The following is a 115,343-nucleotide window of genomic DNA, read 5'->3' as shown; positions in this document are numbered from 1 at the left end:
ACGAAGATGGGACAATGAAAGACTCACCATATCGTGACAGAGTAATTGACGTTATGGAAGAACTCTACAAATTTACTTTGTTATTACGCGATCAATCAGATTACCTTACAGATCGTTACAGCGAACGCAAAGAGAAAGCACTTAAGCAAAGTAAAAGTATAGAAAACTGTTTACCTAAATTTGTGAATTGAGTTAAATAAAGCCTACAGTTTCTAAAAAACATTCAAAATTTTCTGAGTAAATCTATTACTATTAACAACTAATCACACCATGAAAAAAGTCATGTTTGTTTGTAAGAAAAACTCCCGTCGTTCTCAAATGGCGGAAGGATTTTCTCGAAGTTTAGGGAAAGGAAAAATTTCTGTTGTCAGTTCTGGTTTAGAAGCAAGTTACGTCGATCCCAAAACAGTAGAGATTATGGCAGAAATTGGAATTGATATTAGCAACCAAACTTCTCAGGCTTTAAGTGATTTTAATCCCGGGGACTACGATGCAGTGATTTCTCTATGTGGATGTGGCGTAAATCTACCTCCTGAATGGGTAACGCGAGAAGTGTTTGAAGATTGGCAACTTGACGATCCTGAAGGTCATGGGATCGAAACATTTCGACGTATCCGGGATGAAGTTAAGCAAAGAGTTGAAAAACTAATTGCTGCTTTGAGTTAGTTTCAAACCTTAATCACTAGCGCATAAAAGTTTATACTCAAAACTCGCTCGGTATTAAATTTAATTTTAATTTTCTATAGAGATATGACAGAGTATAAATGGGTGATTGCAGTCAGAACATTCCAGCGAGAGGTTTGTGCCAACACCATATTAGGCTCTAAATGAGGTTAGTCATAACCTCTGTCACGTCTCTACAGACTACCAATGTAATAGTTGTGGCACTTAAGCAAGATTTAAGTGGCAGGACAGAATTAATTACACTGTGTCATTTTATTCGTATTAGAAATGATTGGGTAAGAAAGATAAAAGATTGGGAATTAGAAAGCTCTAAGGAAACGGCTTAAATAGATTTTGAAACTGATAAATTTTGAGACTGATAGATTTTGAGAGTGAGAATGTTTTTAATATCTATCTTTTGAGTATCTACCTGGGAATTTGTGTTAAGCAACGAAGGAATTAGTTTTCATTAAGATATTAACTACAGAAAGGAATTCAAAATCGTTGCAATATTCATTTTGCGATAAGCCCATAGGGCATCGCAATAAATGGAGTGATAGAAGATTTACAGTTGTGCACTCACGTATAAATCACTCTTAACCTAAAACTAGGTTAACTTTGGTCGACACTGACAAGAGCCATCAGAGTATGTCCAACTCCTAATCCTTTTTGAGTGGAAACTTCTAAGTTATGTAAGTACTTAGCCAGAATTGGCTCGATGATACTAGCGCGGATATTTTCAACTTGAGAATTATCGAGCGACTCTTTTAATTCTTTAGTCAAACCTTGAAATTCAGTGGGTAGAGTAGATTCACATCCATGGACAGTTTCTCCACAAAGTATTGCAGCCTCTCTTATTAATTGATTCCACCAACCTTGAAAAGTTTTAAAGAAATCAATGATTTCGGCTGGTGCTTCTCCCAACTGCACGTCAAACATAAGTTGTTCAAAATCTGTAGTACAATCCACATCCATCAAACTATTAACTAAGTTTCGGTAACGAGATAAGTTCGGAGTAAACTCTCCTGTTGAGGTGTGTCTTCCAACCATTACAGAACGGTCGAAAAACTCTATATTTGACAATTTACAATTCGCTTGTGCTGCTGCTTCATGAATTAGTTGATTTAACTCCTGTGCAGAATAAAAACTCATAGGTGTAAAATCGGCTTCTCCATCGCTTTGGAAAAAGTTCATCCGATAATCCCAACGACTTAAATTCCACTTAGATACCCACTCAATGGAATATTTCCCCAGAACATCAACCACAACCGCAGATCGGGTGTTATGACGACGGATATTTTCAAATATGTTCTGTAGGGCTATTTGTAATTCTGCTGGAGTCAAATGAGAATAAGGGACTCCACAAGAAAGGTACAACTTAAAGGCTTCGTCAGGAAGACTTTGACGAATATCTCCTTGTAAGAACCTTACATAATTACGATGAGAGTGAATAGAACGCGCAGTTTCACACATATCTTGACAAATATCAATGCCAAGATAGTCAATATCATCATCTAAATTTAAACCAGACTCTTTCATTAATTTGCTGGTCAGTAGAGATATTCCGTCCCCAGTTCCACTTCCTATATCTAAAACTTCTAGAGAATTCCCTAAACGATATTCCGTTTGTTCTATAGCTTTACGATAAACCATACAAGAGAATGGTTCTTCCCAATTGACCTTTACTGCATCACGTCTGCTAGGTGATAAATAGTGGTCGGTAGCTTTAGACTTACCATAAACTTTGACAATTTCTTGAGTTTTGGTGCTCATGGTGAACTTTAAGAAACTTTAGCTACATTTTTTATTATCTACCCCAATTGGAATTATGTACAATAATGTACCAATTAATAGAAGTCTCAAATAATCTGTATTCCTTGCTCTATATAGGTTAAAAAATTTTTTAATTTTAATTTTTATCACCTAATTTAGGATATTTAAATTGGTAATTAACAAAGAGCTGAAGTAACCTTAATCAACTTTAGTATTACTGTTGACCTATACTCAATAATAAGTTTGACTAGGGAGGATATGGATAATTTAATTGGTGAACGCGAGGTTAAAAATAACCTCAAAATTCTGTGAATTATAATCATATCACCGCATAGTAATGGATATTATTAAAACATTTAATTTTTGATATTTAGCATTTGCTGAAAAGCTAACATTTAATTTTTAATCTACCGTTAGGTATAATTTTAAGTCCGATTCAAATAAGCACAACCGTCGATTTCTCAAAAATTGCTCGTCATGATCGTTGTATATTTATTAATTAAAATAATGCTATAAACCTTTATACTGCAAGCTTTACAGCCTATATACTCTGAGTATATAAGTTACTTTAAGCATAATTTAAGTTCTCGTACATATCTACTTGCTAATGTAATTGTCGAAACCTAATTATTTTTTGATTAACTTAATATTTTATCTATTTTTTCAATTTAAGTATGTGCTCTTAGGCTCAATGGCATTATATTTGTTTATGAAAATTAGCAATAATTGGCAATTTAAACTCAATTATGGATATTTTTTAATATTTACTAGTGAATTAATGATATAAGAGCTTCAATAATCTTCTATACAAAATATATTGAATAATTATTTGCTGCGATCGCTGTAAATATGGACTACAGGCAAAATTTTAATATTAGACTAAGATTTCTTTAAATTTAGTGACTTAAGCTAAAATATAGTTATCCAATTCACAGGAGTCGATAGTAATGCAAATCAATCGACATCCCAAAAATTCACTTAATTCAGAAGTTGAAAATATATCTCTTGAAGGATATAAGTTTAACTGGTTTGACTGGTTTTGTGTATGGTATCCACCAGGATGGTTAATTTTATTCAATCGTCATTGGCAACACTATCACGAAGACCCAGATGGGTGGAATTGGTTGGAATATTTACTATTTTTAATACCTGCAGGTTTTTACATTGCACTATTTATACGCTGGTTGCGTCTTGGTTTTCGTCCGCCAAAACGACGCCATAGTGCGTTCAATCCCCAGTATCAGCAAGCCTTTAGAGAAGAAATATTAGCACCAATTGTTAAATCTTATTTTCGTGCAGAGTTACATTTATCAGAAAATTTACCTAAAAGTGAAAATATAATTTTCGCGATGAATCATGCGGGAATGTGTTTTCCGTGGGATTTTGTGGTGTTGGGCTATTTATTGGCTGAGAAAAAAGGGTGGATTGTACAACCTTTAGCTGGTGTATCTTTATTTGAACATCCTTGGATGATTTGGTGGTTACCTTCAGGATGGTCCCAAGTATTAGGTGGGATCAAAGCCCAGAAAAAAGATTTTCAAAGTGCTGTCGAACAAAATCGTATTTTACTCTACGCTCCGGAAGGTCTGAGAGGACCAAGCAAAGGATGGGGAAAACGCTATCAGTTAGAAAAATTTGACCCAAGTTTTATCCATATCAGCCAAAAAAATTGTATGAAGATTGTACCGGTTATTTGTATTGGTAACGAAAATCTTCATCCTTGGACTATTAATATTAGTAGACTACAAAGAAAATTACAAAATTTACTTAAATTACCTTTTCTACCATTATCACCTCTCTTACCTATTTTTATGCTTTTCCCTTCCATGGGTGTTTGGGCTGCAAAAAGTCGTTTGCATTATTTTATTGAGTCTTGGATCGAAGCAGAAGCAATCGAATCCCTGCAAACAACAGAAGAAACAAACTTACGGAAGAAGATTTATTGTCAAGCTCAAAAGCTACGCGCACAAATGCAAGAACAGATTAATATAAGACTTAAATTGATAAAGCCTTAATTGATTGATTTAAAAGTAGCAGATAATACTTTAAATGTTGGTTTAGAGCCTGATAACATAAAAAAAATATTTTTGTATAACAATTTACCTTGCACTGAAATGAATTGCTGATACTTTTTAAACGAGTTGAACAATCTAAGTAGAGTTTCTCGAAATATTATTTTGGAACTAATATTTTGGGCAATAATATCTTGGACCATAATCTTTTGTAATTATCCTTAAATCTCATAGTATCGGGGCTTTTTTCAGTTTTTCTCATTCATATAAAACTTCATATGGAAATAAAAAGAGTATGTATTCTTGGTGCAGGTATTAGTGGTTTAGTTGCAGCCAAAACATTTATCGAAGATGGTTACCAAGTGACTGTTTTTGAGAAACAGTCTAATATTGGTGGAGTATGGGAATGCTCTAGAACTTATCCAGAGTTGACAACCCATAATCCTCGAAATACATATTGTTTTACTGACTATCCCTTCCCTCAAGAATATCCAGAGTTTCCTACTGCAGAGCAGATGAGGAATTATTTGCAATCCTATGCAAATAGTTTTGGTGTTACCGAACGGATTTTTTTTCAAACAGAAGTCACGAATATATACAGAAAAATAGGTAACAAAATCATCTGGGTAGTAGAAGCAAACGTCAAAGATGAAAAAGAGAACCGGGTCAGAAAAAAAATATATGACTTTGATTTTGTTTTGATATGTAATGGTGTATTTAATCTTCCCAAAATTCCCAAGCTAGCGAATAGATCGGAATTCGAGTCATGTGGTGGAAAGATACTTCATTCTAGCCAGCTCAATGACCTATCAATTTTAGATGAGAAAAAAGTAATTATCGTTGGTTTTGGTAAATCTGCAACTGAAATTTCAGTCATCGCAGCTGATAGAGCTTCTTCATGTACTCTAATTTTTCGGCGTTCTTTATGGAAGATTCCGAAGTATTTATTCAACAAAATTCCTTATCAGCAAATTTTCTTCACTCGTTTTGCAGAAATTTGGTTACTTTATCTTAGACCCGTAGGAATCGAAAAATTACTTCATTCTTTTGGTAAACCTTTGGTATGGGCTTTCTGGCGCGTCCAAGAGATAATAGTCAGATCGAAATTTAGTCTCAAGAGTTACAAGCTTATACCTAAAAAACCTATGAATAGCATGCTAAACCATACTGCTAATTTAGTTACAGATTATTTTTACAAGTATATTCGAACCGGGAAAATAGATACAAGAAAAGCAGAGATTAGCAATTTTTTTTCTGGTGGTGTAGAACTAAATTCAGGTGAAACTTTAGCCGCTGATATTGTCATTTTTGGAACTGGATTCCGCCAGGATATTTCCTTCTTGGAGGAAAAGTATCGTCATTGGATAGTCGATGAAGAAGGTAATTTTCATTTATACAAACATATGATTCACCCAGACATTCCCAATCTGGGTTTTTTAGGGTATAACTCCAGCATCTTTTGCCAGTTAACCTCAGAGGTCGGAAGTTGGTGGTTATCCCAATACTGCAGAGGTAAGTTATTCTTACCTTCGCGCTCGCAAATGTACAAAGCAATGCATATAAATTTTCGGTGGAACAAAAAAAATCTACCTAATAGTTTAGCCTACGGTATTTGTGTATCTCCATTCAATTTCCATTACCTAGAAAATCTGATTGAAGATATGGGTTTTAATATTTATAGTACAAAGAGTAAGTATATTCAGAACATGATGAATACTATAGAACCATATGCATACAATTGTATTCGAAGAGTATTACGCAATAAAATAAATTGATATATAAGTTATTTCTCATAAATTGATCGCTGGCTAAAAAATTATCTTTTGTAAGATTATCAGAAAAAACAAACATAAAAGTGCATAAGTTGACTATTTGTACATTTATCAACTAAGTGTAGATAAACTAATTAAAATTTTAAGAAAGCGCATTGAATATGAGCGCCTTGTCAAGGTATTGGAATATTTGGCGAATAGATCCCGCAAGCGAAGCAGCGGGGTATAAATCTTGTTCAGTCCCTATCGCAAAGGAATTTATTAAGGATTTAGGAGTTTCTCAAGGTACGGACCTACAAACAACTTTACTATCTTACTTTTACGGGCAAAATGGCACTTTAGATGTCGTCACCCGTGCAAAAGCAGGTCTTTGTCTGCGATGTTATATTTCTTATCCAATTTTAAAGGTTTGCAAAAAAATTGATTATTTATTTAGTGGTGGGAAACAGTTTACCTATCGGGATCTATTACCTTTTGTCCTAGACGATGACGGGAAAAGCTTAATTTTTATAGATAGAGATACAAAAAAACATTTTTTTATAGATAATAACGGCGAACTTAAAGACCCCACTTATCAATTCTTTTCCGCAAAGATATTACAGTCATTTCGTTCGGAGTCTCAGTTAAGAATGAGTTTAGATAATTGGGCATATTTACAAACAAAACAAAATCCCCAGATTAAAAATTTTATCTCAGAATTTGGTTTTAGACATTTGAGTGATTGGGCACTATTAAATAGAGTTAGGCGCAAACAATTAGAAAACTTATCTATAAGCGATCGCAATGTGGTAGAAGCATTTCATATGGTTTATCGTCGCGATCGAGTGAAACAAAGACAAACTGGAATCAGAAAATGTCCAGATCCCTCACGGGAACAATTGCAAGAAATGTTGATGCATTTGAAAGATAAAGAATCTCATATTTATACAACCAAAGATTTAATTATTTTCCTCCATCAAATAGCAATACAACTTAGACAGTATGACATTTGGAATTCTAGGGAACCTTTAGAAATATATAATCCTGAAATTCAAACTTACACGACGAGAACTGATTTACCAGGTTCTAGTTTAGATATTGAAGAAGAAGAAGATAAAGAATTTATGGGCTTTTTACATAAACAATTAAATTTAATATTAGCCAATACAATTAAACAAGAAATAAATAACCGTATTTCCCAACTCCAAAAAAGTAAAAATTATGCTATCTTCGCTAATCAATATCTTCAAGGGTTAAAATTATATTATTGTCAGAATCTTTCCCTTAGAGAAATAGCTCCCAAATTAAATATGAAAAGTTGGGATAGAGCTAGGCGAGTTTTAAATCCAGGAAAGCTTCTAAGTGATATTCGTAGTTCTACAATCAAAGAAATAATTGGTGAAATTTTGCATCAAGTTAAGGAGAAGAAATTTCCTATTAGCTTATCATCGCCAGAATACTTAGAAAATTTAGCAATAGAAGTTGAGTGTTTTGCTGACACAGAAATTTTTAAGGAAGCTGCAGAAGAAATTAGAGCCGGGAAAAATCGCACCATGAATAGTTTATATGCTCAACAATTACGAATTTATTTTAAAAAAAATAATTAATAAAATTGCGGCTCAAAATTAAGATTGAAGGAGTAAAAGTAATGTCAAATATTTCAACACATAACTCTGTAGATTTCAGGCTTTTGATACCAGAAGTTATTTATTTAGAATCAGAACACTTTGATCGTGCGGAAAAAATATGTTTACAAAGTAATCATGAAGATAAGCAGTGGCAAAATCATCTAAATTCTTTAGCTGTAGTTGCTTTTAAAGATTGGTTCAAAGAAAAACTATCTACGTACAGCTTAAGTTTAGAAATTAAAGCGACTGAAGATGGGTATTATTTATCAGTTGGTAAATTTAACTATTTTTTGATTACAGTAGAACATCTGTTAGATGAAATTGTAAATGTATCTAAAAGTATTATTAATACGTCCACAATTAAGGTGGACTTCTATGTACTAATAGAAGTATTAGAAGAAGAGGAAGAGGTAATAATTAAAGGATTTTTAAATAATGGCGAACTACATGATTATTGTACTGAAATAATATCGCATTCATCCAATAAAAATTATTATCAAATTCCTCTATCAATATTTGATTCAGAACCTAATCATTTATTGTTATGTCACCAATTTGCAGAAGTACTTGAATTATCTAGAATTGAAGTATCTGCAGCTGAGTTATCTACAGTTAAAACTGAAATCAAGACAAAAGAGAAGAAAATATTCATTAGTGAAATAGATAAAAAAATACCCAAGCTTAGTGAATGGTTTAAAAATATTTTTGATGAAGGCTGGCTGACAATAGATAAATTAACAAAAGTAGAAACAAACTTAGCCTTCAATACCATCAGGAAATCGATCCAAGGGGTTAGGAGAGGTAAGCTAATTGATTTAGAAATACAATTAGGTAAAAATACTGTAGCTTTACTGGTTAATATAGTTGAAGTGAATGGCAATAAGTTTTCCATCTTAGTGCAACTACACCCCACTGGCAAAAATAAACATTTGCCCCATAATCTTCAATTGAGAATGTTTTCTAAAGGAGGAAAGGTACTTCAAGACGTTCAAGCAAGAATTAAAGATAATTATATTCAATTGAAACCATTTAAAGGAGAAGCAGGAAAACGTTTTAGTATTGAAGTTGCTTTAGGTGATGTGAGTGTTAAAGAGAATTTCGAAATTTAAGTATAAAATCTTCAAGCTATTCTAATTTACCAATTAACTCCTCAAATACTGACAAGACAAACAGTAAAAATCTTAACCGTAGCAAAATAGGAAAGCATACTTTTAGCTAATACCTCGAAATATTAGCTAAAATTATTATTTGTGTTTTAATAATTATTTTGTAAAGACAAGTTGTAAAATACTAATGCATATTAAAGATAAAATTAACATGTCTTGCTAAAAAAACAAAAGATAAAAGCAAAAATTGTTTTATGATTGATTATTTTATCTGCTTCTTATGAGTAGGGTAATTGTTTTAAGTTTGGGGACGGGAAATTTACAAGATGGTTTTCCTGTTGTAACTTTACAACTTGGAGAATCAAATAATGCTTATAGGATGAAATTTACTGGTAGCTTACCACCAGCACCAGAAATTGCTCAAATCTATCGCAATTGGCAATCTTTATATTCGGCTTTTTATCAACCTTTAACCTTGTATCGTAATACTGAGGATATTGACGAAGCAGATGACACTTGGGAAATAGAAGAAGGTTATATAACTAATGTTTCCGAAGTAGATATTGTTTCTCTATGCAATCAGATTTCACAAAGTATAAATGCCTGGTTTGATTCAATAGAATTTCGTAATATCGATCAACAATTGCGCACACATTTAGAACCATCCGAAGAAATTCGCTTCATCATTGAAACAAACGATATTTTATTGCGAAGAATTCCTTGGCATCTTTGGAAATTTTTTGATGATTACCCCAAATCAGAAGTTGCAATAAGTGCTTATGACTACCAAAAGCAAAAAAAAATTCTCGAGTACTCTCATAAAGAGGATGTAAAAATTCTAGCTATTTTTGGTAGCAGCGAAGGGATTGATATTAGTCAAGACAGACTTTTTTTAGAACAATTATCTGCTCGAGTAGAATATGGTACTATCGCTTCAGATTGCACTAATGAAGTCGCTGCTTCACGTTGCACCATCGAATTTTTGGTAGAACCAAAGTTGAGCCAATTAGACGAAAAGCTGTGGCAAAAAGGTTGGGATATTATTTTCTTTGCTGGTCACAGTGGTACTCAAGAGCAAGGATTTATACATATAAATAGTAAAGATATTATTACTATCGATAAGTTAAAGAATGCTTTCAAGCAAGCCATCGGTCGAGGGCTAAAATTAGCGATTTTTAATTCTTGTGATGGTCTAGGTTTAGCAAAAACATTAATCGAATTACATATTCCACAAGTTATTGTCATGCGCGAGCCTGTACCAGATAAGGTCGCGCAGGAATTTTTAAAGTATTTTTTGGCTTCATTCTCACAGGGACAATCTTTATATACAGCAGTACGTTACGCACGAGAAAGGTTACAAGTTCTCGAGAAAGATTACCTTTGTGCGACTTGGCTACCAGTAATTTGTCAAAACCCAGCCGAAGCACCTATCATTTGGTCTAAAAATGGCATTCACACTGAAGGCGGACAGGACAAAATATTGCCATTTTCGAGCAAGATATTAGCTGTAAATTCTGACTATACGAATAAATCTGATATTCTTATACCTAAAACAAAAAGAAAGCCCAGTCGTAACCGTAGGGAAAAACCTCCATCAATAAAATTTAATCAAAAACGCTTAATAAAGAAATTTTGGTCATTTGGTCAGGGCAAATCCCCTTTGAAAACTTTACTAGTAGTAAGTATATTTTTAGCCACTCTATTAATGAGTATTCGCTACTTAGGATTTATACAACCTTGGGAATTAAATGCTTATGACCATTTAATGCAATTGCGACCATACGAACAGCCAGATCGACGCTTGTTGATAGTTACAGTGGGCGAGTCAGACATCAAGTATCAGATAGAACAAGGGATGGATATGCGATGGTCTTTATCAGACCAGGCATTGTCTAAGGTTTTAGAAAAGTTAGAGCAGTATGACCCAATATCTATTGGTCTAAATATTTACCGAGAATTTCCAGCTGATCCAAACTACCCCAATCTAGTAAATCGGTTAAATAAGAATAAAAATTTAATAGCTATATGTAAAGTTTCTGCCCCTGCTGATGGGGAACCAGATGGTGTCCCTCCTCCACCAGAAGTTCCCAAAGAACGTCACAGCTTTAGTGATTTTGTAATAGATATGGATGGGGTCCTCCGTCGTCAACTTTTATTTATGAACCCTCCTTTAAATTCTCCTTGTATAACGGAGTATGCTTTTAGTTACTTAATGGCAAGAGAGTATCTAAAGTCACAAGGATATCCCCAACCTAAATTTAACGTTCAAGGCAACTTGCAAATTGATAAGCTTATATTCAAACGTTTAGAACCCCACAGTAGTGGTTACCAGGGAGTAGATGCAGCTGGTAATCAAATATTAGTAAATTATCGTTCTCTACCTTCTTTTAAGGATATTGCTACTCAAGTCAGTCTCAAAGATATCCTTAGTGACAAAATTAATCCTAACTCTATTGAGGGCCTCAAAAACCGTATTGTTCTGATTGGCGTTACCGCCCCTAGTATTACTCAGTTTTGGCAAACCCCTTATGTTTCCAGAGGAGTTTACAAAGAACTTGAGATACCTCATGTGATTGTACAAGCCCACATGATAAGTCAGATTCTCAGCGCAGTTGAAGACAAGAGGTCTTTAATATGGTGGTGGTCTGGGTGGTTTGAAGCTCTGTGGATATGGTGTTGGTCTTTGCTAGGAGGAGTTATCGCTCTTACTATTTGGCAACCAATTACTCTAGTATTCGCTACCGCAACAGCTTTGTTATTACTTTTTAGTACGTGCTTTGGTATATTGATATATGCTGGATGGGTTCCTCTTGTACCCCCAGCATTAGGGTTGATATGCTGTGCATTTCTTCTCAAAGTTTTATTAAGCGATGGCTTTATTCCAATCCAGAAATCTATTAATACTTGATAATGGCCGAGATTAATTTATTCAAAATTCTAATCAAACAGCTTTATATTATTTCTTTGCCAGTTGTATTATTTGGAAATTTAGAACGATCTTGGGCTGGAATGGTAGATACTAATATCTCCCAAGAAAATATCCCTGTTATTGATCGAGGAGTATTTAAACTTCAAATATCCAAACAGCTATTCAAAGTAAGTTCGCCCGACAAGTCGATCGCCAGATCGATTTCTTTCGCACAAAAATATTTAGCCCAAAAAGTACCTGACAATATAGGTGCTCCCACAGGTCGTCGTAAGGGAGGAGCAACTAGGGATCCAAAGCAATGTTCGAGTTTAGAAAAACCTATCACTGCTTTGGTTCCTGGAGGGAAAAGTGGCGAGAAAAATAAATCATTTTTTGCATCAACAGTTGATCGATACCTAAATGTTTGGTTGTTCGTTCCTCAATTAACAACTCCCATGAAGTTTGGAGAATTTGTATTGCAAGATGACAGTGGCAACGACATTTTGAGAAAAAGAATGTCACTTCCCCATAAGGCTGGCGTTATAGGTATCAGCATTCCCCAAAATCCCCAATATGCTCTCAAAAAAAATCATAAATATCAATGGTACTTTCAAGTTTACTGTGGGGATCCAAAAATTCCCCGAGAGTATGCTTATGTTGATGCGTGGTTACAAAGAGTCGCACTAAATCCAAATTTGCAAAAACAATTAGAAACAACTAAACGAGGTAAATACGCTATTTATAGCAAAAATCATCTTTGGTACGATGCTGTTAGCGACCTAGCAAAACTTCGCACTCGCAATCCAAATTCACAGCAACTTGCTCGAGATTGGGCTAACTTACTCAAAATTTTTAATCTAGAAGAATTCGTTGATGTACCTATTATCAAAAATTATGTTTTGTCAGAGTGATTGGTAATGGGTAATTGGTAATTGGTAATTGGTAAAAGCCCGCCCCTCAAAGCGATTTGCTAATTGGTAATAGATTTGAACTAAAATCTATTGCTTTGCGACCCTATAAGCACAGCGACGCGCACCAGCAACAATATGCTCGGTTCGCTCGATCGCATATTCTTCTCCTAAAGCTGCTTGAAAAACTTCCTGCTCCTTCATACACAAACCGACACAAGCAGTTGCAGCAGCACAAATCGGACAATGATTCTCAATCAACAAAAACGACCCATCTTCTTGAGGTTGAACTAGAGCCATATAGCCCTCTTGAGTACGAATTTCCGCTAAGGCTTCTAATCTTTCTCCTAGGGTATCTAATCCTACTAAATATTCTTGATAGTTATCTGTTTGCTGTCGTGCTTTAATTTCTAAAAGTCGATCTAAACCAGCTTCTCCAAACGCTTCTGTGACGGAGTTAATTAGACTTAATGTTAATTCGGCGTACCCATCAGGAAAAAAGCGATTTGCAGCAGCAGTTAATTGCCAAATTTTTGCAGGACGCCCCATCGCTCTAGATTCTTCTTGATAAGTGACTAAATTTTCATCTTGCAGAGCGTACAAATGTTGACGTACAGCCATCGTCGAAACATTTAAACGAGAAGCTAACTCCTGCGAATCCATCTCTCCTTCTTGCTTGAGCAAGTTAATAATTGCACGTCTAGTCCGGACTGCAGTCGATTTTTTGTTGGATTTTTTTGCCATGTAACACTCGTCATTAATGTCTTTAACATCAAGAAAAATATGCTTGTAAGTTTATCTATACCGATAAAAGTTTGAATACGGATTTTTATAGATATATATACAAAGTAAAGAAAAATCTTTACAAAGTCAATTGAATTGTGTAGGCTAGTTTATAAAGAAAAAACTTTAGAAAGTTATTGCGAGCAACTGAATATGAATTTTCATCGATTTGAACATATTAACCAGTCATGTAAGAACCTGGATGTGACTCGTCAGTTTTATCAGACTCTATTCCCCCAATGGTATGTACGGGCTGAGGGTGAGGAAGATGGCTGGAAGTGGATGCATTTTGGCGAACGCCAGTTTTACCTCTCTCTAAATCAATATCTAGATTCATCAACCGTTTCACCATCGATGGGTCATGTAGACCATATTGGCTTTGTGATTGAAAATAGTGAAGCGATGAAAGCTTTGTTAGATGAAAACGGGATTGATTATTCTATTTATATTTCTCCAGAAACCAAATGTCGTATATACGTCGATGACCCGGATGGTACTCAAGTGGAGTTGGTGGAATACAACGAAAGCTACGAGTTGAAATAATTATTGAAACAACTAGTATCCAAACTGGTTTAATTTAAGATAATAAGGAGATTTCCAATGGTTGATCGCGGAATAACACACATTGCACTTGCAGTTAAGGACGTCGATGCAAGTATTTCGTTTTATCAAAAATATGCCAACGTGCAAGTCGTACATCGTCGAAGCGATAGCACAACACAGTCTGATGTTGCTTGGATAGGTGATTCAATTCACCCTTTTGTTATCGTATTAATAGGAAACTCTCAAGTAAAAAGTCCACTCTTACCGGAATCCCATATTGGTGTAGTATATGAGACTCGCGAACAAATAGATCGTCTCTGCAAGATTGCCCGAACGGAAGGAATTTTAATTAAAGGTCCAACTGATTCGCCCCCTCCAGTTGGTTATTGGGCTTATATTCAAGACCCAGACAATCACACCTTGGAAATTTCTTACGGTCAAAATGTTGAATCAGTAATTAAGAGTTAAGAGTTAAAACAATGACTAAAGATATTAAGTATATTAATCCAAAAGGATTGTACGATCCTTCTGGAAATGGCTACAGCCATGTGGTTATTGTGCCACCAGGGGCAACTATGATTTATATTGCCGGACAAGGTGGTGAAGATGAAAACGGCAATCTTATTGATGATTTTGCCCGACAATTAAAACAGGCTTTTGCTAATCTCCGTGTTGCTCTGAGTGCAGCTGGAGCAAATCCAGAACATGTAGTCAAACTCACTAGTTTTGTAGTTGAACATGACGAGTCCAAAGTTCAATTATTAGCCTCTGAAGTTTTAGGGATATGGGGAAATCAAACACCTGCACATACACTTATACCCGTACCGAGATTAGCACTTGATGGAATGTTATTCGAGGTTGATGCGATTGCAGCAATTCCCAATTCTTAGTCATCAAAAAATTTGCTATCAATTCATTAATGACAAAAGCTGACAAAATCTAAAACTTTAATAAATATATACAAAGGAATTTTAACTATGTCTGTAGAAAGTCAAGTATTGACTGTAAATGTGAACGACCGACAATGGGTTTGTACCGTTTGTGGTTATAACATGGTTGGTAAGATGCCCGATGTCTGTCCATTTTGTGGGGCGCGCCATGACACATTTGTTACTTGGAATGAAGCAGAACAGACCTATCGAGTAACACCAAGCAAAGTAAATGATTACGTCACACAATTGATTTCTGTACCTCGTCTAGGAATTGAGCATGCTGCTTATCGCATTGAAACGGATGATGGTGTAGCAGTATGGATTGATTGTCCGTCAGCATTCAATCGGGACTTAGAACCAGTAGAAGCTATTTACTTCACTCATAAGGATTTTATGGGTGCATCCAACCAATATCGACAGTTATGGGGTGCGAAGGTTTATCTGCATATTAACGATAGCGAACATCCCCTTGTCCAGCAATTTCCTGTTGACAATAAAATTTACGGTGACTTTAGCGAGCATGGTGTTGAAGCCTTTTATATCGGTGGTCATACTCCAGGTTTCATGATATATGTCTATCGCAAGGTTTTGTTTATTTGTGATTATGTATTTCCTCCGGGCTCGAACATGCAATTCAACCCCTTTGGACCAAAAGATAAAACTCGTAAACGTGCATCAAGAATACTAGATATTGTTTCTGAGAAATCCCTTGAAACCGTATGTGGTTATAATTTTGTTACTGATTTCGATAGCTGGTACAAAGATTTCAAGCACCTACTCCATGGTTAATTAATATTTCTTGTATCAATTGATGTAGTGTGTTAGGCGCAAAACCATTAAACATTATTTCAAATACTTCATTAGCGCCATAACGCACCATTAAGAAAATAGGTCGAGGTGAGTGAGGATGAATCAACAGAAAATTGCGATTATTACAGCTGCGAGTAGATCTATAGGTGCAGGATGTGCGCGAGAACTAGCAGCACGAGGTTATAAAGTTTCTCTAATGGCGCGTGGTAGAAATATTTTTGATTTAGCTTCAGAGTTGGATGGGATTGCAATTCAAGGCTCAATTACAAAATTCCAAGACTTGCAACAATTAGTAGAGACAACCTTGGTTAATTATGGACGCATAGATGCAGTGGTGAATAGTTTTGGTGACCCACCCCGACCGGATTTACTTTCTATCTCCGATGAAATGTGGTTAGAAAATTTTGAAATGCTCTTCCTGAGTGTTGTTAGGATGGCGAGATTAGTTACAGAAGCAATGCAAAAATCAGGAGGTGGGGTAATAGTTAATATTTCAGCCTGTGATTCCCAGGAACCATCCTTAGGAACACCTTTCAGTGGAACCATCCGCGCCGCAATGGAAGGATTTACAAAACTTTACGCTAAGCGTTACAAAGTAGATAAAATTCGGATGATTTCGATCGCACCTTTTTTTGTCGCAGATTCAATGGAAGAATTGGAAGGATGGGACGTACCGAACAATTTGATATTTGGTCGTCCTGCGACCTATGCTGAGTTTGCAAAAACAGTGGCTTTTTTGGTTTCTGATGATGCTAAATTTATTACTGGTACAACCCTAAAGGTTGATGGGGGAAGTTCTGCAACAATTTAATATCAATTTGGTTTTTCCCAAACTGATACGTGATAGCGACTAGTATTTGTAAATGGTTCTTTTTTCCAGCCTCCCCACCTTGCTCTGAGTTTTAAATTGGCGATTCTTGCCATAAGATCGAGTTCTGATGGCCAAACGTAACGAAAATGTATTGAAGATAACTCCATCTTTTGGTTATGAATTCTCAAATGATGTGATGTTAGGGATTGAGAAACAACATCATAGGTATCTACTCCCCAATGACGCTCGCATAGATCGAATACCCGATTTGTTTCACCATGTGGTAAGGACTGAAGAGCGGGAACCATGACCTCAAGAACAAAACTTCCACCAGGTTTAAGATGTGAGGCTGCGTTTTGGAAACATCTAACTTGCTCATCTTGAGTTGTGAGATTCATGATGGTATTGAAAATCAGGTAGACAAGCGAGAAGGATTCTCCACATGATGCAGTTGTGAAGTCACCTTGAATTACTGAAATTCGGTCGCTACCAGATTTCTCAGTAAGCTTGGTAATCATGGTATTAGATAGTTCAATTCCATGAACTTTGATGCCTTTCATCGCCAGTGGTAAAGCTATGCGACCTGTTCCAATACCAAATTCCAATGCATTCCCGCCATCAGCAAGTTCAGCCAGAAAATCAACAACTGGTTCGACTTTTTCCGGGTTGAAGGCGTCTACGTCGTCATCATATGTTGCAGCAACTCTTTCGTCGAAATATCCGTCACTATGCATGGTTCAAATATGAAATTCACCCTATTGATATAGAAAAAAGTTATTTTGGAGCGATAGGTTTAGCCCTCTGTCTGAGATCGCAATGAAATCTGCTTAAATACATCATCAAACAACTGTACTATAAACAAATGTCCTTCTTTTGGATACCGATTTAGTTTTGTTTGTGGTATCTTCTCATCGAAATATGCTGCATAACTATAGGGCGCAAACCTGTCTTCTTCTCCGTGAAACAGGTGCACTTCTATCTTTATCTCCTCAACTCTAAAACCCCATTCCCCATACAAAATGATTGCATCATCAGCCGGTCCTCGAACTCCTTGCCGAAATCCTTCTGCTATGTCATCTGCATAAAATTGGGCTAATTCTTCATCTGCTGCCAGCAGTTTGTCCGCCACACTCATCGAACTTTCTAGCGATTTCATAAAACCCTGGGGTGACATCCTTTTGGCTGCATATCCAATAAACGAAAATGGCACATAGAATATCCAAGGTGCACTTTTTGACAGCTTGGCAAAGAATCGATCCAACGGAGCCATTTCCTCCCACAATTTAGGCTCTGTTGCTACTGGTCCCCAACTTCCCATCACTACAGAAAACTCAAGTAGCTCTGGGATTGCATAACTGCATGCTAGCGTATATGCCCCTCCGCCTGATGCACCAATAACTCCAAATCTCCTAACTCCAAGCTGTTTTGCAACTTCTTTCACATCTTGTGACCAATCCAGTAATCTCCTGTTTTTGACGTAATCCGACCGACCCATTCCAGGTCGATCCAATGCTATGATTCGGTAACCATATTCTTTTCCTGCTCGATCGCCAAATGAAGGTTCATACCGGGATCCTGGCGTGCCATGAAAATAGAATACGGGCTTTCCTTGTGGATCACCGTATTCACAATAAGCGATCTGCCGTCCATCATCCACTCGAACGTATTGTGTATCAGGCTTATGCTCCGGCATCTTCATGTCGATCTCCAAATACAACTACGCCAATACAGCCTAACTATTTATTACAACGAAAGTTTTCACATATCTCAACATCGTAAGTGAATCAGATACCACCCATCATACTAAACGAGGGCGTAGTCCAAAATTTCTGAAGCACCTTGCGACAAATGTCAGCAAGTAGCTATTAATATACTAGTGAAGTAGTAAGTCCGATGGCATTGCCAAACGGATCTATAAGCATTGCTGCATCAGCACCGAGATCTGTTTTTAGTGGACCTCGGTATAATGATGCTCCTTTTGCGCTTAACTTCATTATGGCATTGGAAACATTGCTTACTTCCCAATAAGTCACTGAACCACCGACACCAGTTGGATTTTTTGTATCGGCAGGGTGGAAACCAAAGATCATCCCTGCACCGCGAACAAAAGCATAATTCGGATTTTCATACTCAACCTTAGAGTCAAGCAAATCAGCATACCATTGTGCGGCTGTATTAATATCTTCGACGAAGAAAATTGTTGACTCTATATGCTTGAACAATATCGATTCCTTTTTTAGCTGCTAATTATTTATTATATGAAAGGTTTACATATAACTTGTTGTCAAATATTTCCCATCCTAATATGCAAAGTGTTGGAAATTACTGCCCCATCTGAAGTATACAGAAATCATCACAAACTGGGAAAAACAAGGTATCAACAAAGCATTAGAACAAGTGGCACTTAATTCGTTACGCGAAGTTTCATAACTGTATCCGTAATTCAGTCTTGTTTATGATTGATGGCTAGTTGTCTGATAATTTGTTCCAGTGCATTTGCTGCAGAGTTAAAGCTAGAATCCTTATCTGGCTGAGATGCAATCCAAAGAGCAGCATCTATCATCGCGCCGTTCAGTAGAACTGCAAGGGCTTGGGGATTGACATCAGAAAAAATTTTTCTGTTAATCAAATCAGCGATCGCTTCTGTCAATGGATCGAGACTACTTTGAGCGTCGATATCACGTAGCCTTTGCCCGAGAACTGAAGGTGCATCCTTAAAAACGATGCGTTGTATTTCTGGTTCAAGGGCAAACGTTAAATAGGCACGACATACTTTCACAAAAGCTTCCAGTGATGTGTCATCGCCGCCGATTTCTAAGAGACGTTCGCCCATTTCATGATCGATCTCTCGCACAACTGCCTCAAATAACCCTTCTTTGCCACCAAAATTGTGATACAGCGCTCCTCGCGTGACGCCAACGCTGGCACAAAGCTTATCCATAGAGGTTTCGGCATAACCGACTTTAAAGAAGCTCTTGCGTGCTGCCGCAATTAATTGTGCTGAGGTCTCCGCCTTTTTTTGAGCCCGTGATTTGGACATATTTTCCTCTAATCTATTGACATACTAGACGTATGTGAGATATTACATACATAACGTAGGTTAAATCAATAGGTATGGATAATCAACCAAGTAGTTTTGAAACCGTACGCCCAGCAAATCATCAGGATATTCCCTTTCTTGCTCTTATGGATCTAGAAGCCTCGCGGGCACCTTTCGGGAATTCCTTCTGGGAAGAGCTTCTAGCACCAACTGGGACACCTTCAGTTCGTTTTCTTGAAATAATGCTTCAGTGTGACGCATCCAACTGGGGGCATATCAAAGATTTCTTGGTTATTGAAAGAAGCGGTCAACCTGTCGCAACCTGCGCGGTTTATCGACCTTCGTCAATATCGGAAATAAATGGTCCGCTTAATCTCATCAAGTTACCCGAGATAGCCGAGATGCTTGACTGGGGTACTTCTATAACCAAAAGTTTTGAACAGGCTTACAACAAGATCTGGGGAGACGATAACAGTTTTCTCAAACCGCAGGCTGAGATGATTGTCGAGACTGTAGCTGTTTCCCCCGAGCATCGGGGCTTAGGGCTCGGACATAGCCTGATGAAGGCAGCCTTTAAACGCGCTCGTGAAGCAGGAGCTTCCTCATTGGGTGTTATGGTGATTCATGGTAATAGCCCAGCAAAGGCGCTTTATGAAAAATACTTCGAACCGTTCGTTACTTTTCACTCTGCTTTCTTTGATGACACATTTCCCGGTCTAACTAAGTATCGAGCAAACCTTAATCCATAGGAGAAATAACAGAAAAATCGATACAATGCTCTTATGTATGACCTTGCTGACGGTCAAAATGAAAAAAACTTTGAAGCGTCAATCACTCGAATGCTCTCATTGTAACTGAAATGCGGTGGTTTTTATATTTCGCAAATTTTGGGATTTCGTGAGTCCAATGTTGATTCGTACGCCAAGGGATTATTATGAAATCTCCGTTCCTTAGAACAAAATCTTTTATCAGATTACCCTTAGGATATGGACGCATTCGAAATACTCGCTCTTCTCCAAGGGAAATCGTGATTATCGGGGTTTGGGGAATGAGACCCTTCGTGCTGTCACGATGTTTGCCGTGATAATGGCTCAAACTGCCATCGTGCCAATTTACGAATAAACCATTGATTCTAGGATCAATTTCTTGTTGCACCCATTCCAAGTAGGATTTCAATGATTCGGGTACATCGTGTGCGATCGCGATTTGGTTGGAAAATGGGTAGTCTTTCTCATAGGCACGATTCCATCTCGGTACTTTGACGTGTTTCCCGTGTATGACGATCTCGGAATATTCGTCAGGGTGAAGACTCCATAGCTCCTTAAAACGGGTGCTATCCGGAATTAGATCGGCTGGAATTGTACCCGTCGTGATTTGGCAGTCTGTATCAAGGTCAATCTTACTATTCATTTTCCAACGCATCTATTCAATTTGTTTTTGGTATTTTTTTACGCCCAATAATGAATGGCATTAATTTAGCTAGATTTTTTGCATCATCAATTCCTCGATGATGTGTTCCATCTATAGACAAACCAACCATTTTTAGCGCTTTAGCCATACCATATTGTTTTTTAGTTCCTAATGCTAAAGAAAATAATTTTTTAATATTTACGTGCTCATTTCCCATGGGATAGGGGATTTTATGATACTTTGCATCTCGTTCAAGTTGATTTTTATCGTAGTCGCCCCAAGAACAAAAAATGGAATTTTGATATTTTTCAAACCAACATTTAAAAGTTTCTACTGCTTGTGAAAATGTGGGTGCTTCCTCAAGGTCTGCTTGTTTAATCGTAGTCAACTCTGTGCAAAAAGCAGTCAGTATTGGATGTCTAACGGGTTTAATAAAAATTGTAAATTCGTCGATGATATTTAATCCTACAGCTTCTACGATCACAGCACCAATTTCAATGGTTTCCATTTCCTTTTGCGGGATAGAAAATTTATCGCAGCAAGTAGCTTCCAAATCAACTATTAAATAATGATCGTAACTAAATAATCCGATATTCATATTTTATTTATTTTTTTATATGACAAATAATGACCGTGATGTGCAGCACGAATACTAAGCAGGGATGAGGGTGAAGGAGCCGGCGGGGCTCTAACGGGGTTAGCCACGGGCGCGAAAGAGAGCTAAAAAGATACGCTTAAGCCTGATTTTCCAGTGCAGTGCGGTTTTACTCGCTTTAGTGGTGGCTTTTGCCATGTGCCATTAATCGCCTCTTGTTGTGGCAAGTAAAGCCGCAAGGATATGAAGAAGCCCTTATCCGGTGCAGGTAGCCAGTTCTTCCTCTTTTTTTCTTCAGTTGGTTGAGCGTACTGGATATAAAGTGTCAGTCCTTCATCTTCGTCGAGAACAAGTTCATTGTTGTCTAACATCGTTGAATTAATAAGATAGCGCTCGAGTTCGTTCTCGACGAGAAGCTGCTCGGGGAGATTATACATCGTTGCCGACCAGAAAGCGTCAGCCGGTGGCAATCCACCTGGCTCGAAGCGTAGCGTATAACAGACGTCGCCTGATGCATTTAATTCGTTGCCGTCTGAATCGTTATAGTAGGAAGGATACATGGCCTCCTCAACGGAATTGCCCCAGATGCCAAGAATCGCGCCAGCCATGCGGTACAGGTAAATGTTACCTGTTTCCGTCAAGTGCTGACGTGTGCCGAATAGGTCGGCGGCGGTGACTTCTTGAGTGTTAATTTTGTTCTTCTTCAGCTCCAGATAAGCATCCCAACCGTCCTTTACACCTTGCTCGACGGCCTGTTTCAATTCCACAGAGAGTTCTGTCGGGTCAAAGGTCAGGCCAGGTCCGATGTTTAGTTTTGCGAAGCGAGCCATCAATTCCGTTTCCGATTCGTGTGTTGGACAAAACGTCGTAAGAAGGAAGTTCAGCAGGCTGAATACTTCAAGTGAAGTCTCGCCCTTGTCCAGTCTTACGGGTCTTGGGTATCTCACCGCTGGCATTTCCGATGGCGGATCCGTATTTGTAAACTTACTCAGCGGTTGAACCTTGTAACCGTTCTCAATGATGTCTTCGACATTCTCTAAGTCATCTGAGTTGAAAAGCTGGGTGCGGTACAAGGCTAGTACAAGACTGGTTTCGCTACGTATAACTGCGGTGATTTCAGCCGGTGTCTGCCCCGTCCAGTCAGGACCAGCCAGCAAGTACTTGCCTGCCCCATTGCCTGTCGTCCGAGTGCCAACATATTCGAAATTGTGAGTGTAAGCATCAATGAGTTGGATAGAGTAGTATCGTCTAGGGTCTATAATTGGGACCGTCAAAACTAAAGGTTCCGCACGAAGATCTGCGCCAACCACACAGTAAGGTGTATCCGTGTTCGGTGTCTGAACTGTTTTATCCGATGGCGTGGACAGTCGTGCTTCGCCATGTAATTCATTCAATGGTCCCTTATATTCGTCATTATTGGGCCAAAGAAAGTAGGCAAAAAAAATCCGATAGCTGTCCACCATCGGATACGCGTAAATGAACGCATCTTTCGAGATCAATCGGGCTTCTTGTGGAGTAAGTGTGGACGAATCAGCCATTCTCAATTTTCCTTTATAGTTATTCCCAAGGATTAATTATATCGATACCACATTTTTCAAAATCATCCACATTTCGTGTCACCAAAATAGCCTGATGCAAACAAGCAATAGCAGCAATCTGAGCATCAATTTGAGAAATAGGACGACCTATAGTTTTTCTTTTGGCTACTATAGTTGCAAATAATTGTGCTGCATCGGTATCAAAAGGCAAAATACGTCCAGCAAAATCTAGCTCGAACATGGATTTAGCTGCTTTTTTCAAGGCAGTACGCCGTTTTCCTACTGGTAAAATTTCCAAACCATATAGGATTTCGGCTTGAGTCAAAGCAGTTATAAATAAGCTTTTTGCTTGGTATTTCCCTATCCAGTGCACAACTGATTTATCGGGTTTCGATTTCATTAGTTCCGATAAAACATTAGTATCAAGAATAATCATTGCTCAAATTGAGGAGGTTTGCGCATTGCTTCACGAGAAGAAGCAGGTAGGTCGTCAACTCCACCCAGTTGAGCAAATCGTTTTTGAATTGATTCGGCGAGATTTTCTGACAGTTGAGTATCTTGGAGTAAAGTATTGCGTAAAATTTGCCGTACTTCTTCTTCCATCGAATGACCGTGATGTGCAGCACGAATACGCAGTAGTTCTTTTATTGGTTCTTCCAGATTGCGAATAGTTAAGCTAGCCATAGATTTTAATTTGACTTTGTACTTGCATTGTAATCAATGCTAGCAATGCTATCAATTTACTCAAAAGTGATATCGCTTTAACATATAAAAGTGTTTTACAACGAGAGGAAGATTTAATTGTTGGAGTAATTTAAAATTTGCCGTAGCGTATTGCTTGCTGAGAAGGAGAAATATATGGAAATTGTTACAAGTTGGGAAAAACAAGGTGCTAACAAAGCATTAGAACAAGTAGCACTTAATTCATTGCGCGAAGGTCTACCAGTAGAGATAGTTGTAAAAGTTACAGATTTGACTATAGAGCGAGTGCAGGAATTGAAAGCGGAATTAAAAGCTGAAAATAACAAGTAGGGAGTTAGGATGATTGGGATCATCGCCAGATTTAATTGACTTAAAGCTCTAAGGTTTCAGTGCTGCGATCGCTATTTCTTTATCTATAGCTTCATACAGCTTCCCACTCTTTGGCATGTTTTTTAGGATGTCCGTCACCAACATTTTAATTGTGACTTCGACAACTAGAATATCTAGCACACCGTAGATGTTAGAAGCGAAAGATGTCAGCAGCAACGCTAAACATATCGCGTTCCATTCCTTGTAGGAACATTTTTTAAGATCTTGCTAGTATTTTCAAGGCGATGATGCCACACAAAAGTTTGAGTCACCGGCGTGAGCAGGTTGAAAAAATAGTATTACGGCTGTGTAAGCCGAACTTTCGGCGCACTCTCTGGTTAGATGAGCAAAATAAAATCTATTGTTGCAGATACGAAAAAGGTTTCATAAACTTTCTAAGAAGTTTTGATCTTGCCCAAGATGGAATTAAAGGACATTGCTTATTGATCTGATCGCGTTCCTGCATAAGACCTTCCCAACGATTAATAAATTCTGCGACTTCAATAATACTAGCTCTGCTTCTTTTGATCAGGAGATAAGTTTTGGTCGCCCATGAATCCAGTGCATTGGCAGCTTCAAAATGTAACTGTTGCTTCTCGGATGGGTTAAGAAAAGACATTGCACCTGTCAGCCCTGAAACAATGAATGCTGTTATGCCAGCAGTAACAGAGTACTTGGCAAAAGCTGATACACCAGAAACACTAGCTAAGATCGCTGCAGGTAATCCAAAGAATATATGTAGATTACCATAGATTCCAGCAGCATTCCTATGGCAACTAGACATTTCAAGCGCTCTGTCTGCATACCACTCCATCTCGGTTGCTAGATCAAGTAGAAACCGGGTGTGGCTAGAATTATGATCATCGTCTGTCATAAACAATAAGTTACGAATATTTTAATGAGTATCCTTTACTTTTTTTAGAAGCTGATTGATAAGAAAATGGACCAGGCAGATTTACTGAAGTATTTTGAGTGGAATTCCAACTAATTGGACCAGCCTTTATAGTCGTTGAAATTTCTGATTTGGATAAATTGACAGATAAACCGGGCAACAAACAGCTTTATCTTTTTCCTAAAACGAAATCCCATAGTGTTTTTAATATATCTATCCATTTCAGTATGCCCATATTTCACCAAGATTATTAACTCTAAAAAACCTTTAAAGCAGCAATAAGTACAATGAGATTAGAGCAGAAGGAGAAATATATGGAAATTGTTACAAGTTGGGAAAAACAAGGTGCTAACAAAGCATTAGAACAAGCAGCACTTAATTCGTTGCGCGAAGATTTATCAGTAGAAACAGTTGTAAAAGTTACAGGTTTGACGCTAGAAAGAGTGCAGGAATTGAAGGCAGAATTAAAAGCTGAAAATAACAAGTAGGGGATTAAGATTATCGGGATTAATAGCTAGACTCAAAGGAGCAAATCTTGGATACTCTAAGGAATTTAAGTAAAAATCTACTACTCAATAGGGCGCACTTCGGTGCGCCCCTACGAGTAAGAAATTATGGTAAGAATATTTTTTTGGGAATTTATTACAAGAAAAGAAGCACTTTGCAATACTCCTGGCTGCAAATATTATTCCATCTGGTTAAACTTCAGCTACGACGGTTAAATTTAAAGCAATAAGATTACTGATAGTAAGGAAAAATTTGTTAACGAAATTGATTCTCAAACCGTTCGCGATTGCATGCACGTAGTTTGCGCTTATCGCAGCTAAGCAGTTAGCAGAAGCGTACCGTAGGTATTGGTTCTCCTTATAGTCTAATACACTTCTTAAATTGATAAACATTGCTACAGTGAGACCGATTATTAGCCCCAGTTCAGAGACGGTAAGCGAGAGCCACTCATTCCCTTTCTCACACTTTTCTCAATATCTAAAATTACCTTCTGAATCCCACTCTGCTCGTTATTCAAAATATCTTTCTTCATTAAACTGAAGTAACCTTCGATATTCTGTTTCAGAATGGGTCGGTACTTAACTTCTGTATTGTGCACGTCCACAACATCCCAAGCAATAATAGCCATAGTTGCTAAAGGACCTAGAAACTCTCCACCAACTAACCCCCCTGTTTTACCTAAAAAGCTTGTACTTACAAGGGCTTTAGTTGCTATTTTCCCTGTCATTTTTTCAAATAACACTACTGTTGCTTTCGTTAATAATGCCCCACTTCCTAAGCTTCCAATGGTAAAAGCTTTTAGTTGCAATGGAACTTGTTTTCCCTCAACGTTAGTCACAAGGACTGTAACACCTTGCAAATACTCGTTCCAGTCTACTTTGGGGATGTTGTATTTAATACGAATTTTCTCAAAGTTTCGCTGCAGTTCACTAGTATAAATTTGTGAAATGTCCCTTGAAATAGTTTTTAATTCAAGCTTTGCAAGTTCAGGTTGAAGAACACGATTTGTAAATTCCTCAAGAACCTCTTTCTGAATTTTCTCTTTAGCAGTTGGAGAATTTTTACTTAGAACTCGCTTCCCAGTTTGTAAAGTTCCATCTAAACCAAATTTTTTCTGGGTCCAGTATCCAAAATACCAATCCAGGAAATCAACATCCTGACTTGAATCAACTCGACTCATCAAGCCATTAATCCAGGTATCTAGCTCATCTGAAGCAGCCGTTAAAGCTGCTTTGCGAGCTGCCACTAAGGCAGCATCTAGTTCTACCGTAAGCTTATCTGTTTGAGTTGCCGCAATAGTAAATTTACTAGCTACTCCAGTAGTGTTAGCTACGGGTGCAGCAAGGGTATTTCCAAATGCAAAGTGCCTTCCAAAAGAAGACAGGACAATGAGAATTAAAATAGCCCAGAGAGTAATAGAGAAAATACGCCATCCTAGCTTCAGTAACGTCTGCCATGTAGGAATTCTCTTTACAGAGTTAAGCAATACTAAAGCTAAATTAGTGACAAGTGTTAGAAAATCTCTTTTTTTTGTCATACTACACTTGATCCCTGTAGCTAATGTTTATAACAATATGTTATATTTGATACTTACTAGTTATCATTGGGTTTTTCCCCGATCTCTTCAATATTAATTTCGTAATCTTTTAGTAAAACTATATTAGGGCTTACGCAAAATTTATGTAATTCGACATCCAGTTAACTTCTACCAAAATACTTTATTCTCTAATAACAAAATCTAATGATAGGATGACCAAAATTACTATTCAAAGTAACTATGCCTATCGACCATGACCGCTTATTTAAAGAGTTAATTTCTACATTTTTCATTGAATTTATCGAACTTTTTATTCCTGCTATAGCTTTAGATATAGATCGAGATTCTATTCAATTTTTACCAGAAGAAGTTTTATCCGATGTGACTGCTGGAGAAAAGAAACTCATAGATTTACTCGCAAAAGTCAAATATCAGGAGAAAGAAACTTACTTTTTAATTCATGTCGAAGCTCAATCTTATTCACAACAAGATTTTGCCAAACGAATGTTTAAATACTTCGCCAGACTTTATGAAAAATATGATTTGCCAATTTATCCTGTTGTTATCTTCTCATTTGATGAACCACTAAGAGCAGAACCAAAAACGCATAGCATTCAATTTCCTAATTTGGATGTACTCAGGTTTGAATTTGCAGCAATTCAATTGAATAAAATTAGTTGGCGAGATTATTTAACCCAACAAAATCCTGTTGCTGCTGCACTAATGGCAAAGATGAATATTTCACCGGAGGAGCGTCCACAAGTTAAAGCAGAATGTTTGCGGTTGTTAACTACTTTAAGATTAGACCCGGCACGCATGCAATTAATATCTGGTTTTATTGATACTTATTTAAATTTAAATGAAGCAGAGGAAAAAACCTTTAAAGCTGCAATAAGTACAATGGGATTAGAGCAGAAGGAGAAATATATGGAAATTGTTACAAGCTGGGAACGAAAAGCATTAGAAAAAGTAGCACTTAATTTGTTGTGCGAAGGTATATCAGTAGATATGGTTGTAAAAGTTACAGGTTTGACTTTGGAACGAGTGCAGGAATTGAAGGCAGAATTAAAAGCTGAAAATAACAAGTAGGGGATTAAGATTATTGGGATTAATCGCTAGACTCAATTGACTGCTCAAATTGAGGAGGTTTGCACATTGTTTCGCGAGGATAAGCAGGTAGATCGTCAACTCCACCTGGTTGAGCAAATCGTTTTTGAATTGATTCAGCAAGATTTTCTGACAGTTAAGTATCTTTTAGTAAAGTATTAGGTAAAATTTGCCGTAATTCTTCTTCTATCGAATGACCATGATGTGCAGCACGAATACGCAATAGTTCTTTTATTGCTTCTTCTAGATTGCGAATAGTTAAGCTGGCCATAGATTTTTGTTTAACTTTGTACTTATATTGTAATCAATGCTAGCAATGCTATCAATAAACCAAAAAGCGATAATCGCCCTAATGATGAAACAAGTATCCTGAGCAGTTGTGCCAATGTCGCCTTGATGAACGATCCACAAGCCCGTGAAAAGACTTGAGAGTACGGTGCATAATTCACCGAAATAATGCTGTCTAAAAGATTGGTAGGTGGCGCGTTCTTTAATAAGAAAACGTGGTGCGCTCCTCGTAGCATCCGCTCCATTGAGTTGTTGGGCATCACAAATGCTTGCGCTTGCTGGCTTGAGGCAACAAAGCCCAGCCTACAGTCAGCTTAATCGCACCACGAGAACGAAGATCGAGATCATTTGCTCTACTCGACAAACCTCTCTATAGAGACTACATAGAAATCTCCTCTAGCTTATACTTTGGAATAATCCGGTTCAGGAATAACCAACCCAAAAGTTTTACCTCCTTCAACCACAATCTTCAGATCAAGTACTTCCGGAATTTTAACGCCAAGAAATTCTTCCAGAGTCTGATAGGGACGGACTGAGAGATTATGGGCAAAGACTGAGTCTGAAGCAGCTTTGGCGATAATTTTTTGCTGTACTTTTTCACGACCTTCTGTTTCAATCAGCTTACTTAAGGATTTCCCCTCTTTGTGCGCTCGGAGATAACTTTTGGAAAGAGTCGGTGTCGTCGCCATATCAACAATCGCTGGGATACGACTACTGGGGTTGGGAAGATAACCACTACCCGAGTTGAGCTTGTACGTTTCTTCTTTGATGTTTAAGCTATTAAAGACCTCCTCTCTTGTAAACAAACCATCTGGATTGATGACCACACCAGGAGTACTGTCCTTAAATAGGTATTTGCAAGCGTCAATATTCAGCGAGTTGTCCTTGTATAGTTGCGCTTCAGTACCCAGGCTGTATTCTTTGATTATCCAGCCTGAATAATCTGTACATCCTGACCCTTCGTGCCAGCCCCAGATGCAGTAGTATGCAGGGTTTTTGGCATAGAAACTTTGAACCCACTTTGTAGGAGGGGTGCTTTTGTCGCCTTTTATGACCAAGGGGTGCATGGGGTCGTCTTGCCAGAATGTGATGACCTTATAGGTATCTAACATTTGTTGCCAAAGATTTCTGTCTAAACCCAATAAAACAGCCTTAGCCAAATCCAAGAATTTAGGATCCGTTTTGTCCGGAAATGCTATTGTTGCCAACTCAGAAAGAGTGGTGGTAGAGCCTTCAAAGGTAAAGCTTTTCTCCCAGTTACCGACAACATTGGCATGATAAGCTGCCAGTTGAGTATCTACTGCGATGCATGTTTTTGAAAAGCGATTAACATAGCTTGCAAAGGAGCCTTTTATATCGGCAGGCGGTTTATCGTACCATGAGGAGATTAATCCAGCAAGAAAATTTCCGACGATAGAACCAACAGGGCCTGCGATTGATGAGCCAATCTTCCCGAAAGCACCTTTCATAATGCTTAACACGATTTTGAGGCCTGGGTCACTCTTATCATGTTCAGATAAGAGGAGATAAGCGTTTGTGATCTTATCCTGACCATAATTATGAACATAATCATTTAGCTCCTGCATATTTTTCAGGTTATTCTGAACCTTAGTTATATCTGCAGCAGTAGGTGAACTCATATATTCCTCAACTTTATATTTTTATGGCGTTGCATAAATGCAGGATGAATTAGCTGAGCACTAGGATCTCTTTGTACTCGTAACTACAAAGTACAAATTAGACATGCATTTAAGCATATCCACTGATTTAAAATAGCATAATTGCAAACCACATAAATGTAACTTTGTCTACTTCGGTGTTTGCCGTTTTTTCTAATTTTTCTAGACTTGCAGTATAGATAATGCACAGTAGAAGAGATCAATTCATCCCTCTATTATGCAACGGCGAAAATTCCCACAGAAGATGACACTCCTTCATAAAAATTTCCCACTTCAATCAACCACATACTCCCCAAATTCCCGCGTCAAAGCCGGAAACACCGGACAAACAGCCTGCTTCTGCAAATTATCCGGCTTACTCCAAGTAAAAGGAGCCTCTTTCGCTGCAGACATCCACAACAAACGTTTCGCCCGAGTCATCGCCACATAAAGCAAACGATATTCTTCAGCAATTTTGAGATATTTTGCTTGTTCCCAAGCTTCGGTAACATTGGGTAAACGGGGTTCGTCATGTAACGCCGCACGAATTTGGGCGCGAGCAACCTCTGATAAAGTAAAGCTACCCAAAAATTGCCTTTGGGGAGGAACCCAAAATCTCCCTGGTATTAAATTTTCGTGCAGAAACGGCATAAATACATAATCCCAGTCCAGCCCTTTGGCTTTATGCATGGTAATGATGGTCAATTGACCGGGACGGGTATACCGGGCTTCTGAATCTTCTGTATCAACTGGTTCAAAACGTTCGGAACTGACTATTTCGCTTAATACTCGCAACATTTCCCCCAAGGAAAGATTACCGGCGATTTGGATTGCAATGCGTTCAGCTAATTTGTCTGCAGTAGCGAGTTCGGCTTGTTCGTAGTTTAAAGTTAAACCAATAAAGGAAATCAGGTGATAAACCGGTAATTCTAACCGAGCGCGGAGTAAACTTCGACATATTTGAGCCGCTTTTTGCACCGGTTCTGTTTGCGGTGGAGCGAGGGGTCCGGGATACAAAAAGTCCTCTGGTAAGGATGCAAGGGCGTTAAGGTCTTGGGTTTCAATAATGCGACGTTGTACCATTACCGCCAATGCAGCTTTTAGGTAGTCCGGGGAATGGGGGCGATCGCAAAAGTTAAGTATGGCTAAAATTTCTTCGGGGACATGGGAATGACGTTCCTGCTCGCTGACATCATACAGGTTAATTCCATGTTCTTTGCAAATCGGTTTGAGTACTTCACCAAGCCATCGTCCTTGACGGTTTTCCCTAACTAAAATTGCGCCGGTTATTGTATCGCTTTCATCTTCACTAAACAACTCAATTATGCGTTGAGAAATCAATTCTACAGTATGGTGAATATCTCGAGGCTTATGTAGTTCTAAACCTTGACCGATCGCTTGAGGATTTGCATTGGGTTGAGGATCCTCTGGTTCTACAAGATGAATATTTTGATCGCGAAATGGAAGTTTTGCTGTAGCTAGACTTTCTGCTTGCAGACGTTGTTGTTTCGCTTTTTTATTTTGACTACTGTAAAGTGAATTGACCCACTGCAAAGCAAAGTTAGCCGCTTCAATCACTATACTAGTACTCCGTCCCGCTCGATCCATCGTCGCCAGTCGGTTTTTAGCCTGACATTCTTGGCAAAACTCGCGGAAATAAATTGGATCTGCAGGGGTAAAAGTTGAGTTAATTGCTTGGTTGGGATCCCCTACCCTTACCAGGTTAATTAGGGATTGGCGTTCGGAGCGCACGCTCCGCGTACCATTAGGGATTTGGGATTGGGTAATAATTGTTTGTCCCCTGCTCCCTGCTCCCTGCTCCTCGTCTCCCTGCTCTCCACTCCCAGTCCCCAATCGCCAGTCCCCAGTCCCCAATCCCTCCGTCGCCAAAATCTGCAATAACTGGGTTTGCAGAGGTGAGGAGTCTTGAGCTTCGTCTTCAAATACGGCGAAAACTTGATTTTGTTCGATTCTGCGGGCGCTGGGATTATCTAATACCCGTAACGCTGCTAAAATCATGTCGTCATAATCAATAAATTCGCGATCGCGCATCAGGGTTTCATATTGGTCGTATAACCCAGAAGCTATACTTAAAATTCCATATTCATCTTGAGTTTGTCTGCTTAAAATTTGTAAATCTTCTGGCGACAATCCAGAACTTTTTGCTTCATGAATCACCGTACTCGCCAAATCCGGTAAAACCTCCGTTCGGATTACTGACTGACGACGCAATCTTTCGGTTTCCTCACCGTCAAATTGCATCCCTTCAACTAAACGGTAATATTGAGATTGGTTATTAGTAATCCAATGCTCCACAGAAGTGCGAATTAAACGGTGTCCTTGGTTGGGAGTAATTAAAGTAAGACGGTCTAGTTCTAATCCAGATAAATTGGGGTGACGACTAGCAATGTTGAGGGCTAAACCGTGCAAAGTATGGACGACAAAACCTGTTTGGGGTAGAGATAAATCGTCGCGGAGATATTTACGAATTTTAGCTTTAATATTGGCAGCAGCGGAACGAGTAAAGGTCACCACCACCAACTGTCGGCGAACATTGGGGCGAGAACTGTTAGAACGCTGATACTGACGCGCGATCGCAATAGCTGCGGCTGCAGCCATTCCGGTAGATTTACCAGCACCAGGAACAGCCGAAACAGCTAAAGGTCCACCTTGCCAATCTACCATTTGCTGTTGCCCGTGACGCAAACTATTACGAATATTATTAATGGCTTGTTCCCTGGGAGAAGCAAGGTTTTCTCTCGCAGATAATTCTGTATCTAGAGGCTCAGTCGGCACTGTATCAGTAAAATTAGCGTCTGACATAGATTCAACTTTAAACTTTAACCTTGAAATTTGAGATTTGAGCTGCCATATTGTTCGTTATTAATTTCTCATTCCTCGCTAGAAAATGGTGGGTACATTTGACACTTAATTAGTATGTATTTGTAATAACAAATTTTGTTATTCAATCAGTTTATATCAATAGAGTTTAATAAAAATCTATTTTGTCAAGGGGTTTTGGAAAGAACAAAAATCTTACAACCTTTACGGATACTTTAAAACAGACATCAGACTTAATCTAATAAATGAGTTTATAAATCAATAATGACAAATTTAAAATCAAAATATTTCCTACATTACTTAAGTTTAACTTTTTTAGTTTTACTTGCTGCAATTTTACGATTTTGGCACCTGGATTTAAAGCCTTTATGGATGGATGAAGTTATTACAGCCATCTTCAGTTTAGGTAAAAACTATCAAGATTTACCTTTAGATGTAGCACTACCTTTGGAGAATTGGCGAAATTTTTTGAGTTTAGAAACAGGGAGAAGCTGTTCTCAAATTGCCGAAAATCTTTCCAATCAATCTACCCATCCCCCATTATTTTTTTGTGGAATGTATCAGTGGCTAAGTTGGGTTTCTCCTAAGGAGCAAGATTTAGTCACACAATTACGTTACCTCCCAGCCATATTTGGCGTGCTTACAGTTATACCAATCTATGCTGTCAATAGAATTGCTTTTTCTACTCAAGCTGGCTTAATGGCTGCTGCTTTGATGGCTGTTTCACCTTTTGGAGTTTACCTTTCCCAAGAAGCAAGACATTACACCTTACCAATGCTGTTGATTTCAATATCACTGTTGGGGTTGATAAAAATTCAACGGGATATCATCGAACGGAATCAGATAAAATTTTCAGTCTGGTTGGGATGGACAATTGTTAACAGCATTGGGTTTTATGTCCACTATTTTTGTATTTTGGCGTTCATTGCCCAAATTGCGACTTTTATTGTCTTAATGTATGGAAAATTAATATATCCTAAAAAACCACAGGAACAACAAGGTAATATTCTTCCTCAACGTAAAATTTTACTGGCGTTAGTTTTGTCAATTGGTGCAACTAGTTTAAGTTTTTTACCTTGGCTACCAATTATTACCAAACATTTTACTAGTGCAGATACTAGCTGGCTCCATGCTCCCGTCCATATTGCTCCAATTTATCAAACCCTGGCAGGATGGCTGGTAATGTTAATTGTATTACCAGTAGAAAATCAACCTTTACCAATAGCGATCGCCTGCGGTGTATTAATGCTTTTATTTGGTGTTTGGGTAAGTTTGCAAGTTTTCCGGGGTTTAAAACAGTTATTATCTGCACCTAAAACCTATTTTTCAGCAGTTACACTTTTAAGTTATTCAATATTTATTATTTTAGAATTTTTTGCGATCGCATATATTTTGGGCAAAGATATCACAGCAATACCCCGTTACAACTTTATTTACTTTCCCAGTTTTTGCGCCCTGATATCTGCTAGCTTATGCGCGACTAGAAACTTAAATAAAAATCAAAATACCAGTAAAAATAAAAAATTCAACAAGTTTAAATTTAATAAATTTCAATTCAACAAGCTGAGAAGTTTTGTAAATAAAATAAATTCTGTAGCGCTGACAAGATATTTAGTTTTACTAATTGGAGTCATAAGCTCATTATTCGTAATTAATAACTTTGCCTTTAAAAAACCCTTTCTTCCCAGTGAATTCGCTCAAAGTATAGATCGAGAAGTATCAATACCATCAATAGTAGTCATGGGGTATAGAGATAACCAAGATGTCGCGCTAGGATTAAGTTTTGCTCTAGCCCTAGATGCAGAAAAAGAACAAAAAAAATCAAAAATTACTTATGTATCGAGTGATTCAACTTTAACAACAAGAGATTTTATAACAAAAGATTTAACAGCAGGAGGTTTAGTAAAAGGAAATTTACAAGTAGATCGCTTGGGAAAAGAAAATTTACCCACTAAAAAATATTCAACAGCCGATAAGTTTGCATTTTTTTCTCAAAAACAGGGATTTCAAGCAGTTTGGCAAAAACTAGCTGAGTTACCTCCACCAAAGGAATCACAGGTAAATTTGTGGGTAATTGCGCCAGGTCTTAGACGTCGCGACTATCCCCAGCAAACCAACTTGTCCTCACAAATTCCTTGCACCATAGATCCCAAACAACATTACCGTATTGGAGTACCCTATCAACTTTATCGGTGTGAAAACTTTGAGTAAGGAGTAATGAGTAACAAGTAATAAGTAATAAGTAAGGAGTAAATGATAACTGATAACTGTAGCCCGTAAGGGCGTGGCGTTAGCCATAAACTGTTAGCGGATCCGTAGGTAGCGCAGCTAGAGGCTAACGCCGACGCCGCAGGCTCTACTCTAGCGTGCACGACAGCGCATTAACTGGTAACTGATAACTGGTAACTGGTAACTGATAGCTGATAACTGATAACTGGTAACTGATAACTGGTAACTGATAACTGATAACTGATAACTGATAACTGATAACTGATAACTGTTAACTGACAACACAAGGATGAACAAAAGAATTATTGGCTTAACCGGAGGTATCGCAACAGGAAAAACTACTGTAGCGAACTATTTAGAGAAAACCTATAATTTACCAGTTTTGGATGCAGACATTTATGCAAGAGAAGCTGTCGCAACAGGTTCGCCAATTTTTCAACAAATCGTAGGACGTTATGGAACAGAAATTTTGCTTGATGATGGAAACCTCAACCGTCACAAACTCGGGGAAATTATTTTTAACGGTCCAACAGAACGTTTATGGCTAGAAAATTTAATTCACCCCTATGTCCAGCAAAGATTTATTCAAGGTATTGAAGAATCAACCTCGGAAACATTAGTTTTAGTTGTACCGTTACTATTCGAAGCTGAAATGACCGATATGGTAACAGAAATTTGGGTTGTATATTGCAATGAAGAACAGCAATTACCAAGGTTGATGCAACGAAATAATCTTACATTAGAACAAGCTAAAGCCAGAATTAGCAGTCAAATACCCTTAGAAGAAAAAGTAAAAAATGCAGATGTAGTCTTAGATAATTCTTCTACTGTAGAAGTTTTATTGAAGCAAATAAACACTGTGCTAGCAAAACATGAACGGAAATCAAGTTCAAATACAGTTTAAACTGGGTTTATGAACAGTCAATAGTCGCGACATTGACGAGTAATTTTACAAAACTGCAGGTGATGATGAATAAATTTGCTGTTCTCTTTTAATAAAAACCTCAGCTAATATTTCATAAGCTTCTGTCCATGCTGTCATCACCTCATCAGTTGCAGCATCCCCCAATACATCTTTCATTGCTTGTAATAAACTTTCTCCTACAATGGCATATTGTTCGGGTTGAACATGAGTTTTGACATGACGGTGGGCTATTGTTTCCACAGTGGACTTTAATGCTTCAAGATTATCGATGTGACTAGCATAACCATAAACTGCATTTGCAAGTTTTGCTGGTTGAGAACCATTAGCTTGTGCGGACATATCAAACTGTTTTTTCACTTCTGGATGGTTGTGAAACATGATTTCATACATCCGCGTAGTAATTTGTTTACCGCGTTTTTTGAGCATCGGAGCAGTAGACTTAACGATATCAACGGTTTTTTGGCTGACACCACTTTTTGCTTGGAGATGTTCTGAAAGGGTAAGCATAAAGGAAAGATTTTCTGTAGCTCGTACCGCGTGGATGGTATTAGCTGGTAGAAATATAAACACACCTGGGGTCAAGATAATTTCTCTACCTTCTAAGGTAAGAATTCCTAGTCCCTCGATCGCTGTAATTGTTGCGTTGCGAGTTGAAGTATGTTCTTTAATTTCTCTACCTTTAGCTAAACAAAGTAGAGTGTATTGAGTGTTGTTATCTTTAAACAAAACTTTGCTAATTGTCTTGGTTTGGGAATATTCAATTGTATCTTTGAGGGTTGTTGTAAAGTAAGTACTGGGAGAATTAATAGTGTTAGTCATATATTTGATTCCTAAATGTATCTATACAAACAAAAAATCGAGAATAGTTCGAGATAAAGAAGATGAAGGCTTATTTCATCTCCACTACAGATATCAACTAAAGATATAAGGAAATTTCACACCCTTACATTTGAAGTTATATTCACTTTCTCACTAAATTTTTACTGTGTCTCTGAGCTAGCTCATAAATATGGAGCGAAACCGATCAAATTTTCTTTCAAAATCACAAATAGTATTTGAGTTTTTCTACCTTAAGTCAATAGATATCGCAGATTGGAAGTAAGTGAGGTACAGCTTAAAAGGTAAAATTTAGGTATGATGCAGGTTCAAATTCTATCTCCTGAATTCTGACTCCTGACTCCTGACTCCTGACTCCTGACTCCTGACTCCTAACTCCTGACTCCTGACTCCTGACTCCTAACTCCTGACTCCTGACTCCTGACTCCTGACTCCTGACTCCTGACTCCTGACTCCTGCTGTGCTTACACCCCGCTATGCTAACGCTGTAAGCGCGGTCTGTCCTAAATTCTTTTTTACTTTATTGTTTGATTTTTCAACAGATGCTAATCAGAGGTCACTCTTCAATTGAACAGATCGCCAAAATTTCGGTCTTTCTAGACTTAGAAACCGCTCAATTAGAGTATCTTGTACCTCATAGTTGCATTCGAGATTATCAGCGCAATGAAATTATCGTACATGAGGGCGATCGCCTTCCACCTCAACTTCACGCTCTAAGTACGGGAATATTACAAATTAAAAAAACTGCTACCAATGGGAAAGAAACATTAGTACGTTTGATTCCCCCAGGAGAAATTTTTGCAGCTCCGGCTATTTTTGGCGATGGAATTTCACCCGCTACAGTGATCGCTCAGGTAGACTCACAAGTATTGACAGTAGAAAAAGAAGCATTATTAGAAGTAATTCGCCATCATCCAGAAATAGCTTTGCGCATACTTTCTGTTTTTAATCAACGTCTACAACAGCTCCACAACACCGTACATGGACTAATTTCGGAGCGAGCGATCGTGCGTCTGGTACGCGTGATTCAATATTACGCTCATCGCGATGGAACTCACACCACAGTTCAAGGGGATTGTTTAAATATTAACCTTCCCTATTATCAAATAGCTCGAAGCATTGGTATTACTTATGAAGAGTGCGTGCGCTTGTTCAAAAAAATAAATCAAGTTGTTACTTATCAGCGAGGAGGTAAGATTATTGTGAAAAATTGGCAGCAGTTAGAAAAGATTACATATTCTAAATAGAAATAATCATAGCAGAAGTCAGGAGTCAGGAGGCAGGAGTCAGGAGTGAAAGCTGCTTTACATATAATTTCTAGCTTTTTGGCTGTACCTCACTTACTTGCAATCCGCTATAAATGAAAATAACCCCGTTCTATAGCTCAACTCTCGCACTACGAAAACGGGTTTATTTTGGATATTTCTATTAAAGAAAATCAATTGTTCAGAAAATTCCAGAGAATTATGCAGGATTAGCTTTTACTCTGTTTTGCAGTAGATTGATAACGGCTGCTTTCTCTAAAATTCCAACCAATGCTCCATTGTCGCGAGTTACAGCAAGTGCGGATAACTTTTGTTGTTCGAGTAATTGAATAACCTCCAATAACGGTTGACCCGAACGCACAATTGTAGATTCTTCAATTGGTCGCATGACTTCTACTACTCGAGTTTCTGACCATAATTCAGTAGGAATATTTCGTAAACTGTCAATCGATATTGAACCTAACAATTGTCCGCTATCGTCCGTTACCAAAAACCTACGCCAATCTTTTTGACTTAAAATTTGTTCGTCTGCAAATTCTCGTAAGCTAAGATTATCCGAAACAATTGGGCTATTATTCGTTACAGCATCTTCAGCAGTTAGACCAGTAAGCTTTTCCTGTATTGAAGCAAATTGAGCTGCATTACCAGCATTTTGAAGTAAAAAGAAGCCTATCAATAAGTTCCAGATGTTAGCAAAACTACCGGATAACAATAGAGGAACTAGACCGGATGCGATCGCTAACCAACCAAATACTTGTCCAACTCGACTTGCAAAAGTCACACCTTTGTAAGGATTACCAGTAACTTTCCAAACAATTGCTTTGAGTATATTACCGCCATCTAATGGTAAACCTGGAATCAAATTAAATAGCGCTAATGCCAAGTTAACTGATGCTAAAAGACCAAGAATTGCAGCCAATGGTCCCGATGGATTAGTTGTTATACCAATAGCTGTAAGGGTTCCAAACAGGAGTAAGCTAACTAAAGGACCAGCGATCGCAACCCAAAAGGCTCCAGCAGGAGTTTCAGACTCTTTTTCTAAACTTGCTAATCCACCAAATATAAATAATGTAATTGATTTAACATTAATTCCCTGACTAATAGCTACAAAGCTGTGTCCTAACTCGTGAGCGACAACAGAACTAAATACTAATAATGCTGTTATTAAACCTAATATTAGAGCCACTCCCCCGCCAAGCTGGGGAAATTGCGCCATCAGTCCACCACCATAGCTCCAAGTCACTAAACCTAAAACTAAAAACCAGGATGGGTTGATATAAAAAGGGATTCCAAAGAGATTACCAACACGAATTGTATTATTCATGGCTTTTACATTGTATTTCAGCCTTGAGAGGTTTTTAATTCTCTCGATGTTTCTATGGTAACGAAATGTTAAGCAGATTTAATCTTTGTAACTGTAGTGGTGTCCGTCCATACAGGTGCGGTTATGCGACTTTGGTTATTAAAACCTATACAGTAAAGGTGAATTTGGGAATGAATGGACAAATTTCGCTCCTCAAAAACGAGAAGAAAAAACAAGAAAAGTGAAGATTATTTGCGATGTAAATCACCAATTTGCTGATAGTGATAGATTGATTATCAAAGCTGAAATAGCTTCTCCGGCAGATATAGCAGCCAAAGTAGTTTAGTTGAATTGTCTTAGTTAAGAGGTAAAAGAGCTGTTTTACTATCTGTCCACCGAACGAACAACAACACCCACCCAAAGCGAAAACTTAGATTTCTTCAAAGTGGCGAAGGGGGTAATGTAACTGAATTTTTGCTTCACTTCTAGGTTAAAGTGCTTTACTTTCAGGTTAAAGTTATAAATTCAGTACAAACCTAAACATTGATGAATAAGAGGAAATCATCAAGGAAGTAGAATATCGGGTGTTGTCGTTTTAAAATAATTTCAATATAAATAGAGTTGACGGTATTAGAGAGATAACAGTTAACCCTAATATTTTCAGTTTGTTTTAAAGATTGTTTTGATTTTTATTTTTTTGATTTTTATTTTTTTGATTTTGACAATTACATTTAAGGTTGCAATTAATGTTCGGTAATCATTAACTAATCAGCGAGAGAACCGAGTATACATTACCTTAAATCCTCATTTAATATAGGAATCAAAGCAATCAGTAGAACACTGAATTTGTGAAAAAATTCTAGTAAGTTGAGGGAGAACTGTATGTCATTAGTTCACTTTAACCCTTGGAGAAAGATTGACGATATAGAACATCGTTTACATCATTTACATCCAGAACATCATTTCCACAGCTTACTTGATGACTTGGTCTCAACAGAGTCAAATGATGTAAATAATTTTACTAAGGTTCCTGCTGCCGAATTAATTGAAACTGATAGTGCATTTTATCTTAGATTAGAAATTCCAGGAATGAAAGTCGAAGATCTGGATATTGAAGCAACAGAAAAATCAGTTTCTATTAATGGAGAACGTAAAGCAGAAACAGAAAGTAAGAAACACGGTCATACTAAAAGTGAATTGCACTACGGTAAATTCCACCGTGTAATTCCCTTACCAGTGAAAATTCAAAATACTAAGGTAACCGCTAATTATAGAAATGGTATTTTGAGTCTGACATTACCTAAAATGACCGAAGACAAAAATAAAGCAGTCAAGGTTAACATAGGAAGTTAATCTCTTTGATATTTGCAAAACATTATCTTGAATTAAGTTATTAAGTCATTAAGTCTTGTATTTCGATAATAGTAATTTTGTATAAATACCAGCCTGGTTCTAAAAAGAATCAGGCTTTTTATTGGTAATAGATACCACTCATATGATTCTTATAGTTGTTTAATTTTTTTATTTATAAAGCCTGTGATTTAGATAACAGATAAAAATATTACTATTGGTGTAATAGTAATAAGTAAATATAGATTTTAAGCAATTAATTCATTGTTCAAATAAATACTCTGAAAGTTACAGGTGTGAAGAAATCTGTTATATACCCATGTGCTTGACTTGATGAATATTAATATTCAGTAATAGGAAAAATTTCATGGCAGATTTATTATTTGATATTTCAATATTAGATCGTAGTACAACAATTATAATTTTATTAGGTTTATCTACTATTGTGGTAGCTATAGTTTCGCAATTCATATTACCGCTGTTTTATTTTCTCATAGCCAGTTTTGTTTCTCCGAATATAAGTGAAACTATTCAAAAAGTTGTAACTCCCTATAATAAGTTAATAGCTATTTTTAGCGGAATAATTTTTATAGAAATAATCATTAAATCAATCTCAGTCGCTAAAAATTACCCGATAATTGAGTTATTTATTAGTTTTATCTTAACAGTTATAAGTTGTTGGCTTGCTTCTAAAATAACTGAAAAGTTTCTAGATGTGTATCTTTTGGATATAGCTGTTAACAGTGGTAAACAGGCTAATAGCGAGCTAATTATAACAGGGAAAGTAATTGTTAACTTAGCAATTATTGTATTTGGGATAATAATTTTTGCACAGCTACATCAATTTAATATACTTGGCTTATTAGCAAGTTTGGGAATTGGTGGTTTAGCTATTGCTTTTGCGGCTCAAAAAACTTTGGAACAATTTCTTGGTGGAGTTGTCTTATATCTAGATCAACCGTTTAAAATAGATGACTACATTGGTTTATCTGATGGTATTTTTGGCAGAGTTGAATCAATTGGTTGGCGTTCTACTAAAATAAGAACTTCCGGAAAAGGTACAGTATTAATTGTTCCTAATAGTTCTTTAACCCAAATGAATATTGAGAATTATACGGAAGCGAAAAAAGTAATGTCAGTTATCAATTTAAACTTTGACCGAGAAATTCAATCACAAGAACAAGCATTAATTCGACAAGTAATTTTGGCAAGTACTAGCGATATTTTCGGTCTAGATTCACGTAATACCGATATTGCATTTAAAAGTACTAATCAAGCTCAAATAACATTTTTTATCTTAGGTTCTTCTGGTGAAGAATCAATGGAATTACGGCGTCAATTGCTCGATAAAGCTAAGCAAAAGATTGACACCAAGCTAAAAGAGTATGGTATAGAGTTTAGACTAGATGACTCAACAATTTATGTTGATGCACCTATTACAATTTAAGGGGTAAACATGAAATATATAGAAGATATAATATCTTTCTTAGAAGGTCAGGGTGTTAATAATATATTAATTTTTTTGGGTTTAGCTATCATTTCTTTAATACTTGCAAGATATGTTCCTGCAATTATAAAGTTTTTCATCTCTCGTTTTGCGACATCACAAATTATGGATGTCTATGAAAAATCGGTAGATCCAATTAGTGGCTTAATTAAGATTGTAGTTGCTTTCATCTCAATTTCTTATTGGTTAGACTTTTTACTTTCTGATGAAGCATTCTATGATTTTTTTCGTGTTTTGATGGATTTAGGAATTGTTATCATTATAGCTTGGTTATTTTCACGTTTATGGAGTCAATTTCTTAGAGTTTATGGTATTCATTTTTTACGTAAACTAGGTTATGAGATTGATGACTTAGTAGTAATTGCAGAAACAGTAGTTAACATCACAATTGGTGTTATTGCTGCTTTTGCATTTGCTGGAATGAGAAAAATGAATTTAATTGCTCCTCTAACTGGTTTGGGAATTGGGGGTTTAGCAGTTGCTTTTGCAGCACAGAAAACACTAGAGCAATTATTGGGTACTTTAGTACTTTACTTAGATAGACCTTTCATTCCTGGTGAATATATCCGTATACCTTCTTCTAGTCAGTTATCGGAAGGTTTATTTGGTCGAGTGGAGTCAATTGGACTACGTTCTAGTAAAATTAGAACTGCTGCAAAAGGTACTTTGATTATCGTTCCTAATTCCACATTAGCTAATTTAGAGATTGAAAATATTACTCGTGGTAAAAAAGTAATGGTTTTACTCTATCTCGACTTTAATAAACAGTTAATAGATAAAGAACAGGCTTTAGTAAAACAAGTTATTCAGGAAAGCACCGATGCAATTACTGGAATCGATCCAGGTAGTACTAGTATTTTTATAAGTCATAGCTCAGAAACTAAAGAATCTAGAGCAAGAGTAACATTTTTCATTTTAGGATCTAGTGAAAATTCTATTGAATTACGAAAACGCTTATTAGAGATAGCAAATGAAAAAGTCTCTTTACAGTTAAAAGATTATGGAATAGAGTTTGAGATGCAAGAACCTAATATTTATGTGGAGTCACCCATCACTATTTAAAAGTTTATATCTATAAGTTCATATTGTTTACCATTACAGATAAATTGGCAGGTATGGTTGAAATACTAATAACCCATGGGGATAAAAAGTTGACTGTACCGATTGAATCTAAGATTTTACTTACTTTGTTAGACAAAGCGCAAGTGATGACCGGACTATAAGCAAGGATATTTACAAGAACTGACCGTTATTATGATATCTTACAGCGTGTCTTAAAATATAAAAAAGTAAAGATGAAAAATAAGATTGAAAGATAATTTTAATTGAATGAGATTACATCAGAATATATTCAGGTGGTCGGTCATAATATTTTTAGGGTTGAGTCTTTATAAAACTACTGTTGCTTGTAGTGAGATACTTCCAGAAACTAAACAAATCTCTCCAATTGAATTAGCTCAAGTCATTAACACAAATGCAGTACCAATAATTTTAGATGTACGCACAGCAAAAGAATATTCAGAAGGTCATATTCCAGGAGCAATAAATATTGAATATCGAGAACTACCATCTCGTTTACATGGAATCAAATCCTCAGCAAAAAAGCAAATTATAGTTTATTGCGAACGAGGTTTTAGAGCTAAAATTGCAGAACATACCCTTAAACAAGCAGGCTTTAAAAAAATCTTACACCTACAAGGAGATATGTCTGCTTGGCGAAGTAAGGGACTAGAAATAGAAAAGGACTAGAAATAGATCGCAGTATAACTTATGGTATAAAACTATTTTATTTATCTTTGCCATTTGATAGAGAGAATATTCAATATGTTTTTTTAGGATTAATCTTAGATCGAAACAAACATAGTCTAAGTATTAAACCTATGAATAACAACCAAAATTTAACTTTAGAAAATCGTCAATTAGAAGATAAACAACCACTTAATCCAGAGGAAGTTGCTCCAGAGCAAAAACAACAACAGCAGCAGGAAATAGACAGTAAAGGAAATGATTTACCCATAAATCCTGGCGATCGTATTGATGGATCGAAGAATCTAGATCAAAAAGCAAAGCAGGTAGCAGTGGATGCACCGGATATCACTGGAGACCATGTGACTGTTCCGACATATTTCGTTGTGGAAGATACAGAAGGTGATAAAGAAGCCTTGCATCACGTCAAAGATGCAGAGGAGATTTCAGACGTCATCAGACAAGCGCGCACAGACGAAAACGGTAAACGTGTTTGGGATTAAAAAAAGAAATTGCGCGAGGATTTTTCCGAAACACTATAATGTAGCGAAATTCGAAGTAGTGTAGCAATAATTAATCTAAGTTATCGATCCAAATTTCGGGTGTAGAGAAATTCTAGAAGGCTTTAGAAATTAGTTCTAGAGCTGAATTTCTCCATCTATACGAATATCTACATATACAAATAGGTAAATACATCTATCGATCGCGTTTAACCTTTTTTATTTTTTCCTCCCATAAAGCATCAATTGTGACGAAATTATATTCCCTTTCTAATAATTGAGGAATTAAGGTATTCGCTATTTCTGCAACATCCTCTCCTCCACAAAACCCATCATGTAAAACGATCGTTGAGCCTTGCTTGACTAATTTTAAAACTCTTTGTGTCACAGTCAGAACTCCAGGTCTAACCCAATCTTCCGGTACCACGCTCCACATCACCGGTCGGTAATTCCACTTTTGTAGTAGTTTTAGAGTCTTAGGTGTAAAAAAACCGTTAGGTGGACGAACATCTCGTATTTGTTGCGATCGCAATCCACAAGCACTAGAAATTGCAGTCTGAGTTTTTTCTAGACTTTGCTGAAGTTCTGTTTCTGAAAGGAATGGAAAATTATGATGAGTATAGCCATGTAAACCAATCCAATGACCCGAAGCATGAATTTTTTTAACAATATGTGGTGAACGTTCGACACACGCTCCCAATAAAAAAAAGCTTGCAGGGATTTTGTGATATTCGAGAATTTCTAAGAGTCTTGGAGTGTATTGGGGATGAGGTCCATCATCAAAAGTAAGTGCGATGTTACGGGAACTGTTATTCCCCTCCCAAAGACAATCAGGGAAGTTGGGGCGGAGAATACGGTAAATAATTGGAAATATAGGAAAAAATTGCATAATTGGGATATTTTCAAATATCAATTACTCCGAGGGCGATCGCATTTTAGGTCGGAACCAGTGCAGCTTTTATTTTGAACTTCGATCCCATTCCAGAGTCTACCGTTCGAAGTATATTTATTTTTGTAAAAATAAACATAAATACTAACCTCAGAGCATGAAGACATATATAGGGGGGCTAACTGACTCAATTTATCTAAAATATGAGAGCGTAATTTTGGTAAGTTATTTTGCCATAATTCTTCAAACTTTAGTAATGGACCAGTATCCCTAATCTAAATACTGCCTGCAAAATTGAAATAGAGTAACCATGATAGACTATTTCGAAAACAACAGTTTATCCACTTGTGCGCTGAAGTGGCGTATGGGTAAATTATTAGTTAAACCCGTGGATGAAGTTGAACAAGTCAATCTACCTGCTGTACACAGCAAACAATGGTTAGTTGAGTGTTTAAAACATTCTTCAGTAAATCTAGTTTGTATAGATCCAAAATTAGGGGGAAAAGAGGTTCTATTTTGGGCTGATGCTTGCGAACAAGCAGGTAAACCCATATATTTAAAACTGCCAGCAAATCAAAAACACAAGGGACGATTAAATTGGTTTTTTGGCTTTTTTGATTACTTTTTCAATTTAATTTTTGCCTCATTCCTAATTATAGTATTGAGTCCGGTAATGATGTTATTAGCTTTCCTCATTACTAACTCTTCAAATCAAGTATTTGTTCGTGAATGGCGTATTGACAAGCGAGGTAGGCTGTTTAGAGTTATTAAGTTTAATACGAAAGCATTAAAAACAAGCAGTATCCCCAACTTTCAAAAACCCAACCAGGATTATGGGAAATATACGTTAAATTTGATAGTTTATGATGTTTTTGCTTATCTCCCGCAGTTATTCAATGTTCTGCGTGGTGATATGACTTTAATAGAAACCGTTCCTTATCGATTTTTTACTTCATTAATGATAAAAAGACAAAAACAACAGCGATTAAATAATCTACCTCATATATTTAAAGACTGTTTGCTAAATGAAGTTAAATTTCAACAAGTTAATCTCAATATTCTTAACTCTTAGTATTTGAATAAATCATTGAAACGATTAAATACCAGTATAGTTTTAAGTTTTTTTGTAGGAGCGCTTGGCTCCTTCTTTTTTCCCAAATTGTGTATATTCTGCTGCAAAAGGAACAGAGAATGGCGAACAAAAAATGTCCTGCAAAAATATAGCTAAATACATCCTGCTATACTTTTCTCTCGACGGATAAATTTTGTAATATCTCTAGGATTGAGAATAAAAATCATTTTATTTCTCAGGGTATATCTGATGAGAATTACGAGTTTTCCATGAAGTTTGTCAAAGCTTTTTCTTGCTTCTTAGCAATTTTTATCGCTGCAGGTACGGCTTCTGCAAGGGTTTCAAAAGAAACGAATAATAATACTGCAACGTCCGATCTGCAAAGTTTGGGGACGGAAGAACTGATACGTAGTTATTGTTCTACTGATAGAAAGAATATATATAAAGAGTGGCGAGGTTCTGTTTACGCTTTTGTACCCCAGGAAAGACAACGAAAGCTTTTTAATATCATTGGAATGAATGTTGCTCGCTGTTTCCAGGATGATGGGGGAGAATGGTATCTAACATCTCGCGAGCTTACCTTTTACTTGGATCCCCAAACCAATGAAATACTAGAAAATTGGCAAAATCCTTGGACACAGGAAGTTGTACCGGTTGTTCATATAGCCAATAATCCAGTGCAAAATATTGTGAGAGGAGAGTATCCAGTTTTTATCAATGGTGAAAATGTTACTTTCGTACTCGATATTCCCCTTACCTATCCCAATGTTTTGGGGAACGATCCAAAATTTAAAAATTACAGTCCCGAGAAACTATACCAAGCTGGAGAATTTTTTAAGTTTACTGTTCCCCTGGAAGAAGCAACAGATACATCAAAAGCTACAACTGAATCATTTTCCGGTACTTGGACTCGTCTTGGACCGTGGTTACCTTGGATGAAAATGGGCGATCGCCCGGGACAACTTGTTTACAGCGCTGCATTTAGCAAATTTCGGGACTTTGAAGAAATGTCACCCGTACTTCAAAAATTAATTACTTCGCGACTTCCTGTTTATAAGAAAGCTCCCAGGTGTTTTCTTGCAGCCGAAAATGAAACATCTTGGACTTATTTTCGCAAACACTTCAACGAGTATTTAAAGGGTGCAGAATTTCCCATTCCAGAGTTTGAGGATAACAGGTCTTGTAGCTGAAGAACTGATATGATAAGCGCTTAATTACTTATGAAAAAATATGTTTGTAGTAGCGCTATGTCCTGACGGACACACTAACGCTAATAGCGCCAACATTTGTCTATTGCGCTAAAGCGCTACTACGAACCTTATTATAAGTCTTTTACCGGACATGATATGAGGAGGGGAATTGAACTAGGGAGCAGCTTGTTCTGCTAAAGCAAAAGCTCCCATAAGACCAGCTTTGTTACCTAATTTTGGAGGTAAGATATAATCTTCGATTTCATTGAGGATTTCTGGAACTTTTAAGTAACTACTAAGATGTTTCTGGACTTGAGAACGTACAAGTGGAAAAAGCTGTTTTTGATTCATGACACCACCTCCCATAATGATTTTCTGAGGTGATAAAGTGAGAACGAAATTTACTAAACCAAGAGCTAAATAGTTTGCTTCTAGAAGCCAAGCTGGATGTTCCGGTGGAAGAGAAGTTGCTTTTTTACCCCAACGCTTTTCAATTGCAAGTCCAGATGCTAATCCTTCCAAACAGTCATTGTGGAAAGGACAACAACCGGTAAAGGGATCCTCTGTTAAATTGTGAGGGATAAAAATATGTCCCATTTCAGGATGAAGCAGACCATGGATTAATTTACCATTAACCATTCCTCCTCCACCTATTCCGGTACCAACAGTAATATAGATGAAAGTATCTAATCCTTGGGCATTTCCCCAGCGATACTCACCTAAAACTGCAGCATTTACATCGGTATCAAAACCTATTGGTATCTTGAATTCGCGCCTAATTGCACCCACAAAATCAAAGTCTACCCAATTATGTTTGGGTGTATGCTTGAGATAGCCGAAAGTAGGAGAAGCAGGATTTGGATCTAAAGGTCCAAAGGAACCAATTCCAATACCTTCCAAGGTACCTTCAAGTTTTTCTTGCTGATGGAAAAAATCAATTACTTGAGGTATTGTTTCTTGTGGTGTGGTTGTTGGAATGCGAATTTCTGCACGTATATCATTAGGTTTAGTTCCTACACCACATATAAATTTTGTTCCTCCAGCTTCTATCCCTCCCCAAAGTGGCATTATTTTCTCCTCATAGAAATATAGTGCTATGCGCAATTCACTATTCAAATAAATTCACATCCACACGAAAATACTCTGCAAGAGCTTCTGCTTGTGCTTTATTGATGGTAGCGCCATTAACAATTTCCCAAACAACTTCCCTAGAACCAATTACCCCAGCTAATGCTTCTGGAGTAAGATCCCGTGCCTCCATCAGATGTATTAACATCGAATGGGGAGTACCTTGGGGTATTGGGTAATGAGTTTCTTCAAATTTCTCAATTAATGTCACCAACAGTTCCAACAGCATCTCCTTTTCTGCTGTACGATTGGGATGATGTTCTAAGCTTTGTGCTAGTTTGATAGCTTGTTCGGGTAGTAATTGTTTTTGGTTGATACTCAGCTAGCAGTTTACCGTAAGATTCAGAATTAAAAGTACGGGTAATTTTTTCATTTATCCTTATCATATTCGGCGTGAGTTAGGACATATTTAATATAAATTCTTTGAGTTTTGTAAATGATATCAACTATTAAGCGATAATTGTTTTCTTTTATATTAAACACAGTGAAGTTGCCAAAAGCAGAAGCTTTTGGATAAATAGCTTGAACTTCAATTAGATTTTTCCATTCTGCTAAAATCAAAGAAATTATTAAATAAATTACTAAAGAAATTGCCAATCTTACCCAAGCAATTCCTGGTAACATAACTGATTATGATTTGCATCCCGCTTTAAAAACAACAACACAAAAGTATTATCATCTCGAATTTGATTCCTTGTATACAAGCGTTTCAAATAACAAGCAGTTAATATCACTTAGTAGTTTTATTACTCAACCTATCCGCTACTGTGCGCAGATTTTGTTTAATGCATTAGAAAATACAAAAAAATATCAAAAGTGGCTGCGGGAAACAAATTAAACAAAGGTGGAAGTTAATCCAAAAGATTTGGAACGTTACTCGCTAGATCTATCTACAGTTGAGTTGTGCCGGTGGAAACTCAAGCATTTTTTACATTCTAAGGCGACTTGTACTTATGAAGCTCTAGACCAGGCTATGACTGGAATCATGGATTACATCATAAAAGATAATACCATCGATTGTTTCGCTCACTGCGATCTATTCGCCTGAAAATTGCTGTAATGATACTTCATCTTTGCATTTGTCATTGTAAAGGGTTTGGATAATGACTAATAACAATAAATGCTCAGAAAAACGACCGGTACACGAACGATTCGCAAATTGGTTTCAAAAACGCAAACAAAAAATCAGGCAAAAAAAAATCAGGCAAATAATAATCAAATATTCTATCATTCCCATCTGTATTACTGCTTTAGCATTTATTATGTATTTAGTAATACCAGAAGGTAACAAAAAAGACACGGAAATCAAAAAGTTCTGGGCGACAACTTTAAGAAATATTGAAGGTATAAGCATTTTTGCCGCTGTCATTCTTTATTTTATAGAAATTGATGACAGAAAACAAAGAAAACATTATGAAGCTTGGCAGGTGATCGACGCAGCTGATGGGATAAAAAGCAGTTACGCCAGAAATCAAGCTCTGCAAGATTTGAATGAAGATGCAGTTTCTCTGACAAGGGTAAATTTATCGAATACTGATTTGAAAAGCATCACTCTCAAATATGCCAATCTCAAAGAAGCGAACTTCAGTGCTACTAACCTTAGTAACGTCAACCTGAGAAAAGCCGACCTCAGATATGCCAATCTTAGAGATGCAAACCTTAGTAATGCCAATCTTTGCGGTGTCAACCTTTGTAGTGCCAACCTTTGTGGTGCAAACCTAAACTGTGCAATCATCGACTCCGAGACAAAACTCGACCGAAAATGGCACTTAGTCTGGAAAATTATTAATCAGCCAGCCGAGAAACGAAAACTCTACAGTACGGACCTTAGCGGAGCCAATTTGAGTGATGTCAATCTGGTAGAAGCCGATCTCACTAATGCCAACCTTAGCGGTACAAACCTGACTAAAGCCAACCTCAGTAGTGCCGACCTTAGTAATGTGGACCTCAGTGGTACAATCATCGACTCTGAGACAACAATCGATCAAAAATGGTATTCAGTCTGGGAAATTGTTAATCAACCAGCTGAAAGACGAAAACTCAGTAATAGCGATCTGATTCATGCCAATCTCGCTGGCGCTAACCTCAGGTATGCAAATCTCGCTGGCGCTAACCTCAGATATGCCAATCTCAAAGAAGCCGACCTAATTTATGCCGATCTCAGAGAAGCCAAGCTCACGGGTGCCGATCTCAGAGAAGCCAAGCTCACGGGTGCCGATCTCAGTAATGCCAATCTCCTAAGTGACAATGGCGATTTCAGTGGTGCCAACTTCAGTGGTGCTGATTTAAGTCATGCTAACCTCAGTAATACTAAATTTAGTGGTGCCGATCTCAGTCATACTAATCTCAGTAATGCCAAATTCAGTGGTGCAGACCTCAGTAATACTAACTTCAGTGGTGCCGATTTGAGTCATACCAACTTCAGTGGTGCTAATCTGAGCGGTACCAACTTCAGTGATGCCAATCTTAGTGGTGCTGACCTGAGTGATACAATAACCGATTCTGAAACAAAATTCGAGCAAAAATGGCATTTAGTCTGGGAAATTATTAATCAGCCAACTGAAAGACGGAATCTTACTAATACCGACCTCACTGGTGTTAACCTCAATGGTGCCAACCTAGTTAATGCCAATCTGAGTGGTACAAACCTCAGTGGTACAAACTTCACTAATGCTAATCTGAGTGGTACAAACCTCAGTGGTGCTGACCTCAGTGCTGTCAACCTCAGTGGAGCCAATCTCAGTACTGTTAACCTCAGTGGTGCCAACCTCAGCAATACATTAATCAATTCTGAGACAAAACTTGACCGGAAATGGCGCTTAGTCTGGGAAATTGTTAATCAGCCAACTGAAAAACGAAACCTTACTAATGCCGATCTTAGTAGAGCCGATCTCAGTACTTCCGACCTCAGTAGTGCCAATCTTAATGGTGCCAATCTTAATGGTGCAAATCTTAATGGTGCCAATCTTAGTGGTACCGATATTAGTGGTGCTGACCTCAGAAATACCAGCCTTAGTGGTGCCGATCTGAGCAATACAATCATCGACTCTGAGACAAAACTCGATCAAAAATGGCGCTTAGTCTGGGAGATTGTTAATCAACCAACTGAAAGACGAAACCTCAGTAGTACCGATCTCAGTGGTACAGATCTTAGCGGTACCAACCTCAGTGGTGCCGACCTGACTAATGTAAATCTCAGTTATACAAACCTTACCAATACGAATCTCAGTGGTGCCAATCTTAGTGGTGCCGATCTGAGCAATACAATCATCGACTCTGAGACAAAACTCGATCAAAAATGGCGCTTAGTCTGGGAGATTGTTAATCAACCAACTGAAAGACGAAACCTCAGTAGTACCGATCTCAGTGGTACAGATCTTAGCGGTACCAACCTCAGTGGTGCCGACCTGACTAATGTAAATCTCAGTTATACAAACCTTACCAATACGAATCTCAGTGGTGCCAATCTTAGTGGTGCCGATCTGAGCAATACAATCATCGACTCTGAGACAAAACTCGATCAAAAATGGCGCTTAGTCTGGGAAATTGTTAATCAGCCAACTGAAAAAAGAAACCTCAGTAGTACCGACCTCAGTGGAGCCAACCTCAGTGGTACTGACCTCAGTGGTACTGACCTCAGTGATGCCAATCTGATTTATGCCAAACTTAGCTATACCAATCTTAGTGGTGCCTATTTAATTCGTACCAACCTTAGTCGTGTCGACCTTAGCGGTGCCGATCTCACTCTTGCCAAGCTTAGTGGGGCCTACCTTCGTAGTACCAATATTAACAGTGCGAACCTCAGTACTGCTGACCTCAGTACTGCTGACCTCAGAAGTGCCGATCTCAGAAGTGCCGATCTCAGAAGTGCCAAACTTATCGGTGCCAATCTTAGCAGCGCTAACCTTAGTGGTGCCAATATCAACAGTGCGAACCTCAGTACTGCTGACCTCAGTACTGCTAATCTCAGTACTGCTGACCTCAGTGGAGCCGATCTTACTCTTGTCAAGCTCAGCACTGCTGACCTCACTTTTGCCAAGCTTTGCAGTGCTAAACTCAAAAATGCCAACCTGACTTATGCCAACCTCAGCAGTGCTAATCTTAACAGTGCTTACCTCAACAGTGCTGACCTCAGCAGTGCTGACCTCAGCAGTGCTGACCTCACCGATGCCAAACTCATGTACACTAATCTCAGCAGTGCTGACCTCAGCAGTGCAGATCTTAGCAGGGCCGAACTTATCGATGCCAAATTCAAAAATGCCAACTTGCTTTATACCAATCTTAGTGATGCTAACCTCAATGATGCCAAGTTCTGGGATGAAAGCTTATATGAAGCCAGAAATATAACACCAGAACAAATCAAGCAAGCCAAAAATTGGGAAAAAGCAAAATATAGTCCAGAATTTCACAAAAAACTCGGGCTACCAGTAGAAGATGGATGATGAATCGGAGGATTGAGTAGTGATTCCCATGTAGTGGTAATACAGAATTTTAGTATATTTGTTCTTATATATAGTAGATTATTCCCGTATAAACGAACTATTGTGTAAACTCTTTTATAACTTTTGCAGCAAGTTCCCAAACAACACTTAATGCATTTCTCAAGTTATGTTACAGATGATAAATAAACTAATACCAATTCAATAAATCATTGCAACAGATTCTCCAGTAGAGACGTTGCATGCAACGTCTCTACAAAATCTATCCGTCTTATTATTTTCCGAAATTGGTATAACTTGCGATCTGCACGCGCAGCTTTAGCTGCCATCACGACTAATAATGATATAAATCTGTTTGCAAATCGATCTCAACAGTCAGCAACCCAGCACTAAAGTGACTGGGCTTCCAGCCTAAAAACTGGGAGTCTCTCACGCTTCTTGTGACCGCTCTGCGGTCTAGCTGACCAGATTAAGTGCTCCGGGCACTACGTTTCAAGGAAGTGTTAAAGTTCTCACCAAGAAATGCGTAGCTAGTTTCTTGCTCTGAAATCAAGAAGTTAAATAGACCCAATGGGTTAAGTCAGTGCTTTTTGGATGTGCCGCCTTTAAACCTTATCGAAGCTAACATTACCAACGAGAAAAGCAGCAATGCAAAATTACGTATTTGTAGTCGATACCAACAAAAAACCAGTAAACCCAGTAACGCCACGTAGGGCAAGAAAATTACTGGAAAAAGGAAAAGCAGCCGTTTGGAGAAACTATCCCTTTACCATAATTCTGAAGCATGCTGTAACAGAAACTGTTCTCAAACCTTTAACAGTAAAAATCGATCCTGGTTCCCGATTTACTGGCATCGCAGTTTCAGAAGGAGAAAATGTAATCTGGGGCGCTGAAGTAGAGCATCGCGGATACCAAATTAAACAAACTTTAGAATCCAGAAGAAGTTTGAGAAGATCTCGCCGCAATAGGAAAACCCGGTATCGTAAAGCTCGGTTCGATAACCGCAAACGCTCGCCTGGCTGGATTCCTCCAAGCTTAATGCACCGAGTTTTAACAACTCAAACCTGGGTAAAACGCTTGATTATTTTCGCTCCAGTAGCAGAAATCTGGATTGAAAAAGTCAAATTTGATATGCATAAAATGCAAAATCCAGAAATATCTGGTGTGGAGTACCAGCAAGGAGATCTGCAAGGCTATGAAGTCAGGGAATATCTTTTAGAAAAGTGGGGTCGAGAATGTTCTTATTGCAGAAAGAAAGATGTACCCCTCCAAATTGAACATATCCATCCCCGCTCAAAAGGAGGCAGCAACCGAGTAAGTAATCTATGCTTAGCTTGCGAAAAATGCAACCAGAAGAAAGGGAATAAACCAGTCGAAGATTTCCTGAGAAAGAAGCCAGAACTACTGAAGAAAATCAAATCAAATGCTAATAAACCGCTAAAAGATGCCTCTGCAGTTAATTCAACTAGAAACAAGGTAGTCGAAGTTTTGTTTGGATTATTACCCGTAAAAACAGCTACCGGTGCTCAAACCAAATACAACCGAATTCGCTTAAAACTAGAAAAACAACATTGGATTGATGCCGCCTGTGTAGGTGATGTAGAAAAGTTAGTCTTAAAAACAAACCAACCACTAAGGATTAAATGCAATGGTCACGGAACTCGTCAGATGTGCGGAACGAATAAGTTTGGTTTCCCAACTAGACACCGAGGTAGGAAACAAATACATTTTGGTTTTACTACCGGCGATATCGTAAAAGCTGTCGTCACAAAAGGTAAGAAAATAGGTACATATTTTGGTAGATTATTATGCCGCAAAAGTGGAAGTTTTGATATAGCTACTAAAGCAGGTAGGGTAGCTGGTATCAGTTACAAGTTTTGTACTCCAATACATAAAAAGGATGGTTATTCCTACTCTTTTTAAAAGCAATATAAGGGGTAATAAATTACCCCGTGTCGTTTTTCCTCCCAGGGTTAAAACCACTGGGCTTCCAAACTCCCGTAAATTTCTTGTGACTTTCTGGGATTTGTTAGAGTAAGTACTATATTAAATTTTCGCTCAACTTCCTAAGTAAAGCCATCTTTGAGAGGCAAATATGCTAACAAATACCATTATCCTATCCAAGCAAATCCCCACACTGGAATATTCCTCGGCGACAGAGAGGTTTGACGAAACCTGGGAAGCTCCTTTATCAACTTTATTGGGCTTAGGACGTGCAGCAGGCGCGGACTTCGTGGAATTTTTCCTAGAGCGTGTTAATTATGTTAGCTGCCTTGCAGAGGATGACGCCATTACTAGCATTACACCACGCCTTTCCACCGGTGCTGGTGTGAGAGTATTTCGCGGTAAGGCTGATTGTTATGTCAGTACTAATAACATTTCTTTCGCTGGTTTAAAAGCTGCTTTGGAAAAAGCTTTAGATATTATGGGTCTGCAATTACCCGGACCAAATGCTTTCATTCCAGAAATTAATTTGGAATTATTTAGGGACTATAGCACCAAACGCGGTAAAGATGCCTGGTTACCTTTGTGCAGCAGCATGCAAGAGATGGGGGAAGTATTACTTGATGCAACAAGTACCCTGGGTAAAAAAGCATCCCACATTCAATCCCGACGTGCTTCATATTTCCGAGATTGGCAAGAAGTGTTAGTTGCTGCTAGCGATGGAGTTTTTGCTCGCGACATTCGCCTAACCCAATCGGTAGGATTCAATCTTCTTTGTGCTGATGGCGCTCACCGTACTTCTATCGGTCAACGCGCTGGTAACACTAGTGATCCCAAATTCTTAAAAACCTGGGATTATCAAGAAGCAGCCGACGAAATTTCAGAGTCTGCAGGTAAAATGCTTTACGCTGATTACGTAGAATCTGGCAACTATCCCATTGTGATGGCGAATCATTTTGGTGGGGTTATTTTCCACGAAGCTTGCGGACATTTATTAGAAACCACCCAAATTGAGCGGGGTACTACTCCCTTTGCAGATAAAAAAGGTGAGAAAATTGCCCACGAAAGCTTGACTGCTTGGGACGAAGGTCGTTCCGACAACGCTTTTGGTACCATCGAGATGGATGATGAAGGAATGCCAGCTCAAAGAACACTTTTAATTGAAAAGGGTGTTTTGAAGAACTTCTTAGCAGACCGGGCTGGTTCCATGCGTACCGGACATCCCAGAACAGGTAGCGGACGTCGCCAGAATTTCACTTTCGCTGCAGCTAGCCGGATGCGTAATACTTACATCGCTACCGGAGAGTACAAGAACGAAGATTTATTCGCTTCCATCGATAAGGGCATTTATTGCAAGAAAATGGGTGGTGGTAGCGTTGGTGCAACCGGTGAATTTAACTTCGGTGTAGATGAAGCTTATTTGATTGAAAATGGCAAAGTGACCAAGCCATTGAAGGGAGCAATTTTGATTGGGGAAGCAAAAGAAATTATGAATAAAATTTCTATGTGTTCCCAAGATTTATCTTTAGCTCCGGGTTTCTGCGGTTCTGTGAGCGGTAGTATTTATACAACCGTTGGACAACCCCATATCAAGGTTGATTCAATCACCGTTGGCGGACGTTAAGGATTTTTGTGTCTTTTTGTGTGTGCTGGATTGAAGATTTTCCAAAGCGGAAATATATCAATCTTAAGGGTAGACGTATTAAAGATTTTAAGGGCGCACGTCTGTGCGCCCCTACGGGTACAAAATACGGTACGAATCATTTTTGGAAACTCTCAGTAATACCGATCCAGCACACAGACATATTTTTTAGTTTTCGACTTTTATGACGTGACATTTAACGTCTCTACAACTTTTGATTTATGTCCTACGGACACGCTACGCTAATAACTTTTGACTTTTTAAACTATGGCGAGTATTAAAGAAATTGCAACTGCGGCGAAAGAAAGTGCTAGCAAACTGGGAATTAAGAAGTTTGATATTTATGGTGCGGTTACCGACCAAACTAGCGTTCAAGTAGATAAAGGCGAACCAGAACAGGTAAAAGCTTCAAATCTTTCTGGTGTAACGGTTAGGGTATGGAACGACGAAAATACCATGGGCGTTACTAGCACCACCGATGTGAATTCCAAGGGATTGGAACTAGCATTACAAACTGCTTACGAAGCAAGTTTTTTTGGTGTTAAAGAAAATGTACCTGATTTTAGTCCTGAGGCTACCGTTAAGATTGACGTTAGGCAAGAGGAAAAAGCTGAACCTGCTTCTGTTTCAGAACTGATTGAAAAACTATTAAAAGCTGAAAAGGATGTAGTTGAAGCTCATCCGGCGATTGAAAGCGTTCCATATAACCGTTTAGCGCAAAGAGGTATCGATAAGTTTTATCTCAATAGCGACGGTGCAATGAGAAGCGAATCCCATTCCTATACTTCAGTTTTCTTGTACAGTAAAACCGAAGAAGAAGGGAAAAAACCCCGGAGTGCAGGTGCTTTTAGATTGAGTAAAAGTTTGAGTGAGTTGGATCTTGATGGTTGTGTCAAAGAAACCACAGATAAAACCATCAGCCACTTAAACTACGAAAAAATCAAAACCGGTAAGTACACCGTTGTTTTTTCCCCTGATGCTTTCTTAAGCTTGCTCGGTGCTTTTTCTAATTTGTACAATGCCCAAAGTATTTTGGATAATCAAAGTTTATCGAAGGCTGACGACCTAGGAAAGGAAATAGCTTCCCCCTTACTTTCAGTCTGCGATGATTCTTTACATCCAGCAAATATTGGGGCGGAAACATTTGATGGAGAAGGAACTCCCACTCGTAAGGTTTCCTTAATTGAAAATGGAATCTTAAAAAACTTCCTTCACAGCGCGGGTACGGCGAAAAGAATGAATGCTAAGCCCACAGGAAACGCTAACATTGGGGCTAAAGTAACAGTTAGTCCTAACTTCTATCACGTTTACGCTGGCGCAACTGTAGAAAAAGAATTTAGTTTAGATACGGCGGAAAATGTTGTTTTCATTGACGATTTGCAAGCTCTCCACGCTGGAGTCAAATCCTTGCAAGGTTCTTTTTCCTTACCCTTTGATGGTTGGTTAGTGAATAAAGGTGTAAAAACCAGTATTGACTCTGCAACCGTCGCAGGAGACTTCCTCGAAGTTATGAAATCGATTGTGTTTGTCGAGAAAGAACCAGAATTAACCCCTGGAGGAGTCTGTCCCAGAATTTGGGTTGAAGGTCTTTCGATTACTGGGGAGTAGGGATTGGGGATTAGGTAATGGGTAATTGGTAATTGGTAATGGGTAATTGGTAATTGGTAATTTTTTCTCATTACTTCTTATTCATTACTTGTTACTTATTACTCATTACTGTGCGCTTACGCGCCCCGCTGCGCTAACATTACTTATTACTCATTTCTCCCAATCCCTATCCTCAAGCCAAAAACAACTTGTAGGCGGGATTTTTATTCTCATCCCAATACTGATAACCCAAAGTATCTAAAAATGCTTGCCATTCTTTCATTTCTTCTGGTGGAACCTGTATCCCAACCACAATTCGTCCGTAATCTGCACCATTATTGCGGTAGTGGAATAAACTAATATTCCAGTTGGGACTCATGGAACCAACAAACTGCATTAACGCGCCGGGACGTTCGGGAAATTCAAATCGATATAATAGCTCATTATGGGCGAGGGGCGAACGTCCGCCAACCATATGCCGTAAATGCATTTTGGTTAGTTCATCATCGGTTAAGTCAATGATTGCAAAACCATTATTTTTAATTATTTCGGCAATATTTACCCCATCAGCACGGTTTTGAATTTGGATCCCGACAAAAATTTGGGCTTCCCTCTCATGAGCGATGCGATAGTTAAATTCTGTGAGGTTACGTTTGCCGATACATTCACAAAACTTACGCAGACTTCCCGCTTCCTCTGGGATTGTTACTGCAAATATTGCTTCTCGACGTTCCCCTAATTCTGCCCTTTCGGCAACAAACCGCAAGCGGTCAAAATTCATATTTGCACCACAAGCGATCGCAACCAATGTTTTATCCTCAATTCCTTCCCGTTCTACATAGGCTTTAGCCCCTGCGATCGCTAGTGCTCCAGCTGGTTCCACAATTGACCGAGTATCTTCAAATACATCTTTAATGGCAGCGCAGGTATTATCAGTATCTACCCGAATGATGTCATCTACAAACTCTTGACACAGGCGAAAAGTCTCTTCCCCAACTTGTCGCACCGCTACACCATCGGCGAATAAACCCACCTGAGGTAAACGTACTCGACGACCCAAGCGCAAGGATTGATACATCGCATCGGCGTCAGCAGGCTCAACCCCAATAATCTTAATTTCCGGACGCAACCGTTTAACATAGGCTGCAATCCCCGAAATTAAACCACCGCCACCAATAGCAACAAAAATTGCATGAATCGGTTGCTGATACTGACGCAAAATCTCCACGCCGATTGTACCTTGTCCGGCAATTACATGGGGATCGTCAAAGGGATGGATAAAAGTTAAACCCTTTTCTGCTTCTAGTTCGCGAGCATGGACGCAAGCATCATCATAGGTATCTCCATGTAAAACAACCTCTCCACCCCGAGCTTTGACGGCATTGATTTTTACTTGGGGTGTAGTTACTGGCATCACAATAATAGCTTGCGTACCTAGTTTACTGGCTGCGAGGGCGACACCTTGGGCATGATTTCCCGCTGATGCAGCAATTACACCCTGTTTTAAGATATCTGGGGGTAGTTGTGCCATTTTGTTGTAGGCTCCCCGGAGTTTAAAAGAAAACACCGATTGCATGTCTTCTCTTTTAAGCAGAAGTTTATTATTTAAACGTTTCGATAAATTTGGGGCGTGGTCAAGGGGTGATTCTTGGGCAACATCATATACGCGAGCTGTGAGTATTTGTACGAGGTAATCGCAGAACATGGGGCGAATGAGTTGGTAGATGCCTTACGGAGTTTTATTTTACGCTAATTTGGGGACATGTTTATTCGATAATATTTTCAACTATTAAATCCTAGTTAGTTTAGCCAACTAAAAATGCTACATAATATATAGTGCTAAGGTTACTATTCATTTACACTCCCACTCATTTTGTATGATAAAAATATCTTTATTTATAAGTCCTCCTTGTGGAGAGTACAAATCACCTTTTAAATAAGTCACCGTGTTGTTTTTAACAACATTTTTAGCTTTGAAACTCCAAGATTTACCAACATAATTGTCACCACTCCAATTAGGATGGATATCGTTTGGTTTTGGACTCGACAGAATACGGGATGTACTATCATGAGGTACACAACTTGTATTTACTTTTACTGATGTTTTTGACTGTTGCTCAATTCGCCAACCAAAAACAGTTTCTTTATCTTCAAAATTGTTTGCAGTGGTAACAAATAATTTTTCTCCATCAGCATTCTTGAATTGAAAAAGACAAAGCCCTAAACCGGTACCCGAACAATCTACGATTTCGGTATATCCTTTCTTTTCAATGAAATTATTTATTGTTATTCCTCTATTAGGATTATTTACCTGTTCTTTATTAAATAATGGTTTCCAACCAGCATTTATTAGCATATTTCTAGCTTTCGCATAAGGAATATTTTGTTTGAGGTTTGGTAATTCTCGTGCAGGTGATATTTGTGATGTCAAAGCAATGATTCCAGTCGCGATCGAGCTTGCGAACAATATTTTTCTTTTCATAACTATAAGTATAAGCAGGTGTAGTTTAGTGGAATACAGTTAATGATTGTTACAAGTTAAACCAAAGTTAGCAGTTCTTCCTCATGGATATTACACACTGAACTTTTCGAAAACAAGTTATAAGATTTACGACTTACCTATAGAGTCTTTTTGCTTTACCTTATTTCTCACCTCCTGCAAAAGGAAGTAGGGTCATATTACGTCCGGCTAAACAGTTATCACATCTGTGGGGGCGAAGTAATGAGTAATGTTAGCGTAAGCGCACAGTAATAAGTAAAAGGGTTATTAGGTAATAACCACCGTCTTTTCAATAGGGTCATATAGTAACTAATTAAGCGGACTTGATATCAGACTGCATGCAATACAGTTCAGTTAAAGTTAAACCATAATTGTTTTGGGCGTGTAGAGAGGTTGCAGAGCCTGTGGCGTCGGCGTTAGCCTCTGCAAAGGTCTCTACCAAATGGTTCAGTCTTCTTATCTCAACTGTATTGGGACTGTATGCGTCTGATGGGCTATCACGGCTATAGATATTGCGTTACGTTTTTCCTGATGTCAATTTATATTTTGATTAATCCGTCGGTATAATATTTAGTTTTTTTACAGAGATTATCATCATCAGTTTCTGATGTTCGATCTGGATAAATTTTTTCTACAAATATTATGAAGATAGGGATACAATATATGACCACTCGATATACAATATCGACGATAGTTCGCAATAATTGTTAAATTTGCAAATAAAGCATGGCAATTCGAAATTGCACTGCAATATAAAATAATTAAAATCGATGCTCGAAGCAATTATTGTTTTATTTGTCAGCTTCCTTATTGCAATAACGATCTTAATAAGCCCAATTTTAGTAAAAAAAGCCAGAAAACGTCTGCAACGTCGTTCTTTTCCCCGACTTTGGAATTTTATTATTGACGACCATCTTCCCATTTATTCTTATCTTTCCCCTGGGGAACGCAAACGCCTTCAGGGACACATTCAAGTATTTTTAGCAGAAAAACAATTTATTGGTTGTGCTGGATTACATTTAACAGAAGAAATGAAACTGTTAATTGCTGCAAATGCTTGTTTGCTACTTCTTAACGAACGAGGACAATATTTTCCTCGATTGCGTTCAATTTTAATTTATCCAACTGCTTATATAGTAAAACAAACCACTGTCACCGGAAATCATATTGTTGAAGAAAGTTTAGTTGCAAGATTGGGAGAATCATGGACAACTGACCAATTAATATTATCTTGGGAGCAGGTAAAACAAGATACTTGCAACTGGGGAAATGGACATAACGTTGTATTACATGAATTTGCTCATCAGTTAGATCAAGAAGATGGTCAAGCTGAAGGGGTTCCAATTTTGCGACGGAAATCAGACTACTCCACCTGGTCTAAGGTGATGACCGCAGAATACAAGCAACTGTGTGAAGACGTTCAGAAAGGAGTAGATACAGTATTAGATAGATATGGTGTAACTAACCCTGCAGAATTTTTTGCTGTAGCAACTGAAACTTTTTTTGAAAAACCACAGGAATTAATCAAAAAACGTCCGGCTCTTTATCGTTTATTACAAGGTTATTATAGGCTAGATCCTAAGCGTTGGGTTCAACAGTCTTCAAAATCAACTTTATCGTAGATATCTGCAAGCGTTATTCTAAAGGGAATTGAATCTAAGGAAATTGAATTTAAAGTAACTGTTTCATTCACATCATAATATTCTGAAAAAGTCCAGCTGTTTTGACCTGTCTTAAAATATTGCTCGACATACATCGTATATTGGTCAATGAGGAGATATTCAACAAAGCCAGGAATTGTTCGATAAGCCAAAAACTTCTTATCTTTGTCGTAGTTTCTAGTGGAATCTGATAGAACTTCAGCAATTATTAACGGGTTGGTGACTGTATCTCGCCGTCCCGATTGTAATTGCAAATCACCTTGAACTACCATCACATCAGGATAAGTATAAATCTGTTTTTTTGGAATCCAAACTCGTTGATCTGTGACGAAAACTCGATAGGGTTGACGTTTAAGTGCAAAATTTAGAGTACCACTAAGGTTGAGAGCAATTTGATTATGATTTGGGGTTCCACCAGTCACAGGAACAACCTCACCACCAATATATTCATGACGTTCTTCTGAGTTTACTTCATATTCGAGGTATTCTTCGGGCGTATAAAGTTTTTTCTCTTCAGCTTGCGTCATCATGCGATTTGAACCCTCAAGGCTTTTTTGGTGGGATAAGTAAATAATCTTGTCTTGATTCCACTATTTTAATTAATTTCAAGGAAGTGTTATATCATGTCCGGCAAAACGCTTGTAATAAGTTTCGTAGTAGCGTTTTAGCGCGATAGACAAATATTGGGGCTAAAGCGCTGCTACAAATATATTTTTTCATAAGTAATTAAGCGAACATCATATTAGTCAGCTTGGAGAGTTGATTGAAAAACTCGCAGAATTTGGTAGCGGTGGTATGGGAAGTAACTCATGCAGATTTTTCCCACGAGACAGATTTGCTAAGAAATATTTGGTGAAAGATGTGAATTTACAGCATTTAATAATTGTTCAATGGTATAAGGCTTCAACAAAAAAGTTTTAATATTGGGGGGGAAAGTTTTTCCAGGGTCCGCAGGAAGTCCACTGGTAGGAATGACCTTAACATGGGGGTTAATCTTATGAATAGCGCGGATAGTTGTTAATCCATCCATATTCGGCATCATAAGATCCATGAGAACAAGGCTGATTTCCTTTTTGTGTTCGGCATAGATGGTAATCGCTTCAATTCCATCCTTGGCAAGAAGAGTTTTATAGTTATAGTTTTGTAAAGAAGTTTTTGTAGTCTGTCGAATAATTTCTTCATCATCTACAATCAGAATCAACTCACCGTTGCCCTTTGGCAGTAGATTCTCTGATGAGTTTTGCAAGCAAGGTGTTCCTTCTACAGCTGGTAAAAACACCTCAAATTGGGTACCCTTTCCCAGTTGACTATCAACTTTGACAAAGCCACCATGACTTTTGACAATACCTTCTACAGTAGCCAGTCCCAGTCCTTTACCTTTACCAAATTCTTTAGTAGTGAAAAAAGGGTCGAAAATTCGCTTTGTTAGGTGTGGTGGAATACCGACTCCGGTGTCAGAAATTGTAACGATAACATAGGAACCAACCTTGGCTTGCCAATTCATGCGGGCATAATTTTCATCTAGGTAGCGATTTTGCGCCTTTATGGTTAAATTTCCGCCATTAGGCATTGCATCCTGTGCATTGATCAAAACATTCATGAATACTTGATGAATTTGGGTACTATCAGCCAAAATTAGCCCCAGTTTCTTTTTTGGAATTTGTTTGGATATATCTATGGTTTTGGGGAAGGTACTTTGAGCAATACTAATTACTTCTTCAAGCAAGTATTCTAATTGGATGGTAACTTGCTTACCCTCTGTTCCCCGATTGAAATAAAGAAGTTGCTTAACTAAATCAGCCCCGCGCCTTGCACTATTCTCAACCATTGTCAAGAGCTGTTGAGTGTTTTGATCGATATTGGAGAATCTAAGGGGAAGCAATTGAGCAATGGTAAGAATAGGGGTAAGAAGATTGTTGAAGTCATGGGCAATGCCAGTAGCCAAAGTACCAATGGTTTCTAAGCGCTGGGAATGGTAGAACTGTTGCTCCAATTTTTTCTTTTCGGTGATGTCGCTGTTAACAGCAAGAATAGATTTGGGTTGCCCAGATTCATCCCGCACTAGAGTCCAGCGACTAACAACTATAATTTCTTGACCATTTTTAGTAACTTGTTTTAGCTCACCTTGCCAGAAACCTCGATCTAGAACAAGACTAAGACCTTGAGCGAGTTGAGAAGAAGATTCGGTATGAAACAACTCATGGGCAGTTTTGCCAATAGCTTCTGTAGCAGTCCAACCATATAAGCGTTGAGCTCCTTCACTCCAAAATAAGACGCAATTGTCTAAATCTCGGACAAAAATTGCATCGGTAGCGATATCAATTAAAGCGGCTTGTTGAGCAATTTTCTGCTCGGTGAGTTTGCGTTGGCTAATATCAATCAACAACCCATCCCAGGCATCTCCTTGGGATGTTTTTTGCGCCTGGGAATTGCCCTCAATCCACTTCAATATTCCCGATGGGGTTGTGATTCGTCCTTGCCAGTGCCAGGGTAAAAAGTTTTCAACAGCATGAGTTACAGAAGTCAAGAAAGATGGTAAATCTTCTGGGTGAATCAAATTTATGAATGTATCGGCATCCTCGACAATCTTCTGTGGCGCTAATTCTAGCAATTGGTAGGAATGTTCACTGACATAGGTAAAATGATGTGGGCACTCTGGGGTATTAGGAAAGTAGCGGTAGACCATCCCTGGCATATTGGTAACCAATGCCTCAAATTTGGTTTGGCTTACCTGGAGCTTTGATTCAGCTTGCTTGAGAGTGGTAATATCCCGTCCTTCTAAAATTAGCATCACAACTTTACCTTCTGAATCAAAAAAGGGCTTGAGGGAAAAATCTACAAAAGCAAATGTTCCCGAAGTCCAAATATGTTTGGATTCAAAACGCACTAATTCACCTTTGGCGGCTTTGGCGATCGCTTGTTGCAATTGCTGCTGCTGTTGGGGAAAATCAGCCCACCAGGGGATTTTGTAAAAAGGTTGTCCAATTACATCCGAGCGCTGAGCAGCAATAGCATTTAATGCAGTTTGATTCGCTTCGATCGCAATTCCCTCAGGACTTAGCAGCACCATAAATTCAAATGTACTATCAAAAATCGCTCGAAATTTATGTTTGTTCTGCTGTAGAGCAATTTCTGCTTGTTGTTGGATTTGGTCTTGAGTAACTAAACCAAGCAATTGACCTTGGCGATCCAGTAGCGTTAAGTAAGGAACCTGTGAAGAGTGCATTAAAGATAAGGCGGTGAAAATATTTTCACAACCAGTAAGGGTCAGACTAGTAACTGGCTTTGTATTCACCTCTTTAATCTTGATCTGGGATAAATTTTTTCCTGCCCCAATTAGCTTGACTATATCTGGTGCTGTGAATACCCCTACTAACTTCATCCCATCGGCAACTAAAACACAACTGCAATCTCCCTGGTTCATTAAGGTGATTGCCTCAAAAACGGATGTATCTGGTGTCACTTTTAAAGGAGTGCGATAACGCTTAGCTGTAGTAGCATCAACAATCTGTTCCAAGGTTGGCCAATTTTCGAAGGAGTTGCTTTCCATAATTAAGGAGGCAATTGGACTGGATGTTTTAATGTGTAAGCATTATAAAATTATTGATATAAATTTAAAGTAACATTTTGCTTTTAGGCAGAGTTATACTCACAATATCAAGGGTTTGTCTGTTTGTTTATTTCCAGATTTAAAACAAAAAAGTGAGGAATTTGTGAGGAGTACAATTCAATCTGTATCGTATAAGATAGTGTAAATCAACTATACAATTAACATAAATTGCCTATTAAACGTAGCATTCAGGTGCACTAGTGAGGCGTACAAATTAGGATATCGTCACTTTTATTCGAGATAATTTAGTTTTATTGTCTTGAGACAAATAAATTTATCGTAACAATTTAAAACTCGTTTTTGATTAACAAAATATCTGGTTTTTCATCTCACGAACCTGTGGTACGATAGCAGGTTTATGATTTATATGATGTCCGCTTAATTACTTATGAAAAAATATGTTTGTAGTAGCGCTTTAGCGCCAATGTTTGTCTATCGCGCTAAAGCGCTACTACTAACCTTATTACAAGTGTTTTACCGGACATGATATTACCATCAGATTTTGATACTGCAAGCAAAATATTTATTAATAAATCAATTGTTGATCGGTAGGGGAATTTGCCACAACACTTTGGATTGGTACAACTTTGGATTAATATACCAATAATTTTGTTATACACCCCTTTCAAGTTAATGGATACTTGAGGCAGTGTATTATTTTACGAAAAAATTTACATTCTTGCTATAAATTATTAAGAATTACACGGTTAACCCGCATCAATCCTCTTAACTACATTGCTGTATAATTAAATAATATGCTTTATTTTGTGCGTTCCAGTTTTGCAGTGAAATATCTGGTGTGTGAATTAATTTACTGCACTTATTGGGCTGAAATCCTAATTATGCTTGTCTCATTAATTTATGCTTTATTTGAAAAACAACAAAAAGCTAACCTTATTAATATTTAATTGTTAAATATCGTTCCATAATAAAGCCATTGGACTCATGCCAAGAAATCACCCAGGCAAGCATAATAGCTGATTTTTTTAAGTACTTAATATAAGTAAAATAAATCCATCAATTTTGTAGAGGTTCTTTAATGACAATGCAAAATCAAGAGCGAGAAGCCAACCTATGGGCAATGTTTCTACATTTGTCATTATTAGGTGGTTATATAATTCCATTTGGAGGATTTATTGCACCAGTAATCATCTGGCAACTCAAAAAAGATGAATTACCAATCTTAGATATTCATGGCAAAATGGCTGTTAATTGGTTAATCTCATCATTAATTTATGGTGCAATATTTTCTTGTTTAACTATTGTATTCATTGGAATACCGCTACTAGCTCTTTTGGGAGTACTTGGAGTTCTTTTCCCAATTATTGCTGGGATAAAAGCAAATAACAGTGAATTTTGGAAATATCCCTTTTCTCTCACTATTCTTAAATGAATTCTTAAATGAAATGATCGTCAAAACTCTTGAAGTCTTGCTTGAGATCTTCCGTAAAATAGTTTTATCCCCAATGAACTCGATATCCTTATATTAACGATTTCCAGCTTGGAACTTGCTTATGAAATTTAGCCAGGAATTTTTAGATACCCTAAAGACTTTATTGCTAAATCAAAATTTCCTGGATAGAGTAATCTTTTTAATACTTACAGCGGGAGTAAGTGGTCTTTTTATTCCTCATGTTCTCAAGGGAATTGATGCAAGGAAGCTCCGAGCAAAAATGGAGTATGAGGCAGACTTAAAACGATCAGCCAATATAGTTGATGCACAAATAAATCTTTTGGAGAACATTTCTAAGTCACTATGGGAACTGCAACTTCTAGCTCTTGCAGTTTGCTACTATAAAGTTCACTCGAACTCAGAGAAATATATAGCCGCAGTAGAAAATTATGACGTGAAATCATGGGACTTATTTAGTAATATTAGACTTGAGATTAGTAAGGCTGCGCGTTTAGTATCAAACGACCTATACAATCAGCTGTTGTGTTTCTTTGAAGAAAATCTTATCAAGAGAATTGATGAAACATTAATGCCTTTGATCGAAAAAGGAGATGATACTTTATCCCAGGAATGGGAAAAACAGTATGATTTTTTGCTTTATAAACTACCGATTGAAATTGATGAAATAGTTATAACGCCTTTGGCTGAAGAGCTAAAGCTTTCATCCCCTCAAAAAAATAAGCCAAAGAGTAGGCGTTAAGTAGGAATCTATTGTTGTGTCAACATATTTTATTCTCATATCAAACTGGAAAGTTCAGTTTGTTTTAGCCTAACAATCGCGTTGCAACGGACGCACTGAAACAGATTGTGGTCTACCCTAAAATTGAAATCTAATCGTCGTAGCTGAAGTTAACCGGATGGAGTAATATTTGCAGCCAGGAGTATTGCAAAGTGCTTCTCTTGTCATAACTGATTATCCAGACATGATATTACTCCTGACTCCTGACTCCTGCGATAAATCCATCAAATTCGCTAACTTATAAACTATCCGCGCTCCTACATTCCCATCCCATTGTGCATCACCAACTTCGCAAACATCAAACCCAATAATTTTTTTCCCACTATTTACCAATTCCCGAAATAGACAAAAAGTTTGCTCTAACTCTAATCCAGAAGGAACCGGAGTACCGGTATTTGGACACAGTTTTGGATCTAAACCATCCACATCAAAGCTGATATAAACGTTTTGTGGTAAATAACTAACAATTTCTCGACATAGTTCAATCCAACTGCTTCCAGAGTAAAGCCTTTGTTTAATTTTTGAGTCGTAGAAAGCAATGATTCTACCGTTAGATTGCTCAATCATTTCCACTTCATCATGGCAAATATCTCGCAATCCCACCTGTACTAGTTTTGATATCTGCGGTATTTCCATTGCATTAAACATGATTGATGCGTGGGAAAATTTAAATCCTTCGTAAGCATCCCGTAAATCTGCATGAGCATCAATATGTAATATACCGTAATCATGATAATTGGCAGCTAATGCTTGGAAATATCCCAACGGGGAACTATGGTCTCCACCAATAACTGCAACTCGTTTCCCATCACTTATAGCTTGTTGACATTGTTGATATAACCATTGATTAACTTCTTCACTCGCTTGGTTAATTTCTGTAAGCACAGCGGTTAAATCTGGTTCAATAGTTAGGGATTGACCTTGTTCTAATCGTTCAATGATTTTTGCTGCTTGGTTTCGGTAATATTCATTTTTATCTACAACATCTTGGGGAATACCTATCATAAAAATTCCCTGTTTCCATCCATCAGAGTGATCAAAATCGAACAGGTCCAATTGTGGAGAAGCATCCAAAATTCGTTGTGGTGCATTAGCAGTTCCCGCACCATAGGAAACAGTAACCTCCCAAGGTACGGGAAAGATAATTAGTTTTGCAGACTCATAATCGAAAGGTAAGCCAAAAATATTACCATTAACTTGACCTACATCGCTGGGATCGTAATCTTGGAAATTCGCCATAAGAGACTCAGAAGGTATTTGACTGCAGCATATAATGTTAAAGATTTATCTGATGACATACTGTATCAATTATTTGCAGCAACCTAGAACGTGAAGAGTTTAGGAAAAAATGGTCACCTGGTAAAATATGTAAATTAAAGTCAGCAGCAGTTTGTGAACTCCAAGCTGCTAATTCTTCGCGACTAGCTTCTGTATCTTCTGACCCAGCAAATGCGGTAATTGGACAGTTTAAAGGTGGCTCATCGTAATAATTATAAGTTTCAATAACTGCAAAGTCTGCCCGTAACGTTGGGATAAAAAGCGCCATTAGTTCTTTATTTGCAAGGATTTCTTCAGGAGTACCACCCAAACAACGTAATTCTTGCAAAAACTCTGACTCTGGTAATTCGTAGATTGGTTTTTTAGTTGGAGGAAGTTGAGGTGCGCGACGAGCACAAACAAATAGATGGTTAGGAGATATTTCGCGATATCCCCTTTGGGGATGCGCGAAGCGATCGCGACGCAAACTACGAGCTAGTTCGAATGCAATTAAACTACCCATGCTATACCCTAAAAAAGCAAAAGGTTGCTTCAGGTAAGGAATAATCGCCGGTTTTAGCTCTTGAATTAAAGGTTCAATTCTGGTGAAAGCACTTTCCATTAGTCGTCTTTCACGTCCGGGTAATTGAATTAGGTATACCTCAATTGCAGGGAATAACTCATCAGCCCAATTGCGAAAACTTAGAGTTCCACCTCCTGCGTGGTGAAAGCAAAATAATCGTAATTGTGCATCAGGATTGGGTTTAGGACAAGTAACCCAAGGATTAAGAAATTGGTTGCGATTGTTCACAAATTTCACAAATATTATTCGCGGATATAGACTTCAGCTGTACGATGTCGGACACAAAACCCAGTTTTTCCCACTGATGTAGGTATTTTCAGTTTACAAGAGTGGGATACAGTGCTTAGCATGTCAATTTGAGTAAGTTGTGTAAGTACAAGAATGTAAGTACAAGAAATTTAGCAAAATTGTTAAAGTTAATATAAGCAATTACTTGCCATATAGCTTATGCTTTATGGGGTCATTGCCCAAATTAGGGAGGTGACCTGTCCAAGTAATTGTCTATAACCAACAGATAAAGGAAGTGAATTGTGAAACGCTATATTCCCAAGATATTTTTATTGGTGTCGTTCAGCAATATTCTTCTTTCTACGTGCTTAATATCTGTTGGAATCAATAAAGCATACGCAATTAGCGAAAGCTCTGGAAATAGGAATCAACCCCAGATTTCCCAAACAATTATTGCCCAAACGACTCCAAATAGCCAAGACTTGGAAATCCAAAGACAAGAATTGAGAAGACAAGTCGAGGCACAAATTCACCCAATAATTATCATTTTACTTGTCACTTTGGGCTTGATATTAGCTGCCGGGGTCGCAGCTTTAATATTTTTAAGACGAGCAGTGTTGCGAGAAGTTGCAAGTATTGTTACAGAACACCTGAAGGAACTGAAAGATTTAGAAACTAGAATTATTAGCGCAAATAAAAAAGTTGAAGAACTCGTTGGTGAAGCAGAAGAAATTGCGGATGAGTTAAATGATGAAGCGCAAAGTTTGAAAAAAGATATCAACGTCAAGCGAGAAAAACTATCAGAGATAGTTACACTGTTATCTGAATCCAAAGAAGAAGCATTAAATCAGATTAAGACGCAGGTCGGTTCTTTTCAACGAGAACTGCAAACAATTGATACAGATTTTGCAACTCAAGTTACCTTATTACAGACAAATACAGAAGAGCGCGGTAACTCAATTATTCAAAACCTAGAAAAATTAAGTACTGAATTTACTCCACGTCTAGAAGAACTAGAAACTGAATTACAAGAGCAGAAAGGTAAGGTATTCGAAAAATTACAAACATCGGAAACAGATTTTACAAATCAATTAAAAGAACTTCAATCTGCAGCAGAAACACAACGGGATTTGACTTTAGTTTCCTTACAACATTTGGCTGCAGATTTAACTCCTCAAGTTGAAGAATTACAAACACAAATCAGTCAACGCAAAGATAGCTTATTTGAAGAATTACAGCAGTCGGAAACAGATTTTGCAACTCAAATTGGTGAGATGCAAGCATCGGTGCAAACACAACGAGATTTGATTTTAGAAAATCTGCAAAAATTGGAATCTGAATTTGCACCGCAAATGGAATTACTACTGGAAAACATGCAAGGAGAAAAAGATACTACTTTGCAGCATTTCCAACAGTCTAGTAATGAATTTACAACTGCTCTTTCCCAATTAAAGGCTGATTTGCAGACCGAGAAACTAGAAGTTCTTAAAAGTTTCACCGATACTGAATCGGAGTTTGTTTCTCAACTTTCCCAACTCAAAGGAAAAGCCCAAGAGGAAAGGGATAAAATTATTACTGATCTGCAACAATTAGAAAATGAGTTTGCGCCTCAACTTGCAGATTTGGAAGCTAGCGCGAGGGAGAAAGCCCAACAGCAACAAGTATTAGCGTTACAAAATTTAGAGCAACTAGCAACAGAAATTACTGCTCAATTAACAGATGCACAATCTCAAATCCAACAACAAACTGAACAGACTCAAAATAACATTCAAACCCTAGAAACTGAGGTTGTTGCTCGCATATCCAATTCCGAATCTGGAGTCAACGAACAAAGACAGCAAACTTTGCAACATCTGCAAAAATCGGAAAATGAAGTTAAGAGTCAAATCGCAGCGTTCTTCTCAGAAATTCAGTCCCTTAGGGATGCAACATTGCAAAACTTGCAAAACTTACAAACTGAATTTGCTAACAGTGTTTCTGGTTCTGCAGTAAATATTAAAGCCCAGAAAGATAAAACTATTCAAAGTTTGAAACGGTTGGAAACCGAGTCTAGCAACCAACTTAATACTTTATTGGATGTAGTCCAAGCGCGTAAGAATCTAACCTTAGAAAGACTGGATAAACTAGAAACTGTTTTAGCTGAACAATTAGAACTGATACAATCCGATGCTAAGAGCGAAAAACAACAAATTTTGCAAAAACTGGCGGAAATTTCCCCCACGCAAATCGCTGAAAGCGCGATCGCAGAATTAACACAAAAAATTCAAACTTTAACGGAACCATTAGAAAAATTACAAGCAAGTAATCCGCAACTATTCTTAAATCCCAGTGAATTTATTGACCAAGGGAATCAAGCTTTTGCACAGCAAAACTATGAAGGAGCGATCGCAGCTTACGATCGAGCCTTAGAACTTCAACCTAATAATATAGATGGATGGGAAGCCCGGAGTATGGCACTCTGGGAATTGAAACGTTACGAAGATGCGATCGCTTCCTTTGATAAAGTTCTAGAACTGCAACCAGATAATTCCAATATTTGGTATCATCGCGGACTCGCACTCATGGAGCTGCGGAGATATGAAGCCGCGATCGCAACTTTTGGTAAAGTAGTTAAATCTGATCCCAAAAACGAGAAAGCTTGGTTTGTTTTGGGTATGAGTTTGGGAAGATTAAAACGTTATGAAGATGCAATTAAAGCTTTTGATCGAGCATTAGCAGTAAAAGAAGATTATCATCAAGCTTGGGTTGATAGAGGGGTTTTACTCGGAAAATTACAACGTCACGAAGATGCGTTTAAATCCTTTGATAAAGCTGTTGAAGTACAAGCAGATAACGGTATTGCTTGGATGAATCGTGGTTTAGCTTCAGAAGTTTTAGAACGTTATGAAGATGCATTGAATTCATTTGATAAAGTAATTGAACTTAATCCTTCTCCTAAAGCTTGGGATAAACGGGGTTATGTCTTAATTCAATTGGAACGAGATGAAGAAGCTTTGAGTAGTTTTGATAAAGCTTTGGAAATTCAAAAAGATTACGCCAGTGCTTACTATAACAAAGCAATTTGCTACGTATTTCAGAACAAAGTTAGTTTAGCTGTAGATAATCTCAAAAAGGCAGTTGAAATCAACCCCAAATATCGTCAAGAAGTTACAACAGATCCGGATTTTGAAGGAATTCTTAATGACCAGCGTTTCAAGCATATGATGAGCGAGAAAGAAAGTTAACAGTTAACTGTTATAGCAATCGTATTTGATTTATGAACGGGTGATTTCTGTAGAGCGGGTAAGGAGGGGTTGGGTATTCTCCTCCACAAAACACAAAATAAACTCACGCTCACAAAATCAAAAAGTACGATTTTATAAGCTTTCGAGTGTAAGTTTCTTAGGAGATGTTGCAGAGGCTAACGCCGACGCCGCAGGCTCTGCAACGTCTCTACAATATTTATTTTTACCTACGGTACCGCGTTCATCTTTGATCCGGCTAACACGAATTATTTAGGATTGCTATAGCATGGTTTGGGTACTTAGGTGTCCTGCTTCACTAACAATTAGCTATGGTAATTTTACTTTTAAGTATAGAGCTACACTGACACTCTTTTTATACCTGTGCTACCTTCATCTTCAGAGTTCGGTTGGGTTTAATGGATGTGGTATGACTAACCGTAACTCAAATTAATTACACAGAAACTTTCACTACAATTCATTTAATTTTGTAAAAAAAAGTATTGATTTTTGCGTACCAAAATATGTATTAGTAATGGTGATATACTGACAGAATTCTAGCAATTAAATAACTATTTATCGATTTAATTTTTTCTAAAAAATATAGCTATTAAGTAATAGTTTACGCGCCATTTTCTATTCACTAAAAACAACCTAAATAGCTCAAAATGATTAAATATTGCCGATTTGCATTTGTTATTACAACTTTTGTAATCGTGACAGGTATTAATTCTAAATCTGCTGCGATTTCTCAATTTATAAGTTCTAAAATTATATATTCACAGCAATTAGTCGCTCAAAGCTCTACTTCAAATACTCAAACAGAAGGAGTATTTAATAATGAACCAATAATTCAAGAAAAAACATCTGATACTCAAAGTTCTTCGCGTGATAGTGAATTTTATAATCTTTTTACCCCTATTTTATGTACTTTATTGGGGTATGCTGCAGGTAGCGTTGTAGGTAGTAAAAACCAAAGAGAAAGGGTAAAAGAGCGCGTTCCTAGTGAGAATTAGAAAATTAGGGTTTGCTGTTCGCATCTCAGCTATAACGTAGCGTTAGCTAAAAAATTTGTTGGGAAACTTTGGGAATCAATAGAGGAAGTCAGAATAATCTAGATACTTAAAAGTTACATGTATAAATTTTTGGAGTCGTTCAGCAGATCCTAATTAATTATCAAGCTAGAGAATAGAGAGCAAAAATAGGAAACATTAAATAGGGAACAGAAAATATACCCTTAGCAAGGCTTACTAATTTTTAAGTTTAATTACCACGGGTTCAAGCAACAAAAATTTGATTATTCTCGATAAGCTAAACTCTTATAAATTCAAGATTTACTGACCTTGCGCTTCTGATAAATTTCTTTCCCGTGGAGAAACTTCAAAAACGTAATAGTAGAATAATCCTGCTAAAAATGCACCCAATATAGGTGCTAACCAAAATAGCCACACTTGTTGTATCGCCCAACCACCAACAAATACCGCAGGACCTAGACTACGTGCGGGGTTAACAGAAGTATTAGTTACGGGAATGCTAATTAAATGAATCAAAGTTAATCCCAAACCAATCGCAACAGGAGCAAAACCTTGAGGTGCACGACTATCAGTAGCCCCCAAGATAATTAACAGAAACATAAAAGTCAACACTAATTCAGCAATAAAGCAAGCAAGTAGTGAATAAGCTCCGGGAGAATGTTCTGGACCAAAACCATTGGTTGCGAGGGGATTTGAACCAATTAGTTCAAACCCTGCTTTCCCACTAGCAATGACAAATAAAAGACCTGCAGCCAATATCGCACCCAAAACTTGGGAAACAATATAACCAGGTAGTTCCCTTGCGGGGAAACGCTTTGCTGTTGCTAAACCGATAGAAACAGCAGGGTTGAGATGACAACCAGAAATATGACCGATAGCATAAGCCATTGTCATCACAGTCAATCCAAACGCCAAAGATACACCAACTAATCCTATTCCTAAAGGATAAGAAGTACTTTCACTAATTTTGGCTGCGTCTGCGGTAAAAGCAGCTGCGAGTACTGCACTACCACAACCACCAAGTACCAGCCAAAAAGTACCAATTAATTCAGCTAAACAACGTTTTGTAAGAGGCATTTCAAGTATTTTTTAATACGGTTTTCAGATAAACCGATAATACTTAAAAGTATTAAATTACACTCAAAAACAATAAAATTTTACTTCGTTCAAAATTATTATTACAAATATCCTTCTGCTAACAGGATTTAATGCAGATAAAACTGATACAGGACTTAATATACTTAATACAAGTTATTGTAAGAGCCTGGAGAAAGATACTTTAAAATATTACTTGTCACAGCGAAGGAAGAGGGAAGAAGGAAGAAGGAAGAAGGTTTTATGTTGCCGTTTGCACGCAGCAAGCTGAACGCGCAGCGCGTCCAAAGTTGGTTGTACTCCTCCCTTAGCGGATCCGTAGGTAGCGAAGCTATAGCGTGACGTTAGTCAGAGGCTTCGCCGACGCCGTAGGCTCTAACCTTCTGGGTCCTGGAAGGACGGGGCTTGCATCCTTTCCTGTTGGAAGGAAGGAAGATTTTTTTGGAAAACGCGCTTATTGACATCTTCCCTCTTCCGTCTTCCTTCTTCCTTCCGACGAAGTCGGTCACGAAGAAATTAATAATCTCAGACTCTGACAACAAGCTCCTGTAGAAATCACTATGCTAATAACTTTTTCGTTAGCTTATTTTTTATATGCAACCATATAACGAAAAATATATTCGACTAACTCTGTATAATTACGAGCATCCGTAGTTGATTTTCCCCAAACAGTGACACCATGGTTGCGAATTAGTAAAGCTGGTATTTGTGGAGATGTCTTACTAAAGCGCTTTTCAATTTCTGCTGCAATTTGCGGTACTTGGAGATGATTGGTAAATACTGGTATTTCACAATTAGGATTTTCTTCCCATACTCCCAATCCTTTTAGCATTTCAAGAGGTGGTAGTGATAGATTATCTGAATTAGTAAATCCAGAAACTAAATTTGCTTCCACGGAATGAACGTGATAGCAAGCGATCGCATCGGGGAATAAACTATAAATAGTTTGGTGGATGGAAGTTTCGGCTGAGGGTTTTAAGTTATTAGCAGATCCTTCTCGTTCTATTCTTCCATCTGGGTGCATACGAATAAAATCACCCAATTGTAATTCACCTTTAGATCTACCACTGGCTGTAATCCAAAAGCTACCATCAGGTATCCGACAGGAAAGGTTACCCGCAGTACCAACCATCCAACCTTGCTGATAAAAGTGACTTGCTGCTGCGATTAACTCTAGACGAGGATCGACAAAACTTGTATTGGTCATAGAAAAATATTCAATGGTTTTTCGCAAGTCCCACCCCAACTAAAATCGTAGTGTTAGTTGGGGTATTTGACTCTAGTTCCACAATTTTTTGAGATAATCGCGGATTTCAAAAAAGTCATCCCAGGGAATATAACTTTTTTCTTGTTCGTCTAGATATTTCGCAAGGCGATCGCGTGCAAAAACCATTGGTGTCTGTAGCGCCATATTGAGATCGGTTAAGGAATCACCAATTGCTATTTTCTCATCACATGGGTACCGATCCATCACCTGTACTTTTGCAACTAATTCTGTTCCCCCTTCAAATTCCGAAAACACCTGCAAATATTCACTTGTGGTATTCACGTCGATCGCATGAATTTCTTGAACTCGGTTGACCAATTCACCCATAACTGTTTTTACTATTTCTTTGAGTCCTCCAGAAACTACAACCAACGGTACAGATTCAGCTTCAAGAAAATCTAAGAATGCTTCAAAACCCGGTCGTATTTCTCGATTTCGGCTAAAATCTAGAATTTCGGCGTAGCATGAAGATGGAATAGATTCGAGAATTCGTCGTACTCCCTGTCGCAAAGTTAATTTTCTGGTGTACATTTGGGGAATTAGTTCTCCAGAAACTTTAGGAGAAAACTTTTTCAGTATTGCAACAAAGGTTTCTTCAACAGTAATTGTCCCGTCAAAATCACAAAAAATTATCCGATCCACTTTTGTTCAGTTAATGCGCAATATCTACGGTACGCTTACGCTAGGAACGCGCACGCTTCGCTAACAGTTTATAGCTAACACCACACACCTTTATGGGCTAAAGCTATCAATACCTTTCAACTGTTCATTGTTCACTGTTAACTGTTAACTGTTAACTGTTAACTGTTCACTGTCAACTGATTCTGACTAAAGCGAATTTCTGTACCTGTATATTCTGGAACCCAACCTTCTGTATTACTGAAATAGCGTACTGCTTTGATCCGACGGTTTGGTGTTAAATAAAACCAATGTTCGGTTCCTGCTGGAACATTAATATATTCTTCTGGTTGGATAGTTAACTCAACTTGGCTTCCATCTGGACGTACAAACCCAAAAACCCCTTCCCCGTCAATGATATAACGAACCTCGTTGTCTGCATGGGTATGTGTTCGCTCAAATTTTGACAACAAACTATCTAAATTGGGTATACCTGGGTGTAAAGCAATCAAATCCCGAGATTGATAACCTTCAGTTTGTTTGAGTTGTTCGAAATAATTATCCAATCCTTGGAGTACCACTTCCTTTTCATCTTCGGTAAGACTATCTTTTGCGAGTAAGTCTCGTAAATGTGGTTCGTCTCCTACACTCCAATAATTAAGTGCGATCCTCAAAGATGCTAACTCATTAGTTATTAACTGCAAATCTGTATAGGAGGTTCCATCTTCTAGTTTAAGAATTGCCATCAATTACCTCGGTTGCTGAAAAATTTTTACTTTTGAAGAACCATATATTATATGAGTTTCTGTCAATAGCTATATTTTACTATCTATATAAACTGTTATTCACTAAACTTTTTAGATAATTACGATTAAATTATGGGTTGGAATCTTAAATTTTATATTTAGAATTTTAAATGATTTAATCAATAGTAGTAGTCGCAACAAAACTACATGGATTTAAAGTTTATTTTAAAATCGTAGGTAAATAATCTAGGAATCACATTTTATTTTTGAATATATATTTTGTAGAGAAATTCCAATAGTACTTTTATTTATGGCGATGAATACATTTAGATTTTTTTTAGTTGGAAATTTTTCCTTTACACATTTTACGTTTGTGAATTATTTAAGATTACTATCGCTTTGATAAGTATTTGTTTGGTAAGTATTTATTTGGTAAGTATTTATTTGATAAGTATTAATTTGATAAGTTAACCTCAATGTTTAATCAATTATTATGTATTAGCCGTCCGATTAATCAGTGGCTAGCTATCAAATCGATGATGGCAAAGTTATTGATGACGCCAAGCTTAGTAATTTTATTCATATCAGCTTTAATCTTATTACCCTGGCTCATTCCTAGGCTGCGACTAAAACGCGTACTGAGTACTTTTGGAACAATTATATTAGTTATTTATCTCAGTGCAACTTTACCTTTCACTGTTGCGATCGCCAATAAAGGGTTAGTCACATTCATCCCACCCGATCCAGGTAATAAAGTTGATGCAATTGTAATTTTAGGTCGGGGAGAACAATTACGTTACTCTCGAGTTAAAGTTGCAGCTAGACTTTGGGAAATGGGACGCGCTCCTTTAATTTTTGCTAGTGGGGTTGGAGACGGAGAAGAAATAGTCGAACAACTCAAAGAAGAAGGAATCCCCGATAAAGCCTTAGCAGAAGAACATTGTTCTCGAACTACTAAAGAAAACGCTTTATTCACTGCATCAATATTACAAAATCAGGGAATTAAGCAAATTCTGTTAGTTACAGATCCTCCCCACATGTTGCGCTCCATACTTACTTTCAAAAGTGCGGGATTTGAAGTAATTCCACATTCTAGTCCCGTTCCATCAGCACTAGTCCAAAGTCGAAAAGCAATGCTGGTATTTTATGAATATATGGGCTTAGTAAGTTATGGTTTGCACGGTCATTTTTTACCATCAGATGTAAACCAACAGGACCATCAACAATTTGCTTCGATAAAATCAAGAGATAATTAAAAATTGTTAAATTACGAAATATTATTTTTCAGGCATCAATTATACATGTCAATTGCTAGAGTAAATACTTAAACAATTATTTTACATACAGTTAACACCCATTTTCTTTGAGAATCTGGGTTTTTTATTTTAATTATATGAACACTATAAAATTAATTATCTGTCAATTGAATTTAACTAAAAATCATCTAACTACACCTATTGATAGACATATAAATAATTTCCAGTTAAGAGTGAAAAATTTAGCAAAAAAATGCTAATAAAAATTATGAACAAATAAAAAATTATCTCGACAGTTTTAAAGCAGGGAAAATCATGGAAGATCTATCACAACAGCCAGAAACAGCTGAAACAGCAGCACAAGAGGATACTTCAATCGTTGAAGCTTCCGCTGGGAACTCTGAGTTAGCGACCCAACCTGTAGATTCAAGCTCTGAATCAAAGTCTGACACCAAACGGCAGTTGATTGCCAAAAACATTGCAGATTTTTTGGGAGAAATACCTACTCGTGTCGGTGAAACTTACAAAAAATTCCAGACTCCCATCGTTAGTATTGTTTTAATCGTCACAGTTGCTATATTACTCAAAATCTTAGTTGCTGTATTCTCGGCTTTAAATGAGATACCTTTAGTAGAACCAATTTTGGAATTAATTGGCGGTTGCTATGTGGTTTGGTTTGCTTTTCGTTATTTACTCAAAGGTTCCACTCGGGAAGAGTTGAGATTACAAATTAACGGACTTGTAGAACAATTTCTGAACAAAAAAACTAAAAGCTCTTGAATTAACTTTAAAAGGATGTTCTCAAAGTATCCTTTTTGATTTTAAGTCGAGAGATAAATTAGAAAACCCCCAATTACCCCCTATTTTGGGGGTAAAGCAGGTTTAACTCCTGACTCCTGACTCCTGACTCCTGACTCCTGACTCCTGACTCCTGACTTCTGACTCCTGACTTCTGACTCCTGACTTCTGACTCCTGACTCCTGACTTCTGACTCCTTACTCCTGACTTCTGACTCCTGACTCCTGCTATAGTTTCTCAGAATTTGAGGTCATAGAATTTAATTTCCTAGAATTTAGTCGCGTTTGCAGTAAAACTTTTTGGTAGGATGGTCACTTATGTAGTACAAAAGGACTATGTAAGTTATGTCTAACTTAATTTTATTTTGGCATCGTCGAGATCTGCGTCTTGCTGATAATACGGGACTTGCAAAGGCGATCGCTAAAAGTTCTAAAGTTGTTGGGTTATTTTGTTTAGACCCAAATATTCTCAAAGCAGATGATGTTGCTTCTGTGCGGGTAACTTATATGATTGGCTGTTTGCGATCGCTACAAGAAAAATACACTCAAGCAGGAAGTCAATTACTAATACTTTACGGGAAGCCTACAGAATCAATACCCAAGTTAGCATCAGCATTAAACGCTCGTGCTGTATTGTGGAATTGGGATGTGGAACCCTATTCCCAAGAACGAGATCGTACGGTAATTGACGCTCTTAAAGAAAAGGGTATTGAATACCCCGAAAGTAAAAATTGGGATCAACTCTTACACGCACCAGAAGATATTCGCAGTGGTTCCGGTGGAGTTTACACGGTTTACACACCTTTTTGGAGAAATTGGAGTCAAAAACCAAAAGTATTTCCACAAGATATAGAAAATTTGGCGTCCTTGGAAAATTTGACAGAAGTCGAACAGGAAATTGCTCAACAAAATGGAACTGTAGAATTACCATCAGCGAAGGATTTAGGATATGAATGGGAAGGAGAACTAATTATTGCTCCAGGAGAAATCGCAGCCCAAGAACAGTTGGAAGAGTTTTGTTACAGTGCGATTAACGAATATCAAGAACAACGAAATTTTCCCGCAGTTCCAGGAACATCATTACTAAGTCCAGCCCTAAAATTTGGTGTAATTAGTATTCGCACAGTTTGGGAAGCAACAGTGGAAGCTTTAGAGAATAGTCGAAGCGATGAAACAAAAGCTAATATTGAAACTTGGCAAAAAGAAATTGCTTGGCGGGAGTTTTATCAACATGCGATGTACAATTTCCCTGAATTAGCTTCAGGTGCTTATCGCGATACCTTCAAGAATTTTCCTTGGGAGAGCAATGAAAAACATTTTCAAGCTTGGTGTGAGGGAAAAACTGGTTATCCTATCGTCGATGCAGCAATGCGTCAGTTAAATGAAACGGGATGGATGCATAATCGCTGTCGGATGATTGTGGCGAGTTTTTTAACTAAAGATTTGCTACTTAATCCCCAATGGGGAGAAAAATATTTTATGCAACGATTAATTGATGGGGATTTATCTGCTAATAATGGTGGTTGGCAGTGGAGTGCTTCTAGTGGAATGGATCCCAAACCAGTGCGGATTTTTAATCCGGCTTCCCAAGCCCAGAAATTCGATCCAGAAGGGGAATATATTCGTCAATGGGTTTCTGAGTTAAGATCTTTCGATACAAGATGTTTGTTAACTGGTAATATTACACCTTTGGAGCGTCAGGCTGTTAGTTATCCCGAACCAATTGTCGATCATAAAGTCCAGCAGCGTTTGTTTAAGGGATTATACAAACAGCAGAAAGAATTAATCGCTTGATATATTAGGATAAAATCAGGTTTACAAATCGGCTGTAAATCCAAGTTTTTTGCATAAACTCTGTTCCCTGTTCTCTATTCCCTGTTCCCTTTTATAAGGGTTCAGCTTACCGCGTTCTAAGTGTAGCAATCTTAAAAGAAATTGATATTAGTTACAGGCATTAAGTAAACCAATATTGAGAATTATTATGCTCAGACTAATGATGTAAACTTCATGATTTAATCATTTCATAGAGAGCCAGGAAGTCGAAATATGCCAGCACGACATATAATTCCGAAGAAGAAAAGTTGGTTGATGCTTTCGATCGCGGTTAGCATTGTCATTTCTTTCCCTTTTCCCTTCTTCAAAATTGTCCGTGCTGATGATGACAATTCAAGTTTTTCTCGCCACAATCACTTTTACTCAAGCCTAAAAACCAAGAGATTTTGTCGATACGCTCAGAAAATTATTGCTCAAACCAAAATCAAAGCTATTAATGTGGTGCAAAGTGATTTCAACTCATTTGTAAACTCTTTTGCTACCCCTTTCGAGAGTCCTGATGGTGATATGTTACCGTTGACAACGCAGCAACTTGTCACCTACGGAACTTACCCAAATACTGGGAGAACTTATCCAGAGATTATTTCCTGTAAAATGAAGAGCGCTGATGCTATCAAGTTTTTTTATGGGGAAGATGCAGCAGTATCTGGGTCCAGCTGTCGTAATATCCACAAGCGGATCCTCAAAAAAGTCTTCTCTAAACTGAAAATCAGGAATATAAAGAATTTAGCCTTCGAACAAGACGAGGTTATTCTTGAACCTGATATAGTTGCTACTAATGGTCCAGAGTGGCTAAACCCATTTCCCCCAGACTTGGCGTATTTAGGTAATGACGGATTGCTCCACTTGCAAGCAAAATCCCTACCTGTACCCAGAACTGTACCACCATTTGTCTCCATTGGACCCGAAAGAAAGGGCGTACATTACTGTCATCTAGCTGCACCAGAATACATTACTGCGTTGATAACTGGCGCTGTAGTACCTTAACTATGAAGGGATATAATTTAATTTGAATCTTCAGGACGCATTAAAGTGCGCCCTTACTACAAATAATGTTACAAAAAACAATTTGTAACATTATTTGTAAATTCTTAGCTAAGCTCCTGCACCAACAGCAAAGATATCAGATCCTTCAGGATTAGCTTCAGGAATTCCTTGAACTATTTTTGTCAGTGCAATATTACTATCTACGCCTGCCATAAATTTATTGTTAACTAAATTGGAAAAAGTGGTAACATCACTAAACCAATTTTCAATAGTTTGAGTAATGAAACTGAGTTTTTCCTCCGAGTTATTACCAGTAATTTGATGACTGAAATTACCGCTAAAAATCACAATTGGAATAGCTTTATCTTTTTGACGCAACTCAGCTTGAGTGATATTTAAAGCAACGGGAATATCTTGTAATTTATAAACCAAATTTAAAGATGCTTGCATGGGTACTTCCCCTTCCTCTTTCCAAGCACCCTCAGATAATAGATGCTTGGTAATAAAGTTGCGAGCTGCATCCTCCATAGTAAAAGCAACAAAGCCTCTAGGATTAATCCCTATCGCTTGAAAATCCATATTAGGTAATACTTGAGCATATTTTTGAGCAATCTTTGCAACTGAAACAGTTGCTGTTGTTTTATCCGCAATTGGTTCGGCAAAAATCACTCTATTAGGTTCACCTACAATGCTGACACCATTTTTAAAGCTAATACGCGTAAAATTATTGCTGAATACTGGCTTTCCAGCAAATTCCCATTCTGCAGGGACAATACCGCTATATTTGAGAAAATCTGGATTTAAAATAGAAGGGTTTTGGTTTTTCGCCGCAACAACGATTACTAGTTCTTGAATAGTTAATGGTTGGCTCATGCTATCTACCATATTAATTGATTTAACTGTAGTTTTACTCGTCAAAGCCAAATAAAAGTAAAATACTATACTAGTAAATCATAAATAATACATTAAATGTAGCAAGGGAAATACTTACTTAAAATCTAATGAAAGAGAATGAGATACAGGGATAACCCAAATCTGCACAAACACACTAAATATCCTCTGTTCTTTACTAGATTATAAGTTTTTAATTTCTTATCTTGAGATAGAAATGATTATGAATATGTCATCTTTGCACGAACGTAAAATCAATTTTTACAGTTTTTGCATTTTATTAGTCGAATTACTTTTAACTATAGATTTAGGCAGATATTTACGTATAACTGCCATGACTTTATCTGTAACTATAGGTTTAGTTATAAAATCAGTAGAACCAACAACCTTAGCACGAATTCGGTCAAACAATCCATCACTACCGGTTAAGATAATGACAGGTGTTTTTGCAAATTCAGATACTCTTCTAATTTGAGAACAAACTTCATATCCATTAACTACTGGCATCATTAAATCTAAGAAAATCATGTCAGGTTTATGTTGAATTAAAATTGGTAAGGCTTGGATTGTATCCTGTATTTTAAGAAAATCCATATCATTTGATGTGATGATTTTCTCCATGGTTTTACATATTTGTAAGCTATCATCTATACAAGCAATTAAAGGTTGTTTAGATTTCTTAGATGAAATAGAATTGGAAGGTTTTTTCTTTTCTTTATTTTTTGCTTCAGTAGGTAATGGTAAATCTGAAATTTTGTTAAGTATAATTAATTCTTTGAGAACAAATGGTATTAAATCTGAAGCAACTTTAAGAACATCAGAATTTAGTTTTAAAGCTAAATCTTGGAGGGTATTCTGTCCATTCAGTAAGGGAGCTAAGTTAGTATATAGTTCTGGATTAATCTCTTTTTTGAATAACTCTTGTTCTCTTAACATAGGTGATAAGTTAGGAGAAAAGGAAGCTAAACCAGCGTCAGACCAATCTTCCCATTCACGTTCCATACGTGTTAAAAAAACTTTAGTACTAATAAAATTAATTGGGACATTGAGTACAACTTTAGGTTTTCGGTCGCAACGAATAAAACTGAAGTTTGCTTGTTGTATAACTTCAAATAATAACTCTGCAACAATATTTTTAGCGATCGCATCTACTTGTCTGGGTTCTACTTCTTCTCTTTTATATATATTTATAAGTAATTTATAGTCCCAATATTCAAGAGCAACTTGCTCAGCAGTTAACTTAATTCTATCGAGATTAATTTGAGGACAATATTTTGTCATTAATCTGCGCCAACGCCGATGAGGATGAGTTCCTCCAGTCGCCCAAATAATGCGTCCAAATCTATAGTAAAAACTCCATTTCTGTTTATTCTGAGATTTAATTTCTAATTTCCCCGTATATTTAAGTTGAGTACAAATTTTAATTTCTTCTATTGGATCTGTATAAAAATTTGGCTGTGAATGCGACATGATAATCTCTTAATCTTAAATAAGATAATAAATTTGCAAAACTTCAACTAAAGATTTACTATTAAATCTCAAAGATAACTCTGTCGATCAATTTTAATCGGTACGCTACGTCATACTTTGTGGAAATATAAGAGTGAATGATTTTTCCATATTTATTAAAAATCATGAAATTTTATTTTCTTCCCAGTGTTAATTCCTAGGTTTATTACTTTCTAGTTTTATTTATTACTAAAAAAATAGCCCTAGAGAAATTACGGCATTGTTGAAACATATAAGATAAAAGTGGGAATACTAAATCTATAGCTTAGAAAGCAGCGAGCGGTTTAGCTGGTCTGATTTGTTCTAATCTTCGATGCAGAAATTGTTTGTGCATCGATCCCCATGACCTCCTAATCTTCGCTTACTAAAGATAACATAAGAGTATAATCTATGACTTTTCAAACCAGGGAAGAAGTACGCGAACGGCTCGGTAATATTGACCAAATCCGAGATATCATTTTTGGTGCACAAATTAGAGACTATGAAAACCGCTTTGTTCAACTAGAATCAGATATATCGCGCTTACAGCAAGAAATGCACTCCCAGGTTGAACAACTCAAATCCAGTTTTAGTATCGAAATAAAAGCTGTAACAGAAGCATTAGATAAAAAAATAAAATCTATAGCTTTGACGACTCAAGAAGAATCTGTAGATTTACGTCAGCAAGTAGATAGATTAAATCGTAAATTTTCCAGCAGTATCCAGTCCCTTGATGAAGCATTAGATATTCAAACAACTTCGGTGCGTCAAGAAGGATCCCAAACAAAAATGCAGTTAGAAGATGAGATTAAAGCACTGAGAGATTTAGTTTTGGAAGAAATGGAAAAACATTTTTCCCAATTAAGTAAAACTAAAGTCTCTAAAGATGATATTGCTGAAACTTTATTTGCTTTGGGAATGCGCTTAAAAGAAACAGAATTTATCCCAATGTTACGAGAAGCAAGCGATGAAATCAATGGTTATAACTCAACTCCAATATTGAAAGCAAACGAAGAAAAATTTTCTGATATATTGGGTCGTTCTCATAGATCTAACGATTTGAGTTCTTAAATCAAAATAGTTGGCAGTTAAGCTGTTAACTGTTAACTATTCAATATTTAAATATTTAGTATATAAATTGGTATATAAATATGACTCAAGTAGAAGAATCTACTTCTCCAAATATGGATATAGATTCAAAAGAAACTGCGCAATTAGAAGATTTTGTTAAATTATTAGTTGAATTAAAAATTGTTGATTCAACAGAACCATTGTCATCAAATAATGTTTTATCAACAGTTAGTTTACATTCGTCTAACCATGCTTCAATACAAACTAAGCCTGTAATAAATTTAGAATTGTCTGAGACTGAAGTGGAAGCAAATATCAATACTGTAGATAGAAATTCACAATTTCTTGAAAATGATATACCAACAGATTATCTAGAAGCTGCGATAGACCTGAAATCACATTTTATCTCAGATTCTCAACCTTTAGATAATAATATATTAAGTAAAATTAGTGTATTAGATGAAATTGATAAATCAAATATTTTTGAACTCCCATCGCATAATGAATTAGAATCGATCAATAACCAAACACCAAACTCCGATTTAAAATATAATCAATATGACTCTCACGGTAAATATTCTAAAATAACTAATAAAGAAGAATCTAATATTGCATTTAAAAAGCTACAGAAACTATTATTTGGACCAGAAATATCAGACTTAAATACTCGTTATGAAAATATTCAAAATAGTATTCTAAAATTAGAAAATAAAATTTATAATAATGATGAATTAATTAATTTATTATTACCACTATTTAGTGAAGTTATACGACGTAAAATATCTATATCTAAAGAAGATATTATTCAAGCGATCGCACCAATTATTGATGATTTAATTAGAACTAGAGGAAAAGAACACCCAGTCAATATGGGTGAAGCATTATCGACTGTAATTCCATCAGCTTTGGAGAATGTTAGTTTAGAAGACCTTGCAAATGCTCTCGCACCAACAATAGGAGAAGCTATAAAAAAGCAGATTGAAATAGAGCAAGATAAAATTGTTGATGCACTTTATCCTGTAATTGGAAACACTATTTCCAAATATATGATAGAAACAGTTAAATCTATTAATGAGAAGATTGAAGAAAACCTTAGTTTCAGAGGTATTAACCGTAAGATTAAAGCTAAACTACAGGGAGTTTCAGAAGCGGAGTTAATTGTTAAAGAATCTCTCGGTTTTAGCATTCAAGCAATCTTTTTGATCCATAAAGGTTCTGGATTATTAATTTCAGAAATTCAACCTTTACAGGAAGAACGTTTAGAGTCAGATATGGTTGCTGGGATGTTAACTGCAATTCGTGAATTTGCAAATGAATGTATAACTAAAAATGGAAAAATTTCTGAACTAGGTGAAATTGATTATGGTGCATCCAAAATTATTTTAGAAGTAGCAGGATATTGTTATCTTGCAATAATTGTAAATGGAGAACCATCTAAATCACTCATAAAAGAGATGCGAGCTACTCTCTGTTTTATTATTAAGAAGTATGGTAAATCTATAGAAAAATTTGATGGGAACTTAGAAATTATTCCATCAGAAATTAACGCTAGTTTAGAAAAATTAGGCAACTATAAAAATAATGAAAGTAATAAAAGTAAAAAAAGTAAATTATCTCCATTATTAATATTAAGCTTAACCATTTTAAGTGCGATCGGGATTCCTTGGGGAATTTGGGAATATCGTAGTGCAGTTATTAGTTTTACAGAAGACAAAATAAGGGTTGCGTTGGATTCTACTCCAGAGTTATCGATTTATAATTTGCACGTGAAAGAAAACCAAGGAAAACTAAAATTAACTGGGAAATTACCAAACAAATGGCTTCGTAAAAAAGCTGAGCAAATTACAAAAGCTGCAGTACCTAATTGGTCTATTGAGAATAAAATTATTCCTGTTGATATACCAATAGATCCAATATTAGCGAAGGCTGAAGTTGAAAGAGTTACCAAAATTTTGAATCAAATGTCTGGTACAGTCGTTTCTACTAACTTTATTGATGATAAAGTGATTATCAAAGGTAGTGTTAGACAAATTGCTGATAATAAAAAAATTATCGCAGCATTCGAGCAAATCCCGGGAGTAAAATTTGTCTCAAGTGCAGTTGAAGTTAAACCTTTAAAAGTTGGAGTAAGAATTTACTTTTCATCAGATTCAGCGACTTTACCTAGAAATATTGATGACATACTGAAAGAAGTCCAATCATTTCTCAATAAATATCCTACAACAAAGCTCAAAATAATTGGTTACAGTAACTCTCTTGCAAATCAAAACTCTCAAACAATTGCACTTAAAAGAGCTTTAAATGTCAAAAAAATGTTACTCCAAAGAGGTATAGATCCATCTCGATTACAGGAGAAAATTAGAATTGATTTACCACCTGGGGTAACAAAAGAACAACCCTCTTGGATGAGACGTTGTGTCATTTTTGAGCCGGTTACAGAAAATAATAGTTAATCAAAATAGTTAGTAAAATCAAGCAATATTAAAATCATTCAAGATAATTCGCATGATATTTAAAATATTTAATTATTTGATTTAAAACTATTTTATTTGAACTTTCGATTAAATCGACGTAATTCATTGCTAATAATACTGAATTTTATTGTTGTTAATCATGTCTATTATCTCTCGTAAAATTTGTTTGGTTGGTGATTTCGGTGTTGGTAAAACCAGTTTAATTCGTCGTTTTGTTGATAGACAATTCAGCGATAAATATCTTTCTACTGTGGGAGTTAAAATTTCTCGTAAACTTGTTAAAGCATATCCAAAAGAATTAGTAAATTCACAAGATCTGAATCTACTTATTTGGGATATTGAAGGTAGTAATAAATACAAAGCTATTTCTCCTAGTTATTTCCAAGGAGCTAAAGGAGGGATTATAGTTGCAGATTTAACTCGTGAAGATACTCTCGAGCATTTGAAAGACCGTATTGAAGCTTTTTTAAAAGTTAATCCTCAAAGTTATACAATATTAGCTCTTAATAAGTCAGACTTAATCGAAACTGAATATTTAGATCGGATTCAAAAAAAATATCAATTTGAAAATAATCCCATGATTTTAAAAACATATTTGACTTCAGCAAAAACAGGGGTAAATGTTGATGAAATATTCCAGTTATTAGCTAACAGTATAATATAACATTAAAGATGAACAATTTATTGACAAAATTTTTGTCTGCATGTGACAAAGATTATCTATTAATTAATCAAGACTGGAAAATAATTGAGACATCTTTAACAGATGATAAACTTCTGATTAACTTACCTCAGGAGTATTTAGGAAGAGATGTTAGAACAATTATTTCAGAACTAGTCGGTTTAGATAATATTGCCCATGAAATTATTCAGGGTAAGCGAAGTAAATTTGAAATCAAAGGAATAGAAAGTTTTCCAGATAGAAAATTGTATATTGATATCTGTATTCTTCCAAATTTCACAGATAATTTTGATAACGGCAAATTGATATTATTGATTTCAGATGCAACAGAACGGATGATTTTAGAACAATCATTAGTTCAAGGAGCAAATGAAACTAGTTTGTTGTTCAAACAGTTGACAGCTTCTAAACAATATATAGATGTAGTTATTACATCAATGGCTGACGCCTTATTAGTAACAACACCGTCTGGGAAAATTAAGACAATTAATTTAGCAGCAGAGATGCTGTTGGAATCTAAAGAAATAGATCTTTTAGAGCAACATATTTCTGTTGTTCTACCAAAATTTGATAGCTTGCAAATAAATAATTTTTATAATACAGAAAATTCAGATTTATTCACTAAGGAAGTAGAAGCTATATGTCAAACGAAAAGCGGTAAAAGTATTCCTGTAGCCTTTTCCTGTGCAAAAATTAAAACAGAAATAGAAAGGTTCCGAGGTTATATCTATATTTTGCGAGATATGACTGAACGCAAGCAAGCAGAACTTGCAAAACAAGAATTTTTGGCAATTATTAGTCATGAAATTCGTACTCCAATTTCTTCTGTCATGGGAATCGCCGATCTATTGCTTGAGACGGAATTAGAAGAGGAGCAACAAGAATTTGTCAAGACTATTCATACTAGCGGCAATTCTTTGCTTAAGATTGTGAATGATATTCTAGATTTCGCCAAAATTGAATCTGGTAAATTGGAACTGGAAACACAACCTTTTTATCTATGCAATTGTATTCAGGAAGCAATATCTTTGCTCTCGCTAAAAGCTGAGAATAAAAAATTAACTTTAAACTTCAATCCTTCACCGGACCTACCTGAAATGATTGTGGGTGACATTACCAGATTACGGCAAATTTTACTTAACCTGATTGCTAACGCGATCAAATTTACTTCAAAAGGAGGAGTAGAAGTTTTTCTCAATAGTCATCAAATTGGACAAACCCAAGAAGGTAAGGAGCTTTACGAAATCCAGTTTGCAGTGAAAGATACAGGTATTGGGATTCCCCAAGATCGTCTAGATCGTCTATTTCAATCCTTTTCTCAGGTTAATTCTTCCATCTGTCGAAAATATGGTGGTACGGGTTTAGGTTTGTCTATTTGCAAGCAACTAAGTGAACTGATGGGGGGTAGAATTTGGGTAGAAAGTAAATTAGGTGAAGGTACTATATTCTATTTCACAATTATTGCACCGATTTTTTCCTTCGAGTTGCAGAATAGAATATTAAGTTAATTTTTGATCTCCACCTTCAATTTACTTTTTATATATTTTATCTGAAGGCTTTGGGAATATGAACTACATCTTAATTCTGGTACTAGGTTTAGCTTTTATCGCGTTCGGCTTAAAAATCCAGGAAGAAGTTTATCGTTTATCAGGAGCTTTCATTGGAAGTATCATTTTGATTTGGGGTTTTACTTTAACACCTGCAGCTTTTCAGGTAATGGTTGAAGTTGGTATTGTTTTATCTGTTTTCTCTATCTGCGTACGTTGCTGGGAATGTGAATAGTAATGAGAATTGATGTTAGCGCTAGTAGGCGCTCCTACGGATCCGCTTTCGTTTCCTAAGTCCTGTAGTCATCCTTTAGGATGATTTTGATTAAATTATTAGTAAAATTTTTATTTTTATTTCCTATTTATCCGGATAGAAGATAAATAACCTAAAATCATGAAATTATATTCACATCAAATGATACTTACTCAATGAAGATTTCTAAACGTATTGCAACTCTTAACCGCGTTCGGAAACTTAGCCGCTTGATGGATTCATCCATACGCCTTCCAGGAACAAAGTTTCGGATAGGGTTAGATCCTATTATCGGTTTGATACCTGGAGCAGGAGATCTTATCAGTGCAGCATTTTCAGCGTACATCATACTTTTAGCGACTCGTTTGTCTATCCCTACTCGGGATTTGGGACAGATGATATTCAATGTTGGTTTAGAAGCAATCGTTGGTACAATACCTGTTGTAGGAGATCTGTTTGATGCTTTTTACAAGTCTAATATTCGTAACCTGGAAATTTTAGAACAACATTTGAGCCAAGCAGAACCAGAATTAGAGAATATTAATTCAGAAGTTTCAAGGTATGCTGAAATAAGATAGATTATTCCAGGTATGTATCTATACAATAAATAATTTTTATATCCCTTGCAGGATGCTGGGGATAATAATTTGCTTTAAGTTACACGTTAAATTTCTAATAATCTATTTTTCTTTGACACCTATAAACACCAAAATTAATATTCTGATATCGTTTTGATAATTTAGGAGCAGTTCACATCTTGAACCCTGAATTACACTCCACAAACTATACAAAGAGGAGGTTGAGTACAAGCTTTTTCATGCAAAACTACTTAATAATGCCGAATCAGTGAAAGTTTTTGTGTATTGAAGCTAGGAAGTTTTAAGTTATAAGTAGCTATTGTTAGTCAAGATATGCTAAGTTTTTTCAGGATTCTAGCAGACCTGAATATGACTTAAAGTCTTCATACTTATAACGAATATGCCTTGTGAACTTTGGCCTTATGTTACCCCTGGAATTCCAGATGAATTATTTGAACGTTTACCGGGAATTCCATTAAGCAAGCGAGAAATTCGCTTGTTGTTAATCGCTCAGCTAAGACTAAAACCTGATTCCATTTTATGGGATATTGGTGCGGGTACTGGTACCATCCCAGTAGAAGCAGGATTACTTTGCCCAAAGGGAAAAATTATCGCGATTGAGAGAGATGAGGATGTAGCCGATCTGATTAGGCATAATTGCAATCGTTTCGGGGTTAAAAATGTGAAAGTAGTTGAAGGTATTGCTCCTGCTTGCTTGCACGAAATCAAGGAGCTTCCCCGACGGGTTTGTATCGAAGGAGGACGACCCATTCAAGACATTTTACAAGTCGCGTGGAATTATTTACCTCCCCATGGGAGATTAGTCGCCACAGCTACTAACTTGGAAAATTTGTATGCGATTTCCCAGACTTTTGCTCAACTCCAAGTACGAAATATTGAAATCGTCCAGTCAGCAGTTAATCGCTTGGAAACACGCGGATTATCTCAAACTTTTGCTGCTTTAAATCCTGTATTTATACTCAGTGGCGAAAAGCTAGAATGAATAGGTCTAAAATAAATCATAGTTACCCGATGTTAAATTGTGAAACTTAATAATTCATAATTAATAACTATGCGAGTAAAACTGTGGGGAGTCAACGCTTTGAAATATCTATGATGCACCTCGCTGCAGTAGTTTAAGCCTAAGTACGCCGAACAAATGAACTGTAAGGGCAGCTAAAGGCTTTATTCAAACCGCAGGCTCTGTGGTTAGACTAACCCTAGCCCCTATAATTTATATCTTATTTTTTGTGTATGCCTTGGTCTCGGATTATCAGTGGAATTGTTGCTATTACACTGGCTTTAATTGCAACTATTTTGGGAGGATGGTACTTTACCATACTTTTTGCAGTAATTATTTATCTAGGACAGCGAGAATTTTTTAATTTAGTCAAAGCTAAAGGTATGGCTCCTGCGGCTAAAACTACTCTGTTCGTAAGTCAGTTATTGCTAATTATTTGTACCCTTGATGGTAATTTAGCTGATGCGATTATGCCTGTATGCGGTACATTAATTTGTTTTTATTTGCTGTTTCAACCCAAAATGGCAACAATTGCTGATATTTCTGCCTCGGTTTTAGGATTATTTTACACGGGTTATTTGCCCAGTTATTGGGTAAGGATGCGTGGTATTGACGGTGCAAACCTCAGCAATCTGCCCCTTGGAGGTTATTTACCGCAGTTAGATCCGAATATTTCCCAGTCCTTTGAAGTTTCTGCTTTACCTAGGGGGTTAACAGCCACATTATTAACTTTCTTATGCATTTGGGCTGCTGATATTGGTGCTTATATTGTGGGTAAGTTTTTTGGTAAAACACCTTTATCAGACATTAGCCCGAAAAAGACTGTTGAAGGAGCGTTATTTGGAGTTATTGGTAGCGTTCTTGTTGCCATATGTGGAGCATATTTATTAAAATGGCCGCACCCAATTATTGTTGGTGCAGCTGTAGGATTAACAATTGGTATTGCCAGTATTTTAGGAGACTTGACGGAGTCGATGTTAAAACGAGATGCTGGAGTTAAAGATTCTGGGCAATTAATTCCTGGTCATGGTGGAATTTTAGATCGTACTGATAGCTATATTTTTACTGCACCTCTAGTTTATTATTTTGTCACGCTTTTATTGCCGTTGTTGTAGGGATTGGGGATAGCACTGCGTGCCGCCTTGCGGCATATAGGGATTAGAGACTGGCGACTGGGAATTGATATTAATTGAATACTTTCTGGAATTTTTCGTTTATTTCTGCTGTGGCAATTTGCTTCTTTAAATATTTTCTCAAATAATATCAAATCCGTTAGCATCGGAATTATATATTTTGTATAAACAAAGGTTCAGAGATTTTTAAATCACCTTTTCAATCATTCCAAAGTAAACGGAAAGGATAAGTAAGTAGGCGAGAAAAAAGTAAACTATGTAAATAAATATAAAATATCTGTATTTAGCTAGTAGTAGCGCTAAAGCGCTAAAGCGCTATTACAAGTTATGATTTTTCTTACTAACGTATCTCAAGCAAAAAATTATTCTAGGATTATTACTCTAGGGCACAGTTCTGTATGCCAACACCGCATCTCTTTGTTTTTATTTCATATGGGGTTATAACAGACTTAAAGTTGAAGTAACAAAAAAACATTACATATAGATGCGTTTATTTTATAGGGTTAAAAAAAAAACATAATTTCAGTCGCGACTAACTGTAAGGTAATTATTCTTTATTTTTCTACTAGGAAATTCCTCAGATTATTGGGTTTAGGAGTTTCCTTTACACTAATTATTCTATTCCTAACTAATTTTTATTTTTTATTAGCGGCGCAAACATCAGAAGTCGTAGCTGTTGAAGCTAAAAAAATTGAAACTATAAAAATTTCTTCATCTGCATTAGTAGAAACAGCGAAAAATGATTACCAAACAGGAAATTTTATACAAGCTATAGAAAAATGGCAGCAAGCATTGAAAATTTTTAGCTCTACAAACGATATTCTCAATCAGAGCATCGTGCTGAGTAATCTAGCGTTAGCCTACCAAAAGTTAGGAAATTGGCAACAAGCTAATAAAACAATCGAAGATAGTCTGAATTTATTAGATAATCTAGAGACTGTAAAAGCAAAGTCTTTACAAGCTGCAGCTTTAAATATCAAAGGTAGTCTTTTACTTGCTCGAGGGAAGACAGAGGAAGCATTAAATATTTGGGTTAATGCGAGCAAAAAGTACAAGGAAGTAGGAGATAATGTCGGTTATATCCGCAGTCTAATAAATCAATCTCAAGCTTTGAGAAGATTGGGGCTTTATCTTCGTGCTAGGGTTACTTTAGAAGAGGTAAATCAAAGCTTGAAGAAAGAATCACCCTCTTCGCTCAAAGCAGCTACCTTGCTTAACTTTGGTAATACTCTGAGGTTATTGGGAGACTTACAAGCATCTGAAGAAGCTTTACAGCAAAGTTTAGCGATCGCCGAAAAATTAGATTCTCCAAATGATATTGCTGCGGTACTACTTAGTTTGGGTAATAATGCTCGCGATGATGAATTGTCAGAAAAGGCACTAAAATATTATCAACGGGCGATTGTCGCATCAAAATCTCCAATTAATAAACTTCAGGCGCAACTCAATCAATTATGTCTGTTGATAGATATGGAAAAATGGCATCAAGCTAAAGAGTTAATCGCGAAAATCGAACCAGGAATTGAAAACTTACCCCCGAGTCGTCAAGCGATATATACAAAAGTTAACTTCGTCCAAAGTTTGGTAAGAATTAAAGATAAGGATATAGATAAAGATAAGAGAAATGAATATAGCGCTAAACTTCTTACCAAAGCAATTGCAGAAGCTCAAGCGATCCGGGATTCGCGAGCAGAATCTTACGCTTTGGGTTATTTGGGAGAACTTTACGAACGAACACAGCAGTTAGCAGAAGCGCAAAAGCTCACAGAACAAGCATTGATACTTGCACAAGCAAATAATGCTGCTGATATTTCCTATCATTGGCAATGGCAATTAGGAAGATTATTCAAAAAGCAAAATCAGATCGATAAAGCAGTCTCAGCATATAGTAATGCTGTAGCCACTTTAAGTGTAATTAGTAATGATTTAGTCGCCAATAATGTCAATGTCCAATTTTATTTTCGTGAAAGCGTAGAGCCAATTTATCGGGAATTAGTTGATTTATTGCTTCAAGGCGAATCTAACGAAAACTCTAACTCTAAATCTTTTAAATCTGGAAAAAAAGTAAGTCAAAGCAATTTAAAAAAAGCTCGCCGAGTCATAGAATCTTTGCAATTAGCAGAATTAGATAATTATTTTCGAGAAGCTTACTTAACCGGGAGTTCAACTCAACTTGATATCGATAAGGTAGATCCGCAAGCAGCAGTAATTTATCCCATCATTTTACGCGATCGCTTGGAGGTAGTTCTTTCTCTACCGAATCAAACTCTAACTCATTACAGTAGCAAGATTTCAGAAAGCGAACTGGAAACTAATATTGAAAAAATGCGACGTTCTTTGAGACGTACATCCTTAAAAAAAGAACGTTTAGCGATCGCCGAAAAATTTTACGATTTACTTATTAAGCCAGCAGAAAAAGAATTACAAGCAAATGGTGTGAAAACTTTGGCTTTTATGCTTGACGGTTCCATGAAAAATCTGCCAATGGCGGTACTTTATGACGGTCAGCAATACTTAATCGAAAAATATAATTTAGCAGTAACTCCAGGATTGCAACTATTTGCTCCTCAATCTTTAAAACATAAAAACTTAAAAGTATTATTTGGTGGCTTAAGTGAATCCAGACAAGGATTTATGTCACTTCCTGGAGTAAAAACAGAAATTAATCAAATTAAGTCTAAGATTTCTTCTCAAGTACTGCTCAATCAGAAATTTACCACCAAAGCTTTAGAAAAGAATATTAGTAATACACCATTTCCTGTAGTTCATTTAGCTACCCACGGTCAATTTAGTTGTAGGGTTAAGGATACCTTTATTCTTACCTGGGATCATCGCATCAATGTTAAACAATTGGGTAACTTACTGCAAAACCGAGAGAAATACAGTAACAATCCCATAGAATTGTTAGTTTTAAGTGCTTGTCAGACAGCACAAGGCGATAAACGGGCTGCGTTAGGACTTGCAGGTGTAGCGGTGAGGTCGGGTGCGCGCAGTACTGTAGCTAGCTTATGGGCTGTAGACGATCGCTCAACTTCAATATTCATGGTGGAATTTTACAAACAACTGGCAAAACCGAATGTCTCCAAAGCAGAAGCATTACGTCAAGCCCAACTTTCATTACTCGGACAGCGTGGATTTAAACATCCTTTTTATTGGGCACCTTTTGTACTTGTTGGTAACTGGCTTTAATTAACTTAGGACTTACGCAAAATGAACGTATTTCCGTCATTACGTATGACTAACGTCACGCTTTGCTAACAGCTACGCTGCGGGCTAGCGTTAGCGACGTAATCCCCCCCAGACGCTGTGATTGCTATCTCCTAAACGGAGACGCTGCGCTAACCCTACACTACGTTTCGGTCGCAATGACAAATCTTCATTGCGTAAGTCCTGTAACTAAAAATAAGAAGTTTGGGAATGAAAAATAAGGAATATTCATAACTAAAGCTACATTGATGAAATTTAGTTGTTGATAATTTCTACATCTGTGATCTATTTCTTAATTCTGGGAATTATGTTCTTGGACGGCTATATAGCAACACAAATTTAAATATAAATTTAATATGAATCAGATCGGAATCACTCGCTTGCTTGTACTGTTTGCAACCACGATGTCACTGCAATGCGGTTCTATTCCCAACAGTATAGGACAAGCTCAAGCACAGGGTGCTACTTCTGAAAAAACTACCAATAAGCAGTCAAAAGTAACCTTTAAACCTCGTAAAGGTGAAAGAAAACCTAAAGTGACGGTTGGAGGTGGTAGACGGGATAACGGTATGTGCGAAGCGTCAGAGGAAATAAGTTCTCTTGGAGTTAAAAGTCAAACTATTGATAAAACTTTAGTACCATTATTACCATCCTCAAAACTGGGATTAACAGCATCAAGTCACCCAAGTTTTATGGTTTATATCCCTCCAACTTCAGCCAAAGCTGTGGAATTCACTTTAGAAAATGAGGAAGGAGAGGGAATTTATCAAACGGAAGTAAATGTAGCAAATACTCCAGAAATTATTAGTTTTACCTTAGCTAAAACAGAGCCAGGGTTAGAAATAGATCAAGATTACCGATTTGTAATATCAATAGTTTGTCAACAAACTGGTCCTAAAAACCCTTTTGTAGAAGGATTAGTACGCCGAATTTCACCCAATTCTAAATTGACAAATCAGCTAGATAAACCAAAATCTTTGGAACAAGTTATACTTTATAGCGAATCCGGATATTGGTTTGAGGCTGTATCGAATCTCGCTGCACTCAAAGTTTCTCAACCAGAGAATTTGGAAATTGCTACAGCTTGGGAAAGCTTACTGGAATCTGTTGGTTTAGATGCGATCGCTAAGACTCCATTACAACATAAAGGGATCCAATAAATAATATCAGGTTTGCCTAATTACTTGTAAAAATGCTTGTAGTTGCGCTTCAGCGCTAAAGCACAACTACAAACCATGTGATAAATTCATATTTGTAGGAATCCTATATCATTCACACAAATCTTGAAAGCAAACTTTAATATCTGTAGGTAATGCAGTAAAACGAAGACGAAAATAGTTTTGCTTTTCATCCAATACTTTAACTACTTTGGCATATATTTGTTGATGATTTAATTTTTCGTCATCTGTCGCAAGTTGAACCCGAAGATTGCTGAGAACTTGTAATGGTTCTCCCGTGCATATGTCAGCACTATCCAACGATAATTTGACTAACCAACCTTGCAACACTTTATCGGAAATATGTTTTCCTTGAGTCACTCGATATTTTACAAGTATCTTGGTTGCTAAAACTTTGAGAGATTCTTTTTTATCTTGCAAAAACAAGTTGTACTTACCACCAATTCCCTCCACCTCATAAATTGTAATTGGATTGGTGAATCCTTTAGGCTGTACCTGCAATTCTCCAGAAATCCGCATAATTTCTCCCACTGCGTCGAGAGTCTCTTGAGATACAAGTATCTGTCCACCGACGGTATAAGTTTCAATCCGAGCTGCAAGGTTAACATTACTACCCATGACAGTGTACTTAGCGCGCTGATAAGAACCAATACTTCCCGCTAATACTTCCCCTGAATGGATACCAATACCCATTTCCAAAGGTGGTAATTGCATTTGTAATAATTTTTGATTGATTCCATCCATTGCTAACTGCATAGAAATGGCGCAGCTGACAGCGCGTTGTGCATTATCTGCAAATGAAACCGGTGCACCAAACATCACAAAGATACCATCGCCCATAAAATCGTTAATCGTACCTTTGTAGTGGTTGATAGTATCAGTCATTTCTGCCAAATACAGATTGATAATCTCTAATACTTTTTCTGGAGAAACCTGTTCCGACATAGCGGAAAATCCTCGCAAATCAGAAATTAAAACTGTCACATGTTTCTTTTCTCCGCCAATTTTTAAACCTTCTGATGTTTCCAACAAAGTTGCAACCACCTCATTTGTGAGATAACGACCAAAAGTTTGCCGCATTTTTGATGAGTCGCGAGCAACGATTCCTGTAACGGTAGTCGCACCACCAAATAAAGCTAAAAATCCTGGGACAACAGGAATCCACAGCGCTGCTTTCCAGAAAGCTAAATAACTTCCACCAAGCAAACAAGTCCCCAATAATAAAATAATCAAGCTACTAGACAGATGGGACCAACGAGTTTGTTTTTTGTAGCGCTGCGCCCAACTTAATGTAGCTCCGACCAATGACCAGATTGCAATCCATAAGTATTCATAGGTGTCAGACCACACCTGAATTTGCGGACGACCTTCTTTAGCTGCGCTAATTATTTGACTAGCAATATCAGCGTGAATTGAAACTCCACTACTCCTGTCGCGATAGGGAGTATAAAAAAAATCCCCCAGGCTTTCAGCAGTTGGTCCAATTAAAACTATGCGATCGCGAATAAATTTAGCTGTTATTTTCCCTTCTAAAACCTGACTCATGGAAATTGTGGGAAAACCAGCACGAAGATTGTGGAAGTTAGCTAATATCTGATAACCACCAATATCATTTCTGATATAACCACCATCATTTTCATCTAATTCAATAAAAATTCCTTTACCAAGTTTGAGTTTACTAGCTTGTTCGTCAATAATTTCTAAACTAATCCCCTCGGCTTCCAGATAACTTAAAGCTAACTGCGTTCCCAAACCCAAAGTAATTTCGCCATCTTTATTTTCAACAGATAATAAATTTCTTCTTACTCTACCATCTTGGTCTACCACTATATCAGAAGCACTTACCTGCCCTAACTCCCTTAACTTTGTTGGTGGATTTACTCCGAAACCAACGGTACTACCTATCACCTTATGAATTGCAAATAAATTTGGCGTGGATGCAAAAACCTTTTCTAGCTCCTCGAATCCAGGTTCTACTGGTAAATCGCGGTAAAAATCAAGTCCAATAACTCTAGGTTTATGTTGTTTAATGACCGATAATAAACGAGCAAGCTTTGCATCTGATAAAGGCCATCCTAGCTTTCGTATATCTGATTCGTTCATCTCAACAATTGTAATGGGCGAATCAACTGTTTCTGAGGGGCGCAAGCGAAAAAATTGATCCCAAGCAGCCAATTCCAAAGATTGTAGCAACCCAGCCAAGCGCAATCCAATCAATAACAAAGCAACACTAGGAGAAGCAATTAAAACACCGCGCCATTGCCACATTAACTCTTTTAGGCTCACCCACATGAATAAATTTCCGTCTGTGCGCTACAGTTCCAGAATTCCCAAAATCTACTAATAATAAACATTAAGTTAGATATGGAGTAGAAAGAACAGGAAACAGGCAACAGAAATTTTACGGTAGGCATAGGTGTGAGCTACAACAACACAAATCAGTGAAGTATTTCCTATGAATACCGAGTATATTTCGAACTACTATAAAGATTAATAACTTGAATATTTTGGAATCCAAATTAAATTAATAATAATAGAATTTATTAACTAAATTTGTCGATTAAAGCTGTAATATTATTGATGCGATTAGCTCTAATAACTAAATTTTTATCTTTATAAACTAAATTTTAAAACAACAACACCCAAGCTACTAATCACTTAGTAATTTCCTCTTTCTAATCCTTATAAATGGGGTTGCACTGAATGAATAACTTAAACCTAGAAATAGAGTTATAATCCAGTTGTATTGCCCCCTATTCAACAACATGAGGAAATATAAGTTTTCGCGTCGGGTGTTGCAGTTGGGTTACGAGACAGATGATGAAACAGCTTTTTTACCTCTTAACTAATTTGAACTAAACAACGTTGGCTGTTGTCTCTGCCAGGGAAGCTTCTCAAGCTTCAATTATTAATTTATCACCACTTTCAAACTACCTGCTTTATTCGCAATGAATCTTTACACGTTGGTATTAACAAAAACAATCCCATATTATCTAGAATACCTCAAAATTTAGCATATAAAACCTTATATTTAAGGTATATTTTCCCAAAGAAGTCTAATATATATGAGACAGACATATGATTAAGCAGCTAGAAAAGCACAAGTGAAAAATCTTGAAGGTAAAGTCGCACTAGTGACAGGTGCTACGCGGGGAATTGGAAAAGGAATTGCAATTGGGCTGGGTGAAGCAGGCGCAACTGTTTACATTACAGGACGCAGCCTCAGTGATTCTGATTCCGATGGCGATATCTCAGGTACTTTGAATGATACCCAAGCAGCAGTTGAGTCTGCCGGTGGTGTTTGCATTCCCATTCGAGTAGACCATAGCGATGACGAGCAGGTGCGCTTACTATTCGAACGCATTCAGGACGAGCAAAGTGGACAATTAGATCTATTGGTCAATAATGCTTATTCCGGCGTCAGAGCATTGAGAGACGCTCAAGGAAAACCATTTTGGGATTGCGAACCAAATTTATGGGATGCAGGAAATAACGTTGGTCTTCGCAGTCACTACGTCGCCAGTATTTTTGCTGCTCGGATGATGACTAAAAATCTCTCAGGTTTGATTTGCACTATTTCCTCTTGGGGTGGGATGTCTTATATCTTTGGTGCAGCATATGGTGCGGGAAAAGCTGCATGCGATCGCTTAGCTGCTGATATGGCTGTCGAATTAAAATCCTATAATGTCGCTTCCATTTCAATTTGGCCTGGTATTGTTGGTACAGAGCATATTTCCAGCATTGCCAATGAAATTAAAGAGAAAAATATGAGCGACCCTCAAAGTAGAATATTTGGCGATCGCTACAATTGGGAAACTCCTCTACTAACAGGACGAGCGATCGCTATGCTGGCTTCCGAACCAAATGCAAATATAATGCGTCACACCGGACGGGTACAAATTGTCGCCGAACTAGCTAAGCATTATGGAATAGCAGATCGGGATGGAAATCTTCCTGCATCGCTCCGTTCTCTTCGCTTTGTACTACCTTCTGCGTTACCAGCACTTAGAAATTATTCGTCGCTGATTCCCGATTTGAAAATACCATGGTGGTTGATTTTATTAGGTGGACTTAGCTCTCCTAAGATTTGATTTGGGGATGTTGCTTCTCGCGGGTGTTTGATTTCAAGGGGTTTGATTTCGGCTGTCATTTAGGATTGTTATATTAGTGATATTGAGCTGAAGAACATTGAAATGAGCGAAAAAAAAATCCATACCCAAGAGTTAAAAGTAAGTGGTGATAAACTTCTGAGCCAAATCAAGGAGTTAGTCCGTAAAGGTAACATACGCCGTATCATTATCAAGAACGAGGATGGCAAAACCTTAATCGACATACCTCTGACCTTGGGAGTTGTTGGGGCTTTGCTTGCACCTCAATTGGCTGCTATCGGCGCGATCGCAGCCCTAGTAACCCATAGTACAATCGTCTTCGAGAAGGTAGACGAGTAATAAGTAATAAGTAATAAGTAATAAGTAATAAGTAAGAAGTTTTTACATTCCTTTAATTGATAAAACTCGCCACATCAAATGAGGTAACACCATTAATAGAAATTTCTTGCTTCACTGTTACCTTATCACCCGATACTAATTTTCTTCCTCTCCGGGTTTCAACGACATCATTTACTTTGACAGCACCATCAAAAATCATCATTTTGGCTTGTCCTCCAGTTGAGGCTACACCTATGAGTTTCAAGAATTGGTCGAGTTTAATTATGTTTTGATCGTTCATTGGTAATGGGTAATTGGTAATTGGTAATTGGTAATGGGTAATTGGTAATGGGTAACAAAAAAAAAGAAAATTCCCCCGATTAATTTTATTAATTAAGATCGCATTTGTACTATGCTTGTGGCTTCAAGTAAATCTTGATGAACTGTTTTAGAAGTAGCAATTACTAACCCAGGTAAACAATAATTTTTACAGGTATGCAAAGGAGGTAAAGGCGAACCATCTAAAGTCGTAACAATAAAACCTGCTTCCCTTGCTAAAAAAGCCAATGCTCCACCATCAATAAATTGACCGCTTTGTTTCACTGTTCCACTTAATAGACCAACGAACATACCATTCAAGTTGGGAACTTGCACAGAGCTTGAATAATCAACATTGGGATCTATTACTTGATATTTGTTTTTAAGTGTTGGTGCTAACGCGCCCATTTTCGTTCCCAACAATATAGTTGGTTCGGGATTTGAGCTTACCGTCAGGGGAGAACATTCTTCTAAACTCATGTCAAGCTGACCCTTAAAAGCACCTTCACCCCTCAAAGCATAGAAATAAATATTCTGTGCAGGGGAAATTGCTAGTACCGCTTCATAATCATCTGCATTCAACACGGTGAGAATGATTTGATAATTAGAATGCCCATCCATGTAATATTTAGTACCATCAATTGGGTCAAGAGTTACTAAATAGTCATCTTGCTCTCCTAAATCAATTGCACGGAAGTACCCAGTATTAGGAGAACTCTGGTATTCTTCGCCATAAAATCTAGTATTTGGGAAACTACCTAACATTGCGACTTCCACAAAATTCTGAATTGCTAAATCTGCATCAGTGAGTGCTGCAGCAAAAAAGTTACCATCTGTGGTGTCCTTATCGGGAAGTGCAGCAATTTTTGGTTGGAGAAAACGAGCATAACCAGCTGCAACTCTGAGATGGGGGAGTAGAGTTTCTAAAATTTGACGAGGAGTTGGTGTTGTGGACATTGGAATAAAGTCCTTAATAATGAATCATTAATAATGGCTGACAGCTGATAGTTTACATTTAACTGTCAACCAATTGAATATTCCAACACCATCAAAGCCAATTACCCATCAAAACGAAAGGAGCCCAAAAATAAGGACGTTTTTCTCGATCCAAAGTAGCTAATTGAGCCTGATGAAGCGCTTCGGTTTTATTTACTCCAGTTTTTAATTCACTATAAAATTTATTCATTAAATCGGCTGTAGATTCATCATCCACTGACCATAGTGTTGCGATCGTAGATCTCGCACCAGCCTTAAGAGCAACCCCAGCTAATCCTAAAGCTGCTCTTCGATCACCTTGTGCTGTCTGACAAGCGCTAAGGACAAGTAAATCGATACTGTTGGGGTCTTGGAAGCTATTGTATCCATTGGTTTCCCTCAAAAGATTATCAAATTTTCTTGATTTTAGTAACTCATTCCAGGTCAAAATAAAGGTATTTTGTGGATCGGAACTAAACTCACCGTGGGTCGCCAAATGAACAACTGAAAATGGAATGGTTTGTAATTGATTATGTAAATTAACTTCAGTAAATTTTTGATTAACAAGTATTTTACTGTTTGATACTTCTGACTGAATATTTTTTAGTTCTCGTTCAACGTTAGTAAGTGGAGGAAATGTTTTACCGTCCACGGAAATTTCTCGATCTACTCCACCTGTCAAAACATTTAGTGCTAGTTTCTGTCGGATTTCAGTATCTAAAAGTTGTAATCCAGGAGTTATAGTAATTGCATATTTTTCGATTAAATATTTATCTTGCTGTCCATCGTACAGAACGGACATAGGAATATTTCTTAGTTCTCCATCTAAGACAAAAACCAAGGTTTTAATTCCACTCTTTGCTAGTTCGGTTTCAAAGGGTTTAATCATCCATTGATAAACTTTCCCCGATAACCGTTTGACATCAGCGGTACGAGTGACATTTTTTAAATATTCCCTAAGCTTAGCTACAGTACTCTCCAACTCTTCTTTATTGATGGCAGTTTTATAATGAAGTAAATCGGGTTCACCTGGTACCTTCAAAATTACATCTAAGCTTTTTGACAAAATAATCGGATAGATAACAGCACTATGGAAATCCTGTTTTTCGATTAATGTATCAACAATTTCTGAAGGTTCTAAACATGCAGAACGGAAAAAATCATCAAGTTCTGCTAATTGTAGTGATTCAATTGTATTTCGAGCTAACTTAAGATTTTCTGAATTAGGTACTTTTTCTTGTAAGAGTAATTCTAATAATTCTCGATATACTGGTTCAACACTTTGAGTGAAAGAAAATTGAATATCTGTATTAATTGAAATTAAATCCTTACGTAACCCTTGAAGAGTTTCAATCGCATTTTTATAGTGAGCGATCGCGTCCTGAGTTTTCCCATTCTGCTGAAGTAAAAGTCCCATTTGCCATTCCCACTGATAAGTAATATCTAATGCATGAATAGTTTGGGCAATAAATAAAGCTTTTTCCGTTAACTTTTCAGCTTCATAGAATCGTTTATCTTGTTTATATAATTCACCCAAAGTTCCAATTGCATAGGATTCTATCCGTCTATCTTTTAATTTTCGAGCATCTTTAATTGCTTTTGCTAATATTTGAGCAGGTTTAGATGAAGATATTGATTTAAATAATTTCCTATTTTCTCCTGCTTCACTGCTTAATTTAATTAGGCTATGCACAAAATTAATTTTGGCATTAACTCCCGGACGACTAATGGGTAAATAATTTAATTCAGGCTGAATTTGAGATATTAATAAATAGACATCAGGATATTGTTTTACATCGATAAGTAAGCTGAGTAAATTTAGTTGAGATTGAAGACGTATATCAAAATTATTAGACCTTTCTATAGCTTGCTTATAATAGTTTACGGCTACTGGCATTCTGTGTTGAATACGTGCTAAATTTGCCAGACTTAATAAAGTTTTACTAATCTCTGTATTTGAACCTGAGTCTTGAGCATTTTTTAAACTTGACTCTAAGAGTCTGCTTGATTCTTTTAAGTCGTCAATCACTGCTACAATATTACCTAAACTGCGTAATAGCTTAGCTTTTAAAATGGGATTTGCTTGACTATTAACAATTTCTTCTAAACCATTTAAAACTTGATTTGCTTGACGAAAATGACCTAAAATTTGTAGAATTTGAGCCCGGCCAATACGGTTATTTATCAAACTATAAGTATCATCTAAGGATTTATAAATATCACCTACTTCTTTCCAAGTTGTAAGTGCAACTTGTGTCTGTCCCCGAGCTAACTCTAAATGTCCTCGAACATCTAAAGCTTTAGCGATGTATCTTAAATTTTCTGATGAACTATTTAACCTTTGCAATAAATTTAAGCTAGTTGCAACAGCCAAATCTGCATCTTCCCACAATCCAAGTTTTTGATACGCTGAGGAAAGATTACTCAAGCTGATTGCTTGATGTAGGGTGTCTCCAGATAATTCAAATTTATTAATTGCTTGCTGTAATAATTTTACTGCGGAAGCGAAATCTCCTGTTTGATATAGTTTTTGACCTTGCTGTGCAAGTTTATCTACATCTGCTTGACTAACAATCAAATTACTGTTTTGATATCTTCCTTTATATAAGTTTCCCTTGGAAGGAACATTCGCACCAACAGGTGATTCGATTACCACAAGACATGCTGTTAATAGCATTATTAAGAGTCTTGCAATCCATCTTTTTAGATAGCGTCTATATATAAAAACTAATTCTCGCCACATATTTTTCATAAAAAAGAACTACGCACCAGATTTCCAAACGTCAATTGCTTCGGAGTGCGATATTGAAGCGATTATATGGCAAGATGGTTTATTTGAAGTTGATGCGTAATTTTTTTTGTATGTTGCTTTTCAAGAAATAAATTTTTCCAGAGCTTCTTTACCCGAACTTTCTGGATGTAACCAAAGAAAATCTGAAAAGATAGAATCTTTAATATTATCTTCACCAATTGGAATTAAAGCCAAATGATGTCGTAACCAACGTCTTTTTGTTGTCAAACCATAGGGTAAATATCCCAGTTGCTTCATGAAATGATAAATTTCCAGCGGATTCATCCCCATATTATCCATAGAATTACTCGATTCTACTGTTTTGACAACAGGCTTCCAAGATGCTTCTGTCACCACAACAGGTTTCCAAGTTTTCAGGGTTTGTTCTAATCCCCTTAGAACTTTGTATTCAAATCCTTCTACATCAATTTTGAGAAATTTTATTGGTTTTGAATTTTCCTTGAGAATATCATCACCAATAGAAACAGGTACTTCAAATTTTTGAGAAATCACTTCATCTTCTATACCTTCAGGTATAGTTAAAGTACCCATACCTGAATGTTCGTGAAGGATACTGAGGGTTAAAGTGTCCCGTACATCTGACAATCCAACTTCATGAATTTTGACATGTTTAATATCATTCAACTCTAAGAATTCTCTGATCCTCTGACAGCACTCGGGATTAGGCTCAAAACTATCAACATGACCGGAATCACCTACTAATGCAGCACCATGTAGAGTGATCATCCCAATATTTGCGCCAATATCTACCAGGCGATCGCCAGCTTTCAAGACTTGATTCATAGCTAATTGGAGATCGAGGTCGTAAAAACGACCAAGAAAATATGTATGACGTTCGGACCAATTGGAAAGATCCAACTTCATTAGGTGATTATGCCAAGAATGACGTATTGTCTTAGTAGGTGCAGATTTCCACAACGAATGATGTTCAACAGTAGAAATTTTAAAAGCTTTGAAAAGATAACCCCAGCCAGGTAGTTCATGACGGGTATAGGGTAAAATCAGAAAAGCTAAACGCGGATAGGTCATATTACCTCTATACAAATAAAATACATCTTAGCGAAATATCTCAGAAGTATTGTCTTAAACCTTGCACAATCAGCTTTACAAATTAAAGTTTTGTGTAAACAAATTTGTTTAATAACTCAAAGAAGTAGATGATATACAAATATAGCTTTTAATAAAAAAATCACCACTTGGACTCTGATAAAAACCAATTCATGGCAACTTACGAAAATCGAGAAGCGTTTATTCCCTACCGTCGCCGGGATATTATTAGACTTTGCCTTGAAGATGGTCAATTAAATAGTTTTGACACCAAAAAATTTCAAGATTTCTGTCATATTTTGTCAGCATATTATCATTTTTCTTTTCATCAAACTATGGAAATTATAAAGGATAATTATGTACAATTTAATCCTAATACAGATATTAAAATTATAAATAAATTAACACCAGAGCAATATGATGAAATGGAATCGCAAGTGGTAAATAAATTTCATCATATCTTAGAAAGAGCTAATTATATTAGCCTGCCTAGATCAATTATTAAAAAAGCATTAGAGACAAAATCCCTAATTAATTTGAAAAGTGAAGTTAATTTTGATGATTTTGATAGATGCTTATGTTATTACCGGGGTGACACTATTAAGAAAATTTCGATTAAGAAGTTCTTGTTTTGGCGTCAAGAAAAAACAATTGAAATTTTTGAGCGAATTGTTTTACTTATTAAATTCAAGGAAGCAGCTTACTTTCATGGGAAAAAGATTAAAGTCAAAGACTTGAATTTCACTCCAGGTAAAATGTATTTATATTTTTATAAAGATATTCCAAAATCAGATATAGATTTACTATTTCCTAATGTTACTACTAGTATGACTTGGAAAGATAGACTATTATTTGGAATTCCTGCTATAGGGGCTGCAATTCCGTTAATATTAAGAGCATTACCAAATATTTTATTACTTATAGCTGCAATTCTAATATTTTTAAATGCACAGCCTTTAGTTGAAGATTTAGATATAGAGCAATCTAAAGTACGTGATTTAATGCCAGTTTTAGTCGCAACTTTATCTTTAGGAATGGCTTTGGGTGGATTTGCTTTTAAACAATATAGTAAATATAAAAGTAAAAAAATACAGTTTCAGAAAAAGGTCAGTGATACTCTTTTCTTTAGTAACTTAGCTAACAATGATGGTGTGTTTCAAATGCTGATAGATCTTGCTGAAGAGGAGGAATGCAAGGAAATCATTCTAGTGTATTATCACCTCCTTACTAGTCCAGTTCCCCTGACTCCCGAACAGCTAGATTCTCGCGTTGAAGAATGGATGGAGAAAAAGTTAGGCACTACAATTAATTTTGATATTCACGGTCCTTTGGATAATTTGGCAAATATCCGTGGTAAAGTTCACCAAAACTGTAATGAAGTAGAAAATACCCCTGAGGTACCTTTACTAACTTATGATGAGCAAGGGTATTGTCAGTTGCTTTCTTTAGATGATAGTAAAGCTGTAATTGACTATGTTTGGGACAATGCTTTTAAGTACAATGCGATCGCTTTGTAGAAAAATTTTTCCAAAATCATCTTTTATTAGAGTCCTCCAGCTTGAAAAATTACATCATGAAAAGGTGTATTAAGAATTTTTACTGAATATTGTGTATATTAGGGAATGGTGCTACAAATTAAATCTCTATTCCAACCACCGATACATCACATAGGCATCAATATATCCCAATTCTTTATGTTTAAATGCTTTAGGTAATGTTCCTACAATTGTAAATCCCAATTTCTCCCATAAGGTGACTGCGGGTTTATTCGTACTTACAACAAAGTTAAATTGAATCGCAAGATAACCGGCTTTTTTCGCTTCTTCAATACAGTGCAATCCCATTAGTTTTCCAATCCCTTTACCCTGAAGGTTTGGATTAACCATAAAAGAAGCATTTGCAACGTGGGAACCAAGATCCCGTTGATTTGTAACAAGCTTATACATTCCAACTATTTGTTCGTCATCTTCAATCACAAATGTTTTTATACCTGTTTCAAACCAGTAATCAAAAGCATCTTCGCGACTAGTATCAGGAGCAAATACGTATGTATTACCTGGTTCTATTACAACTTGAAAAATACTCCAAATACTTTCGAAATCTGATTTTGAAGCTCTACGAATTAACATGGCAAAACCCCTAGTTTAACAACTTGAATGATTGTAATTTCCCTGAGTTTCCTTTACCGTCAAAGAATTATTGACTGAAAATAGTGATAGGAAATCTCATTTAAACACCTACAAAACCAATGATTAGCTTAAAACCTTGGCAATGGATTACCTTAGCAACCCCATTTGCAACTATCGTGATTTTTATATTAGTATCTGCAAGTTTGCAAATTCACGAATGGGGAATTAACTGGATTTGGGGGATATTCACCCTTGTCTTGGTAGGTTGGCGTTGGTTACTGGTGAAATGGACGCGTTCGCAATTCGAAGAGGTAGAAGCTGTAATCGCCGAGGTTAACGAAGAAATCGAGTCTTTGGCGGAGAATACAGCCCAAATAGCAGGAGATGACAACGTCAGACAAGTAGAAGAGACACTCCAAAGAATTCTCCAAGCAACGCGAGAAGATGCACCAATTTGGGAAGACTGGCAAACTTTTTGGCAAAGATGTCAAGATTTAATCGTTGCAATTGCTAATATTTACCACCCGGAAGTCAAATATCCGCTGCTAAATATTTACGTCCCCCAAGCCTACGGTTTAATCAGGGGTACAGTAGATGATATGGACCGGTGGATGCAGAAATTATCACCAGTCCTCAATCAAGTTACGGTAGGACAAGCATATCGCGCCTATGAAGTTTACCAAAAACTAGAACCATCAGCCCGCAAACTCTGGAATACTTGGAATTTAGCCCAGTGGTTCTTAAATCCCATCGCCGCGATCGCGAAACGGGTCAGTCAAAATTATGGGGATCAAGCCAGTCAACAATTACTAGTAAATTTAAGTCAGATGTTGCGCGAAGCTGCATTGCGTAATCTCTGTCAGCAGGCTGTAGCACTTTATGGTGGGGATAACTTACCATTTGTAGAAGTTTCTGGATCCACGTTAAGTCTACCAAAAGCAAAAACCCAAACTTTGAAAGAAATTCTGGTGCAAGCCGAACCTGTAGAGGTCGTCGAACAAAAACCAGTAAATATTTTACTTGTGGGGCGAACTGGAGCGGGAAAAAGTAGTTTAATCAATACATTATTTCAATTGGAATTAGCGGAAGTTGACGTATTACCCAGTACCGATAAAATTCAAAATTATCACTGGGAAACTTCCACCGGTGGAACCCTGACACTTTGGGATACTCCCGGTTACGAGCAAATTAATAATGCAGATTTCCGCAAACTTGTACTTGATTATGCAACTACCGCAGATTTGTTGTTACTAGTTACACCTGCTTTAGATCCAGCACTACAAATGGATGCAGACTTTCTCAAGGAGATGAAGGAGGAAGTAGAAGATTTACCTGTAATTACCATTGTCACTCAAGTTGATCGCCTGCGTCCGATCCGGGAATGGGAACCTCCCTACAACTGGCTAGAAGGGGGACGTCCCAAAGAAATTGCAATTCGGGAAGCTACGAAATATCGGGCTGAATTACTTGGGGAATTTTCCCAGCAGGTTTTACCGGTTGTTACCTATGATATAAAAACCAATCGCCAAGTTTGGAATGTAGATGAACTATCTTTGGGACTAATAAATGCGATCGCGCCAGCAAAGCAACTACGTTTGGCTCGATTTTTGCGGGATCTCGAAGCCCGTACAGTTGCAGCAGCCAAAATAATCGATCGCTATACTTTCCAAATGACTACAACCCAAGGAGTCACAGCTTTACTGAAAAGTCCTGTGCTGCAGTTTATTTCCACATTATCAACAGGTTCCCCAACTTTGGCATATGCGCTAGCAGAAAAAATCCCAGTAGAACAGTTACCTATAGTTATTGGTAAATTGCAAATGGCGTATGATTTGTTTCTACTATTAGATACAGGTGAAAAGCAACTCAAATTTGATTTACTAACATTATGGCCTGTCCTGATGAAAAATTCCGAATCCCCGGATAGCTTCGCGCATCCCCAAAGGGGATATCGCAATGCTTGGGCTTTTGGTCATGCAATGGTTGAATATTGGACTCAAAATTTAACAGTAGAACAACTACAGGAAAGATTTGATGAATATCTTAGTTCTTGAATTTATTTAACATTTATGCAAGAGTACAGCCTCCTAATTCATTTGCCTTTTACTAATTCAAATGAAGTGTAATATCATATCCGTTAAAACAATTGTAATAAGGTTCGTAGTGGCGCTTTAGCGCGGTAAACAAATATTGGCGCTAAAGCGCTACTACAAACATATTTTTTCATAAGTAATTTAATTAAGCAGACATCATATAAATTCTCTTGGTGAATAATTCTTACAGGTTTTAAATTATCTTTAGTTGTTCTTCGGTACTTTACTGGTAGTACTTTTACCCAAAATTATTCTGTATATTTTAGAGGTCATATCAACATGCGTATTGAACCATACGACCCACAGCACCTTGATGCCGTTATTCGTCTTTCACTTCGAGCATGGACTCCAGTCTTTGATTCTATTCAGAAAGCCATGAATACTGATGTATACCAAGCATTTTATCCTGATAATTGGCGTGTGAGCCAGCAAAAAGCCGTGAAGGATGTCTGTGCTGCAGAGGATACAAATGTATGGGTTGCGATCAATGTAGGAGCAACAGTAGGTTTTGTCGCCGTGAAACTTCACTCAGAAGACAGGATGGGTGAAATCTATATGCTTGCTGTCGATCCAGACTTTCAAGGTCGCGGTATTGGCAGCGCTCTGATAGAATTTGCTTTGGATTGGATGAAAGATGCTGGCATGTCTATTGCAATGGTTGAGACTGGAGGCGATCCCGGTCATGCTCCAGCACGTCACACCTATGAAAAGTCAGGTTTTGAACTTTGGTCAGTTGCTAGATACTTCAAAAAGCTCTAAGTATGGATTAGAAAATTATATGACAATCAATTTCCTTAATGAGTTATTCGTTACTACCACTGAAGTTTAAGGTAGCAAAATCAGTCACAACAAATTTAACAAGTGGAATTTACCTTAACTTTATCGTCACTTAACCTAAAATTATATTCATGTAATTAAATCCACATAAAAATTCCAAACCAAGTGCAAAAGCTTCCAAACGCTCTTATCTGCTGAATATGTAAAAGTGAGCTTAATTGAAATTCATAGTATTTTTTATACATTTTTTGGTTTCAAACCAGCGATAATTAAATGATTGAATCAGAAACGAAGAACAGGAATTACAGATCGTGAAAGTTCTCAAAAGAGCCATCAAGCCAAAAACTTATATTTCGTTCCTTTATATCTACAAAACTACTTGGGGAACAGCTGGTGATATCTGTTTAATACGCGAATCTGTTGCTAACTCACAGAAGAAAGCAAAGTTTGTAGGACACAAAGTTCAATTAGTCCTACCCATATCAATGGAGCGTGATACGATTAGCATCCGCACCTATGCTGATTTATCCGTAGATATTCCCATTATTAAAGTAGCAGGTAATATAGGTGATGGACATCCTAAAGAGCATCCCGAAGAATGGGAAGCTTATGAAGGTATAGATGAAGAAGTCGCGATCACAGCATTAAAACCTTGGGGCTTTAAGTTAATTGAGCCTAATGACTGACTGCAGTCATATTAACGTTGCGCTTTCCTCACTCCAATCTAATAACTGCATCCGCTGCTTATTATTTTCAGGTTTTAACTCAGGTTTTAACTCTGTCTTTAATTCCTGTATTCGCAGTACCTTTAAACCTATTATTCTTACAACTTTTACTACAAAGAAATCCTCACATCATGAATTAAGTACAACTTCAAAAAAAGCTTTTGAGTACGTTATTTTTATAGGCTTATGATGATTTCCATATGCCTTTCTCTTTTTCTTATCTCATGATGTTTATTATTTATTAAAAGTTTTTTCTATTTTATTGAAATTAAAATAACTGTTAATCAAAATTTACAATTCAACTCTTTAAACAAGTGGTAACGCTCATTATATGTAATTATTGATGAGAAAAAATTTGGTTTTAATATCATTATGTAGTGGTTCTCGTTTGATTATAATACGCTCTCCAAGATGCGTCAGCTTAGCGTAGCCACTAGGTTAAAGTTAAGATGCATCTATGTTCTGCGGACACGCTTTGTAACGATGAACGCATCTCTATATTTAGAAATACAAGATGTATTTTATTCAAGTAGAAACTGCTATAGTTTACAACTTTTAAGTTTATACAAGTTTTAAGTTTATAGATCTAAGATTGTTGAGTCTTAAATAATATTTATATTTGATACAAATTCTTGTCAAATAGCGTCTATACGAACAATATTCCACTACAAGTTAATTATAAATACAAAATACGTAAAATCAACCATGCTGCAAAATATAAAACTTAATAAGCAACCGAGTAAATTTTTAGAAACGATTGCGATTTGCAAACAGGTTGCGATATCTATCGCTACAATACTTATCTTAACAGCATCAGTAAATCCCACTTATGCTCAATCAACTGATCGCAATAATCCAACTACATTAACTAAAGGTGAGGTCACAGGAATAGTAGTGCGGGTCGTTGGAGATACCAAGAAATAAATTTCTGAAGTTCTCCTCACCAAAAGAAAATTTTGGTCAATAG

101 protein-coding genes and 1 pseudogene (1 of these 102 running past the window's edge) are annotated in these 115,343 nt (G+C 37.0%); 59 read left to right on the top strand and 43 right to left on the bottom strand.

Features of this window, described 5'->3' with window-relative positions:
* From arsH to BC008_RS49585, 3 genes are all read left to right on the top strand, one after another.
* Nucleotides 1-191, top strand: the 3' portion of a protein-coding gene (gene arsH / locus BC008_RS20160) for an arsenical resistance protein ArsH (RefSeq protein WP_027842682.1). It extends 466 nt beyond the left edge of the window; 191 of the gene's 657 nt are visible here — the last part of the coding sequence; the start codon falls outside the window, past its left edge; the stop codon is at nucleotides 189-191.
* Nucleotides 192-270: 79 nt separating this feature from the next.
* Nucleotides 271-666, top strand: a complete 396-nt coding sequence (gene arsC / locus BC008_RS20155) for an arsenate reductase, glutathione/glutaredoxin type (protein WP_027842683.1) — start codon at nucleotides 271-273, stop codon at nucleotides 664-666.
* Nucleotides 667-827: 161 nt separating this feature from the next.
* Nucleotides 828-1,010 carry a hypothetical protein gene (locus BC008_RS49585; RefSeq protein WP_058183793.1) on the top strand — a complete coding sequence of 61 codons (183 nt, stop codon included), beginning with the start codon at nucleotides 828-830 and terminating at the stop codon, nucleotides 1,008-1,010.
* 265 nt (nucleotides 1,011-1,275) lie between these two features.
* Here the strand turns inward: BC008_RS49585 and BC008_RS20145 are convergent, their stop codons facing one another.
* Nucleotides 1,276-2,436, bottom strand: a complete 1,161-nt coding sequence (locus BC008_RS20145) for a class I SAM-dependent methyltransferase (protein ID WP_058183792.1) — start codon at nucleotides 2,434-2,436, stop codon at nucleotides 1,276-1,278.
* 947 nt (nucleotides 2,437-3,383) lie between these two features.
* Here BC008_RS20145 and BC008_RS20140 point away from each other — a divergent pair.
* From BC008_RS20140 to BC008_RS20110, 6 genes are all read left to right on the top strand, one after another.
* On the top strand, nucleotides 3,384-4,451 hold the full coding sequence (locus BC008_RS20140; RefSeq protein WP_027842685.1) for a 1-acyl-sn-glycerol-3-phosphate acyltransferase: 1,068 nt from the start codon (nucleotides 3,384-3,386) through the stop codon (nucleotides 4,449-4,451).
* A gap of 275 nt (nucleotides 4,452-4,726) precedes the next feature.
* Complete coding sequence (locus tag BC008_RS20130; RefSeq protein ID WP_027842687.1) at nucleotides 4,727-6,223, top strand: flavin-containing monooxygenase; 1,497 nt, start codon at nucleotides 4,727-4,729, stop codon at nucleotides 6,221-6,223.
* 158 nt (nucleotides 6,224-6,381) lie between these two features.
* Nucleotides 6,382-7,806, top strand: coding sequence for a hypothetical protein (locus BC008_RS20125; RefSeq protein WP_027842688.1), 1,425 nt, complete (start codon nucleotides 6,382-6,384; stop codon nucleotides 7,804-7,806).
* 41 nt (nucleotides 7,807-7,847) lie between these two features.
* Complete coding sequence (locus tag BC008_RS20120) at nucleotides 7,848-8,936, top strand: DUF1822 family protein (protein WP_027842689.1); 1,089 nt, start codon at nucleotides 7,848-7,850, stop codon at nucleotides 8,934-8,936.
* Nucleotides 8,937-9,213: 277 nt separating this feature from the next.
* Nucleotides 9,214-11,841 (top strand): CHASE2 domain-containing protein, encoded by a 2,628-nt coding sequence (locus BC008_RS20115; protein WP_058183791.1) that lies wholly within the window; start codon nucleotides 9,214-9,216, stop codon nucleotides 11,839-11,841.
* A gap of 2 nt (nucleotides 11,842-11,843) precedes the next feature.
* Entirely contained in the window at nucleotides 11,844-12,752 is a 909-nt protein-coding gene (locus tag BC008_RS20110) for a DUF928 domain-containing protein (RefSeq protein WP_058183790.1), read from the top strand.
* A gap of 87 nt (nucleotides 12,753-12,839) precedes the next feature.
* Here BC008_RS20110 and BC008_RS20105 read toward each other — a convergent pair whose 3' ends face one another.
* On the bottom strand, nucleotides 12,840-13,493 hold the full coding sequence (locus BC008_RS20105) for a helix-turn-helix transcriptional regulator (RefSeq protein ID WP_027842691.1): 654 nt from the start codon (nucleotides 13,491-13,493) through the stop codon (nucleotides 12,840-12,842).
* A 192-nt stretch (nucleotides 13,494-13,685) separates the two neighbouring features.
* Here BC008_RS20105 and BC008_RS20100 point away from each other — a divergent pair, with 192 nt between their 5' ends.
* From BC008_RS20100 to BC008_RS20080, 5 genes are all read left to right on the top strand, one after another.
* Nucleotides 13,686-14,075, top strand: a complete 390-nt coding sequence (locus BC008_RS20100; protein ID WP_027842692.1) for a VOC family protein — start codon at nucleotides 13,686-13,688, stop codon at nucleotides 14,073-14,075.
* A 57-nt stretch (nucleotides 14,076-14,132) separates the two neighbouring features.
* Nucleotides 14,133-14,543 carry a VOC family protein gene (locus BC008_RS20095; RefSeq protein WP_027842693.1) on the top strand — a complete coding sequence of 137 codons (411 nt, stop codon included), beginning with the start codon at nucleotides 14,133-14,135 and terminating at the stop codon, nucleotides 14,541-14,543.
* A gap of 11 nt (nucleotides 14,544-14,554) precedes the next feature.
* Nucleotides 14,555-14,965, top strand: coding sequence for a RidA family protein (locus tag BC008_RS20090; RefSeq protein WP_027842694.1), 411 nt, complete (start codon nucleotides 14,555-14,557; stop codon nucleotides 14,963-14,965).
* A gap of 87 nt (nucleotides 14,966-15,052) precedes the next feature.
* Nucleotides 15,053-15,796: an MBL fold metallo-hydrolase gene (locus BC008_RS20085; RefSeq protein ID WP_058183789.1), complete on the top strand. Its 744-nt coding sequence runs from the start codon at nucleotides 15,053-15,055 to the stop codon at nucleotides 15,794-15,796.
* A 118-nt stretch (nucleotides 15,797-15,914) separates the two neighbouring features.
* On the top strand, nucleotides 15,915-16,628 hold the full coding sequence (locus BC008_RS20080; RefSeq protein WP_027842696.1) for an SDR family oxidoreductase: 714 nt from the start codon (nucleotides 15,915-15,917) through the stop codon (nucleotides 16,626-16,628).
* 2 nt (nucleotides 16,629-16,630) lie between these two features.
* Here the strand turns inward: BC008_RS20080 and BC008_RS20075 are convergent, their stop codons facing one another.
* The 5 genes and pseudogenes from BC008_RS20075 to BC008_RS52735 all read right to left on the bottom strand — a co-directional run.
* Complete coding sequence (locus BC008_RS20075; RefSeq protein ID WP_027842697.1) at nucleotides 16,631-17,362, bottom strand: class I SAM-dependent methyltransferase; 732 nt, start codon at nucleotides 17,360-17,362, stop codon at nucleotides 16,631-16,633.
* A gap of 59 nt (nucleotides 17,363-17,421) precedes the next feature.
* Nucleotides 17,422-18,321 (bottom strand): alpha/beta fold hydrolase, encoded by a 900-nt coding sequence (locus BC008_RS20070; protein ID WP_027842698.1) that lies wholly within the window; start codon nucleotides 18,319-18,321, stop codon nucleotides 17,422-17,424.
* A 172-nt stretch (nucleotides 18,322-18,493) separates the two neighbouring features.
* A complete protein-coding gene (locus BC008_RS20065; RefSeq protein WP_058183787.1) occupies nucleotides 18,494-18,850 on the bottom strand; it encodes a VOC family protein in 357 nt (118 codons plus the stop codon).
* Nucleotides 18,851-19,071: 221 nt separating this feature from the next.
* The gene (locus BC008_RS20060; RefSeq protein WP_235595895.1) at nucleotides 19,072-19,482 is read right to left on the bottom strand and encodes a hypothetical protein; all 411 of its coding nucleotides are present in this window, start codon (nucleotides 19,480-19,482) and stop codon (nucleotides 19,072-19,074) included.
* A 12-nt stretch (nucleotides 19,483-19,494) separates the two neighbouring features.
* Nucleotides 19,495-19,668: pseudogene (locus BC008_RS52735) on the bottom strand (TetR/AcrR family transcriptional regulator); the annotation flags it as partial.
* A 401-nt stretch (nucleotides 19,669-20,069) separates the two neighbouring features.
* Here BC008_RS52735 and BC008_RS52730 point away from each other — a divergent pair.
* On the top strand, nucleotides 20,070-20,417 hold the full coding sequence (locus tag BC008_RS52730; protein ID WP_407657065.1) for a GNAT family N-acetyltransferase: 348 nt from the start codon (nucleotides 20,070-20,072) through the stop codon (nucleotides 20,415-20,417).
* 82 nt (nucleotides 20,418-20,499) lie between these two features.
* On the opposite strand, the gene BC008_RS52725 is transcribed toward BC008_RS52730, so the two are convergent.
* The 5 genes from BC008_RS52725 to BC008_RS20030 all read right to left on the bottom strand — a co-directional run bounded on the left by BC008_RS52725 (nucleotide 20,500) and on the right by BC008_RS20030 (nucleotide 23,895).
* Nucleotides 20,500-21,078 carry an alpha-ketoglutarate-dependent dioxygenase AlkB gene (locus BC008_RS52725; RefSeq protein ID WP_407657067.1) on the bottom strand — a complete coding sequence of 193 codons (579 nt, stop codon included), beginning with the start codon at nucleotides 21,076-21,078 and terminating at the stop codon, nucleotides 20,500-20,502.
* A gap of 16 nt (nucleotides 21,079-21,094) precedes the next feature.
* Nucleotides 21,095-21,676: a 3'-5' exonuclease gene (locus BC008_RS20045; protein WP_027842702.1), complete on the bottom strand. Its 582-nt coding sequence runs from the start codon at nucleotides 21,674-21,676 to the stop codon at nucleotides 21,095-21,097.
* Between the two features lie 122 nt (nucleotides 21,677-21,798).
* Nucleotides 21,799-23,211 carry a DUF1254 domain-containing protein gene (locus tag BC008_RS20040; protein WP_027842703.1) on the bottom strand — a complete coding sequence of 471 codons (1,413 nt, stop codon included), beginning with the start codon at nucleotides 23,209-23,211 and terminating at the stop codon, nucleotides 21,799-21,801.
* Between the two features lie 19 nt (nucleotides 23,212-23,230).
* On the bottom strand, nucleotides 23,231-23,647 hold the full coding sequence (locus tag BC008_RS20035) for a type II toxin-antitoxin system VapC family toxin (protein ID WP_027842704.1): 417 nt from the start codon (nucleotides 23,645-23,647) through the stop codon (nucleotides 23,231-23,233).
* A complete protein-coding gene (locus BC008_RS20030; protein WP_027842705.1) occupies nucleotides 23,644-23,895 on the bottom strand; it encodes a FitA-like ribbon-helix-helix domain-containing protein in 252 nt (83 codons plus the stop codon). Before BC008_RS20030 ends, BC008_RS20035 begins: the two co-directional genes overlap by 4 nt.
* A gap of 174 nt (nucleotides 23,896-24,069) precedes the next feature.
* On the opposite strand from BC008_RS20030, the gene BC008_RS49580 reads away from it, so the two are divergent.
* Nucleotides 24,070-24,243 (top strand): hypothetical protein, encoded by a 174-nt coding sequence (locus BC008_RS49580; protein WP_161938136.1) that lies wholly within the window; start codon nucleotides 24,070-24,072, stop codon nucleotides 24,241-24,243.
* Between the two features lie 48 nt (nucleotides 24,244-24,291).
* Here BC008_RS49580 and BC008_RS52140 read toward each other — a convergent pair whose 3' ends face one another.
* From BC008_RS52140 to BC008_RS52720, 3 genes are all read right to left on the bottom strand, one after another.
* Nucleotides 24,292-24,423, bottom strand: a complete 132-nt coding sequence (locus tag BC008_RS52140; RefSeq protein ID WP_268768236.1) for a hypothetical protein — start codon at nucleotides 24,421-24,423, stop codon at nucleotides 24,292-24,294.
* A 217-nt stretch (nucleotides 24,424-24,640) separates the two neighbouring features.
* Nucleotides 24,641-25,096, bottom strand: a complete 456-nt coding sequence (locus BC008_RS20025) for an SLATT domain-containing protein (protein ID WP_268768237.1) — start codon at nucleotides 25,094-25,096, stop codon at nucleotides 24,641-24,643.
* Between the two features lie 70 nt (nucleotides 25,097-25,166).
* Nucleotides 25,167-25,334 carry a DUF4236 domain-containing protein gene (locus BC008_RS52720; RefSeq protein WP_407657066.1) on the bottom strand — a complete coding sequence of 56 codons (168 nt, stop codon included), beginning with the start codon at nucleotides 25,332-25,334 and terminating at the stop codon, nucleotides 25,167-25,169.
* 154 nt (nucleotides 25,335-25,488) lie between these two features.
* Here BC008_RS52720 and BC008_RS49575 point away from each other — a divergent pair, with 154 nt between their 5' ends.
* Nucleotides 25,489-25,662, top strand: coding sequence for a hypothetical protein (locus BC008_RS49575; RefSeq protein WP_161938134.1), 174 nt, complete (start codon nucleotides 25,489-25,491; stop codon nucleotides 25,660-25,662).
* Between the two features lie 431 nt (nucleotides 25,663-26,093).
* Here BC008_RS49575 and BC008_RS20020 read toward each other — a convergent pair whose 3' ends face one another.
* A complete protein-coding gene (locus BC008_RS20020; RefSeq protein ID WP_027846905.1) occupies nucleotides 26,094-27,218 on the bottom strand; it encodes a hypothetical protein in 1,125 nt (374 codons plus the stop codon).
* 240 nt (nucleotides 27,219-27,458) lie between these two features.
* Between BC008_RS20020 and BC008_RS20015 the strand changes: the two genes are divergently transcribed.
* Nucleotides 27,459-28,307 (top strand): Rpn family recombination-promoting nuclease/putative transposase, encoded by an 849-nt coding sequence (locus tag BC008_RS20015; RefSeq protein WP_058183786.1) that lies wholly within the window; start codon nucleotides 27,459-27,461, stop codon nucleotides 28,305-28,307.
* Nucleotides 28,308-28,461: 154 nt separating this feature from the next.
* On the opposite strand, the gene BC008_RS52135 is transcribed toward BC008_RS20015, so the two are convergent.
* The 3 genes from BC008_RS52135 to BC008_RS20000 all read right to left on the bottom strand — a co-directional run bounded on the left by BC008_RS52135 (nucleotide 28,462) and on the right by BC008_RS20000 (nucleotide 33,094).
* On the bottom strand, nucleotides 28,462-28,596 hold the full coding sequence (locus tag BC008_RS52135; protein ID WP_268768235.1) for a FitA-like ribbon-helix-helix domain-containing protein: 135 nt from the start codon (nucleotides 28,594-28,596) through the stop codon (nucleotides 28,462-28,464).
* Nucleotides 28,597-29,014: 418 nt separating this feature from the next.
* Complete coding sequence (locus BC008_RS20005) at nucleotides 29,015-30,253, bottom strand: hypothetical protein (protein ID WP_027846097.1); 1,239 nt, start codon at nucleotides 30,251-30,253, stop codon at nucleotides 29,015-29,017.
* Nucleotides 30,254-30,565: 312 nt separating this feature from the next.
* Nucleotides 30,566-33,094, bottom strand: a complete 2,529-nt coding sequence (locus tag BC008_RS20000) for an ATP-dependent helicase (RefSeq protein WP_027846098.1) — start codon at nucleotides 33,092-33,094, stop codon at nucleotides 30,566-30,568.
* Nucleotides 33,095-33,376: 282 nt separating this feature from the next.
* Between BC008_RS20000 and BC008_RS19995 the strand changes: the two genes are divergently transcribed.
* Nucleotides 33,377-35,323, top strand: coding sequence for a glycosyltransferase family 39 protein (locus BC008_RS19995; protein WP_027846099.1), 1,947 nt, complete (start codon nucleotides 33,377-33,379; stop codon nucleotides 35,321-35,323).
* A gap of 307 nt (nucleotides 35,324-35,630) precedes the next feature.
* Entirely contained in the window at nucleotides 35,631-36,245 is a 615-nt protein-coding gene (coaE, locus tag BC008_RS19990; protein ID WP_027846983.1) for a dephospho-CoA kinase, read from the top strand.
* 45 nt (nucleotides 36,246-36,290) lie between these two features.
* On the opposite strand, the gene BC008_RS51420 is transcribed toward coaE, so the two are convergent.
* Nucleotides 36,291-37,085 carry a globin domain-containing protein gene (locus BC008_RS51420; RefSeq protein WP_027846982.1) on the bottom strand — a complete coding sequence of 265 codons (795 nt, stop codon included), beginning with the start codon at nucleotides 37,083-37,085 and terminating at the stop codon, nucleotides 36,291-36,293.
* A gap of 560 nt (nucleotides 37,086-37,645) precedes the next feature.
* On the opposite strand from BC008_RS51420, the gene BC008_RS19980 reads away from it, so the two are divergent.
* A complete protein-coding gene (locus BC008_RS19980; RefSeq protein WP_027844668.1) occupies nucleotides 37,646-38,350 on the top strand; it encodes a Crp/Fnr family transcriptional regulator in 705 nt (234 codons plus the stop codon).
* A gap of 217 nt (nucleotides 38,351-38,567) precedes the next feature.
* On the opposite strand, the gene BC008_RS19975 is transcribed toward BC008_RS19980, so the two are convergent.
* On the bottom strand, nucleotides 38,568-39,692 hold the full coding sequence (locus tag BC008_RS19975; protein WP_027844667.1) for a site-2 protease family protein: 1,125 nt from the start codon (nucleotides 39,690-39,692) through the stop codon (nucleotides 38,568-38,570).
* A gap of 861 nt (nucleotides 39,693-40,553) precedes the next feature.
* On the opposite strand from BC008_RS19975, the gene BC008_RS19970 reads away from it, so the two are divergent.
* The 5 genes from BC008_RS19970 (at nucleotide 40,554) to BC008_RS19950 (ending at nucleotide 44,777) form a co-directional block, all read left to right on the top strand.
* Complete coding sequence (locus BC008_RS19970) at nucleotides 40,554-41,024, top strand: Hsp20/alpha crystallin family protein (RefSeq protein WP_027844666.1); 471 nt, start codon at nucleotides 40,554-40,556, stop codon at nucleotides 41,022-41,024.
* 364 nt (nucleotides 41,025-41,388) lie between these two features.
* Nucleotides 41,389-42,468, top strand: coding sequence for a mechanosensitive ion channel family protein (locus BC008_RS19965; protein WP_027844665.1), 1,080 nt, complete (start codon nucleotides 41,389-41,391; stop codon nucleotides 42,466-42,468).
* Nucleotides 42,469-42,477: 9 nt separating this feature from the next.
* The gene (locus BC008_RS19960; RefSeq protein ID WP_027844664.1) at nucleotides 42,478-43,590 is read left to right on the top strand and encodes a mechanosensitive ion channel family protein; all 1,113 of its coding nucleotides are present in this window, start codon (nucleotides 42,478-42,480) and stop codon (nucleotides 43,588-43,590) included.
* A 267-nt stretch (nucleotides 43,591-43,857) separates the two neighbouring features.
* Entirely contained in the window at nucleotides 43,858-44,277 is a 420-nt protein-coding gene (locus tag BC008_RS19955) for a rhodanese-like domain-containing protein (protein WP_036266525.1), read from the top strand.
* Between the two features lie 131 nt (nucleotides 44,278-44,408).
* Nucleotides 44,409-44,777, top strand: coding sequence for a hypothetical protein (locus BC008_RS19950; RefSeq protein WP_036266521.1), 369 nt, complete (start codon nucleotides 44,409-44,411; stop codon nucleotides 44,775-44,777).
* A 193-nt stretch (nucleotides 44,778-44,970) separates the two neighbouring features.
* Here BC008_RS19950 and BC008_RS19945 read toward each other — a convergent pair whose 3' ends face one another.
* On the bottom strand, nucleotides 44,971-45,663 hold the full coding sequence (locus BC008_RS19945) for a polysaccharide deacetylase family protein (RefSeq protein WP_027844662.1): 693 nt from the start codon (nucleotides 45,661-45,663) through the stop codon (nucleotides 44,971-44,973).
* 310 nt (nucleotides 45,664-45,973) lie between these two features.
* Between BC008_RS19945 and hepC the strand changes: the two genes are divergently transcribed.
* Entirely contained in the window at nucleotides 45,974-46,735 is a 762-nt protein-coding gene (hepC, locus tag BC008_RS19940) for a heterocyst development glycosyltransferase HepC (RefSeq protein WP_082650584.1), read from the top strand.
* 269 nt (nucleotides 46,736-47,004) lie between these two features.
* Nucleotides 47,005-47,925, top strand: coding sequence for a DUF1838 domain-containing protein (locus BC008_RS19935; RefSeq protein WP_058183783.1), 921 nt, complete (start codon nucleotides 47,005-47,007; stop codon nucleotides 47,923-47,925).
* Between the two features lie 174 nt (nucleotides 47,926-48,099).
* Here BC008_RS19935 and BC008_RS19930 read toward each other — a convergent pair whose 3' ends face one another.
* The 3 genes from BC008_RS19930 to BC008_RS19920 form a co-directional block, all read right to left on the bottom strand.
* A complete protein-coding gene (locus tag BC008_RS19930) occupies nucleotides 48,100-48,993 on the bottom strand; it encodes an ROK family protein (RefSeq protein WP_027844660.1) in 894 nt (297 codons plus the stop codon).
* A 40-nt stretch (nucleotides 48,994-49,033) separates the two neighbouring features.
* The gene (locus tag BC008_RS51415; protein ID WP_235595894.1) at nucleotides 49,034-49,282 is read right to left on the bottom strand and encodes a helix-turn-helix domain-containing protein; all 249 of its coding nucleotides are present in this window, start codon (nucleotides 49,280-49,282) and stop codon (nucleotides 49,034-49,036) included.
* Nucleotides 49,283-49,422: 140 nt separating this feature from the next.
* Nucleotides 49,423-49,677: a type II toxin-antitoxin system HigB family toxin gene (locus BC008_RS19920; RefSeq protein ID WP_082650583.1), complete on the bottom strand. Its 255-nt coding sequence runs from the start codon at nucleotides 49,675-49,677 to the stop codon at nucleotides 49,423-49,425.
* Nucleotides 49,678-49,897: 220 nt separating this feature from the next.
* Here BC008_RS19920 and BC008_RS48475 point away from each other — a divergent pair, with 220 nt between their 5' ends.
* The 5 genes from BC008_RS48475 (at nucleotide 49,898) to BC008_RS19900 (ending at nucleotide 58,686) form a co-directional block, all read left to right on the top strand.
* Entirely contained in the window at nucleotides 49,898-50,101 is a 204-nt protein-coding gene (locus BC008_RS48475; RefSeq protein ID WP_153009626.1) for a hypothetical protein, read from the top strand.
* Between the two features lie 55 nt (nucleotides 50,102-50,156).
* The gene (locus tag BC008_RS19915) at nucleotides 50,157-53,495 is read left to right on the top strand and encodes a pentapeptide repeat-containing protein (RefSeq protein WP_058183782.1); all 3,339 of its coding nucleotides are present in this window, start codon (nucleotides 50,157-50,159) and stop codon (nucleotides 53,493-53,495) included.
* 645 nt (nucleotides 53,496-54,140) lie between these two features.
* Nucleotides 54,141-55,415: an RNA-guided endonuclease IscB gene (gene iscB, locus BC008_RS19910; RefSeq protein ID WP_027846519.1), complete on the top strand. Its 1,275-nt coding sequence runs from the start codon at nucleotides 54,141-54,143 to the stop codon at nucleotides 55,413-55,415.
* Nucleotides 55,416-55,587: 172 nt separating this feature from the next.
* A complete protein-coding gene (locus tag BC008_RS19905) occupies nucleotides 55,588-57,060 on the top strand; it encodes a TldD/PmbA family protein (protein WP_027846518.1) in 1,473 nt (490 codons plus the stop codon).
* Nucleotides 57,061-57,345: 285 nt separating this feature from the next.
* Entirely contained in the window at nucleotides 57,346-58,686 is a 1,341-nt protein-coding gene (locus BC008_RS19900) for a TldD/PmbA family protein (protein ID WP_027846517.1), read from the top strand.
* 172 nt (nucleotides 58,687-58,858) lie between these two features.
* Here BC008_RS19900 and ilvA read toward each other — a convergent pair whose 3' ends face one another.
* Together ilvA and BC008_RS19890 are read right to left on the bottom strand one after the other, a co-directional pair.
* Complete coding sequence (gene ilvA / locus BC008_RS19895) at nucleotides 58,859-60,370, bottom strand: threonine ammonia-lyase, biosynthetic (RefSeq protein WP_027845822.1); 1,512 nt, start codon at nucleotides 60,368-60,370, stop codon at nucleotides 58,859-58,861.
* A 147-nt stretch (nucleotides 60,371-60,517) separates the two neighbouring features.
* A complete protein-coding gene (locus BC008_RS19890) occupies nucleotides 60,518-61,147 on the bottom strand; it encodes a hypothetical protein (protein ID WP_058183781.1) in 630 nt (209 codons plus the stop codon).
* Between the two features lie 788 nt (nucleotides 61,148-61,935).
* Between BC008_RS19890 and BC008_RS19885 the strand changes: the two genes are divergently transcribed.
* Nucleotides 61,936-62,787 carry a M90 family metallopeptidase gene (locus BC008_RS19885; protein WP_027845823.1) on the top strand — a complete coding sequence of 284 codons (852 nt, stop codon included), beginning with the start codon at nucleotides 61,936-61,938 and terminating at the stop codon, nucleotides 62,785-62,787.
* Here the strand turns inward: BC008_RS19885 and BC008_RS19880 are convergent.
* Together BC008_RS19880 and BC008_RS19875 are read right to left on the bottom strand one after the other, a co-directional pair.
* Nucleotides 62,757-63,353: a Uma2 family endonuclease gene (locus tag BC008_RS19880; RefSeq protein ID WP_036267595.1), complete on the bottom strand. Its 597-nt coding sequence runs from the start codon at nucleotides 63,351-63,353 to the stop codon at nucleotides 62,757-62,759. The genes BC008_RS19885 and BC008_RS19880 overlap by 31 nt on opposite strands.
* A 311-nt stretch (nucleotides 63,354-63,664) precedes the next feature.
* Entirely contained in the window at nucleotides 63,665-66,376 is a 2,712-nt protein-coding gene (locus tag BC008_RS19875; RefSeq protein ID WP_058183780.1) for a PAS domain S-box protein, read from the bottom strand.
* Between the two features lie 1,099 nt (nucleotides 66,377-67,475).
* On the opposite strand from BC008_RS19875, the gene BC008_RS19870 reads away from it, so the two are divergent.
* Nucleotides 67,476-67,829, top strand: coding sequence for a DUF4870 domain-containing protein (locus BC008_RS19870; RefSeq protein ID WP_153009625.1), 354 nt, complete (start codon nucleotides 67,476-67,478; stop codon nucleotides 67,827-67,829).
* 121 nt (nucleotides 67,830-67,950) lie between these two features.
* A complete protein-coding gene (locus BC008_RS19865) occupies nucleotides 67,951-68,589 on the top strand; it encodes a hypothetical protein (RefSeq protein ID WP_027846047.1) in 639 nt (212 codons plus the stop codon).
* Between the two features lie 213 nt (nucleotides 68,590-68,802).
* Here the strand turns inward: BC008_RS19865 and BC008_RS19860 are convergent, their stop codons facing one another.
* Nucleotides 68,803-69,867 (bottom strand): agmatinase family protein, encoded by a 1,065-nt coding sequence (locus BC008_RS19860; protein WP_027846046.1) that lies wholly within the window; start codon nucleotides 69,865-69,867, stop codon nucleotides 68,803-68,805.
* Nucleotides 69,868-69,904: 37 nt separating this feature from the next.
* A complete protein-coding gene (locus tag BC008_RS19855; RefSeq protein ID WP_027846045.1) occupies nucleotides 69,905-70,696 on the bottom strand; it encodes a thioesterase II family protein in 792 nt (263 codons plus the stop codon).
* Nucleotides 70,697-70,998: 302 nt separating this feature from the next.
* Here BC008_RS19855 and BC008_RS19850 point away from each other — a divergent pair, with 302 nt between their 5' ends.
* Complete coding sequence (locus BC008_RS19850; RefSeq protein ID WP_036267939.1) at nucleotides 70,999-73,920, top strand: tetratricopeptide repeat protein; 2,922 nt, start codon at nucleotides 70,999-71,001, stop codon at nucleotides 73,918-73,920.
* 713 nt (nucleotides 73,921-74,633) lie between these two features.
* A complete protein-coding gene (locus tag BC008_RS19845; RefSeq protein ID WP_153009624.1) occupies nucleotides 74,634-74,933 on the top strand; it encodes a hypothetical protein in 300 nt (99 codons plus the stop codon).
* A 318-nt stretch (nucleotides 74,934-75,251) separates the two neighbouring features.
* Here BC008_RS19845 and aqpZ read toward each other — a convergent pair whose 3' ends face one another.
* From aqpZ to BC008_RS19825, 4 genes are all read right to left on the bottom strand, one after another.
* Nucleotides 75,252-76,028 (bottom strand): aquaporin Z, encoded by a 777-nt coding sequence (gene aqpZ / locus BC008_RS19840; RefSeq protein ID WP_027846937.1) that lies wholly within the window; start codon nucleotides 76,026-76,028, stop codon nucleotides 75,252-75,254.
* 601 nt (nucleotides 76,029-76,629) lie between these two features.
* Nucleotides 76,630-77,253 carry a methylthioribulose 1-phosphate dehydratase gene (gene mtnB, locus BC008_RS19835; RefSeq protein WP_027846627.1) on the bottom strand — a complete coding sequence of 208 codons (624 nt, stop codon included), beginning with the start codon at nucleotides 77,251-77,253 and terminating at the stop codon, nucleotides 76,630-76,632.
* Between the two features lie 72 nt (nucleotides 77,254-77,325).
* Nucleotides 77,326-77,955: an HAD-IB family phosphatase gene (locus BC008_RS19830; RefSeq protein ID WP_027846628.1), complete on the bottom strand. Its 630-nt coding sequence runs from the start codon at nucleotides 77,953-77,955 to the stop codon at nucleotides 77,326-77,328.
* A gap of 158 nt (nucleotides 77,956-78,113) precedes the next feature.
* Nucleotides 78,114-78,677, bottom strand: a complete 564-nt coding sequence (locus BC008_RS19825; RefSeq protein ID WP_027846629.1) for a 1,2-dihydroxy-3-keto-5-methylthiopentene dioxygenase — start codon at nucleotides 78,675-78,677, stop codon at nucleotides 78,114-78,116.
* Nucleotides 78,678-79,153: 476 nt separating this feature from the next.
* Here BC008_RS19825 and BC008_RS19820 point away from each other — a divergent pair, with 476 nt between their 5' ends.
* The 4 genes from BC008_RS19820 to BC008_RS19805 all read left to right on the top strand — a co-directional run bounded on the left by BC008_RS19820 (nucleotide 79,154) and on the right by BC008_RS19805 (nucleotide 83,550).
* A complete protein-coding gene (locus BC008_RS19820) occupies nucleotides 79,154-79,933 on the top strand; it encodes a YdcF family protein (protein ID WP_027846630.1) in 780 nt (259 codons plus the stop codon).
* 315 nt (nucleotides 79,934-80,248) lie between these two features.
* On the top strand, nucleotides 80,249-80,713 hold the full coding sequence (locus BC008_RS19815; protein ID WP_027846631.1) for a CAAD domain-containing protein: 465 nt from the start codon (nucleotides 80,249-80,251) through the stop codon (nucleotides 80,711-80,713).
* A gap of 362 nt (nucleotides 80,714-81,075) precedes the next feature.
* Nucleotides 81,076-82,524, top strand: coding sequence for an FAD-binding domain-containing protein (locus BC008_RS19810; protein ID WP_027844721.1), 1,449 nt, complete (start codon nucleotides 81,076-81,078; stop codon nucleotides 82,522-82,524).
* A gap of 252 nt (nucleotides 82,525-82,776) precedes the next feature.
* Complete coding sequence (locus tag BC008_RS19805) at nucleotides 82,777-83,550, top strand: hypothetical protein (RefSeq protein WP_027844720.1); 774 nt, start codon at nucleotides 82,777-82,779, stop codon at nucleotides 83,548-83,550.
* Between the two features lie 108 nt (nucleotides 83,551-83,658).
* Here the strand turns inward: BC008_RS19805 and BC008_RS19800 are convergent, their stop codons facing one another.
* On the bottom strand, nucleotides 83,659-84,423 hold the full coding sequence (locus BC008_RS19800; RefSeq protein WP_063800787.1) for a hypothetical protein: 765 nt from the start codon (nucleotides 84,421-84,423) through the stop codon (nucleotides 83,659-83,661).
* Between the two features lie 279 nt (nucleotides 84,424-84,702).
* The gene (locus BC008_RS19795) at nucleotides 84,703-85,911 is read right to left on the bottom strand and encodes a response regulator (protein ID WP_027844719.1); all 1,209 of its coding nucleotides are present in this window, start codon (nucleotides 85,909-85,911) and stop codon (nucleotides 84,703-84,705) included.
* 429 nt (nucleotides 85,912-86,340) lie between these two features.
* Here BC008_RS19795 and BC008_RS19790 point away from each other — a divergent pair, with 429 nt between their 5' ends.
* The 10 genes from BC008_RS19790 (at nucleotide 86,341) to BC008_RS19745 (ending at nucleotide 99,055) form a co-directional block, all read left to right on the top strand.
* Nucleotides 86,341-87,000, top strand: a complete 660-nt coding sequence (locus BC008_RS19790; protein WP_027844718.1) for a hypothetical protein — start codon at nucleotides 86,341-86,343, stop codon at nucleotides 86,998-87,000.
* Between the two features lie 80 nt (nucleotides 87,001-87,080).
* A complete protein-coding gene (locus tag BC008_RS19785; RefSeq protein ID WP_027844717.1) occupies nucleotides 87,081-89,453 on the top strand; it encodes an OmpA family protein in 2,373 nt (790 codons plus the stop codon).
* A gap of 160 nt (nucleotides 89,454-89,613) precedes the next feature.
* Nucleotides 89,614-90,138 (top strand): Rab family GTPase, encoded by a 525-nt coding sequence (locus tag BC008_RS19780; RefSeq protein ID WP_027844716.1) that lies wholly within the window; start codon nucleotides 89,614-89,616, stop codon nucleotides 90,136-90,138.
* An 8-nt stretch (nucleotides 90,139-90,146) separates the two neighbouring features.
* The gene (locus BC008_RS19775; protein ID WP_058183777.1) at nucleotides 90,147-91,664 is read left to right on the top strand and encodes a PAS domain-containing sensor histidine kinase; all 1,518 of its coding nucleotides are present in this window, start codon (nucleotides 90,147-90,149) and stop codon (nucleotides 91,662-91,664) included.
* 58 nt (nucleotides 91,665-91,722) lie between these two features.
* The gene (locus BC008_RS19770) at nucleotides 91,723-91,938 is read left to right on the top strand and encodes a hypothetical protein (protein ID WP_027844715.1); all 216 of its coding nucleotides are present in this window, start codon (nucleotides 91,723-91,725) and stop codon (nucleotides 91,936-91,938) included.
* A 194-nt stretch (nucleotides 91,939-92,132) separates the two neighbouring features.
* Nucleotides 92,133-92,534, top strand: a complete 402-nt coding sequence (locus BC008_RS19765) for a DUF4112 domain-containing protein (protein WP_027844714.1) — start codon at nucleotides 92,133-92,135, stop codon at nucleotides 92,532-92,534.
* Between the two features lie 400 nt (nucleotides 92,535-92,934).
* Nucleotides 92,935-93,537, top strand: a complete 603-nt coding sequence (gene cbiT / locus BC008_RS19760; RefSeq protein WP_027844713.1) for a precorrin-6Y C5,15-methyltransferase subunit CbiT — start codon at nucleotides 92,935-92,937, stop codon at nucleotides 93,535-93,537.
* Between the two features lie 251 nt (nucleotides 93,538-93,788).
* Nucleotides 93,789-94,670 carry a phosphatidate cytidylyltransferase gene (locus BC008_RS19755; RefSeq protein ID WP_027844712.1) on the top strand — a complete coding sequence of 294 codons (882 nt, stop codon included), beginning with the start codon at nucleotides 93,789-93,791 and terminating at the stop codon, nucleotides 94,668-94,670.
* Between the two features lie 603 nt (nucleotides 94,671-95,273).
* The gene (locus BC008_RS19750) at nucleotides 95,274-97,877 is read left to right on the top strand and encodes a CHAT domain-containing protein (protein ID WP_235595893.1); all 2,604 of its coding nucleotides are present in this window, start codon (nucleotides 95,274-95,276) and stop codon (nucleotides 97,875-97,877) included.
* A gap of 374 nt (nucleotides 97,878-98,251) precedes the next feature.
* The gene (locus tag BC008_RS19745; protein WP_027845769.1) at nucleotides 98,252-99,055 is read left to right on the top strand and encodes a DUF928 domain-containing protein; all 804 of its coding nucleotides are present in this window, start codon (nucleotides 98,252-98,254) and stop codon (nucleotides 99,053-99,055) included.
* A gap of 108 nt (nucleotides 99,056-99,163) precedes the next feature.
* Here BC008_RS19745 and BC008_RS19740 read toward each other — a convergent pair whose 3' ends face one another.
* Nucleotides 99,164-101,365, bottom strand: a complete 2,202-nt coding sequence (locus tag BC008_RS19740) for a CHASE2 domain-containing protein (RefSeq protein ID WP_027845770.1) — start codon at nucleotides 101,363-101,365, stop codon at nucleotides 99,164-99,166.
* A gap of 812 nt (nucleotides 101,366-102,177) precedes the next feature.
* On the opposite strand from BC008_RS19740, the gene BC008_RS19735 reads away from it, so the two are divergent.
* Both BC008_RS19735 and BC008_RS19730 read left to right on the top strand, forming a co-directional pair.
* A complete protein-coding gene (locus BC008_RS19735) occupies nucleotides 102,178-103,164 on the top strand; it encodes an SDR family NAD(P)-dependent oxidoreductase (protein WP_027845771.1) in 987 nt (328 codons plus the stop codon).
* A 102-nt stretch (nucleotides 103,165-103,266) separates the two neighbouring features.
* Nucleotides 103,267-103,521, top strand: a complete 255-nt coding sequence (locus tag BC008_RS19730; RefSeq protein ID WP_027845772.1) for a DUF4342 domain-containing protein — start codon at nucleotides 103,267-103,269, stop codon at nucleotides 103,519-103,521.
* A gap of 52 nt (nucleotides 103,522-103,573) precedes the next feature.
* On the opposite strand, the gene BC008_RS19725 is transcribed toward BC008_RS19730, so the two are convergent.
* The 4 genes from BC008_RS19725 to BC008_RS19710 form a co-directional block, all read right to left on the bottom strand.
* Nucleotides 103,574-103,786, bottom strand: coding sequence for an RNA-binding S4 domain-containing protein (locus BC008_RS19725; RefSeq protein ID WP_027845773.1), 213 nt, complete (start codon nucleotides 103,784-103,786; stop codon nucleotides 103,574-103,576).
* A 107-nt stretch (nucleotides 103,787-103,893) separates the two neighbouring features.
* A complete protein-coding gene (locus BC008_RS19720) occupies nucleotides 103,894-104,775 on the bottom strand; it encodes an inositol monophosphatase family protein (protein ID WP_027845251.1) in 882 nt (293 codons plus the stop codon).
* A gap of 91 nt (nucleotides 104,776-104,866) precedes the next feature.
* Complete coding sequence (locus BC008_RS19715) at nucleotides 104,867-107,470, bottom strand: CHAT domain-containing protein (protein ID WP_027845252.1); 2,604 nt, start codon at nucleotides 107,468-107,470, stop codon at nucleotides 104,867-104,869.
* Nucleotides 107,471-107,665: 195 nt separating this feature from the next.
* Nucleotides 107,666-108,634 carry an FkbM family methyltransferase gene (locus BC008_RS19710; RefSeq protein WP_027845253.1) on the bottom strand — a complete coding sequence of 323 codons (969 nt, stop codon included), beginning with the start codon at nucleotides 108,632-108,634 and terminating at the stop codon, nucleotides 107,666-107,668.
* 191 nt (nucleotides 108,635-108,825) lie between these two features.
* Here BC008_RS19710 and BC008_RS19705 point away from each other — a divergent pair, with 191 nt between their 5' ends.
* On the top strand, nucleotides 108,826-110,169 hold the full coding sequence (locus tag BC008_RS19705) for a TMEM143 family protein (RefSeq protein ID WP_027845254.1): 1,344 nt from the start codon (nucleotides 108,826-108,828) through the stop codon (nucleotides 110,167-110,169).
* 126 nt (nucleotides 110,170-110,295) lie between these two features.
* Here BC008_RS19705 and BC008_RS19700 read toward each other — a convergent pair whose 3' ends face one another.
* Nucleotides 110,296-110,781 carry a GNAT family N-acetyltransferase gene (locus BC008_RS19700; protein WP_027845255.1) on the bottom strand — a complete coding sequence of 162 codons (486 nt, stop codon included), beginning with the start codon at nucleotides 110,779-110,781 and terminating at the stop codon, nucleotides 110,296-110,298.
* 119 nt (nucleotides 110,782-110,900) lie between these two features.
* Here BC008_RS19700 and BC008_RS19695 point away from each other — a divergent pair, with 119 nt between their 5' ends.
* From BC008_RS19695 to BC008_RS19680, 4 genes are all read left to right on the top strand, one after another.
* Entirely contained in the window at nucleotides 110,901-112,835 is a 1,935-nt protein-coding gene (locus tag BC008_RS19695; protein WP_027845256.1) for a GTPase family protein, read from the top strand.
* A gap of 318 nt (nucleotides 112,836-113,153) precedes the next feature.
* Nucleotides 113,154-113,633: a GNAT family N-acetyltransferase gene (locus tag BC008_RS19690; RefSeq protein ID WP_027845257.1), complete on the top strand. Its 480-nt coding sequence runs from the start codon at nucleotides 113,154-113,156 to the stop codon at nucleotides 113,631-113,633.
* Between the two features lie 329 nt (nucleotides 113,634-113,962).
* The gene (locus BC008_RS19685) at nucleotides 113,963-114,337 is read left to right on the top strand and encodes a hypothetical protein (RefSeq protein WP_027845258.1); all 375 of its coding nucleotides are present in this window, start codon (nucleotides 113,963-113,965) and stop codon (nucleotides 114,335-114,337) included.
* A 744-nt stretch (nucleotides 114,338-115,081) separates the two neighbouring features.
* Entirely contained in the window at nucleotides 115,082-115,300 is a 219-nt protein-coding gene (locus tag BC008_RS19680) for a hypothetical protein (protein ID WP_058183775.1), read from the top strand.
* Nucleotides 115,301-115,343 lie beyond the last annotated feature (43 nt).

This window comes from Mastigocoleus testarum BC008, from assembly GCF_001456025.1.
Taxonomy (GTDB): domain Bacteria; phylum Cyanobacteriota; class Cyanobacteriia; order Cyanobacteriales; family Nostocaceae; genus Mastigocoleus; species Mastigocoleus testarum.
This window is presented reverse-complemented; position numbering and strand designations above follow the sequence as displayed.

Excerpts from the sequence above, each read along its gene's own strand:
- arsC (WP_027842683.1), top strand. The coding sequence starts at position 271 with ATGAAAAAAGTCATGTTTGTTTGTAAGAAAAACTCCCGTCGTTCTCAA.
- BC008_RS49585 (WP_058183793.1), top strand. The coding sequence starts at position 828 with ATGAGGTTAGTCATAACCTCTGTCACGTCTCTACAGACTACCAATGTA.
- BC008_RS20145 (WP_058183792.1), bottom strand. The coding sequence starts at position 2,436 with ATGAGCACCAAAACTCAAGAAATTGTCAAAGTTTATGGTAAGTCTAAA.
- BC008_RS20140 (WP_027842685.1), top strand. The coding sequence starts at position 3,384 with ATGCAAATCAATCGACATCCCAAAAATTCACTTAATTCAGAAGTTGAA.
- BC008_RS20130 (WP_027842687.1), top strand. The coding sequence starts at position 4,727 with ATGGAAATAAAAAGAGTATGTATTCTTGGTGCAGGTATTAGTGGTTTA.
- BC008_RS20125 (WP_027842688.1), top strand. The coding sequence starts at position 6,382 with ATGAGCGCCTTGTCAAGGTATTGGAATATTTGGCGAATAGATCCCGCA.
- BC008_RS20120 (WP_027842689.1), top strand. The coding sequence starts at position 7,848 with ATGTCAAATATTTCAACACATAACTCTGTAGATTTCAGGCTTTTGATA.
- BC008_RS20115 (WP_058183791.1), top strand. The coding sequence starts at position 9,214 with ATGAGTAGGGTAATTGTTTTAAGTTTGGGGACGGGAAATTTACAAGAT.
- BC008_RS20110 (WP_058183790.1), top strand. The coding sequence starts at position 11,844 with ATGGCCGAGATTAATTTATTCAAAATTCTAATCAAACAGCTTTATATT.
- BC008_RS20105 (WP_027842691.1), bottom strand. The coding sequence starts at position 13,493 with ATGGCAAAAAAATCCAACAAAAAATCGACTGCAGTCCGGACTAGACGT.
- BC008_RS20100 (WP_027842692.1), top strand. The coding sequence starts at position 13,686 with ATGAATTTTCATCGATTTGAACATATTAACCAGTCATGTAAGAACCTG.
- BC008_RS20095 (WP_027842693.1), top strand. The coding sequence starts at position 14,133 with ATGGTTGATCGCGGAATAACACACATTGCACTTGCAGTTAAGGACGTC.
- BC008_RS20090 (WP_027842694.1), top strand. The coding sequence starts at position 14,555 with ATGACTAAAGATATTAAGTATATTAATCCAAAAGGATTGTACGATCCT.
- BC008_RS20085 (WP_058183789.1), top strand. The coding sequence starts at position 15,053 with ATGTCTGTAGAAAGTCAAGTATTGACTGTAAATGTGAACGACCGACAA.
- BC008_RS20080 (WP_027842696.1), top strand. The coding sequence starts at position 15,915 with ATGAATCAACAGAAAATTGCGATTATTACAGCTGCGAGTAGATCTATA.
- BC008_RS20075 (WP_027842697.1), bottom strand. The coding sequence starts at position 17,362 with ATGCATAGTGACGGATATTTCGACGAAAGAGTTGCTGCAACATATGAT.
- BC008_RS20070 (WP_027842698.1), bottom strand. The coding sequence starts at position 18,321 with ATGCCGGAGCATAAGCCTGATACACAATACGTTCGAGTGGATGATGGA.
- BC008_RS52730 (WP_407657065.1), top strand. The coding sequence starts at position 20,070 with ATGCTTGACTGGGGTACTTCTATAACCAAAAGTTTTGAACAGGCTTAC.
- BC008_RS52725 (WP_407657067.1), bottom strand. The coding sequence starts at position 21,078 with ATGAATAGTAAGATTGACCTTGATACAGACTGCCAAATCACGACGGGT.
- BC008_RS20045 (WP_027842702.1), bottom strand. The coding sequence starts at position 21,676 with ATGAATATCGGATTATTTAGTTACGATCATTATTTAATAGTTGATTTG.
- BC008_RS20040 (WP_027842703.1), bottom strand. The coding sequence starts at position 23,211 with ATGGCTGATTCGTCCACACTTACTCCACAAGAAGCCCGATTGATCTCG.
- BC008_RS20035 (WP_027842704.1), bottom strand. The coding sequence starts at position 23,647 with ATGATTATTCTTGATACTAATGTTTTATCGGAACTAATGAAATCGAAA.
- BC008_RS20030 (WP_027842705.1), bottom strand. The coding sequence starts at position 23,895 with ATGGCTAGCTTAACTATTCGCAATCTGGAAGAACCAATAAAAGAACTA.
- BC008_RS49580 (WP_161938136.1), top strand. The coding sequence starts at position 24,070 with ATGGAAATTGTTACAAGTTGGGAAAAACAAGGTGCTAACAAAGCATTA.
- BC008_RS20025 (WP_268768237.1), bottom strand. The coding sequence starts at position 25,096 with ATGGAGTGGTATGCAGACAGAGCGCTTGAAATGTCTAGTTGCCATAGG.
- BC008_RS49575 (WP_161938134.1), top strand. The coding sequence starts at position 25,489 with ATGGAAATTGTTACAAGTTGGGAAAAACAAGGTGCTAACAAAGCATTA.
- BC008_RS20020 (WP_027846905.1), bottom strand. The coding sequence starts at position 27,218 with ATGACAAAAAAAAGAGATTTTCTAACACTTGTCACTAATTTAGCTTTA.
- BC008_RS20015 (WP_058183786.1), top strand. The coding sequence starts at position 27,459 with ATGCCTATCGACCATGACCGCTTATTTAAAGAGTTAATTTCTACATTT.
- BC008_RS52135 (WP_268768235.1), bottom strand. The coding sequence starts at position 28,596 with ATGGCCAGCTTAACTATTCGCAATCTAGAAGAAGCAATAAAAGAACTA.
- BC008_RS20005 (WP_027846097.1), bottom strand. The coding sequence starts at position 30,253 with ATGAGTTCACCTACTGCTGCAGATATAACTAAGGTTCAGAATAACCTG.
- BC008_RS20000 (WP_027846098.1), bottom strand. The coding sequence starts at position 33,094 with ATGTCAGACGCTAATTTTACTGATACAGTGCCGACTGAGCCTCTAGAT.
- BC008_RS19995 (WP_027846099.1), top strand. The coding sequence starts at position 33,377 with ATGACAAATTTAAAATCAAAATATTTCCTACATTACTTAAGTTTAACT.
- coaE (WP_027846983.1), top strand. The coding sequence starts at position 35,631 with ATGAACAAAAGAATTATTGGCTTAACCGGAGGTATCGCAACAGGAAAA.
- BC008_RS51420 (WP_027846982.1), bottom strand. The coding sequence starts at position 37,085 with ATGACTAACACTATTAATTCTCCCAGTACTTACTTTACAACAACCCTC.
- BC008_RS19980 (WP_027844668.1), top strand. The coding sequence starts at position 37,646 with ATGCTAATCAGAGGTCACTCTTCAATTGAACAGATCGCCAAAATTTCG.
- BC008_RS19975 (WP_027844667.1), bottom strand. The coding sequence starts at position 39,692 with ATGAATAATACAATTCGTGTTGGTAATCTCTTTGGAATCCCTTTTTAT.
- BC008_RS19970 (WP_027844666.1), top strand. The coding sequence starts at position 40,554 with ATGTCATTAGTTCACTTTAACCCTTGGAGAAAGATTGACGATATAGAA.
- BC008_RS19965 (WP_027844665.1), top strand. The coding sequence starts at position 41,389 with ATGGCAGATTTATTATTTGATATTTCAATATTAGATCGTAGTACAACA.
- BC008_RS19960 (WP_027844664.1), top strand. The coding sequence starts at position 42,478 with ATGAAATATATAGAAGATATAATATCTTTCTTAGAAGGTCAGGGTGTT.
- BC008_RS19955 (WP_036266525.1), top strand. The coding sequence starts at position 43,858 with ATGAGATTACATCAGAATATATTCAGGTGGTCGGTCATAATATTTTTA.
- BC008_RS19950 (WP_036266521.1), top strand. The coding sequence starts at position 44,409 with ATGAATAACAACCAAAATTTAACTTTAGAAAATCGTCAATTAGAAGAT.
- BC008_RS19945 (WP_027844662.1), bottom strand. The coding sequence starts at position 45,663 with ATGCAATTTTTTCCTATATTTCCAATTATTTACCGTATTCTCCGCCCC.
- hepC (WP_082650584.1), top strand. The coding sequence starts at position 45,974 with ATGATAGACTATTTCGAAAACAACAGTTTATCCACTTGTGCGCTGAAG.
- BC008_RS19935 (WP_058183783.1), top strand. The coding sequence starts at position 47,005 with ATGAAGTTTGTCAAAGCTTTTTCTTGCTTCTTAGCAATTTTTATCGCT.
- BC008_RS19930 (WP_027844660.1), bottom strand. The coding sequence starts at position 48,993 with ATGCCACTTTGGGGAGGGATAGAAGCTGGAGGAACAAAATTTATATGT.
- BC008_RS51415 (WP_235595894.1), bottom strand. The coding sequence starts at position 49,282 with ATGCTGTTGGAACTGTTGGTGACATTAATTGAGAAATTTGAAGAAACT.
- BC008_RS19920 (WP_082650583.1), bottom strand. The coding sequence starts at position 49,677 with ATGTTACCAGGAATTGCTTGGGTAAGATTGGCAATTTCTTTAGTAATT.
- BC008_RS19915 (WP_058183782.1), top strand. The coding sequence starts at position 50,157 with ATGACTAATAACAATAAATGCTCAGAAAAACGACCGGTACACGAACGA.
- iscB (WP_027846519.1), top strand. The coding sequence starts at position 54,141 with ATGCAAAATTACGTATTTGTAGTCGATACCAACAAAAAACCAGTAAAC.
- BC008_RS19905 (WP_027846518.1), top strand. The coding sequence starts at position 55,588 with ATGCTAACAAATACCATTATCCTATCCAAGCAAATCCCCACACTGGAA.
- BC008_RS19900 (WP_027846517.1), top strand. The coding sequence starts at position 57,346 with ATGGCGAGTATTAAAGAAATTGCAACTGCGGCGAAAGAAAGTGCTAGC.
- ilvA (WP_027845822.1), bottom strand. The coding sequence starts at position 60,370 with ATGTTCTGCGATTACCTCGTACAAATACTCACAGCTCGCGTATATGAT.
- BC008_RS19890 (WP_058183781.1), bottom strand. The coding sequence starts at position 61,147 with ATGAAAAGAAAAATATTGTTCGCAAGCTCGATCGCGACTGGAATCATT.
- BC008_RS19885 (WP_027845823.1), top strand. The coding sequence starts at position 61,936 with ATGCTCGAAGCAATTATTGTTTTATTTGTCAGCTTCCTTATTGCAATA.
- BC008_RS19880 (WP_036267595.1), bottom strand. The coding sequence starts at position 63,353 with ATGACGCAAGCTGAAGAGAAAAAACTTTATACGCCCGAAGAATACCTC.
- BC008_RS19875 (WP_058183780.1), bottom strand. The coding sequence starts at position 66,376 with ATGGAAAGCAACTCCTTCGAAAATTGGCCAACCTTGGAACAGATTGTT.
- BC008_RS19870 (WP_153009625.1), top strand. The coding sequence starts at position 67,476 with ATGACAATGCAAAATCAAGAGCGAGAAGCCAACCTATGGGCAATGTTT.
- BC008_RS19865 (WP_027846047.1), top strand. The coding sequence starts at position 67,951 with ATGAAATTTAGCCAGGAATTTTTAGATACCCTAAAGACTTTATTGCTA.
- BC008_RS19860 (WP_027846046.1), bottom strand. The coding sequence starts at position 69,867 with ATGGCGAATTTCCAAGATTACGATCCCAGCGATGTAGGTCAAGTTAAT.
- aqpZ (WP_027846937.1), bottom strand. The coding sequence starts at position 76,028 with ATGCCTCTTACAAAACGTTGTTTAGCTGAATTAATTGGTACTTTTTGG.
- mtnB (WP_027846627.1), bottom strand. The coding sequence starts at position 77,253 with ATGACCAATACAAGTTTTGTCGATCCTCGTCTAGAGTTAATCGCAGCA.
- BC008_RS19825 (WP_027846629.1), bottom strand. The coding sequence starts at position 78,677 with ATGGCAATTCTTAAACTAGAAGATGGAACCTCCTATACAGATTTGCAG.
- BC008_RS19820 (WP_027846630.1), top strand. The coding sequence starts at position 79,154 with ATGTTTAATCAATTATTATGTATTAGCCGTCCGATTAATCAGTGGCTA.
- BC008_RS19815 (WP_027846631.1), top strand. The coding sequence starts at position 80,249 with ATGGAAGATCTATCACAACAGCCAGAAACAGCTGAAACAGCAGCACAA.
- BC008_RS19810 (WP_027844721.1), top strand. The coding sequence starts at position 81,076 with ATGTCTAACTTAATTTTATTTTGGCATCGTCGAGATCTGCGTCTTGCT.
- BC008_RS19805 (WP_027844720.1), top strand. The coding sequence starts at position 82,777 with ATGCCAGCACGACATATAATTCCGAAGAAGAAAAGTTGGTTGATGCTT.
- BC008_RS19800 (WP_063800787.1), bottom strand. The coding sequence starts at position 84,423 with ATGAGCCAACCATTAACTATTCAAGAACTAGTAATCGTTGTTGCGGCG.
- BC008_RS19795 (WP_027844719.1), bottom strand. The coding sequence starts at position 85,911 with ATGTCGCATTCACAGCCAAATTTTTATACAGATCCAATAGAAGAAATT.
- BC008_RS19790 (WP_027844718.1), top strand. The coding sequence starts at position 86,341 with ATGACTTTTCAAACCAGGGAAGAAGTACGCGAACGGCTCGGTAATATT.
- BC008_RS19785 (WP_027844717.1), top strand. The coding sequence starts at position 87,081 with ATGACTCAAGTAGAAGAATCTACTTCTCCAAATATGGATATAGATTCA.
- BC008_RS19780 (WP_027844716.1), top strand. The coding sequence starts at position 89,614 with ATGTCTATTATCTCTCGTAAAATTTGTTTGGTTGGTGATTTCGGTGTT.
- BC008_RS19775 (WP_058183777.1), top strand. The coding sequence starts at position 90,147 with ATGAACAATTTATTGACAAAATTTTTGTCTGCATGTGACAAAGATTAT.
- BC008_RS19770 (WP_027844715.1), top strand. The coding sequence starts at position 91,723 with ATGAACTACATCTTAATTCTGGTACTAGGTTTAGCTTTTATCGCGTTC.
- BC008_RS19765 (WP_027844714.1), top strand. The coding sequence starts at position 92,133 with ATGAAGATTTCTAAACGTATTGCAACTCTTAACCGCGTTCGGAAACTT.
- cbiT (WP_027844713.1), top strand. The coding sequence starts at position 92,935 with ATGCCTTGTGAACTTTGGCCTTATGTTACCCCTGGAATTCCAGATGAA.
- BC008_RS19755 (WP_027844712.1), top strand. The coding sequence starts at position 93,789 with ATGCCTTGGTCTCGGATTATCAGTGGAATTGTTGCTATTACACTGGCT.
- BC008_RS19745 (WP_027845769.1), top strand. The coding sequence starts at position 98,252 with ATGAATCAGATCGGAATCACTCGCTTGCTTGTACTGTTTGCAACCACG.
- BC008_RS19740 (WP_027845770.1), bottom strand. The coding sequence starts at position 101,365 with ATGTGGGTGAGCCTAAAAGAGTTAATGTGGCAATGGCGCGGTGTTTTA.
- BC008_RS19730 (WP_027845772.1), top strand. The coding sequence starts at position 103,267 with ATGAGCGAAAAAAAAATCCATACCCAAGAGTTAAAAGTAAGTGGTGAT.
- BC008_RS19720 (WP_027845251.1), bottom strand. The coding sequence starts at position 104,775 with ATGTCCACAACACCAACTCCTCGTCAAATTTTAGAAACTCTACTCCCC.
- BC008_RS19715 (WP_027845252.1), bottom strand. The coding sequence starts at position 107,470 with ATGCTATTAACAGCATGTCTTGTGGTAATCGAATCACCTGTTGGTGCG.
- BC008_RS19710 (WP_027845253.1), bottom strand. The coding sequence starts at position 108,634 with ATGACCTATCCGCGTTTAGCTTTTCTGATTTTACCCTATACCCGTCAT.
- BC008_RS19705 (WP_027845254.1), top strand. The coding sequence starts at position 108,826 with ATGGCAACTTACGAAAATCGAGAAGCGTTTATTCCCTACCGTCGCCGG.
- BC008_RS19700 (WP_027845255.1), bottom strand. The coding sequence starts at position 110,781 with ATGTTAATTCGTAGAGCTTCAAAATCAGATTTCGAAAGTATTTGGAGT.
- BC008_RS19695 (WP_027845256.1), top strand. The coding sequence starts at position 110,901 with ATGATTAGCTTAAAACCTTGGCAATGGATTACCTTAGCAACCCCATTT.
- BC008_RS19690 (WP_027845257.1), top strand. The coding sequence starts at position 113,154 with ATGCGTATTGAACCATACGACCCACAGCACCTTGATGCCGTTATTCGT.
- BC008_RS19680 (WP_058183775.1), top strand. The coding sequence starts at position 115,082 with ATGCTGCAAAATATAAAACTTAATAAGCAACCGAGTAAATTTTTAGAA.